This window comes from Desulforadius tongensis (genome assembly GCF_016907915.1).
Taxonomy (GTDB): domain Bacteria; phylum Bacillota; class Desulfotomaculia; order Desulfotomaculales; family Desulfohalotomaculaceae; genus Desulforadius; species Desulforadius tongensis.
Window position 1 is genome coordinate 1 of the sequence record NZ_JAFBCW010000002.1, and the last position, 115,343, is coordinate 115,343.

Annotated in this window: 123 protein-coding genes, 6 tRNA genes, 2 rRNA genes and 1 other annotated feature (1 of these 132 running past the window's edge); of the genes, 119 read left to right on the forward strand and 12 right to left on the reverse strand. The window is 47.6% G+C overall.

All coding sequences use genetic code 11. The features are described 5' to 3' along the window. The 9 genes from JOC37_RS00755 to disA all read left to right on the forward strand — a co-directional run. Window positions 1-82: ribosomal RNA gene (locus tag JOC37_RS00755) — 23S ribosomal RNA — on the forward strand; the annotation flags it as partial. Window positions 83-133: 51 nt separating this feature from the next. Next, a 5S ribosomal RNA gene (gene rrf / locus JOC37_RS00760) occupies window positions 134-249 on the forward strand. A gap of 49 nt (window positions 250-298) precedes the next feature. Then, window positions 299-373: transfer RNA gene (locus tag JOC37_RS00765), tRNA-Asn, on the forward strand. A 234-nt stretch (window positions 374-607) separates the two neighbouring features. Beyond that, window positions 608-1,075 (forward strand): CtsR family transcriptional regulator, encoded by a 468-nt coding sequence (locus JOC37_RS00770; RefSeq protein WP_204614944.1) that lies wholly within the window; start codon window positions 608-610, stop codon window positions 1,073-1,075. A 121-nt stretch (window positions 1,076-1,196) separates the two neighbouring features. Then, the gene (locus JOC37_RS00775; RefSeq protein WP_204614945.1) at window positions 1,197-1,700 is read left to right on the forward strand and encodes a UvrB/UvrC motif-containing protein; all 504 of its coding nucleotides are present in this window, start codon (window positions 1,197-1,199) and stop codon (window positions 1,698-1,700) included. A gap of 13 nt (window positions 1,701-1,713) precedes the next feature. After that, window positions 1,714-2,781 carry a protein arginine kinase gene (locus JOC37_RS00780; protein ID WP_204614946.1) on the forward strand — a complete coding sequence of 356 codons (1,068 nt, stop codon included), beginning with the start codon at window positions 1,714-1,716 and terminating at the stop codon, window positions 2,779-2,781. 19 nt (window positions 2,782-2,800) lie between these two features. Continuing rightward, window positions 2,801-5,257 (forward strand): ATP-dependent Clp protease ATP-binding subunit, encoded by a 2,457-nt coding sequence (locus JOC37_RS00785; protein ID WP_204614947.1) that lies wholly within the window; start codon window positions 2,801-2,803, stop codon window positions 5,255-5,257. 115 nt (window positions 5,258-5,372) lie between these two features. Next, on the forward strand, window positions 5,373-6,728 hold the full coding sequence (gene radA, locus JOC37_RS00790; RefSeq protein WP_204615124.1) for a DNA repair protein RadA: 1,356 nt from the start codon (window positions 5,373-5,375) through the stop codon (window positions 6,726-6,728). Between the two features lie 12 nt (window positions 6,729-6,740). Continuing rightward, complete coding sequence (gene disA / locus JOC37_RS00795; protein ID WP_204614948.1) at window positions 6,741-7,820, forward strand: DNA integrity scanning diadenylate cyclase DisA; 1,080 nt, start codon at window positions 6,741-6,743, stop codon at window positions 7,818-7,820. Between the two features lie 59 nt (window positions 7,821-7,879). Here disA and JOC37_RS00800 read toward each other — a convergent pair whose 3' ends face one another. Next, window positions 7,880-8,278, reverse strand: coding sequence for a nucleoside triphosphate pyrophosphohydrolase family protein (locus JOC37_RS00800; RefSeq protein ID WP_204614949.1), 399 nt, complete (start codon window positions 8,276-8,278; stop codon window positions 7,880-7,882). Window positions 8,279-8,466: 188 nt separating this feature from the next. Between JOC37_RS00800 and JOC37_RS00805 the strand changes: the two genes are divergently transcribed. The 70 genes from JOC37_RS00805 to cwlD all read left to right on the forward strand — a co-directional run bounded on the left by JOC37_RS00805 (window position 8,467) and on the right by cwlD (window position 56,726). Next, window positions 8,467-8,943 (forward strand): CarD family transcriptional regulator, encoded by a 477-nt coding sequence (locus JOC37_RS00805; protein WP_204614950.1) that lies wholly within the window; start codon window positions 8,467-8,469, stop codon window positions 8,941-8,943. A gap of 167 nt (window positions 8,944-9,110) precedes the next feature. Further along, window positions 9,111-10,262 carry a PIN/TRAM domain-containing protein gene (locus JOC37_RS00810; RefSeq protein WP_204614951.1) on the forward strand — a complete coding sequence of 384 codons (1,152 nt, stop codon included), beginning with the start codon at window positions 9,111-9,113 and terminating at the stop codon, window positions 10,260-10,262. Beyond that, window positions 10,249-10,962: a 2-C-methyl-D-erythritol 4-phosphate cytidylyltransferase gene (gene ispD / locus JOC37_RS00815; RefSeq protein WP_274380904.1), complete on the forward strand. Its 714-nt coding sequence runs from the start codon at window positions 10,249-10,251 to the stop codon at window positions 10,960-10,962. Before JOC37_RS00810 ends, ispD begins: the two co-directional genes overlap by 14 nt. Further along, the gene (gene ispF, locus JOC37_RS00820; RefSeq protein WP_204614953.1) at window positions 10,953-11,426 is read left to right on the forward strand and encodes a 2-C-methyl-D-erythritol 2,4-cyclodiphosphate synthase; all 474 of its coding nucleotides are present in this window, start codon (window positions 10,953-10,955) and stop codon (window positions 11,424-11,426) included. Before ispD ends, ispF begins: the two co-directional genes overlap by 10 nt. Window positions 11,427-11,549: 123 nt before the next feature. Continuing rightward, window positions 11,550-13,016: a glutamate--tRNA ligase gene (gene gltX / locus JOC37_RS00825; RefSeq protein WP_204614954.1), complete on the forward strand. Its 1,467-nt coding sequence runs from the start codon at window positions 11,550-11,552 to the stop codon at window positions 13,014-13,016. Between the two features lie 88 nt (window positions 13,017-13,104). Then, window positions 13,105-13,797, forward strand: coding sequence for a serine O-acetyltransferase (gene cysE, locus JOC37_RS00830; protein ID WP_204614955.1), 693 nt, complete (start codon window positions 13,105-13,107; stop codon window positions 13,795-13,797). After that, on the forward strand, window positions 13,797-15,260 hold the full coding sequence (gene cysS, locus JOC37_RS00835; RefSeq protein ID WP_204615126.1) for a cysteine--tRNA ligase: 1,464 nt from the start codon (window positions 13,797-13,799) through the stop codon (window positions 15,258-15,260). The genes cysE and cysS overlap by 1 nt, the downstream gene beginning before the upstream one ends. 9 nt (window positions 15,261-15,269) lie before the next feature. Further along, window positions 15,270-15,698, forward strand: a complete 429-nt coding sequence (locus JOC37_RS00840; RefSeq protein ID WP_204614956.1) for a Mini-ribonuclease 3 — start codon at window positions 15,270-15,272, stop codon at window positions 15,696-15,698. A 139-nt stretch (window positions 15,699-15,837) separates the two neighbouring features. Then, complete coding sequence (thyX, locus tag JOC37_RS00845) at window positions 15,838-16,587, forward strand: FAD-dependent thymidylate synthase (protein WP_204614957.1); 750 nt, start codon at window positions 15,838-15,840, stop codon at window positions 16,585-16,587. Between the two features lie 24 nt (window positions 16,588-16,611). Beyond that, the gene (gene rlmB / locus JOC37_RS00850) at window positions 16,612-17,358 is read left to right on the forward strand and encodes a 23S rRNA (guanosine(2251)-2'-O)-methyltransferase RlmB (protein WP_204614958.1); all 747 of its coding nucleotides are present in this window, start codon (window positions 16,612-16,614) and stop codon (window positions 17,356-17,358) included. Further along, entirely contained in the window at window positions 17,351-17,863 is a 513-nt protein-coding gene (locus JOC37_RS00855; RefSeq protein ID WP_204614959.1) for an NYN domain-containing protein, read from the forward strand. Before rlmB ends, JOC37_RS00855 begins: the two co-directional genes overlap by 8 nt. A gap of 194 nt (window positions 17,864-18,057) precedes the next feature. Beyond that, window positions 18,058-18,702 carry an RNA polymerase sporulation sigma factor SigH gene (sigH, locus tag JOC37_RS00860; protein ID WP_204614960.1) on the forward strand — a complete coding sequence of 215 codons (645 nt, stop codon included), beginning with the start codon at window positions 18,058-18,060 and terminating at the stop codon, window positions 18,700-18,702. A 123-nt stretch (window positions 18,703-18,825) separates the two neighbouring features. Beyond that, window positions 18,826-18,901: transfer RNA gene (locus JOC37_RS00865), tRNA-Thr, on the forward strand. A 13-nt stretch (window positions 18,902-18,914) separates the two neighbouring features. Continuing rightward, window positions 18,915-19,001: transfer RNA gene (locus JOC37_RS00870), tRNA-Tyr, on the forward strand. A gap of 55 nt (window positions 19,002-19,056) precedes the next feature. Beyond that, window positions 19,057-19,132 (forward strand) — tRNA-Met (locus JOC37_RS00875). Between the two features lie 2 nt (window positions 19,133-19,134). Then, window positions 19,135-19,210 (forward strand) — tRNA-Thr (locus JOC37_RS00880). Window positions 19,211-19,220: 10 nt separating this feature from the next. Beyond that, a tRNA-Met gene (locus JOC37_RS00885) sits at window positions 19,221-19,297 on the forward strand. Between the two features lie 195 nt (window positions 19,298-19,492). Continuing rightward, window positions 19,493-20,695, forward strand: coding sequence for an elongation factor Tu (gene tuf / locus JOC37_RS00890; protein ID WP_204614961.1), 1,203 nt, complete (start codon window positions 19,493-19,495; stop codon window positions 20,693-20,695). Between the two features lie 244 nt (window positions 20,696-20,939). Beyond that, window positions 20,940-21,089 (forward strand): 50S ribosomal protein L33, encoded by a 150-nt coding sequence (gene rpmG / locus JOC37_RS00895; RefSeq protein ID WP_204614962.1) that lies wholly within the window; start codon window positions 20,940-20,942, stop codon window positions 21,087-21,089. Window positions 21,090-21,141: 52 nt separating this feature from the next. Then, a complete protein-coding gene (gene secE / locus JOC37_RS00900) occupies window positions 21,142-21,426 on the forward strand; it encodes a preprotein translocase subunit SecE (RefSeq protein ID WP_204614963.1) in 285 nt (94 codons plus the stop codon). Between the two features lie 17 nt (window positions 21,427-21,443). Then, on the forward strand, window positions 21,444-21,971 hold the full coding sequence (gene nusG / locus JOC37_RS00905; protein ID WP_204614964.1) for a transcription termination/antitermination protein NusG: 528 nt from the start codon (window positions 21,444-21,446) through the stop codon (window positions 21,969-21,971). Window positions 21,972-21,995: 24 nt separating this feature from the next. After that, window positions 21,996-22,424 (forward strand): 50S ribosomal protein L11, encoded by a 429-nt coding sequence (rplK, locus tag JOC37_RS00910; protein WP_204614965.1) that lies wholly within the window; start codon window positions 21,996-21,998, stop codon window positions 22,422-22,424. 77 nt (window positions 22,425-22,501) lie between these two features. Then, window positions 22,502-23,197 carry a 50S ribosomal protein L1 gene (rplA, locus tag JOC37_RS00915; RefSeq protein WP_204614966.1) on the forward strand — a complete coding sequence of 232 codons (696 nt, stop codon included), beginning with the start codon at window positions 22,502-22,504 and terminating at the stop codon, window positions 23,195-23,197. Between the two features lie 193 nt (window positions 23,198-23,390). Beyond that, window positions 23,391-23,927: a 50S ribosomal protein L10 gene (rplJ, locus tag JOC37_RS00920; RefSeq protein ID WP_204614967.1), complete on the forward strand. Its 537-nt coding sequence runs from the start codon at window positions 23,391-23,393 to the stop codon at window positions 23,925-23,927. 57 nt (window positions 23,928-23,984) lie between these two features. Further along, window positions 23,985-24,365: a 50S ribosomal protein L7/L12 gene (gene rplL, locus JOC37_RS00925; protein WP_204614968.1), complete on the forward strand. Its 381-nt coding sequence runs from the start codon at window positions 23,985-23,987 to the stop codon at window positions 24,363-24,365. A gap of 327 nt (window positions 24,366-24,692) precedes the next feature. Then, window positions 24,693-28,106: a DNA-directed RNA polymerase subunit beta gene (rpoB, locus tag JOC37_RS00930; RefSeq protein WP_204614969.1), complete on the forward strand. Its 3,414-nt coding sequence runs from the start codon at window positions 24,693-24,695 to the stop codon at window positions 28,104-28,106. A gap of 38 nt (window positions 28,107-28,144) precedes the next feature. Then, complete coding sequence (gene rpoC / locus JOC37_RS00935) at window positions 28,145-31,624, forward strand: DNA-directed RNA polymerase subunit beta' (RefSeq protein WP_204614970.1); 3,480 nt, start codon at window positions 28,145-28,147, stop codon at window positions 31,622-31,624. Window positions 31,625-31,764: 140 nt separating this feature from the next. After that, window positions 31,765-32,016, forward strand: coding sequence for a ribosomal L7Ae/L30e/S12e/Gadd45 family protein (locus tag JOC37_RS00940; protein WP_204614971.1), 252 nt, complete (start codon window positions 31,765-31,767; stop codon window positions 32,014-32,016). 57 nt (window positions 32,017-32,073) lie between these two features. Then, entirely contained in the window at window positions 32,074-32,448 is a 375-nt protein-coding gene (rpsL, locus tag JOC37_RS00945; protein ID WP_204615127.1) for a 30S ribosomal protein S12, read from the forward strand. Window positions 32,449-32,524: 76 nt separating this feature from the next. Beyond that, window positions 32,525-32,995 carry a 30S ribosomal protein S7 gene (gene rpsG, locus JOC37_RS00950; RefSeq protein WP_204614972.1) on the forward strand — a complete coding sequence of 157 codons (471 nt, stop codon included), beginning with the start codon at window positions 32,525-32,527 and terminating at the stop codon, window positions 32,993-32,995. Window positions 32,996-33,007: 12 nt separating this feature from the next. Beyond that, window positions 33,008-35,080 (forward strand): elongation factor G, encoded by a 2,073-nt coding sequence (fusA, locus tag JOC37_RS00955; protein ID WP_204614973.1) that lies wholly within the window; start codon window positions 33,008-33,010, stop codon window positions 35,078-35,080. Window positions 35,081-35,112: 32 nt separating this feature from the next. Continuing rightward, window positions 35,113-36,315: an elongation factor Tu gene (gene tuf, locus JOC37_RS00960; RefSeq protein ID WP_204614974.1), complete on the forward strand. Its 1,203-nt coding sequence runs from the start codon at window positions 35,113-35,115 to the stop codon at window positions 36,313-36,315. Window positions 36,316-36,494: 179 nt separating this feature from the next. Continuing rightward, a complete protein-coding gene (gene rpsJ / locus JOC37_RS00965; protein ID WP_204614975.1) occupies window positions 36,495-36,803 on the forward strand; it encodes a 30S ribosomal protein S10 in 309 nt (102 codons plus the stop codon). A 108-nt stretch (window positions 36,804-36,911) separates the two neighbouring features. Further along, complete coding sequence (gene rplC / locus JOC37_RS00970; protein ID WP_204614976.1) at window positions 36,912-37,541, forward strand: 50S ribosomal protein L3; 630 nt, start codon at window positions 36,912-36,914, stop codon at window positions 37,539-37,541. A 28-nt stretch (window positions 37,542-37,569) separates the two neighbouring features. After that, complete coding sequence (rplD, locus tag JOC37_RS00975; protein WP_204614977.1) at window positions 37,570-38,193, forward strand: 50S ribosomal protein L4; 624 nt, start codon at window positions 37,570-37,572, stop codon at window positions 38,191-38,193. Next, window positions 38,193-38,480 (forward strand): 50S ribosomal protein L23, encoded by a 288-nt coding sequence (gene rplW / locus JOC37_RS00980; RefSeq protein WP_204614978.1) that lies wholly within the window; start codon window positions 38,193-38,195, stop codon window positions 38,478-38,480. Before rplD ends, rplW begins: the two co-directional genes overlap by 1 nt. Before the next feature lie 13 nt (window positions 38,481-38,493). Further along, entirely contained in the window at window positions 38,494-39,318 is an 825-nt protein-coding gene (gene rplB / locus JOC37_RS00985; RefSeq protein ID WP_204614979.1) for a 50S ribosomal protein L2, read from the forward strand. A gap of 18 nt (window positions 39,319-39,336) precedes the next feature. Beyond that, window positions 39,337-39,621, forward strand: coding sequence for a 30S ribosomal protein S19 (rpsS, locus tag JOC37_RS00990; protein WP_204614980.1), 285 nt, complete (start codon window positions 39,337-39,339; stop codon window positions 39,619-39,621). Between the two features lie 23 nt (window positions 39,622-39,644). Further along, window positions 39,645-39,986, forward strand: a complete 342-nt coding sequence (gene rplV / locus JOC37_RS00995; RefSeq protein ID WP_204614981.1) for a 50S ribosomal protein L22 — start codon at window positions 39,645-39,647, stop codon at window positions 39,984-39,986. A gap of 4 nt (window positions 39,987-39,990) precedes the next feature. Next, a complete protein-coding gene (gene rpsC / locus JOC37_RS01000) occupies window positions 39,991-40,656 on the forward strand; it encodes a 30S ribosomal protein S3 (protein ID WP_204614982.1) in 666 nt (221 codons plus the stop codon). A 3-nt stretch (window positions 40,657-40,659) separates the two neighbouring features. Then, window positions 40,660-41,094, forward strand: coding sequence for a 50S ribosomal protein L16 (rplP, locus tag JOC37_RS01005; protein ID WP_204614983.1), 435 nt, complete (start codon window positions 40,660-40,662; stop codon window positions 41,092-41,094). Beyond that, complete coding sequence (gene rpmC / locus JOC37_RS01010) at window positions 41,084-41,287, forward strand: 50S ribosomal protein L29 (RefSeq protein ID WP_204614984.1); 204 nt, start codon at window positions 41,084-41,086, stop codon at window positions 41,285-41,287. The genes rplP and rpmC overlap by 11 nt, the downstream gene beginning before the upstream one ends. A gap of 25 nt (window positions 41,288-41,312) precedes the next feature. Further along, entirely contained in the window at window positions 41,313-41,582 is a 270-nt protein-coding gene (gene rpsQ, locus JOC37_RS01015) for a 30S ribosomal protein S17 (protein ID WP_338017317.1), read from the forward strand. Between the two features lie 51 nt (window positions 41,583-41,633). Continuing rightward, window positions 41,634-42,002 carry a 50S ribosomal protein L14 gene (rplN, locus tag JOC37_RS01020; protein WP_204614986.1) on the forward strand — a complete coding sequence of 123 codons (369 nt, stop codon included), beginning with the start codon at window positions 41,634-41,636 and terminating at the stop codon, window positions 42,000-42,002. Between the two features lie 18 nt (window positions 42,003-42,020). Further along, window positions 42,021-42,338, forward strand: a complete 318-nt coding sequence (gene rplX, locus JOC37_RS01025; RefSeq protein WP_338017312.1) for a 50S ribosomal protein L24 — start codon at window positions 42,021-42,023, stop codon at window positions 42,336-42,338. Between the two features lie 28 nt (window positions 42,339-42,366). Continuing rightward, window positions 42,367-42,912: a 50S ribosomal protein L5 gene (rplE, locus tag JOC37_RS01030; protein WP_204614987.1), complete on the forward strand. Its 546-nt coding sequence runs from the start codon at window positions 42,367-42,369 to the stop codon at window positions 42,910-42,912. A 52-nt stretch (window positions 42,913-42,964) separates the two neighbouring features. Then, window positions 42,965-43,150, forward strand: a complete 186-nt coding sequence (locus tag JOC37_RS01035; RefSeq protein ID WP_204614988.1) for a type Z 30S ribosomal protein S14 — start codon at window positions 42,965-42,967, stop codon at window positions 43,148-43,150. Between the two features lie 20 nt (window positions 43,151-43,170). Further along, window positions 43,171-43,569, forward strand: a complete 399-nt coding sequence (gene rpsH, locus JOC37_RS01040; RefSeq protein WP_204614989.1) for a 30S ribosomal protein S8 — start codon at window positions 43,171-43,173, stop codon at window positions 43,567-43,569. 23 nt (window positions 43,570-43,592) lie between these two features. After that, on the forward strand, window positions 43,593-44,129 hold the full coding sequence (gene rplF, locus JOC37_RS01045; RefSeq protein ID WP_204614990.1) for a 50S ribosomal protein L6: 537 nt from the start codon (window positions 43,593-43,595) through the stop codon (window positions 44,127-44,129). 21 nt (window positions 44,130-44,150) lie between these two features. Continuing rightward, the gene (rplR, locus tag JOC37_RS01050) at window positions 44,151-44,519 is read left to right on the forward strand and encodes a 50S ribosomal protein L18 (protein WP_204614991.1); all 369 of its coding nucleotides are present in this window, start codon (window positions 44,151-44,153) and stop codon (window positions 44,517-44,519) included. A 33-nt stretch (window positions 44,520-44,552) separates the two neighbouring features. Further along, window positions 44,553-45,053 (forward strand): 30S ribosomal protein S5, encoded by a 501-nt coding sequence (gene rpsE / locus JOC37_RS01055; protein ID WP_204614992.1) that lies wholly within the window; start codon window positions 44,553-44,555, stop codon window positions 45,051-45,053. Between the two features lie 10 nt (window positions 45,054-45,063). Next, window positions 45,064-45,243 carry a 50S ribosomal protein L30 gene (gene rpmD / locus JOC37_RS01060; RefSeq protein WP_204614993.1) on the forward strand — a complete coding sequence of 60 codons (180 nt, stop codon included), beginning with the start codon at window positions 45,064-45,066 and terminating at the stop codon, window positions 45,241-45,243. A gap of 13 nt (window positions 45,244-45,256) precedes the next feature. Then, the gene (gene rplO / locus JOC37_RS01065) at window positions 45,257-45,697 is read left to right on the forward strand and encodes a 50S ribosomal protein L15 (RefSeq protein WP_204614994.1); all 441 of its coding nucleotides are present in this window, start codon (window positions 45,257-45,259) and stop codon (window positions 45,695-45,697) included. Window positions 45,698-45,699: 2 nt separating this feature from the next. Beyond that, window positions 45,700-46,959 carry a preprotein translocase subunit SecY gene (secY, locus tag JOC37_RS01070; protein ID WP_204614995.1) on the forward strand — a complete coding sequence of 420 codons (1,260 nt, stop codon included), beginning with the start codon at window positions 45,700-45,702 and terminating at the stop codon, window positions 46,957-46,959. A 13-nt stretch (window positions 46,960-46,972) separates the two neighbouring features. Beyond that, window positions 46,973-47,719: a type I methionyl aminopeptidase gene (gene map, locus JOC37_RS01075; protein WP_204614996.1), complete on the forward strand. Its 747-nt coding sequence runs from the start codon at window positions 46,973-46,975 to the stop codon at window positions 47,717-47,719. 34 nt (window positions 47,720-47,753) lie between these two features. Further along, window positions 47,754-48,035, forward strand: coding sequence for a KOW domain-containing RNA-binding protein (locus JOC37_RS01080; protein ID WP_238480682.1), 282 nt, complete (start codon window positions 47,754-47,756; stop codon window positions 48,033-48,035). Window positions 48,036-48,068: 33 nt separating this feature from the next. Then, window positions 48,069-48,287: a translation initiation factor IF-1 gene (infA, locus tag JOC37_RS01085; protein WP_204614997.1), complete on the forward strand. Its 219-nt coding sequence runs from the start codon at window positions 48,069-48,071 to the stop codon at window positions 48,285-48,287. A gap of 23 nt (window positions 48,288-48,310) precedes the next feature. Further along, a complete protein-coding gene (gene rpmJ / locus JOC37_RS01090) occupies window positions 48,311-48,424 on the forward strand; it encodes a 50S ribosomal protein L36 (protein WP_087065200.1) in 114 nt (37 codons plus the stop codon). 20 nt (window positions 48,425-48,444) lie between these two features. Further along, entirely contained in the window at window positions 48,445-48,816 is a 372-nt protein-coding gene (rpsM, locus tag JOC37_RS01095) for a 30S ribosomal protein S13 (protein ID WP_204614998.1), read from the forward strand. A 21-nt stretch (window positions 48,817-48,837) separates the two neighbouring features. Further along, window positions 48,838-49,227, forward strand: coding sequence for a 30S ribosomal protein S11 (gene rpsK / locus JOC37_RS01100; protein ID WP_204614999.1), 390 nt, complete (start codon window positions 48,838-48,840; stop codon window positions 49,225-49,227). Between the two features lie 16 nt (window positions 49,228-49,243). After that, window positions 49,244-49,870, forward strand: a complete 627-nt coding sequence (gene rpsD / locus JOC37_RS01105; protein WP_204615000.1) for a 30S ribosomal protein S4 — start codon at window positions 49,244-49,246, stop codon at window positions 49,868-49,870. Between the two features lie 52 nt (window positions 49,871-49,922). Continuing rightward, window positions 49,923-50,873: a DNA-directed RNA polymerase subunit alpha gene (locus tag JOC37_RS01110; RefSeq protein WP_204615001.1), complete on the forward strand. Its 951-nt coding sequence runs from the start codon at window positions 49,923-49,925 to the stop codon at window positions 50,871-50,873. Window positions 50,874-50,886: 13 nt separating this feature from the next. Further along, window positions 50,887-51,225, forward strand: a complete 339-nt coding sequence (gene rplQ, locus JOC37_RS01115) for a 50S ribosomal protein L17 (RefSeq protein ID WP_204615002.1) — start codon at window positions 50,887-50,889, stop codon at window positions 51,223-51,225. 111 nt (window positions 51,226-51,336) lie between these two features. Further along, window positions 51,337-52,203, forward strand: coding sequence for an energy-coupling factor transporter ATPase (locus JOC37_RS01120; RefSeq protein WP_204615003.1), 867 nt, complete (start codon window positions 51,337-51,339; stop codon window positions 52,201-52,203). Further along, window positions 52,185-53,051 carry an energy-coupling factor transporter ATPase gene (locus JOC37_RS01125; protein WP_204615004.1) on the forward strand — a complete coding sequence of 289 codons (867 nt, stop codon included), beginning with the start codon at window positions 52,185-52,187 and terminating at the stop codon, window positions 53,049-53,051. The genes JOC37_RS01120 and JOC37_RS01125 overlap by 19 nt, the downstream gene beginning before the upstream one ends. Before the next feature lie 5 nt (window positions 53,052-53,056). Next, window positions 53,057-53,860, forward strand: coding sequence for an energy-coupling factor transporter transmembrane component T family protein (locus tag JOC37_RS01130; protein ID WP_204615005.1), 804 nt, complete (start codon window positions 53,057-53,059; stop codon window positions 53,858-53,860). A gap of 7 nt (window positions 53,861-53,867) precedes the next feature. Further along, complete coding sequence (truA, locus tag JOC37_RS01135; RefSeq protein WP_204615006.1) at window positions 53,868-54,608, forward strand: tRNA pseudouridine(38-40) synthase TruA; 741 nt, start codon at window positions 53,868-53,870, stop codon at window positions 54,606-54,608. Between the two features lie 159 nt (window positions 54,609-54,767). Continuing rightward, window positions 54,768-55,196: a 50S ribosomal protein L13 gene (rplM, locus tag JOC37_RS01140; RefSeq protein ID WP_204615007.1), complete on the forward strand. Its 429-nt coding sequence runs from the start codon at window positions 54,768-54,770 to the stop codon at window positions 55,194-55,196. Window positions 55,197-55,228: 32 nt separating this feature from the next. Beyond that, window positions 55,229-55,621, forward strand: coding sequence for a 30S ribosomal protein S9 (rpsI, locus tag JOC37_RS01145; RefSeq protein ID WP_204615008.1), 393 nt, complete (start codon window positions 55,229-55,231; stop codon window positions 55,619-55,621). Window positions 55,622-55,976: 355 nt separating this feature from the next. After that, window positions 55,977-56,726 (forward strand): N-acetylmuramoyl-L-alanine amidase CwlD, encoded by a 750-nt coding sequence (gene cwlD, locus JOC37_RS01150; protein WP_204615009.1) that lies wholly within the window; start codon window positions 55,977-55,979, stop codon window positions 56,724-56,726. Here cwlD and JOC37_RS01155 read toward each other — a convergent pair. Next, the gene (locus JOC37_RS01155; RefSeq protein ID WP_204615010.1) at window positions 56,723-56,893 is read right to left on the reverse strand and encodes a hypothetical protein; all 171 of its coding nucleotides are present in this window, start codon (window positions 56,891-56,893) and stop codon (window positions 56,723-56,725) included. The two genes, cwlD and JOC37_RS01155, sit on opposite strands and share 4 nt — an antisense overlap. A 344-nt stretch (window positions 56,894-57,237) precedes the next feature. On the opposite strand from JOC37_RS01155, the gene JOC37_RS01160 reads away from it, so the two are divergent. Then, the gene (locus JOC37_RS01160) at window positions 57,238-57,648 is read left to right on the forward strand and encodes a universal stress protein (RefSeq protein ID WP_204615011.1); all 411 of its coding nucleotides are present in this window, start codon (window positions 57,238-57,240) and stop codon (window positions 57,646-57,648) included. 77 nt (window positions 57,649-57,725) lie between these two features. Here JOC37_RS01160 and JOC37_RS01165 read toward each other — a convergent pair whose 3' ends face one another. The 3 genes from JOC37_RS01165 to fliK all read right to left on the reverse strand — a co-directional run bounded on the left by JOC37_RS01165 (window position 57,726) and on the right by fliK (window position 59,583). Further along, window positions 57,726-58,700 carry a hypothetical protein gene (locus JOC37_RS01165; RefSeq protein ID WP_204615012.1) on the reverse strand — a complete coding sequence of 325 codons (975 nt, stop codon included), beginning with the start codon at window positions 58,698-58,700 and terminating at the stop codon, window positions 57,726-57,728. A gap of 80 nt (window positions 58,701-58,780) precedes the next feature. Then, window positions 58,781-59,077 (reverse strand): EscU/YscU/HrcU family type III secretion system export apparatus switch protein, encoded by a 297-nt coding sequence (locus JOC37_RS01170; protein WP_204615013.1) that lies wholly within the window; start codon window positions 59,075-59,077, stop codon window positions 58,781-58,783. Window positions 59,078-59,079: 2 nt separating this feature from the next. Beyond that, a complete protein-coding gene (gene fliK, locus JOC37_RS01175; protein ID WP_204615014.1) occupies window positions 59,080-59,583 on the reverse strand; it encodes a flagellar hook-length control protein FliK in 504 nt (167 codons plus the stop codon). 222 nt (window positions 59,584-59,805) lie between these two features. Between fliK and amrA the strand changes: the two genes are divergently transcribed. The 10 genes from amrA to argH all read left to right on the forward strand — a co-directional run bounded on the left by amrA (window position 59,806) and on the right by argH (window position 73,808). After that, on the forward strand, window positions 59,806-61,203 hold the full coding sequence (gene amrA / locus JOC37_RS01180; RefSeq protein WP_338017318.1) for an AmmeMemoRadiSam system protein A: 1,398 nt from the start codon (window positions 59,806-59,808) through the stop codon (window positions 61,201-61,203). A 147-nt stretch (window positions 61,204-61,350) separates the two neighbouring features. After that, window positions 61,351-62,346, forward strand: coding sequence for an AmmeMemoRadiSam system radical SAM enzyme (amrS, locus tag JOC37_RS01185; protein ID WP_204615016.1), 996 nt, complete (start codon window positions 61,351-61,353; stop codon window positions 62,344-62,346). 84 nt (window positions 62,347-62,430) lie between these two features. Next, entirely contained in the window at window positions 62,431-63,471 is a 1,041-nt protein-coding gene (gene argC / locus JOC37_RS01190) for an N-acetyl-gamma-glutamyl-phosphate reductase (RefSeq protein ID WP_204615017.1), read from the forward strand. A gap of 52 nt (window positions 63,472-63,523) precedes the next feature. Beyond that, window positions 63,524-64,738: a bifunctional glutamate N-acetyltransferase/amino-acid acetyltransferase ArgJ gene (gene argJ, locus JOC37_RS01195; RefSeq protein ID WP_204615018.1), complete on the forward strand. Its 1,215-nt coding sequence runs from the start codon at window positions 63,524-63,526 to the stop codon at window positions 64,736-64,738. Window positions 64,739-64,789: 51 nt separating this feature from the next. Then, window positions 64,790-65,698, forward strand: a complete 909-nt coding sequence (gene argB, locus JOC37_RS01200) for an acetylglutamate kinase (RefSeq protein ID WP_204615019.1) — start codon at window positions 64,790-64,792, stop codon at window positions 65,696-65,698. After that, on the forward strand, window positions 65,695-66,882 hold the full coding sequence (locus tag JOC37_RS01205; RefSeq protein ID WP_204615020.1) for an acetylornithine transaminase: 1,188 nt from the start codon (window positions 65,695-65,697) through the stop codon (window positions 66,880-66,882). The genes argB and JOC37_RS01205 overlap by 4 nt, the downstream gene beginning before the upstream one ends. Before the next feature lie 2 nt (window positions 66,883-66,884). Then, on the forward strand, window positions 66,885-70,118 hold the full coding sequence (gene carB / locus JOC37_RS01210; protein WP_204615021.1) for a carbamoyl-phosphate synthase large subunit: 3,234 nt from the start codon (window positions 66,885-66,887) through the stop codon (window positions 70,116-70,118). 35 nt (window positions 70,119-70,153) lie between these two features. Continuing rightward, complete coding sequence (argF, locus tag JOC37_RS01215; protein ID WP_204615022.1) at window positions 70,154-71,101, forward strand: ornithine carbamoyltransferase; 948 nt, start codon at window positions 70,154-70,156, stop codon at window positions 71,099-71,101. A 126-nt stretch (window positions 71,102-71,227) separates the two neighbouring features. Then, window positions 71,228-72,436 carry an argininosuccinate synthase gene (locus tag JOC37_RS01220; RefSeq protein WP_204615023.1) on the forward strand — a complete coding sequence of 403 codons (1,209 nt, stop codon included), beginning with the start codon at window positions 71,228-71,230 and terminating at the stop codon, window positions 72,434-72,436. A 4-nt stretch (window positions 72,437-72,440) separates the two neighbouring features. Continuing rightward, entirely contained in the window at window positions 72,441-73,808 is a 1,368-nt protein-coding gene (gene argH / locus JOC37_RS01225; protein ID WP_204615024.1) for an argininosuccinate lyase, read from the forward strand. Between the two features lie 182 nt (window positions 73,809-73,990). Here argH and JOC37_RS01230 read toward each other — a convergent pair whose 3' ends face one another. From JOC37_RS01230 to JOC37_RS01240, 3 genes are read right to left on the reverse strand one after another with little or no spacing between them, the layout of a single operon-like run. Continuing rightward, the gene (locus JOC37_RS01230; RefSeq protein WP_204615139.1) at window positions 73,991-74,788 is read right to left on the reverse strand and encodes an ATP-binding cassette domain-containing protein; all 798 of its coding nucleotides are present in this window, start codon (window positions 74,786-74,788) and stop codon (window positions 73,991-73,993) included. Further along, entirely contained in the window at window positions 74,766-75,689 is a 924-nt protein-coding gene (locus JOC37_RS01235) for an ABC transporter permease (protein ID WP_204615025.1), read from the reverse strand. Before JOC37_RS01235 ends, JOC37_RS01230 begins: the two co-directional genes overlap by 23 nt. A 10-nt stretch (window positions 75,690-75,699) precedes the next feature. Continuing rightward, complete coding sequence (locus tag JOC37_RS01240; RefSeq protein ID WP_204615141.1) at window positions 75,700-76,668, reverse strand: ABC transporter substrate-binding protein; 969 nt, start codon at window positions 76,666-76,668, stop codon at window positions 75,700-75,702. Between the two features lie 451 nt (window positions 76,669-77,119). Further along, window positions 77,120-77,369, forward strand: a binding site (T-box leader). Window positions 77,370-77,838: 469 nt separating this feature from the next. Between JOC37_RS01240 and ilvD the strand changes: the two genes are divergently transcribed. The 12 genes from ilvD (at window position 77,839) to JOC37_RS01300 (ending at window position 92,596) form a co-directional block, all read left to right on the forward strand. After that, window positions 77,839-79,500, forward strand: coding sequence for a dihydroxy-acid dehydratase (gene ilvD / locus JOC37_RS01245; protein ID WP_204615026.1), 1,662 nt, complete (start codon window positions 77,839-77,841; stop codon window positions 79,498-79,500). A gap of 18 nt (window positions 79,501-79,518) precedes the next feature. Continuing rightward, a complete protein-coding gene (gene ilvB / locus JOC37_RS01250; protein WP_204615027.1) occupies window positions 79,519-81,180 on the forward strand; it encodes a biosynthetic-type acetolactate synthase large subunit in 1,662 nt (553 codons plus the stop codon). A gap of 11 nt (window positions 81,181-81,191) precedes the next feature. After that, window positions 81,192-81,686, forward strand: coding sequence for an acetolactate synthase small subunit (ilvN, locus tag JOC37_RS01255; RefSeq protein WP_204615028.1), 495 nt, complete (start codon window positions 81,192-81,194; stop codon window positions 81,684-81,686). A gap of 20 nt (window positions 81,687-81,706) precedes the next feature. Beyond that, the gene (ilvC, locus tag JOC37_RS01260; protein WP_204615029.1) at window positions 81,707-82,699 is read left to right on the forward strand and encodes a ketol-acid reductoisomerase; all 993 of its coding nucleotides are present in this window, start codon (window positions 81,707-81,709) and stop codon (window positions 82,697-82,699) included. A gap of 88 nt (window positions 82,700-82,787) precedes the next feature. Beyond that, a complete protein-coding gene (ilvB, locus tag JOC37_RS01265; protein WP_204615030.1) occupies window positions 82,788-84,452 on the forward strand; it encodes a biosynthetic-type acetolactate synthase large subunit in 1,665 nt (554 codons plus the stop codon). 130 nt (window positions 84,453-84,582) lie between these two features. Continuing rightward, the gene (locus JOC37_RS01270) at window positions 84,583-86,118 is read left to right on the forward strand and encodes a 2-isopropylmalate synthase (protein WP_204615031.1); all 1,536 of its coding nucleotides are present in this window, start codon (window positions 84,583-84,585) and stop codon (window positions 86,116-86,118) included. 65 nt (window positions 86,119-86,183) lie between these two features. Next, on the forward strand, window positions 86,184-87,446 hold the full coding sequence (leuC, locus tag JOC37_RS01275) for a 3-isopropylmalate dehydratase large subunit (RefSeq protein ID WP_204615032.1): 1,263 nt from the start codon (window positions 86,184-86,186) through the stop codon (window positions 87,444-87,446). Then, window positions 87,447-87,947, forward strand: coding sequence for a 3-isopropylmalate dehydratase small subunit (leuD, locus tag JOC37_RS01280; RefSeq protein WP_204615033.1), 501 nt, complete (start codon window positions 87,447-87,449; stop codon window positions 87,945-87,947). Next, window positions 87,940-89,010: a 3-isopropylmalate dehydrogenase gene (gene leuB / locus JOC37_RS01285; RefSeq protein ID WP_204615034.1), complete on the forward strand. Its 1,071-nt coding sequence runs from the start codon at window positions 87,940-87,942 to the stop codon at window positions 89,008-89,010. Before leuD ends, leuB begins: the two co-directional genes overlap by 8 nt. A gap of 74 nt (window positions 89,011-89,084) precedes the next feature. Next, window positions 89,085-90,650: a citramalate synthase gene (cimA, locus tag JOC37_RS01290; RefSeq protein ID WP_204615035.1), complete on the forward strand. Its 1,566-nt coding sequence runs from the start codon at window positions 89,085-89,087 to the stop codon at window positions 90,648-90,650. A 135-nt stretch (window positions 90,651-90,785) separates the two neighbouring features. Further along, entirely contained in the window at window positions 90,786-91,616 is an 831-nt protein-coding gene (gene cdaA / locus JOC37_RS01295) for a diadenylate cyclase CdaA (RefSeq protein ID WP_204615036.1), read from the forward strand. After that, the gene (locus JOC37_RS01300; RefSeq protein WP_204615037.1) at window positions 91,616-92,596 is read left to right on the forward strand and encodes a CdaR family protein; all 981 of its coding nucleotides are present in this window, start codon (window positions 91,616-91,618) and stop codon (window positions 92,594-92,596) included. The genes cdaA and JOC37_RS01300 overlap by 1 nt, the downstream gene beginning before the upstream one ends. 59 nt (window positions 92,597-92,655) lie before the next feature. Here JOC37_RS01300 and JOC37_RS01305 read toward each other — a convergent pair whose 3' ends face one another. Next, window positions 92,656-93,999, reverse strand: coding sequence for a hypothetical protein (locus tag JOC37_RS01305; RefSeq protein WP_204615038.1), 1,344 nt, complete (start codon window positions 93,997-93,999; stop codon window positions 92,656-92,658). A gap of 188 nt (window positions 94,000-94,187) precedes the next feature. Here JOC37_RS01305 and glmM point away from each other — a divergent pair, with 188 nt between their 5' ends. The 9 genes from glmM (at window position 94,188) to JOC37_RS01350 (ending at window position 106,410) form a co-directional block, all read left to right on the forward strand. Then, a complete protein-coding gene (gene glmM / locus JOC37_RS01310) occupies window positions 94,188-95,525 on the forward strand; it encodes a phosphoglucosamine mutase (protein ID WP_204615039.1) in 1,338 nt (445 codons plus the stop codon). 336 nt (window positions 95,526-95,861) lie between these two features. After that, the gene (gene glmS / locus JOC37_RS01315; RefSeq protein ID WP_204615040.1) at window positions 95,862-97,691 is read left to right on the forward strand and encodes a glutamine--fructose-6-phosphate transaminase (isomerizing); all 1,830 of its coding nucleotides are present in this window, start codon (window positions 95,862-95,864) and stop codon (window positions 97,689-97,691) included. A 360-nt stretch (window positions 97,692-98,051) separates the two neighbouring features. Next, window positions 98,052-99,569, forward strand: coding sequence for a type I restriction-modification system subunit M (locus tag JOC37_RS01320; RefSeq protein ID WP_204615041.1), 1,518 nt, complete (start codon window positions 98,052-98,054; stop codon window positions 99,567-99,569). A 17-nt stretch (window positions 99,570-99,586) separates the two neighbouring features. Next, on the forward strand, window positions 99,587-100,840 hold the full coding sequence (locus JOC37_RS13545) for a restriction endonuclease subunit S (RefSeq protein ID WP_204615042.1): 1,254 nt from the start codon (window positions 99,587-99,589) through the stop codon (window positions 100,838-100,840). A gap of 13 nt (window positions 100,841-100,853) precedes the next feature. After that, the gene (locus JOC37_RS01330; protein WP_204615043.1) at window positions 100,854-104,003 is read left to right on the forward strand and encodes a type I restriction endonuclease subunit R; all 3,150 of its coding nucleotides are present in this window, start codon (window positions 100,854-100,856) and stop codon (window positions 104,001-104,003) included. A gap of 2 nt (window positions 104,004-104,005) precedes the next feature. Beyond that, entirely contained in the window at window positions 104,006-104,719 is a 714-nt protein-coding gene (locus JOC37_RS01335) for a M48 family metallopeptidase (protein WP_204615044.1), read from the forward strand. A 126-nt stretch (window positions 104,720-104,845) separates the two neighbouring features. Then, window positions 104,846-105,292, forward strand: a complete 447-nt coding sequence (locus JOC37_RS01340; RefSeq protein WP_204615045.1) for a DUF488 domain-containing protein — start codon at window positions 104,846-104,848, stop codon at window positions 105,290-105,292. Between the two features lie 15 nt (window positions 105,293-105,307). After that, window positions 105,308-105,739 carry a DUF488 domain-containing protein gene (locus JOC37_RS01345; protein ID WP_204615046.1) on the forward strand — a complete coding sequence of 144 codons (432 nt, stop codon included), beginning with the start codon at window positions 105,308-105,310 and terminating at the stop codon, window positions 105,737-105,739. 14 nt (window positions 105,740-105,753) lie between these two features. After that, the gene (locus JOC37_RS01350; RefSeq protein ID WP_204615047.1) at window positions 105,754-106,410 is read left to right on the forward strand and encodes a dual OB domain-containing protein; all 657 of its coding nucleotides are present in this window, start codon (window positions 105,754-105,756) and stop codon (window positions 106,408-106,410) included. 415 nt (window positions 106,411-106,825) lie between these two features. Here the strand turns inward: JOC37_RS01350 and JOC37_RS01355 are convergent, their stop codons facing one another. Continuing rightward, a complete protein-coding gene (locus JOC37_RS01355) occupies window positions 106,826-107,866 on the reverse strand; it encodes an anti sigma factor C-terminal domain-containing protein (RefSeq protein ID WP_204615048.1) in 1,041 nt (346 codons plus the stop codon). Next, window positions 107,859-108,371, reverse strand: coding sequence for an RNA polymerase sigma factor (locus JOC37_RS01360; protein ID WP_204615049.1), 513 nt, complete (start codon window positions 108,369-108,371; stop codon window positions 107,859-107,861). The genes JOC37_RS01355 and JOC37_RS01360 overlap by 8 nt, the downstream gene beginning before the upstream one ends. Window positions 108,372-108,685: 314 nt before the next feature. Here JOC37_RS01360 and JOC37_RS01365 point away from each other — a divergent pair, with 314 nt between their 5' ends. The 4 genes from JOC37_RS01365 to JOC37_RS01380 are packed head-to-tail and all read left to right on the forward strand — an operon-like array spanning window position 108,686 to window position 110,645. Further along, window positions 108,686-109,003 (forward strand): DUF3784 domain-containing protein, encoded by a 318-nt coding sequence (locus JOC37_RS01365; RefSeq protein ID WP_204615050.1) that lies wholly within the window; start codon window positions 108,686-108,688, stop codon window positions 109,001-109,003. 42 nt (window positions 109,004-109,045) lie between these two features. After that, entirely contained in the window at window positions 109,046-109,192 is a 147-nt protein-coding gene (locus tag JOC37_RS01370; RefSeq protein WP_204615051.1) for a hypothetical protein, read from the forward strand. A 28-nt stretch (window positions 109,193-109,220) separates the two neighbouring features. Further along, complete coding sequence (locus JOC37_RS01375) at window positions 109,221-109,847, forward strand: ABC transporter ATP-binding protein (protein WP_204615052.1); 627 nt, start codon at window positions 109,221-109,223, stop codon at window positions 109,845-109,847. Between the two features lie 15 nt (window positions 109,848-109,862). Then, window positions 109,863-110,645 carry an ABC transporter permease gene (locus JOC37_RS01380; protein WP_204615053.1) on the forward strand — a complete coding sequence of 261 codons (783 nt, stop codon included), beginning with the start codon at window positions 109,863-109,865 and terminating at the stop codon, window positions 110,643-110,645. A 72-nt stretch (window positions 110,646-110,717) separates the two neighbouring features. On the opposite strand, the gene JOC37_RS01385 is transcribed toward JOC37_RS01380, so the two are convergent. Next, window positions 110,718-112,226: an oligopeptide:H+ symporter gene (locus tag JOC37_RS01385; protein ID WP_207754831.1), complete on the reverse strand. Its 1,509-nt coding sequence runs from the start codon at window positions 112,224-112,226 to the stop codon at window positions 110,718-110,720. A 420-nt stretch (window positions 112,227-112,646) separates the two neighbouring features. Here JOC37_RS01385 and JOC37_RS01390 point away from each other — a divergent pair, with 420 nt between their 5' ends. From JOC37_RS01390 to JOC37_RS01405, 4 genes are all read left to right on the forward strand, one after another. Then, window positions 112,647-112,907 carry a PQ-loop domain-containing transporter gene (locus tag JOC37_RS01390; RefSeq protein ID WP_204615054.1) on the forward strand — a complete coding sequence of 87 codons (261 nt, stop codon included), beginning with the start codon at window positions 112,647-112,649 and terminating at the stop codon, window positions 112,905-112,907. 204 nt (window positions 112,908-113,111) lie between these two features. Continuing rightward, complete coding sequence (locus JOC37_RS01395) at window positions 113,112-113,495, forward strand: ferric reductase-like transmembrane domain-containing protein (protein WP_204615055.1); 384 nt, start codon at window positions 113,112-113,114, stop codon at window positions 113,493-113,495. A gap of 14 nt (window positions 113,496-113,509) precedes the next feature. Then, the gene (locus tag JOC37_RS01400) at window positions 113,510-114,793 is read left to right on the forward strand and encodes a methyl-accepting chemotaxis protein (RefSeq protein ID WP_204615056.1); all 1,284 of its coding nucleotides are present in this window, start codon (window positions 113,510-113,512) and stop codon (window positions 114,791-114,793) included. 69 nt (window positions 114,794-114,862) lie between these two features. Further along, window positions 114,863-115,343, forward strand: partial view of a Csac_0668 family 2Fe-2S cluster-binding (seleno)protein gene (locus tag JOC37_RS01405; RefSeq protein ID WP_204615057.1) — the 5' portion only. 17 nt of this gene lie beyond the right edge of the window; 481 of the gene's 498 nt are visible here — the first part of the coding sequence; it begins with the start codon at window positions 114,863-114,865; its stop codon lies off the right edge, out of view.

Below are 115,343 nucleotides of genomic sequence, written 5' to 3' on the forward strand. Positions count from 1 at the left end.
GACTACCAGGTAGATAGGCCGGGAGTGTAAGCACAGCAATGTGTTCAGCGGACCGGTACTAATAGGTCGAGGGCTTGACCTGGAGAAAGGTAATAACACTGTGCAGTTTTGAGAGAGCGAGGAAATAAATATTTCTGGTGGCGATACCGCAGAGGACACACCCGTTCCCATACCGAACACGGAAGTTAAGCTCTGCAGGGCCGATGGTACTTGGGGGTTGACCCCTGGGAGAGTAGGTCGCTGCCAGAATTAATTTTATAAAAACTTTATAAAAGCCCGGCTTAACCGGGTTTAGCGTTCCGCGATAGCTCAATGGTAGAGCAACCGGCTGTTAACCGGTAGGTTGCAGGTTCGAGTCCTGCTCGCGGAGCCATTTTATTTTATTAATCAAAAGCCCGCTGGATTACCCAGCGGTTTTTTGTATTTTTAGTCAAATTTAGTATAACTGTGAAATAATGACTTAATTTTAAATAATGAGCTTAAAATAAAAATAAAGTTTTAAAATAAAAAAATATCGAATTTGAATAATTGCGGTATGACGGTGGTATACTTTAGTTAAGGTCAGTCAAAGTCAAAGTCTATAAAGGTCAAAGAGGTGGAGTGACTAATGCCCAATATATCTGACCTGATAGAGGCATACTTGAAGAAAATGCTTGAACAAAGCCCAAAGGGGTATATAGAAATTCAGCGCAATGAATTGGCCGGTGAATTTAATTGTGTACCATCGCAAATAAATTATGTGTTATCCACCCGCTTTACCGTTAATCACGGGTTTGTGATAGAAAGCAGGCGCGGTGGAGGTGGTTATGTACGAATATCAAAGGTTCCCCTTGAGAGCGGTTGTGATTGGCTGGAAGAATTATACCGCCTGATGGGGAACAGTGTAACTCAAAGCGTTGCCACCGGTATACTGCAGCGCCTGCTGAGTGAAGAAAAAATAACAAAGAGAGAATTTAAAATTATGAAGGCCGCGGTAGACAGGTCGGTATTAAAAATTGAACTGCCATGGAGAGATAAACTGCGGGCTCAAATTCTAAAAGCCATGATAACAGCGGTGGCGGGTGAAAAAAAGTAATTAGCAGGATAACACTTTCAGGGCAGACTCTCATGCCCAGCGTTTATGAATGAACCGCAGCCACCGGCTTTAGAACCGTAACATTTTTCAGGGGAAACAATAATTAAAGGGGGGGTTGCTTATGAAGTGTGAGCGGTGTAACCAGCGTCCGGCCACAGTGCATCTAACCCAGGTAATAAACAATCAGAAAACCGAAATGAACGTTTGTGAGTATTGTGCCAGGGAATTACAGCAGGAAGCATGGGGATTTGCCCCGCAATTTGATTTACATCACCTTTTAGGCGGCTTAATGGGTTATGATTACAGCCCCAGCATTAAAACCGGAATGAGCCAGACATGTCCTAAATGCGGTATTTCCCAAAGCAGGTTTGTCAAAGTGGGGCTGTTGGGCTGCACGGAGTGTTATGAAGCCTTCGAAGGGCAGATAATACCGCTGGTGAGAAGAATTCACGGTACCGGCCAGCACACCGGAAAAGTACCTAAGAGAACGGGCGGCAGGGCCAGAATAAATAAAGAAATCAAGATGCTGAAAGAAAAATTACAGGAAGCGGTTAATAGAGAGGAATTTGAAAAAGCGGCGGAAATTCGCGATCAAATAAAATCACTGGAAAAAAAGCTGCAGTAAGGAGGGGAGAAGCGTGGGAGTTAGAGAAGCGGTAAATAACATTGCTGCCAGGTGGATGGATGGTGACGGCCCGGAGCACGATATTGTTATCAGCAGCCGCATCAGGTTGGCCAGAAATTTACAAGGGATGGCTTTTCCCAATCAAATGTCACATCAAGAAGCCGATTCGGTCTTTCATGCCGTTCAGTTGGCGCTGTCTGACCGCCATTTTAGACAGCAGTTTGGAGATATGGAACTGGTTAGGTTGGGCGAATTGTCCCCGGTGGAGAGACGTATACTAATGGAAAAACATTTGATCAGCCCGGACCTGCTAAAAGATCACGAGAAAAAAGCGGTGGTGTTGAGCGATGATGAAGTAATCAGCATTATGCTCAATGAAGAAGATCATTTAAGAATGCAGTGTCTGCTGCCCGGGCTGCAGCTGCAGAAGGCTTGGGAGATAGCTAATAAGCTGGATGATGGGCTGGAAGCGATACTGGACTATGCCTTTTCGGAACAGCTGGGTTATCTAACCGCTTGTCCTACCAATGTGGGTACCGGGCTGAGGGCGTCGGTAATGGTGCATTTGCCCGGCCTGACTATGTTAAACCAAATAAATCAAGTTATAAACGCAGTATCTAAACTGGGACTTACCGTACGGGGGTTGTATGGTGAGGGAACTGAAGCAATGGGCAACCTGTACCAGATTTCCAACCAGGTGACCCTGGGTCTTACCGAAGAGGAAATAATTAACAAGCTCACCTCTGTTATTAAACAGCTTATCGATCAGGAACGATTGGCCAGAAAAGCTCTGCACCGTGATCAAAAGTACCGGTTAGAGGATAGAATATTCCGGGCCTACGGGACGCTGAAGAATGCCCGGCTGCTGACCTCTGACGAGGCGATGAAATATATATCTGATGTGAGATTGGGTGTAAATTTAAACATTGTTGACAGTTTGTCAAACAAAATATTGAATGAACTGGTTGTTATGACCAGGCCGGCTTATTTGGTAAAGCAGGCGCGGAGAGAATTAAGTTCCCAGGAAAGGGATATAATGAGGGCGGAAATTGTTAGAAATAAATTAAGTAAACAAAATTAATTTCGGGAGGTGTTTGGCAATGTTTGACAGATTTACCGAACGGGCACGGAAGGTGATTTCGCTGGCTCAGGAAGAAGCCAGAAATATGAGATATCCCTACATAGGTACAGAGCACATTCTGCTGGGATTGATAAGGGAAGGTCAGGGTGTTGCTTCTAAGGTACTGCAGGAGCTGAATATTAAGGCGGAAAAGGTAAGAGCGGAAGTGGAAAAAATGGTGGAGAAGGGGCAGGGTGAAGTGCCTAAAGAACTGCCTCTGACACCGCGGGGAAAAAGGGTAATAGAACTGGCGGTTTTTCATGCCCGCAGAATGGGGCACAATTACGTAGGCACGGAACACCTGCTGCTGGGATTAATCAGTGAAGGCGAAGGTATTGCGGCCAGGATATTATTAACCATGGGTGCTGATTTGAACAGGGTGCAGCAGCTGTTAATTAAGATGCTTGGCGGCCAGTATGGTGAGGCGGCCCAAAATAATCAGAGCCCGGTGGGCGGGTGTGCCGGAGGTGCCTGCGGAACCGCTAAAACGGCAACCCTGGATGAATTCGGACGGGATTTAAATGCCCTGGCCAGGGAAGGTAAACTTGATCCCGTGGTTGGCAGGCAGAAAGAAATTGAGCGGGTAATTCAGGTTCTCAGCAGAAGAACCAAAAATAACCCGGTGCTGGTGGGAGAACCGGGTGTAGGTAAAACAGCCATTGCCGAAGGCCTGGCCCAGCGTATTGTAAATGGCGAAGTTCCGGAAACACTGGCGGACAAAAGGGTGATTACCCTGGATCTGGCTGCCATGGTGGCCGGTACCAAATACCGGGGTGAGTTTGAAGAACGGCTGAAAAAAGTTATTGACGAAATTACCCAGGCCGGAAATATCATAGTATTTATTGACGAGCTGCACACGCTGATAGGTGCCGGGGGAGCAGAAGGAGCCATTGACGCATCTAACATATTAAAACCGGCCCTGGCCAGGGGTGAGCTTCAAACCATCGGCGCCACCACGCTGGATGAGTATCGCAAATATATTGAAAAGGATGCGGCGTTAGAGCGGCGCTTCCAGCCAATTATTGTGGAAGAGCCATCGGTGGAAGAAACGGTTAAAATACTGGAGGGATTGCGTGACAAATATGAGGCCCATCACCGGGTGCGCATAACCGATGAAGCGCTGAAGGCGGCAGCCAGGCTGTCAGACCGCTATATTGCAGACCGGTTTTTACCTGACAAAGCCATAGACCTGGTGGATGAGGCGGCTTCCCGGGTACGGGTCAATGCTTATACCGCTCCGCCGAACATGAAAGAATTAGAAAATAAACTGGAAGAAATTCGCAAGGAAAAAGAAGCGGCAGTAAACAACCAGGAATTTGAAAAAGCTGCTGAGCTGCGGGATAAAGAAAGAGAGATCCTGAATAAATTAGAATCGGAGCGAAAAGAGTGGGAGCAGCAGCAGGAAAACAAAGAACTGGTGGTAGATGAAGAAGAAATTGCAGAAATAGTTTCCAGCTGGACCGGTATTCCGGTACGCAAATTGGCCCAGGAAGAGTCCCAGCGTTTATTGAACCTGGAGAAAGTTCTGCATGAACGAGTTGTCGGTCAGGATGAGGCGGTTAAAGCAGTGGCCAAAGCAGTTCGGCGTGCAAGGGCCGGGTTGAAAGATCCCAAGCGCCCCATCGGATCCTTTATCTTCTTAGGTCCCACGGGGGTTGGGAAAACAGAACTGGCCAGGGCGCTGGCGGAAAGCTTATTTGGCGATGAAGATGCCCTGGTAAGAATTGATATGTCCGAGTACATGGAAAAACATGCTGTATCCCGCCTTGTGGGTGCCCCTCCCGGATATGTGGGATATGATGAAGGCGGTCAATTGACGGAAGCGGTTAGACGCCGCCCCTACTCGGTGGTGCTGCTTGATGAAATTGAAAAAGCGCACCCGGAGGTGTTTAATATACTGCTGCAGGTGCTGGAAGACGGGCAGCTTACCGAAGCAAAGGGCCGTACCGTGGATTTCCGAAATACCGTCATTATCATGACCTCCAACGTGGGGGTACAAAAGCTCAAGCACACACCGGTGGTGGGCATTAAGACCGGCGAAGATGAAAGCAATAGAACAGAAGAAATGCGCCGGGGATTAAAGAAGGAGCTGGAGCGCGCATTTAGGCCGGAATTTTTAAACCGCATAGACGAAATTGTATACTTCCACCCCCTTAAACGGGAACACATTAAAGAAATTGTGGGCTTAATGCTGGATAAAGTTGCTAAAAGAATAGCCGACAGGGAAATCTACCTAGAGTTTACAGAAGAAGCTAAAGAACTGCTGGCCGAAAGGGGCTACAGTGAAGAATACGGTGCCAGACCGCTGCGGCGGGAAATTCAAAAGGCTGTGGAGGATAAACTTTCGGAAGAAATTTTAGAAGGAAATATTAAACACGGTGATAAAGTTCTGGTGACAGCTGCCGATAATGAAATAACAATACAAAAAGCAGATTAACATAGCAAAAAGGGCAAAAGCACTAGCTTTTGCCCTGTACCCTTTTAACAGGCCGTGGTATAATTTAATTTTAGTAGGTTAAAAACGGACATAAGAATTGAGGGAGCTGGTTGCTATTCGTAATAAAACCAGTTTCTGGTGTCAAGAATGCGGTCACCGGTCACCCCGGTGGATGGGTAAATGCCCGAACTGCGGTGCCTGGAACACTTTGGTGGAAGAACCTTCCACAACTAAAAGCCCCAAAAATAAAATTACTGGAAACAGCCAATTTCCTAAACTAATTTCCCAGGTAGATTTATCCCAGGAAGAAAGATATTCTACCGGAATAGGGGAATTGGACCGGGTTCTCGGCGGCGGAGTGGTGCCCGGTTCACTGGTTTTAATTGGTGGAGACCCGGGTATCGGTAAATCCACCCTTTTGCTCCAAGCGGCCGGCAGTTTAAGTGCCGGCGGAAAAGTGCTGTATATAACCGGGGAAGAATCCATGAGACAGGTGGGCATTCGAGCCCAAAGGTTAGGGATAGATACCAAGAAACTGTATTTGGCCTGTGAAACGGATTTGGAAATTATTACTGGTTATTTAAAGGAATTTTCTCCTAAAGTGGCGGTGGTTGATTCCATACAGACCATGGTGCACCCGGACATCAGCTCGGCCCCGGGCAGTGTGTCCCAGGTTAGAGAAGCCACTGCAAAACTGATGCAGTATGCCAAGGAGTATGGAATTTCTATTTTTATAGTTGGTCATGTTACTAAAGAAGGAACGCTGGCTGGTCCCAGGGTTTTGGAACATATGGTGGATACGGTTTTATATTTTGAGGGAGACCGGCACCAATCCTTTCGGATTTTGAGAACGGTGAAAAACAGGTTTGGCTCCACCAATGAATTAGGGATATTTGAAATGCGGCATCAAGGACTGGTGGAAATAGAAAATCCATCGGCCATGTTTATGGCCAGGCATCCCCTGGCTTCTGCCCCCGGTTCGGTGGTGGTGCCCAGCATAGAAGGCAGCAGGCCGCTGCTGGTAGAAATACAGGCTTTGATTTGTCCCAATTCATTCGGCGTTCCCAGGCGCATGACCACAGGTGTGGACCACAACCGGGTGGCTCTGATTATGGCGGTTTTGGAAAAGCGGGTGGGACTGCGCATGGGGAACTGCGATGCCTATGTTAACGTGGTTGGTGGGGTGCGCTTGACGGAACCGGCGGTGGACCTGGCAGTGGCACTTTCACTGGCATCCAGTTTCAAGGAGGTAGCAATTTTCAACGATATGGTAGTGGTTGGAGAAATCGGGTTAACCGGTGAAGTAAGGCCGGTAACCGCATTGGAAAGAAGATTAAAGGAAGCGGAAAGCATGGGATTTAAAAAGGCGCTGGTTCCCGGTACCGGGATTAAAAAAATGACCTTGCCCGCCATAGAAATTTACCCGGCGAATACAGTTGCGGAAGCCATTGCCGCGGCACTGAACAGGTAAGGGGGTAGCAGCATGGTTAAAGACGAAAAAGTTGAAGCTGAATTACTGCAGGTGCTGCGCAAAGTTGCTCCCGGTACACCGCTGCGGGATGGCATGGAAAATATCCTGCGGGCCAAAACAGGGGCGCTGATAGTGATTGGCGACGGCCCCGAGGTGATGAACATTGCTGAGGGCGGGTTTTTAATTGATGCCGACTTTACACCTGCGGCGATGTATGAACTGGCCAAAATGGATGGAGCTATTATACTGAGCGAAGATACCAAAAAAATAATTGCGGCCAATAAGCAGCTCATTCCTGACCTGCTGATACCTTCATCGGAAACGGGCATCCGGCATCGTACTGCCGAAAGGGTGGCCAGGCAGAGCGGAGCGCTGGTTATTTCCATATCCCAGCGCCGGGGTGTAATCACTTTATATAAAGATACCATTAAATACGTGTTGAGAGACATTGGGGTAATACTGGCTAAAGCCAACCAGGCGATACAAACTTTAGAAAAATACCGCTCTGTTTTAGACCGGGTGGTACTGGAATTATCCAACCTGGAGTTTTTGGATGCGGTAACCCTTTACGATGTTACCAAAGCCATCCAGCGGGTGGAAATGGTGATGCGGGTGGTAAAGGAAATCGAACGCTACACCAGTGAACTGGGTACAGAGGGCCGCTTAATTACCATGCAGATGGAAGAACTTGTATCCAATGTTGAAGATGAAGGGTTGTTAATAATTCAAGATTATGCTGCCGATGCAGATAAATCGCCGGAAAATATTTTAAATATGATCAGCAGCTGGCCGGCGGAGGACTTACTGGATTTTGCCTTAATTGCCCGGGCGCTGGGATACTCGGGAGGGCAGAGTATACTGGAACAGAATGTTACTCCCCGGGGATACCGGGTGCTGCGTAAAATACCCAGACTTCCCGTACCGGTGATTGAAAACTTGGTAGACACCTTTGGAACCCTGCAAAACATAATGGCTGCCAGCATAGAACAGCTGGATGATGTAGAAGGAATTGGTGAAGTGCGTGCCCGTTCAATTAAAGACGGTTTGCACCGCTATAGAGATAAGATATTGCAGGATAGAAACACCACTTAAATAAAGATTAATATCCAGCTAAATTGCTTAAAACCGGGGCTTTAAACCCCGGTTTTAAATTAAGTTAAATTATAATGCCCCAGCAGCTTCATTTTATTGTGTTCTTTAATAATAATGTCAAATAAATTGACATCCAATAGATTGCACAGGGCAGCTAAATAAACCATTGCCCGCCCGATTTCGATTTCAATTGTTTCCCTGCACTGGGGGCAGAGCTTTCCGTACAGGTGAGAATCCATTATATTTTTTAGGTCGGCCAGCGATGCATCTTTGGGAATGGTATTTTTTTTAGTTTCTATTTTCATACAACCGCAGGTGGTTACCGTTTTTACTATCGATCTGTTAATTCGTGCCCCGCACTCCTGGTGTTTGCTTAAAATATCTAAAATGCTGCGGCTGCATATCAATTGCTCTGAAACGGTGTATTGAAATTCATCTGTTAAGAGGTCTTTTAACAAGCGCACCCACTCCTTTAAAGTGTAATACTTAAACAAATTATAGTCATCGCTTGAGGTGTTTGTCAAACGAACACGCATTCAAAAAAATGTTGACACTAGATAGCGCCTATGCTATAATCATAATTTTAATTTGACAGCCAAAGCCCTTTGTGGTATACTGTTGAGAGGATAATAAGGGGGGGATGCTTTTGTTTAATATAGGAGATAAAGTTGTTTATCCCATGCATGGCGCCGGTATTATTGAAGCCATTGAGGAAAAAGAGGTGCTGGGTGAGAAACGCAAGTATTATATACTGCGTCTTCCCATGGGGGATATGAAAGTAATGATACCTATCAACGGTTCAAATGGTACGGGGCTGCGGCAGGTAATAGACGATAAAGGTGTACAGCGGGTTATAGATATACTGAGTGAAGATACCACCAGCATGTCATCCAATTGGAACAGACGCTACAGGGCTAATTTGGAAAAAATTAAAAGCGGCGATGTTTACGAAGTGGCTGAAGTAGTACGCAACCTTTTTAAAAGAGATAAGGAAAAAGGGCTGTCATCGGGGGAACGAAAGATGCTGGAAAATGCCCGGCAGATTTTAATTAGTGAACTGGTACTGGCTGCAGAAATGGAAGTGGATTCGGCGCAAACGCTGGTTGACAGCGCTCTGGCATAACTACGCCAGAACTTTGTTCTGGCGTAGTTTGTTTTAGTTTTAGGTATATATTTTACTAAAAACTGGCAGAAATGACTTGAAAGATATTGAATTTATTAATACTAATTCACTATAATGTATATAGCGTCCTAAAAATGCTTTATATTATCAACGGGGGGGTGAAGTGTATGATTAAAAAGGCTATCAAAGGACTGTTGGTTTTATCGTTTTCGGTGATGAGTTTATATTTGGCCCTTTATGTTTTGGAACATGATATCGTATCTCTGCCCGGCGGCCTATCCCAATGGCTGAATATCGGTTTTATCGGTGTTGTTACTTTATTAGGGGCGCTGGCGGGTGTGCTGTTAACACCCTTTATCATGAAGTTGGCCCTTTGGTTCACCGCGCATATAGATCAATACCTGGCTAAAACCCCCACCTCGGATCTGATAATGGGTACAGTGGGATTGATTTTTGGACTTATAATTGCTAATTTATTAGGTTCTATTTTATCTTTCATGGGTCCTGTTGGTAAAATTGTCTGGCTTTTAAGTACAATTTTATTTGGTTACCTTGGTCTTTCGGTGGGAATTAAAAAGCGTGAAGAAATACTTGGTTTGATATCGAATCTCCTGCGGTTCGGCAAAGAAAAAACTTTTAAGACAGAAGCAAAGGGCGGCGGTTCGGTTAAGATACTGGATACCAGTGTTATTATCGACGGGCGCATTGCCGATCTCTGTGCCAGCGGCTTCATTGAAGGGGTTTTACTGGTGCCCACATTTGTGGTTGACGAGCTGAGGCATATTGCCGACTCTTCGGATGTATTAAAACGCAATCGCGGGCGCCGGGGGCTGGATATTTTAAACCACATGCGCAAAAACATGCCTGATGTTAAAGTGCAGATATACGATAACGTACGCAGTTTGGATGACATAGCCGAAGTGGATGCCAAACTGGTGAAATTGGCGGAAAAATTAAATGCCAAGATTATGACCAATGACTTTAATCTCAATAAAGTTGCAGAGCTGCAGGGCGTTAAGGTGCTGAACATCAATGAGCTGGCCAATGCCGTTAAGCCCGTTGTACTGCCCAATGAAGAAATGGACGTTCAAGTGGTTAAAGATGGTAAGGAGTTTGGTCAGGGGCTGGCCTACCTGGATGACGGGACCATGATTGTAGTTGAAGGTGGGAAACGTTATATGAATCAAACCATCACGGTGGTGGTTACCAGCGTTCTGCAGACTGCGGCGGGGAGAATGATTTTTGCCAAACCTAAAACGGATGATCGCCGCGGCGAGTCTTCCCCCCATTACAACAATGGAGTGAATGCCCTTGGCTAAAGTATATGCGATAATTCCCGCTGCCGGTACCGGCAGCAGGATGGGTTCTAAAATAAAAAAACAGTACCTGCAGCTGCAGGGGCTGCCGGTGCTGGCTCATACTATAAATATTTTTGAAAAATGCCCCTTTGTAGATGGTATAGTGGTAGTTGTGGGTAAAGAAGATGTTTCCTGGTGCCGGCAAGAGATAATTGAGAAATATTCCTTTCAAAAAGTGCTGTCGGTGGTTCCCGGTGGGGACTGCCGGCAGCATTCGGTATATAACGGCCTGGTGTCGCTGCCGGCGGGCGAAGATGATGTTGTTATGGTACATGACGGGGCGAGGCCGCTGGTGACGGCGGATATACTGGCAGATGCCCTTTCGGCGGTCCGAAAAAACGATGCGGTGGCTGCTGCCGTGCCGGTGAAGGATACTATCAAACTGGCTGACGCTGAACAAAAAGTGATTGATACCCCGCCCCGGGAAAAACTTTGGGCGGTGCAAACACCGCAGGTATTTAAGTACCGGCTTTTAATGAAAGCCTACCGGCATGCCGCGGATAATGATTTTGCGGGAACAGACGATGCATCGCTGGTGGAAAAGCTGGGACATGCTGTTCACCTGGTTTCCGGCAGTTATGAAAATATAAAAATAACCACCCGGGATGATATGCTGCTGGCTGAGTTAATACTAAAAAGGAGAGGGTGTGCTTGCGAGTAGGTATTGGTTACGATGTTCACAGGCTGGCTCCCGGCCGCCTGCTGGTTATTGGCGGGGTGGAGATACCATATCCGGCCGGTTTGGTCGGCCACTCCGATGCGGATGTGTTAACCCATGCCATTATGGATGCCCTGCTCGGTGCCGCCGGTGAGGGGGATATCGGCAGGCACTTTCCCGACAGTGATGAGAAGTATAAAGGAATATCCAGCATTAAACTGCTGCAGCGGGTGGGGGAAATAATATCGGCGGCAGGGTACGCGGTAAACAACATAGACGGAATTATTATTGCCCAGGCCCCCCGCATGGCCCCTCATATACGGGCAATGGAGCAAAACATTGCCGGTGCGCTGGGAATTGAAATTAACAGGGTAAATATAAAAGCCACCACCACAGAAAAACTGGGCTTTGTGGGGCAGGGACAGGGGATGGCGGCCCAGGCCATTGCATCTTTAAATGAAGAATGATTACAGCAATGCCCGGGCCCGGCAGGGTAACGTTTAGTTAAAGTTGATTGGCTTAAACCAATAATGTTATAATACTCTACTAGAGTTAGTATATACTGTTTATTTTGGCAGCCAAAGGAGGAAATGATTTTGTCTGTTCGTGTAAGATTTGCGCCAAGTCCCACCGGGCCGCTGCACATTGGCGGAGCCCGTTCAGCTCTTTTTAACTGGCTTTTTGCCCGTCGTAACGGCGGCCAATTTATTGTCCGTATTGAAGATACCGATGTGGAACGCTCCAGCAGGGAATCGGAACAAAATATTTTAGATTCCTTAAAGTGGCTGGGATTGGACTGGGATGAAGGTGTCGAGGTGGGCGGCGAAAACGGCCCCTATCGTCAAATGGAAAGGCTGGATATTTACCGCCGCTATGCCCGCCAGCTTTTGGATTCCGGTAAGGCTTATTACTGTTACTGCACCGAAGAAGAACTGGCCAGGGAACGGGAAGAACTGCTGGCCAAAGGAGAGATGCCCCGCTACATGGGAAGGTGCCGCAGCCTTTCCCGGGAAGAGCGTGAAAAATTAGAAAGGGAAGGCCGCAGGCCGGTGCTGCGTTTTAAAGTGCCGGGGGATAAAACCGTTACCGTTAAAGATATGGTGCGGGGTGAAGTGGATTTTGACTGCAGCGGTATTGGCGACTTTATAATAATGAAGTCCGAAGGAATACCGACGTATAACTTTGCGGTGGTGGTAGATGACCACTTAATGAACATAACCCATGTTATAAGGGCGGAGGAGCACCTGTCCAACACCCCCAGGCAGATTTTGGTATATGATGCGTTGGGGTGGGAAGTGCCTGTATTTGCCCATGTTTCTTTGATACTGGGGAAAGACCGCAGTAAAATGTCCAAACGTCACGGCGCCACATCCATTGAACAGTATAAGTCCATGGGCTACCTGCCGGAAGCACTGGTTAACTTTTTAGCCCTGCTGGGGTGGTCCCCGGGTGGGGAAGAAGAAGTTTTCTCCATAGAAGAGTTGAAGAAACTGTTTTCGCTGGACAGGGTTTCCAAGAGCCCGGCGGTATTTGACATGGAAAAACTGAACTGGTTAAACGGGATTTATATTCGTCAGGGCAGCATTGAAGATATTACTAAAATCTGCCTGCCCTATTTACAAAAGGCCGGGTATGTTCCCGCTGACCCCGCTCCGGAGGATATAGAACATGCTCAAAGGATTGTGGCGGTCACAAGGGATTATTTGATCAATGCTTCGGAAATAGTTGACCATGTGGATATTTTTTATGCCGACAGTGTAAAACTGGAGGATGAGAAGGCGAGAGAGGTAATTGCCCAGGAACAAGTACCCCAGGTGATGCGTGCTTTAAAGGAAAAACTTTACGCAGCGGGTACGCTGGAAGAAGATGTGGTTAAGAAGATGCTGAAGGAACTGACCAAAGAACTGGGCTTTGGCGGTAAAAAAGTTTACATGCCCCTGCGGGTGGCTTTGACAGGAAAAACCCACGGCCCGGAACTGTATCAGATAATTCCTATTTTAGGGATAGAAGGTACTGTGAAGAGGCTTAATGCGGTGCTTGAAGGCAGGCTGCAGTAATAAATAAGGACAAACATTCGGTTCATAAGTGGCGCTATCAGAGGATGAAAATTTCAGGGTAGTAAAGCTAAATGAGAGGGGTTGCGCCATGTTTGAAAGGATTAAAAAAGACATTAAAGTTGTTTTTGAGCGTGACCCGGCGGCAAAAAGTGTGCTGGAAGTAGTGCTTACGTACCCGGGCTTACATGCTATTATGCTGCACCGGGTTGCCCACTGGCTGTATAAAAGAAAGAGGTTTCTTTTAGCCCGCATCATTTCCCAGTTCAGCCGCTTTTTGACCGGGATTGAAATTCACCCCGGGGCTAAAATCGGTGAAGGCTTGTTTATAGACCACGGGGCCGGTGTGGTAATAGGAGAAACGGCAGAAATTGGGGATAACGTGACCATATACCAGGGGGTAACCTTGGGCGGCACCGGTAAAGAAAAGGGCAAGCGCCACCCCACCATTGGTAACAATGTGGTGATTAGTTCCGGCGCTAAAGTACTGGGCTCCTTTACCGTGGGTGATAACGTTAAGATTGGCGCCGGTTCGGTGGTGTTAAAACCGGTGCCTCCCAACTGCACTGTGGTGGGCGTGCCGGGGAAAGTGGTGGTAAGAAACGGCGAAAAGGTACCCAAGGTACCGGAAATTGATCTGCGGCATGACCTGCTGCCCGACCCGGTGGCTGATGCCCTTTCTGCAATGAACGAAGGGATACGGCAGTTAGAAAAAAGGGTGGATGAACTGGAAAGAGAAAATGCTGTTTTGAAATCCAAACTTCAAGGGGGCCAAGGTTTGTGATAGAGGTATACAATACTTTAACCAGGCAAAAAGAAAAACTGGAACCCGGGCAGCCTGGCCGGGTAAGTATGTACGTGTGCGGCCCGACAACATACAACTATATACACCTGGGCAATGCACGGCCTTTGGTGGTATTTGACACTGTGCGTCGTTATCTTTTGTATAAAGGATATAAAGTGACATACATACAAAACTTTACCGATGTGGATGACAAGATAATCAAAAGGGCCGGTGAAGAGGGAGAGGAACCCCTTGACCTGGCCCAGCGGTATATTAATGAATATTTTACCGATGCCGACGCCCTGCATGTGATGAGGGCGGATAAGCATCCCAAAGTGTCGGAACACATAACAGAAATTATAGAACTGATTCAAAAATTAATAGCTGACGGTTATGCTTATAACGTTGACGGGGATGTATTCTTTGAAGTGCGGAAATTTCCCGGTTACGGTAAACTGTCCGGGCGTTCCTTGGACGAAATGCAGGCCGGGGCCAGGGTGGAAGTGAACGAAATAAAAAGGGATCCCATGGATTTTGCACTGTGGAAAAAGGCCAAACCTGGTGAGCCCAGCTGGCCCAGCCCATGGGGAGACGGGCGTCCCGGCTGGCATATAGAGTGTTCGGCCATGGCATTAAAATACCTGGGGTCCGGGTTTGACATACACGGTGGGGGGTATGATTTGATTTTCCCGCACCATGAAAATGAAATTGCCCAGTCGGAGGCGGCAGCAAAGAAACCCTTTGCCCGGTACTGGATGCACAACGGTTTTATCACTGTAAACAAGGAAAAGATGTCCAAGTCCCTGGGCAATTTTTTCTTGGTAAGAGAAATACTGGACAAATTTCCCGGTGAAGTGGTGCGCTTTTACCTGCTTTCCACCCATTACCGCAGCCCGCTGGATTTTGATGACGAAAAACTGGCTGCCAGCCAGCGCGGGTTGGAGCGGTTGAAAAACAGTTATGCGCGGCTGAGTGAGGCGCTGGCCGGCACCGGGGCGGATGATGGGGCGGCGGGGGAAGAAGAGCGGCAGTTTGCTCTCAAGCTGGATCAGTTGAAGGAATCCTTTGAAGCAGCCATGGATGACGATTTTAACACCGCTTTGGCCATCGCCGTTTGGTTTGACCTGGCCAAGGAGATAAATGTATATTTAAATAAGTTTTCGCCCGGCGGACCTGGGGCATCCCCGGAATTATTAAAACAGGCAGAAAAGCTGTTTGCCGTTTTTAACCGGGTGCTGGGTGTTTTTAAAGAAGACCCTTCCACCGGCAGGGTGGTGTTGAACGAAAACGAAGATTCCGGGAATAATGATTTAGTGGATAAGTTAATAGAGTTAATTGTTGACATCCGCCAGCAGGCCCGTAAAAAGAAGGATTGGGATACCGCTGATGCCATAAGGGACGGTCTGAAAGAACTGGGTATAACTTTGCAGGACACCCCCCAAGGCGTTAAGTGGAAAAAGTAACGGTGATTTATGAATAAAATAAATTTTACTGATCAATCTATGGAAAATCCTCACCTGCTGCCGCCCCAGGCCCTGGCCTATATTGGGGATGCGGTGTATGAACTGGCGGTGCGGCGGTATTTAATAGCTAAAGGTACGGTGAAGGTTAATCAACTGCACACCCAGGCGGTTGAGTATGTCCGGGCCGGCGCCCAGGCGGAGGCTTTATTGGCGTTGGAAGATGTGCTCACAGATGAGGAGAAAAGTGTGGTGCGGCGGGGGAGAAATACCAAGTTATTGCATATCCCCAAGGGAGCCGGGGTGATGGAGTATCGCTACAGCACGGCCTTTGAAAGTTTAATCGGCTTTTTGTATTTAAAGGGTGATATACAGAGATTAAATGAAATTTTACAGCTGGCCGGAGAGGTTATTTCCGGTGCTGGCAGCAAAAAAGCATAGCATTTGACAAACTTTGAATTTTTTACTGGGTAGGAGTTGATGTGCCCTGCAGAAATAATGCCCTTTTTCTGTGGGGTGCAGTTTGCTAAAACCCTTAAAATCAAGATACCATTTTTCAGGTTAGGATAAGGAGAGTAATATGGGAAGTACATTTGCAAAAGTTAAACTGCTGCGCCATACCCCGGACCCGGAAGAACTGGTGGCCATGAGCGCCAGGCTTTGTTACTCCGCTGCTTCCATTGAAGAAATAGCGGAGGGAGTAAGCCGGGAAAATCAAGCCGGGTTTATAAAAAAAATAATGAGCATGGGGCATCTAACAGTGCTGGAGCATGTTTCTTTCACCTTCGGTATTGAAGGTGTATCCAGGAGCATGCTGGCGCAGATCACCAGGCATCGCATTGCCAGTTTCAGTGTGCAATCCCAGCGCTACGTAGGTGAAACCACCTCTCAAAACCGGGGGGATACCTTTGGATTTATAGTGCCGGAAAAGGTAAAGCAGCTGGGGGAAGAAGCGGTGGAGGAGTTCTGCAGTCAAATGAGTCAAATCCAGCGCTGGTATGACGGTTGGGTGGAGAGTTTTGGCGGCCGGCGTTCCGGTTATGAGGATGCCCGCTTTGTACTGCCGAACGCTGCCGAAACAAAAATTATCGTCACCATGAATGCCCGGGAGTTAATACACTTCTTTAAACTGCGCTGCTGCAATCGTGCCCAGTGGGAAATCCGGGCGGTGGCCAATGAAATGCTGAGACAGGTGAAAAAGGTAGCTCCCACCATTTTTAAAGAGGCCGGGCCCGGCTGCGTAAGCGGTCCCTGTCCCGAAGGGCAGTTTAGCTGCGGGAAGGCCGAAGAGGTAAGAAATTATTATTTGAATGATGCGGAAGAAATATAGTTTATAAAGAAACTGGTGAGGTTTATGTCGCAAGATATTATTATTGGCCGCAATGCGGTGCGTGAAGCCCTGCGCGCCGGGCGATCCATAAATAAAATAATGCTGGCTTCCGAAAATAAATCCGGCCCGGTGAAAGAAATAATTGACCTGGCCAGAGAAAATAAAGTGCCGGTACAAAATGTTGATCGAAAACAGCTGGACAAACTGGCCGGCGGCCGGCACCAGGGTGTGGTGGCCGTGGCGGCAGCAAAAGATTATGCTGATTTGGATGATATGCTGGAGGCGGCAGAAAAGCAGGGTCCGCCTTTTTTAATCCTGCTGGACGAGATTAACGATCCTCACAACCTGGGGGCGATAATACGTACAGCCGATGCCGCCGGCGTGCACGGTGTGATTATTCCCCGGAGGCGCTCGGTGCAGCTGACGGCTGCGGTGGCCAAGGCTTCCGCCGGTGCTGTGGAACATGTACCGGTGGCCAGGGTGACAAATTTATCGCAAACCATTAAAAAGCTGCAGCGCAGGGGCATTTGGGTAGTGGGTGCGGATATGGATGGCCAGCAGCTGCACTGGGACGCACCGCTGGATGGACCGGTGGCCCTGGTGATCGGTGGAGAAGGAAAGGGTTTGGGCCGGCTGGTTAAAGAGAACTGTGATATGGTGGTCAAGCTGCCCATGCGGGGCAGGATTAATTCATTAAATGCCTCGGTGGCCGCCGCTTTACTGGCATATGAGGTTGTGCGGCAGCGGACAAAGGGAGCAGACAATGCCTGATTACTATGTAATTGACGGTTACAACATTATTCATGCCTGGCCGGGTTTTAAAGCAATAAGAGAAAACTCCCTGGAACACTCCAGGGACAAATTAATTGAGATGATGTCTGACTTTGCCGCTTCCACCGGCAGTAAAGTAACCATAGTTTTTGATGCCCATCAAGTAAAGACCGGCATTGAACATACGGAAAAAGTATACAATATTGAAGTTTATTATACCGGTAAAGATGAAACTGCCGACAGCCTTATTGAAAGATTGGTTGGTGACCTTTATAAAAAGGGCAAAGTTTATGTGGCCACATCTGATTGGGACGAGCAGCGAATAATTTTTGGACGGGGGGCTTATCGATTAACGCCGAAGGAATTATTAAAACAGGTAAATGATGTAAAAAAAGAAGCCCGACGTCACGCCAGGCAGTCTTTGCCCGCGGAGGATTACCTGGAAAATCGCCTGCAGGAAGAGGTACTGCGCAAGTTCGAGCAGTGGAGACGGCGAAAAAAGTGACACCGGCGGCGGACTTAATCTTTTCTAGTTGACTACTGTTTTTGTTTTCGGGTATAATTGTAAGCGGTATAGACTTGTCTGCAGAAATTGTTTACGTACTTAATCTGTCGAATTATTGCGGCAGTTTAAGTGATTTTTTGTTTTCAATGCTTTTAAGGTTTTTTCTAAATGAGAATAGAAAGCGGGGCGATGTGATGAGTGCTAATGCACAAAGAGATGTTGCGGCAGATTATCACCTGTTAGTTGACGAGGAAGTGGTGGAGTATGCCCGGAAAGGTGATGACCTAGCGCAGGAGTACTTGATTAACAAGTACAAAAACTTTGTGCGTGCCAAAGCCCGCAGTTATTTTTTGATTGGGGCGGACCGGGAAGATATTATCCAGGAGGGTATGATTGGCCTGTACAAGGCAATTCGCGATTTCAGGATGGATAAGCTGTCATCCTTTAGGGCTTTTGCAGAATTGTGCATTACCAGGCAGATTATTACGGCCATTAAAACAGCCACCAGGCAAAAACACATACCCCTTAACTCATACGTTTCATTGAACAAGCCCATTTACGATGAAGATTCCGATCGTACCCTGCTGGATGTTATTTCGGGTTCCAAAATTACAGACCCGGAAGAATTGATTGTAAGCAGAGAAGAATTTGACGATATTGAAGAAAAGATGGGTGAGATTCTCAGTTCGCTGGAGTGGAAGGTTCTAATGTCCTACCTGGAGGGAAAGTCATACCAGGAAATAGCGGCGGAATTAAACCGCCATGTTAAGTCCATTGATAACGCGCTGCAGAGGGTTAAGCGCAAGATCGAACGCTATTTAGAAAAACGGGAAGTATGATTTTAACAGTAGATAAATTTGTTAATAAAAATGGTGTTGACAGCCAAAGACAGACATGTTAAGATAGAACTTGCGTTGAGGGGTGGGAATGAATCGCCTCTCCAGCGCAGATAAAAGGTGTAAGCTGGCGTAGCTCAATTGGTAGAGCAGCTGACTTGTAATCAGCAGGTTGCAGGTTCAAGTCCTGTCGCCAGCTCCATAAATAATACTGTGGAGGAGTGCCCGAGCTGGCCAAAGGGAGCAGACTGTAAATCTGCCGGCAATCGCCTACGTAGGTTCGAATCCTACCTCCTCCACCAAAGCAAAAAAGGTATTGACATAAAGAACAAGGTATGATAAAATAATCCTTGCTGACGCGGGGTGGAGCAGCTGGTAGCTCGTCGGGCTCATAACCCGAAGGCCGGGGGTTCAAATCCCCCTCCCGCAACCAATGCCGCCGTAGCTCAGTAGGTAGAGCGCATCCTTGGTAAGGATGAGGTCACGGGTTCAAACCCCGTCGGTGGCTCCAGTTAAAACATGGCGGTGTAGCTCAGCTGGTCAGAGCACACGGTTCATACCCGTGGCGTCGCTGGTTCGAATCCAGCCACCGCTACCAGAAAGCCGGTCTTTAAGGCCGGTTCTTTTTTGTTTTTTCAGCAGCTTTTAAGCAGGATTTTGTGTTTTAATATCGAATGCTACATACTGGTGTTTATTAAAGGCCCTGTGGCAAAGAGGGGCGAAAAGTATATTTGCTGTAACTTATGGCAATAACTTAAAAGAGTGTTAAAAGATGTTAAGGGGGAAGAGTGAAATGGCAAAGGTTAAATTTGAGCGCACTAAGCCGCACGTGAACATCGGTACCATCGGTCACGTTGACCATGGTAAAACCACTCTTACTGCCGCCATTACCATTACACTGTCTAAGTCTTTTGGTGGCGATGTTAAGAAATACGACGAAATCGACAATGCTCCGGAAGAGCGTGAACGCGGTATTACTATTAACACAGCTCACGTGGAGTATGAGACCGAAAAACGTCACTATGCCCACGTGGACTGCCCGGGACACGCTGACTACGTTAAGAACATGATTACCGGTGCCGCTCAAATGGACGGTGCTATTCTGGTGGTATCCGCTGCTGACGGTCCGATGCCCCAAACCCGTGAGCACATTCTGCTGTCCCGCCAGGTAGGCGTTCCTTCCATCGTTGTATTTTTAAATAAAGCCGATATGGTAGACGATGAAGAGCTGCTGGAACTGGTGGACATGGAAGTACGTGAACTGCTGAATGAATACGAGTTCCCCGGCGATGACACTCCCATTGTTGCCGGCTCTGCTTTAAAAGCTATGGAGTGCGGCTGCGGCAGCCGGGAGTGTGAATGGTGCGGTAAGATTTGGGAACTGATGGATAAGGTGGACGAGTACATTCCCACCCCTGAGCGTGACACCGATAAAGACTTCTTGATGCCTGTGGAGGACGTATTCTCCATCACCGGTCGCGGTACCGTTGCCACCGGTCGTGTGGAGCGCGGTATGGTTAAGCAGGGTGATGAGGTAGAAATCGTAGGTTTGGCTGACGAGCCGAAGAAGACCGTTGTAACCGGTGTGGAAATGTTCCGCAAGCTGCTGGACTATGCGGAAGCCGGAGATAACGTTGGCTGCCTGCTGCGGGGTATCGACCGTAAGGAGATCGAGCGCGGCCAAGTGCTGGCTAAACCCGGCAGCATCAACCCGCACACCAAGTTTGATGCGGAAGTATATGTACTGACCAAAGAAGAAGGCGGCCGTCACACCCCGTTCTTTAACGGATACCGCCCGCAGTTCTACTTCCGTACCACCGACGTTACCGGTACAATTCAGCTGCCGGAGGGTGTGGAAATGGTAATGCCCGGTGACAACACCAAATTTACCATTGAGTTAATCACCCCCATTGCTATTGAAGAAGGTCTGCGTTTTGCTATTCGTGAGGGCGGCCGTACCGTAGGTGCCGGCGTTGTAACAGCCATTCACGAGTAAAAAGGAACACGGTTAAAAAAGTGGGGACCCCCCACTTTTTTAACTGTACCAGGAAAAGATAAAATGCAAGCAGCATTTGAAAAGCATAAATGTCCTGGTATATAGTGGCAGGTAAGGTGTTAAACTAGAAATATTAACTATTGAACATAAAGGCTATTGACATGTAATAATACTTGTGATAAATTTGATAAGGTGAAATTCAATAAGCTGCTTGAGGTTTTTTTATTTTTGGGAGGTGGCAATGGTGAGGGTAGGTGTTACGCTGGCTTGCACAGAGTGCAAGAGAAGAAACTACACTACTACTAAGAATAAAAGGAACAACCCCGATAGGCTTGAATTGAGGAAGTATTGTCCCTTCTGCAAAACTCATACCATGCATAAAGAAACCAGGTAATCGGGCTGGAAGGCAGTTGTTATCAGTACATTGGTTTAAGGATGTGGCATAAATGGTAGTTTCTAAAAAACAAGCCGCAGAGAAAAAAGGTGCAGCGGTGGCCCAAAAAGCCCCGGCTAAAGCTGCAAAAAAGGATAAAGCGGCTAAAGGTCGCCTGCAGGTAGTTAAAGACTTTTTTGCAGGGGTTAAAATGGAGTTAAAAAAGATACATTGGCCGACACGCCGGGAAGCGATGGTTTATACAGGTGTTGTTTTAACAACAGTAACCCTTGTTGCCATGATTATATGGATTCTAGATTCCATACTTAGTGGAGGCATGGCCCTGATTATAAAATAAGTGAGGTTCCGTTCTCCATGGAAAAAAAGTGGTATGTGATACATACCTACTCCGGATATGAAAACAAAGTTAAAGCCAACCTGGAAAGACGAATAGAGTCTATGAATATGGAAGAAAAAATCTTCCGTATTTTGGTGCCGATGGAAGATGAAGTGGAACTGAAAAACGGCAGGAAAAAGGTGGCCAAGAGAAAGGTCTTTCCCGGTTATGTGCTGGTGGAAATGATAATGACTGATGACTCATGGTATGTAGTGCGCAACACTCCCGGTGTAACAGGGTTTGTGGGTTCTGGTACCAAGCCTATTCCTTTAAGTGATCAGGAAGTTAAAGCCATTATGAGGCAGATAGGCGCGGATGAGCCGCGGCCCAAAGTTCCTTACTCTGTAGGGGAACAAGTGCGGGTTAACACCGGTCCTTTTGAAAATTTTGCTGGTGTGATAGAAGAAATATACCCTGAAAAGGGTAAATTAAAGGTTATGGTATCTATGTTTGGACGGGAAACTCCCATAGAATTAGATTTTTCCCAAGTAGAAAAAATTGACTAGATATCGTGTGAGGAGGTGTGAGTAGTGGCTAAGAAGGTAGCTGCTGTTGTAAAATTACAGATTCCTGCTGGTAAGGCGAGTCCTGCACCCCCTGTGGGACCGGCCCTTGGTCAGCATGGGGTTAATATTATGGGGTTTGTAAAGGAGTTTAATGAAAGAACCGCTAAACAGGCGGGTTTGATTATCCCGGTGGAATTAACCGTGTATGAAGACCGCTCCTTTACCTTTATTTGTAAAACCCCGCCTGCTGCGGTGCTGCTGAAGAAGGCAGCCGGCATTGAAACGGCATCGGGTGAGCCAAACCGCAACAAGGTAGCTCAAGTGCCGCGCTCTAAAGTGAAAGAAATTGCTGAGCTGAAAATGCCGGACTTAAATGCAGCGGATATTGAAGCGGCAATGCGCATGATTGAGGGTACTGCCCGCAGTATGGGCATTGAAATTGTAGAAGGCTAATATGCTGCTGACACCATAGCAGTGGTGTTGGGTTGTGGGAGGATTTTTCCGTTAATACCACTAAGGAGGTTTGAACTATGCCCAAACATGGCAAGAAATATCAAGAGGCAGTGAAAGCTGTTGATGGCAGCAGGCTGTACGATCTGCCGGAAGCTGTAGAGCTGGTTAAGAAAACAGCGCCGGCTAAGTTCGACGAAACTGTTGAAGTGGCCGTTCGCTTGAATGTCGATGTTCGGCACGCCGATCAGCAGATCCGCGGTGCCGTTGTACTGCCCCACGGCATTGGTAAAAGCAAAACGGTATTAGTTTTTGCTAAAGGCGACAAAGCCAAAGAAGCTGAAGCTGCCGGAGCAGATTTCGTGGGAGCAGAAGATCTGGTGGAAAAAATTCAAGGCGGCTGGCTGGGCTTTGATGTGGCCATTGCCACTCCTGATATGATGGCTGTAGTGGGTAAATTGGGGCGTATACTTGGTCCCCGGGGCTTAATGCCCAACCCGAAAACCGGCACTGTAACCATGGATGTTGAGCGTGCCGTGAAAGAAGCTAAGGCAGGTAAAATTAACTACCGTACCGACAAAGCCGGTATTATCCACGCACCCATTGGTAAGGTTTCTTTTGATGCAGAAAAGCTGCAGGATAACTTTAAAACCCTGCTCAGTACATTAATTAAAGCCAGACCGGCTGCGGTAAAAGGTACTTTTATAAAGTCCGTTACTTTGTCCAGTACCATGGGACCTGGTATTAAAGTGAATCCCCAAAATATTTCAGGCTAATTTTAGCCAGTACTCACACGTTAAAATTTGATAGGGTAAAATCCTGCTGTAGACCGTTGGTGTTTTAAACTTAATGACAGCAGTCGCCAACGCAGGCCGGAGAATTCCTGTGCAGTGATATTGTGCGGGGCCTCTGTGCGTGTCTACAGGGGCCCTTTTCTTTTAACTTGTTCTGAAGGGAGGTGTTGTGCAAATGCCCACCAGACAAGAAAAGGAACAAATGGTAGCTGAATTAAAAGAAAAAATGGAAAAGGCTCAAGTGGTTATTTTGGCCGATTACCACGGTATTACTGTGGATAAAATCACCGAGCTGCGTTCCCAGCTGCGCAAAGCCGGCTGTGAATTGAAAGTGGCCAAAAATACATTAACCAAAATTGCTGCTAAAGAGCTGGGTATTGAAGGACTGGATTCATATTTGGTAGGTCCTACCGTATTAACCTTTGGCTACCAGGATCCTGCAGCGGCAGCTAAAATCTTATCCAAATTTGCTAAAGAAATTAAAGAAGGTTTGGATATTAAAGTCGGCGTGCTGGAAGGTGCAGTGGTAGACAAGGGTCAAATTAAGGAGCTGGCAAACCTGCCTTCCCGGGAAGAACTGCTGGCCAAAGTTGTGGGTGGAATGCAGGCCCCGCTGTACGGTTTCGCCGGTGTGCTGGCTGCAAATCTCAGAAATCTGGTTTATGTGCTTGAGGCTGTTCGCAAAAATAAGGAAGAACAAGCTGCTTCATAAAACGGGAACATTATTACCAATAAAATTAATCAAGAAGTATCAAGGAGGTAACATAGAATGTCCAAAGTTAATGAAATTTTAGAAGCGGTAAAAGAAATGACTGTTTTAGAACTGGCTGAGCTGGTTAAAGCTTTTGAGGAAGAATTTGGTGTTAGTGCTGCTGCCCCGGTAGCTGCTGTAGCTGCTGTTCCCGCTGCTGGCGGAGAAGCTGGTGGTGAAGAAGAAAAGACTGAATTTGATGTTATTCTGAAATCAGCTGGTGCTAAGAAAATTAACGTAATTAAAGTAGTGCGTGAAATCACCGGTTTAGGTCTGAAAGAAGCAAAAGAATTAGTAGATAATGCTCCCAAGCCGGTTAAAGAAAAGGTTGGCAAGGAAGACGCTGAATCCATTAAAGCCAAACTGGAAGAAGCCGGTGCTGAAGTAGAAGTTAAGTAATAATTGACAAGGCTGAAATAACCAAAAAGTGCCTGGTGATTTATACACCAGGCACTTTTTGGTTATAATCCTTGGCGGAAAACCGAAAAAATGTCGGCGGCAGATAAAAAGTATTGACAATATTATTGTTTTGTGCTAGTATTTAAAAATGCCATTCTATGGTTGTATAATCCCTTTTTTGTACCTAAAGCAAGGGTGAATGTATTGGTAATAATTAGGGTAAAATATAGAAGATAAGGGTTGTGTAAAAAGCGAGGTTGTGAGGTTATAAAACCGTAGCCTTGCTTTTCGCTTGTTTTTAATTTTATAAGGGGTGTGATGCACTAGATGGTCTTTCCGGAAAAGGTTGGTGCCAGGGTTAGGTGGAACTTCGGTAAACTTAAAGAAGTGCTGCAATTGCCCAACCTGATAGAAATTCAAAAGGATTCCTACCAGTGGTTCCTGGGTAGAGGTTTAAGAGAGGTGTTTCACGACATATCTCCCATCCAGGATTTTACCGGCAATTTGGTGCTTGAGTTTTTGGATTACACCCTGGGTGAACCCAAATACTCGGTGGAAGAATGTAAAGAGCGTGATGTTACCTATGCTGCGCCGCTAAGGGTTAAAGTAAGGCTGATTAACAAAGAAACCGGTGAAGTGAAAGAGCAGGAGGTCTATATGGGGGATTTCCCTTTAATGACCGAAAAGGGAACTTTTATTATTAACGGTGCTGAGCGGGTTATAGTCAGCCAGCTGGTGCGCTCGCCAGGGGTTTACTTCACCGAAACCGTTGACCCCAGCGGTAAAAAACTTTACGGTGCAACAATAATTCCCAACCGGGGTGCTTGGTTGGAGTTTGAAACGGATGTAAATGACCATCTGTTTGTACGGATAGATCGTACTCGTAAAATCCCGGCTACGGTGCTGATAAGGGCACTGGGGTACGGTTCAGATCAGCAGATACTGGAGCTGTTTGACAATGACAAAAATATCAATGAAACTCTCAGCAGGGATAACACTGATACGGAAGAAGATGCCCTGGTGGAAATATACAAGAGATTGAGGCCGGGTGAACCCCCTACCGTTGAAAGCGCTCGTTCTTTACTAGAAACTTTATTCTTTGATCCCAAGCGATATGACTTGGCTAATGTGGGTCGTTACAAAATACATAAGAAATTAAAGCATGGAGTGTTATACCGCTATAAAAACGAAGAAAACGGCGCTAAAGAATTTGACCGGTACCTGCAAAAGGAAGTGCCGGTGGAAAGGGAATATATAAGGGAATTAACCCCGGAAGATATTATTGAGACCGTTCGCTACCTGCTGGGCTTAATGCAGGGTAAAGGCTATGTGGATGATATAGATCACCTGGGCAACCGCCGCCTGCGTTCAGTGGGGGAACTGCTGCAGAACCAATTCCGGATTGGCCTGTCCCGGATGGAGAGAGTGGTACGTGAACGGATGACCATTCAGGATGTGGATGTTATAACACCGCAGGTGCTGATAAATATTCGCCCGGTGGTGGCGGCGATAAAAGAGTTTTTCGGTTCCAGCCAGCTGTCTCAATTTATGGACCAGACGAACCCGCTGGCCGAATTAACGCACAAGCGCAGGCTGTCTGCTTTGGGCCCCGGTGGTCTTTCCAGGGAGCGGGCAGGATTTGAAGTGCGCGACGTGCACCACTCGCACTACGGCCGCATGTGTCCCATTGAGACGCCGGAAGGTCCCAACATCGGCTTGATCGGCTCGTTATCCACCTATGCCAGGATAAACGATTTCGGCTTTATGGAAACCCCGTATCGCAAGGTGGATAAAGAAAACAAGCGTGTTACCGATGAAATTGTTTACCTGACGGCGGACGAAGAAGAACATGTCGTTATAGCCCAGGCCAACGCGGCGTTGGATAAAGATGGCTGTTTTATCGAGGAGCGGGTAAACGCCCGCCGGGGCCATGATATTTTGGTGGTACCGGTGAGCAAGGTTGACTACATGGATGTGTCGCCGAAACAGGTATTTAGTGTGGCCACATCATTAATCCCCTTTTTGGAACACGACGATGCCAACCGGGCCCTGATGGGTGCCAACATGCAGCGCCAGGCTGTGCCCCTTTTGCGGCCCCAGGCGCCGCTGGTGGGCACGGGTATAGAGCACAAAGCCCTGCGGGATTCCGGGGCGGCGGTGGTGGCGAAGCGAAACGGCGTGGTGGAAAAAGTTACGGCCACTGAGATACGTGTACGGGCGGAAGACGGCTCTCTTGATGTTTATAAGCTGCTTAAATTTGCCCGTTCCAACCAGGGTACGTGTATCAATCAAAAGCCAATAGTGGACAAGGGGCAAAAGATTTACGCGGGAGAAATTATTGCCGACGGTCCTTCTTCCGACAACGGGGAACTGGCCTTGGGGCGTAACGTGCTGGTGGCCTTCATGCCCTGGGAAGGTTACAATTATGAGGACGCCATACTGGTAAGCGAAAAAATGGTGAAGGAAGATTACTTTACATCCATTCATATTGAAGAATATGAGTGTGATGCCCGGGACACCAAGTTAGGCCCCGAAGAAATTACCAGGGATATACCCAATGTGGGTGAAGAAATTTTAAAAGACCTGGATGAACGGGGCATTATCCGGGTGGGAGCTGAAGTTCGCCCGGGAGATATACTGGTGGGTAAGGTTACTCCTAAGGGAGAAACCGAGCTTACTGCTGAAGAGCGTCTGCTGCGGGCTATTTTTGGTGAAAAGGCCAGGGAAGTACGGGATACATCACTGCGGGTGCCCCATGGGGAAGCGGGTAAAATTGTTGATGTTAAAGTATTTTCCAGGGAAAACGGTGACGAGCTGCCCCCGGGGGTAAATCAACTGGTACGGGTTTATATAGCTCAAAAGAGGAAAATCTCTGAGGGCGATAAAATGGCCGGCCGTCACGGCAACAAGGGTGTTATTGCCCGTATTCTGCCGGAAGAGGATATGCCCTTCCTGCCTGACGGCACACCGGTGGAGATTGTTTTAAACCCCCTGGGGGTTCCTTCCCGGATGAATATCGGTCAGGTGTTGGAAACTCACCTGGGATGGGCAGCTAAGGCCCTTGGTTTTCACGTTGCCACCCCTGTATTTAACGGTGCCTCTGAAGAGGATATTGTGGAAAGCCTGCGCAAAGCCGGTTTGCCGGAAATAGGTAAAATTACTCTTTATGACGGCAGAACAGGGGAGCCTTTTGATAATCCTGTGACGGTGGGTTATGTATATATGTTAAAATTGGCTCACCTGGTTGACGATAAAATACACGCCCGTTCCACCGGACCTTACTCGCTGGTTACCCAGCAGCCCCTGGGCGGTAAAGCCCAGTTCGGCGGCCAGCGGTTCGGTGAAATGGAAGTTTGGGCGCTGGAAGCTTACGGTGCCGCTTATACACTGCAGGAAATACTTACTGTGAAGTCCGACGATGTGGTGGGCCGGGTTAAGACCTATGAAGCAATAGTAAAAGGTGAAAACGTACCGGAACCGGGAGTTCCGGAGTCCTTTAAGGTATTGATTAAAGAGCTGCAGAGCTTGGGACTGGATATTAGAGTGCTGTCGGAAGATGAAGAAGAAATTGTGATCAAGGAAACGGAAGAAGACGTTGACGAAGCGGCCAAAGATTACGGGTTGGATGCACAAGAAGGACCGCCTGCTGGATCAAATGACGACGGTTCCAATGGTGATGATGAAGGTGATGATGCGCTCGATTTGTCGGTTATGGAAAAAGATTTAGAGATAGATGATTAATAATCACCGGTAAAACCTGTTTAAAGGGGGAAAAATCCTTGCTGGATTTAAATAATTTTGACCGGATCCGTATTGGGCTGGCTTCTCCGGAGCAAATTAGGGCCTGGTCCAGTGGTGTGGTTAAAAAACCGGAAACTATTAACTACCGCACTTTAAAACCGGAGCGCGACGGGTTATTCTGTGAAAGGATTTTCGGGCCCACCCGTGACTGGGAATGTCACTGCGGTAAATACAAGCGGGTGCGTTATAAAGGCGTGGTTTGTGACCGCTGTGGGGTAGAAGTTACCAGGTCTAAGGTGCGCCGGGAAAGAATGGGTATTATCGAGCTGGCTGCTCCGGTATCACATATATGGTATTTTAAAGGAATTCCCAGCCGGATGGGATTAATACTGGACATGTCTCCCCGGGCGTTGGAAAAAGTACTTTATTTTGTATCTTATATCGTAATAGATCCGGGCGAGACAAATCTGATTAAAAAGCAGCTGCTTACCGAAACGGAATATCGTGAGTATTATGAGAAATACGGCGACAGCTTTAAAGCCGGCATGGGAGCAGAAGCCATCAAGGAGCTGCTGAAAGAAATTGATTTGGAGGAGCAGGCCCGGGAGCTGCGGCAGGAGTTAAAAGAGGTTTCCGGGCAGCGTAAAATTAGGGCTATTCGCCGCTTAGAAGTGGTAGAAGCTTTTCGCAAATCCAAAAACAGACCGGAATGGATGATTTTAGATGTGCTGCCGGTAATTCCGCCGGAGCTGCGTCCCATGGTTCAATTGGACGGCGGACGGTTTGCCACATCGGATTTGAATGACCTGTACCGCCGGGTTATAAACCGCAATAACAGGCTGAAAAAGCTGTTGGATTTAGGGGCACCGGATATTATTGTCCGTAATGAGAAAAGAATGCTGCAGGAAGCGGTGGATGCCCTTATTGACAACGGCCGCCGGGGCAGACCGGTTACCGGCCCCGGCAACCGCCCGTTAAAATCTTTATCTGACATGTTAAAGGGCAAACAGGGGCGTTTTAGGCAGAACCTGCTGGGTAAAAGGGTAGACTATTCCGGTCGTTCGGTTATTGTGGTGGGGCCGAGATTAAAACTGCACCAGTGCGGACTGCCTAAAGAAATGGCACTGGAACTGTTTAAACCCTTTGTGATGAAAAGCCTGGTAGAAAAAGGGTACGCCCATAACATCAAGAGTGCCAAACGGATGGTGGAGCGGGTGCGCAGCGAGGTGTGGGATGTACTGGAAGAAGTAATCAGCCAGCATCCCGTTATGCTGAACCGTGCCCCCACCCTGCACCGCCTGGGCATTCAGGCCTTTGAACCGATACTGGTTGAAGGGCGGGCCATTAAAATTCACCCCATGGTATGTACAGCCTACAATGCCGACTTTGACGGGGACCAAATGGCGGTGCACGTGCCGCTGTCCGCTGAGGCCCAGGCTGAAGCCCGGCTGCTGATGCTTTCGGCCCACAACATTTTGAACCCTAAAGACGGTAAACCGGTGGCCACGCCAACCCAGGACATGGTGCTGGGGTGCTATTACTTGACCATGGAAAAGCCCGGTGCCAAGGGCGAAGGAAAGGTGTTCCGGGATGCTGAAGAGGCCTTCATGGCCTATGACAACAAAGCGCTGTCGCTGCATGCCAAAATAAAAGTGCGCCGCAGCGGCGAGCTGCTGGAAACCACCGTTGGCCGGTTAATTTTTAATGAAGTTATACCGGATGGGCTGGGGTATTATAACGAAGTAATGGGTAAAAAGAAACTGGGCAGTATTGTCGATCAGTGCTACCGCAAACTGGGTTATGCAGCCACGGCAAAACTGCTGGACGGTCTTAAAAAATTGGGTTACAGGTATGCCACCCAGGCCGGTGTGACCATTGCTATGTCGGATATTACCATACCGGAAAAGAAAAAGGAAATTTTAGAGCGCTCTGAGGCCAAGGTTAATGAAATAGAAAAGCAGTACCGGCGGGGTTTAATTACCGATGAGGAGCGTTACCGCAAGGTTATCGGTGTGTGGACTAAAGCCACTGAGGAAGTAACCGAAGCTTTGATGGAAACGCTGGATAAGTTTAACCCGGTTTACATGATGGCCAATTCGGGTGCCCGGGGTAATAAACAGCAGATCCGGCAGCTGGCCGGCATGAGGGGCCTGATGGCCGATCCCTCGGGGAGAATTATCGACCTGCCCATTAAGGCCAATTTCCGCGAGGGCCTGACGGTGCTGGAATACTTTATTTCCACCCACGGTGCCCGGAAAGGATTGGCCGATACCGCCCTGAGAACTGCCGACTCCGGTTATCTCACCAGGCGCCTGGTTGATGTGGCTCAGGATGTTATTGTTCGCGAAAGTGACTGCGGTACGGAAGAAGGTGTAACGGTAACCGAAATTAGAAATGGCACCGAAATTATTGAAAAATTAGAGGATCGTATCGTAGGCAGATTCGCGCTGAAAGATGTTGTTCATCCCGAAACCGGCGAGGTGATTGTTGAGGCCGGCCGGGAAATAATGGAATGTGACGTTGAAAAAATTATCGCTGCCGGGGTAAAAGAAGTGACAATTCGCTCGGTGCTCACCTGCCGGACCCGGCACGGCGTGTGCAAAAAGTGTTACGGGCGCAACCTGGCCACCGGCCAGGAAGTGGATATCGGGGAAGCGGTGGGTATTATTGCCGCTCAGTCCATTGGTGAACCCGGTACCCAGCTGACCATGCGCACCTTCCACACCGGAGGTATTGCCGGGGACGACATCACCCAGGGTCTGCCAAGGGTAGAAGAACTGTTTGAAGCGCGCCGTCCCAAGGGGCAGGCTGTCATTGCCGAGAATGACGGTGTGGTTACAATTAAAGAAGTTAAAGGACGCCGGGAAATTGAAATTACCGGTGATGATGGAGAAAAAAGTACCCACCAGATACCCTACGGAATGCGCTTGAAAGTACAAGACGGTGACCGGGTTAAAGCGGGGGATGAACTGACAGAGGGTTCCGTTAACCCCCACGACCTGCTGAAGATAAAAGGCCCCCGGGATACACAGCTGTACCTGCTGCAGGAGGTGCAGAAAGTGTACCGGATGCAGGGTGTGGAAATCAGCGACAAACACATTGAGGTTATGATCCGCCAGATGTTCCGGAAGGTGAAAGTGGAAGAAGTAGGGGATACAGACCTGCTGCCCGGAGGTTTGGTAGATATATTTGACTTTGAAGAAGAAAACCGCAGGGTGGAGGAAAACGGTGGAGAACCGGCAACCGCTAAACCGGTGCTGTTGGGAATCACCAAAGCATCACTGGCTACCGATTCATTCCTGTCGGCGGCTTCATTCCAGGAGACCACCCGGGTGCTTACCGAGGCGGCCATTAAGGGTAAAACGGATCCGCTGCTGGGCTTGAAAGAAAACGTTATTATCGGTAAGCTGGTGCCGGCGGGAACGGGAATGGCCCGCTACCGGGCTGTGGAACCGCTGGCAAGGGGCGGTAAAAACGCCGGCGAGGAAGCTGCTGTGGAAGAAGAAATAGATATTTAATCAGCAGAGGGTGTGTACCGGTTTTACATGAGCATGGTGGAATGTATAGTTTCACCATGCTTCTAATCTATAAAAATGTTGACAATGTAATGCCCTAGTGTTATTATATACAAGTGTGCGGATTTCTGGAGGTATTTATTATGTCCTATGAGAGAATATCCAACGCTCGACAAAAAACAGTAGGTGCCAAACAAACTGCCAAGGCGGTGGAAAAGGGTCGGGCCAAAGTTGTGTTTGTGGCTAAAGATGCTGAACGGCACGTTGTGGAACCGGTTATCAGGGCCTGTAAAGCAAAGGCTATTCCGGTGGTTGAAGTGGACAGTATGAAGATGCTGGGAAAGGCGTGCAGTATTGACGTTCGCTGTGCCGTGGCTGCAATTCTTGAAGAATAGCCGTTTGAGGCTTGTCATATTACAGTTTTTACTGGGGAAGGGAGGTGTTGTTTGGAAATGCCGACCATTAATCAACTTATTCGTAAAAACAGGAAAATGGTAACCGGGAAGTCTGACTCACCGGCCCTGAGAGGCTGCCCGCAAAAGCGTGGTGTTTGCACCAGGGTTTACACAACCACTCCCAAGAAGCCGAACTCGGCTTTGCGTAAGGTGGCTAGGGTGCGTCTGACCAACGGTATTGAAGTAACCTCCTACATTCCTGGCATCGGCCACAACCTGCAGGAGCACTCAGTGGTACTGGTTCGCGGTGGCCGGGTTAAAGATCTTCCGGGTGTTCGTTACCATATTGTACGTGGTGCGCTGGATACAGCCGGAGTGCAGGATCGCAACCAAGGGCGTTCAAAATATGGAACAAAACGGCCCAAAAAATAAAGAAGTAATTATAGTAAATAAATATGTTTATACTGCAAGATTATACCGATAAACCTGTGTAAAAGGGGGGAAAGTGGTGCCGAGAAAAGGTGAAGTTCCCAAGCGTGAAGTACTGCCTGATCCGGTATACGGCAGCAAGGTTGTAACTAAGCTGATAAATCAAATCATGCTGGATGGCAAAAAAGGATTGGCAGAACGTATTGTTTATAATGCTTTTGATATAATTCGCGAGAAAACCGGCAAAGATCCGGTTGAGGTGTTTGAAGAGGCAATGAAAAATGTAATGCCGGTATTGGAAGTTAAGGCGCGCCGTGTGGGCGGTGCCAACTACCAGGTTCCGGTGGAAGTGCGCCAGGAACGCCGTCAAACCCTGGGTATTCGCTGGATAACCAATTATGCCCGCCAGCGTTCCGGCCGCAACATGGCGGAAAGACTGGCTTTCGAAATTATGGATGCTGCACAGGGTACTGGCGGTGCAGTTAAAAAACGTGAAGATACACATAAAATGGCTGAAGCCAACAAAGCATTTGCGCATTACAGGTGGTAAGGAGGATAAAGTATGGCTCGTAGGTTTCCATTAGAGCGCACACGCAACATAGGTATTATGGCTCACATTGACGCTGGCAAAACAACAACCACCGAGCGCATTTTGTTCTACACCGGTAGGGTGCATAAAATTGGTGAAGTGCATGACGGTGCGGCAACCATGGACTGGATGGTGCAGGAACAGGAAAGGGGTATTACCATTACCTCTGCTGCTACCACCTGTCAGTGGCGGGATCATCGTATCAACATTATAGATACGCCAGGCCACGTGGACTTTACGGTGGAAGTGGAGCGTTCGCTGCGCGTGCTGGATGGTGCTGTGGCGGTGTTCTGCTCAGTGGGGGGCGTGGAACCCCAGTCAGAAACTGTTTGGAGGCAGGCAGACAAGTATCGCGTGCCGAGGATTGCTTATGTAAATAAGATGGACCGCATTGGTGCTGATTTCTTCAGATGTATGGACATGATGCGGGAAAGATTGGGAGCAAACCCCGTAGCCGTTCAGCTGCCCATTGGCGCAGAGGATGAGTTTAAGGGGATTGTGGATTTAATTAAAAACAAAGCAGTTATATATGTAGATGATTTGGGCACCAGAAGTGAACTGTCAGAGATACCCGAAGAAATGAAGGATCTGGTGGAAGAGTACCGGGAAAAGCTGCTGGAAGCGGTGGCTGAAACCGATGAAGAGTTGATGATGAAATACCTGGAAGGGGAAGAACTTACCGAGGAGGAAATACGCCTCGCTGTTCGCAAAGCTACCCTGGCGGTGGAAATGATTCCGGTGCTTTGTGGATCTTCATTTAAAAACAAGGGTGTACAGCTGCTTTTGGATGCCATTGTTGATTATCTGCCGGCTCCCACCGATGTCCCTGCCGTTAGTGGAATCAATCCTGATACGGGGGAAGAAGATCGCCGGGTGGCCAGGGATGACGAGCCCTTTTCTGCTTTGGCCTTTAAAATCATGGCTGACCCTTATGTGGGTAGGCTGGCGTTCTTCAGGGTATATTCCGGTAATTTGAAATCCGGATCATATATTTTCAACAGCAGCAAAGGCAAGAAAGAACGGGTGGGGCGCATTTTGCAAATGCATGCCAATCACCGGGAAGAAATTGACGAAGTGTATGCCGGCGACATTGCTGCTGCTGTGGGGTTAAAGGTTACCGGTACCGGTGACACCTTGTGTGATGAAAAACACCCCATAATACTGGAAGCAATGGAGTTTCCCGAGCCAGTTATCGATGTAGCCATTGAGCCAAAAACCAAAGCTGACCAAGATAAATTAGCTGTTGCACTGCAGAAACTAGCTGATGAAGACCCCACATTTAAAACGCATACCGATCACGAGACGGGTCAAACAATCATTTCCGGTATGGGTGAACTGCACCTGGAAGTTATTGTTGACCGTCTGCTGAGGGAATTTAAGGTAGAAGCCAATGTGGGCAGACCCCAGGTGGCGTATAAAGAAACCATCAAAAAGGCTGTTAAGGCTGAAGGTAAATTTGTACGTCAATCCGGCGGCCGCGGGCAGTACGGTCATGTTCACATAGAACTGGAGCCCCTTGAGCCCGGCGGTGGTTATGAATTTGTGAACAAAATTGTTGGTGGGGTAGTGCCCAAGGAATATATTCCTGCCGTTGATGCGGGAATAAAGGAAGCTATGCAAACCGGGGTTCTTGCCGGTTATCCCATGATAGATATTAAAGCTACACTGTTTGACGGGTCATATCACGAAGTGGACTCTTCTGAAATGGCCTTTAAGGTAGCCGCTTCCATGGCTTTGAAAGAGGGGGCTAAAAAAGCTGACCCCGTAATACTGGAGCCGATTATGAAAGTTGAAGTGGTTATGCCGGAAGAGTATATGGGCGATGTGATGGGAGATCTTAACAGCCGCCGCGGTCGGGTGGAGTCTATGGATCAAAGGGGTAACGCGAAAGTTATCGTTGCCAATGTTCCCCTGGCAGAGATGTTTGGCTACGCCACTGAGCTGCGTTCCCGCACTCAGGGACGCGGGCAGTATACAATGCAGTTCTCCCATTACGAAGAGGTTCCTAAAAATATAGCCGATGAAATTATTTCTAAAAATGCTTAAAAATTTCTGATTGATTAAGGGGGAATAGTGAAATGGCAAAGGCTAAATTCGAGCGCACTAAGCCGCACGTGAACATCGGTACCATCGGTCACGTTGACCATGGTAAAACCACTCTTACTGCCGCCATTACTATTACACTGTCTAAGTCTTTTGGTGGCGATGTTAAGAAATACGACGAAATTGACAATGCTCCGGAAGAGCGTGAACGCGGTATTACCATTAACACAGCTCACGTGGAGTATGAGACCGAAAAACGTCACTATGCCCACGTGGACTGCCCGGGACACGCTGACTACGTTAAGAACATGATTACCGGTGCCGCTCAAATGGACGGTGCTATTTTGGTGGTATCCGCTGCTGACGGTCCGATGCCCCAAACCCGTGAGCACATTCTGCTGTCCCGCCAGGTAGGCGTTCCTTCCATCGTTGTATTTTTAAATAAAGCCGATATGGTAGACGATGAAGAGCTGCTGGAACTGGTGGACATGGAAGTACGTGAACTGCTGAATGAATACGAGTTCCCCGGCGATGACACTCCCATTGTTGCCGGCTCTGCTTTAAAAGCTATGGAGTGCGGCTGCGGCAGCCGGGAGTGTGAATGGTGCGGTAAGATTTGGGAACTGATGGATAAGGTGGACGAATACATTCCCACCCCTGAGCGTGACACCGATAAAGACTTCTTGATGCCTGTGGAGGACGTATTCTCCATCACCGGTCGCGGTACCGTTGCCACCGGTCGTGTGGAGCGCGGTATAGTTAAGCAGGGTGATGAGGTAGAAATCGTAGGTTTGGCTGACGAGCCGAAGAAGACCGTTGTAACCGGTGTGGAAATGTTCCGCAAGCTGCTGGACTATGCGGAAGCCGGAGATAACGTTGGCTGCCTGCTGCGGGGTATCGACCGTAAGGAGATCGAGCGCGGCCAAGTGCTGGCTAAACCCGGCAGCATCAACCCGCACACCAAGTTTGATGCGGAAGTATATGTACTGACCAAAGAAGAAGGCGGCCGTCACACCCCGTTCTTTAACGGATACCGCCCGCAGTTCTACTTCCGTACCACCGACGTTACCGGTACAATTCAGCTGCCGGAGGGTGTGGAAATGGTAATGCCCGGTGACAACACCAAGTTTACCATTGAGTTAATCACCCCCATTGCTATTGAAGAAGGTCTGCGTTTTGCTATTCGTGAGGGCGGCCGTACCGTAGGTGCCGGCGTTGTAACAGCCATTCACGAGTAAAAACTGGTAGTATAAATTGGGAGGTGGGTATTCACAGCCCCCACCTCCTGTCATGTGTCTGCAGTAGTAATTAAAGGCACTAAAAGTCAACTGGTAGCGATGAAGTGAGAGGTTGCCTGAAAACAGGGGAATTTTCACCGAGTAGTCCGCTTCAATCGGGCGATAAGGAGGATGTATTGATGAAAAAGCAAAAAATTCGCATTAGGTTAAAAGCATATGATCATCAAATGCTTGATCAGTCTGCGCTGAAAATTGTGGATACAGCAAAGCGCACCGGCGCTTCGGTGTCCGGTCCTGTGCCGCTGCCCACTGAAAAGACTATATACACCATTTTGCGTTCTCCCCACGTTAACAAGGACTCCAGGGAACAATTTGAAATGCGTGTACACAAGAGACTGATCGACATTGTTGATCCCACTCCCAAGACGGTGGATTCATTAATGCGCCTTGACCTGCCGGCCGGGGTGGATATTGAAATTAAGCTTTAATTAAATTTGGCAAGTGAAACACCCGGGTCAGTGTTCCTGGGGTTTTAGAAAACGATTAAGTTCGAGCAGTTCGAACCGCTGATCGTGATACAGGAGGTGCTTGGAGCTATGTCTAAAGCAATTTTGGGTAAAAAAGTAGGTATGACACAAATTCTTACACCTGAAGGCAAAGCTATCCCGGTTACTGTTATCGAAGCCGGCCCGTGTGTGGTAGTGCAAAAGAAAACTGTTGACACCGACGGGTATAACGCTGTACAGATAGGTTTTGGTTACAAACCGGAAAGACTGGTAAATAAGCCTTTAAAAGGTCATTTCGCTAAATATGGTGTGCGTCCCGTTCGTTATTTAAAAGAATTAAGAACGGATAATATAGATGAGTACCAGGTTGGTCAAGAAATAAAGGCTGACATCTTTGCCGAGGGTGAGAAAGTGGACGTTGTCGGCACTTCAAAGGGACGTGGTTTTGCCGGTACCATCAAGCGCCATGGCTTCCATCGCGGACCTATGAGTCACGGCTCTAAAAATCACCGCCGGCCTGGTTCCTCAGGTGCGTTGGGGCCGCAGCGGACTTTTAAAGGTAAAAAAGCCCCCGGTCACTATGGGGTGGAGCGGGTTACCGTGCAGAACCTCGAGCTGGTGAGAGTTGATGCCGAGCGCAACTTGATCGCTGTAAAAGGTGCTGTTCCCGGACCGCGGGGTGGCCTGATAATGATTAAAAACAGTGTTAAGGCCAAGTAGCAGCCGGTAGCGAAAGGAGGAATAAGTGATGCCCAAAGTAGCAGTTTATAATATTAATGGCCAACAGGTCGGCGAAACAGAGCTGAACGACAGCGTATGGGGTATCCAGCCAAACGAGCATGTGCTGCACGCGGCAGTGGTTATGCAGTTAGCCGGCCGGCGGTTGGGCACCCACGACACCAAGACTAGATCTGAGGTGCGCGGTGGTGGCCGTAAGCCTTGGAGACAGAAAGGTACAGGTCGTGCAAGACATGGTAGCATTAGATCACCTATTTGGCGTGGTGGCGGTATAGTCTTTGGTCCTCATCCCAGGAGTTATAAGTATTCACTGCCCAAGAAGGTAAGACGACTGGCCATGAAATCAGCTTTATCCGCCAAGGTGCAAAACGGTGAAATCTTGGTAGTGGATAGTCTGACACTGGATCAGCCGAAAACAAAAGAAATGGTGAACATTTTAAATAACCTGAATGTGAAAACCAAAGCTCTGGTGGTAACTGCCGAGCGGGAGGACAATGTTATAAAATCTGCCCGCAATATTCCGGGAGTTAAGCCTTTAAGAGCTGAAGGGTTAAATGTTTACGACATACTGCACCACGACAAGTTGGTCATTACTAAAGATGCGGTGGCCAAAGTCGAGGAGGTGCTGGCATAGTGAAAAACCCCCGTGATATCATCATCAAGCCGGTGATATCTGAAAAAAGTACAGACCTGCTGGCTGATAACAAATATACTTTTTGGGTTGACAAAAAAGCCAACAAAATAGAAATCAGACAGGCAGTGGAAAAGCTGTTTAATGTTAAGGTGGTAAAGGTAAACACCATGAATGTCAAGGGTAAAACCAAGCGTGTGCGTCAATACGTTGGTAAAACCCCGGATAGGAAAAAAGCTATCGTAAAACTCGCTGAAGGCGACAAGATAGAGATATTCGAAGGACTGTAAGGAGGGATGCCAGGTGGCGATTAAAAAGTTTAAACCAACCTCCCCTGGTCGCCGCTTTGTAACGGTTTCGGATTTTGCCGAAATTACTAAAACCGAACCTGAGAAGTCCTTGCTGCAACCTCTGAAAAAAAATGCCGGCCGTAACAACCAGGGACGTATTACAGTAAGACACCGCGGCGGCGGGCATAAGAGGATGTACCGCATTATTGACTTCAAACGGGATAAAGACGGAATTCCGGCTAAAGTAGCCGCTATTGAATACGATCCAAACCGTTCGGCGCTAATTGCATTACTGCATTATGCTGACGGAGAAAAACGTTATATAATTGCACCTAAAGATCTGCAGGTGGGAAGTTATGTTGAATCAGGTCCCGAGGCTGATATTAAAGTGGGTAATGCTCTGCCGCTGGCAAATATCCCGGTGGGTACCATGATTCATAATATTGAATTACACCCGGGACACGGCGGCCAGCTGGTGCGCTCCGCAGGCGCGGCAGCACAGCTGATGGCTAAGGAAGGCAAATATGTTACCATCCGCATGCCGTCTGGTGAAATGCGCTTGATTTTACAAACATGCCGGGCAACCATTGGCCAGGTGGGCAATGTTGATCATGAAAACATTACCATTGGTAAAGCCGGTCGCCAGCGTTGGTTGGGCAGACGTCCCACCGTACGTGGTGTGGTAATGAACCCTGTTGATCACCCCCACGGTGGTGGTGAAGGCCGTTCACCCATCGGACGTCACCCTGTTACTCCTTGGGGTAAACCGGCACTGGGTGCACGCACCCGTAAGAAAAAGCATAGTGATAAGCTGATTATTAAGCGGCGTAAAAAGTAATTAAAAGGGGGTCCAGATATGGGTCGGTCACTCAAGAAAGGACCATATGTAGATAAAAAACTTTTGGCCAGAATTGAAAAGATGAACGAAACCGGTGAGAAAAAGGTTATTAAGACCTGGTCCCGCAGTTCTACCATTTTTCCTGAAATGGTAGGGCACACCATTGCGGTACACGATGGTCGCAAGCATGTACCTGTGTACATTACCGAAGATATGATTGGGCATAAGTTGGGAGAATTTGCTCCCACACGTACTTTCCGTGGCCATGGAGACCATACAGAAAGGTCTACTGCTCTTAAGTAGTCCAGAGAGGGGGGCAATAAGTTATGGAAGCAAGAGCTATTGCCAGGTACATTCGGATATCCCCGCGCAAGGTGCGTCAGGTGGTGGATTTGATTCGCGGCAAAGATATTAATGAAGCCTTGGCAATTTTAAAGTATACACCTAAGCGGGCATCAGAAGCAGTAGCAAAGGTAATTAATTCTGCTGCAGCAAATGCTGAGCATAACTACGAAATGGATAAGGATAACCTGTACATTGCCGAAGCCTATGTGGATCAGGGTCCCACCCTCAAGCGCTATCGTCCCCGGGCCTACGGCCGGGCAGATATGAAGCGCAAACGCACCAGCCACATTACCGTTGTGGTAAAAGAGAAGAAGGAGGGATAACTTAGTGGGACAAAAGGTTAACCCTAAAGGATTGCGGGTCGGCATCATCAAAGACTGGGACTCAAAATGGTTTGCCAACAAGCGTGATTTTTCCGCTTTATTGATTGAAGACGTTAAAATTCGGGAGTATATTAAGAAAAAACTGTACCCGGCCGGCATTTCTCGTATTCAAATAGAGCGTGCTGCCAACCGGATTAAAATAACCATTTTCACCGCTAAACCCGGTATTGTAATCGGCCGTGGCGGTGCCGAAGTGGAAGCTTTAAGACAGAAGTTGGAAAAGATGACCGGGAAGAAAGTTAACGTTAACATTCAAGAAATTAAAACCCCGGAAATAGATGCCCAGCTGGTGGCTGAAAACGTGGCCGCTCAGTTGGAGAGACGGATCGCTTTCCGCAGGGCAATGAAGCAGGTTGTAAACAGAGCCATGAAAATGGGAGCCAAGGGTATTAAAGTTGCGGTAAGCGGCCGCCTGGGTGGGGCGGAAATTGCTCGCACCGAGTGGACCAGTGAAGGTAAAGTTCCTTTGCACACCTTACGTGCAGATATTGATTATGGATTTGCAGAAGCTGACACCACTTACGGCAAAATAGGTGTAAAAGTTTGGATATATAAAGGAGAGGTGTTGCCCCAAAGGGCAAAGGCGGTTGCCAAAGAAGGAGGGGAATAGGTAATGTTAATTCCGAAAAGGGTTAAGTATCGTAAACAACACCGGCCCCGCAAACTGTCTGGTAGGTCCAAAGGTGGTACTGAGGTACACTTTGGTGAATATGGTTTGCAAGCTTTAGAAGCCGGTTGGATTACCAACCGTCAAATTGAGGCCGCCCGTATTGCAATGACCCGTTATATCAAACGGGGTGGTAAAGTTTGGATTCGTATATTCCCTGATAGGCCTATTACAGAAACACCTGCCGAAACCCGTATGGGTAAAGGTAAAGGTACTCCGGAGCATTGGGTGGCCGTAGTGAAGCCGGGCCGTGTAATGTTTGAAATTGCCGGTGTACCGGAAGAAGTGGCTAGTGAAGCCATGAGATTGGCCTCTCATAAATTACCCGTAAAATGTAAATTCGTTAAACGTGGGGAAGTAGGTGAAGCCAATGAAAAGTAAAGAGCTCCGTGAACTGACAAACGAAGAATTAAACAAAAAGCTGGATGAATCAAAAGATGAGCTCTTTAAGCTGAGATTCCAATTGGCCACCGGACAGTTGGATAATCCGATGAAGATAAAAGAGGTTCGCCGGAAAATTGCACGTATTAAAACCATTATTAGAGAACGTGAGCTGGGAATTAAGAGAGCATAGCCTTTGCTCGTGAGAGGAAGGAGGCATAGCTGTGCAGAAGCGCAATTATCGCAAGGTAAGATACGGCCGTGTTGTAAGTGATAAAATGGATAAAACAGCTGTGGTGGCTGTGGAAACCTTAAGCAGACACCCGTTGTACGGCAAGACCGTACGGAAGAGCAAAAAGTACAAAGCCCACGATGAAGAAAACATCTGCCGCATTGGTGATGAAGTAAAAATCATGGAAACCCGCCCCTTATCAAAGGATAAGCGCTGGCGTGTGGTAGAAGTTATTCGCCGGGCTAAGCAAATCTAATCTAATAAACTCCTTTTATGGAGCCAACGGCGTTGAAAGGAGGGAATCACCTTGATTCAAGTAGAAACCAAACTCAACGTTGCTGACAATACAGGTGCACGCAAGCTGCAGTGCATTCGTGTGCTGGGAGGTTCGACAAGACGCTATGCTTCCCTGGGAGATACCATTGTTGCTTCAGTAAAAGAAGCCACACCAGGCGGCGTTGTTAAGAAAGGTGACGTAGTTAAAGCGGTGGTTGTGCGTACTAAAAAGGAAGTACGCAGGGATGACGGTTCATATATAAAATTTGATGAAAATGCAGCAGTAATAATTAGAGACGACAAAAGCCCCAGAGGTACCCGTATCTTTGGCCCGGTGGCCAGGGAATTACGTGAAAAAGACTACATGAAAATTGTTTCTCTGGCCCCTGAGGTTCTGTAAGATTGGAGGTGCATAACAGTGCCAAAAGTGCATGTGCGTAAGGGAGATACAGTTGTTGTAATAACCGGTAAAGATGCCGGCAAAAAAGGCAAGGTATTGGAAGTACACCCCAAAACCAGCCGGGTTGTGGTTGAGGGGGTTAACATCGTAAAACGCCACACTCGCCCCAATCCAAAGATGCCGCAGGGTGGTATCGTAGAGAAACCTGCTCCCATACACAGTTCCAATGTAATGCCGTTTTGTTCCAAGTGCAATAAGCCTGTTCGCGTAAGCAAGAAAATAGAAAACGGCAAAAAAGAACGTGTTTGCAAGGTTTGCGGTGAAGTGTTGAGCTAATCCACAAGCGGGAAGGAGGTATCCACCTGTGCCTAGGCTGAAAGATAAATATAGCCAAGAAGTAGTTAAAGCAATGATGGAGAAGTTTGGCTATAAAAACATAATGGAAGTACCCAAGTTAGAAAAGGTTACCATCAACATGGGGCTGGGAGAAGCCACACAAAACTCCAAAATTATCGACTCTGCTGTTGAAGATTTGATGATTATTACCGGCCAGCGCCCGGTGGTGACAAGAGCCAAGAAATCTATTGCAGGATTTAAACTGAGAGCAGGTATGCCCATTGGTGCAAAAGTAACCCTGCGTGGAAATAAAATGTGGGAATTTGTTGACAAACTGTTCAACATCTCCCTGCCCAGGGTTCGTGACTTCCGTGGGGTATCCCCCACCGCCTTTGACGGTAGAGGCAACTATACGCTGGGTATTAAAGAACAGCTTATTTTCCCTGAGATTGACTATGATAAAGTGGACAAAGTGCGCGGCTTGGAAGTATGCTTTGTAACCACTGCCAAAACAGATGAAGAAGCTCGGGAACTGCTCAGGCTGTTGGGTATGCCGTTTAAAAAGGCCAGCTAGAACCCGTCGTTAATCCGGCAAAATACAGCGTCCGGTAAAGGAGGGAAATTTAATGGCTAAAAAAGCTATGATTAACAAAGCTAAGCGCCCACCGAAATTCAAAGTACGGGCGTACAATCGCTGCAAATTATGTGGCAGACCCCATGCATATATGAGGAAGTTCGGTATTTGCCGTATTTGTTTCCGGGAACTGGCATACAAAGGCGAGATCCCGGGTGTTAAAAAGGCCAGCTGGTAGAAAGGAAGGAGGTAGGGGCAATGGTAATGACGGATCCCATTGCGGACTTCTTGACTCGTATTCGCAATGCTAACATGGTATACAAGGGTGTAGTTGAGGCTCCTGCATCCAATGTAAAAAAGGCAATTGCGCAAATTCTTAAAGAAGAAGGTTACATCAAGGAATACGAATACATTGAAGACGGTAAGCAGGGCATCTTGAGGATTTATATGAAATATCCCGGTGAAAAGGAAAGAGTAATCACCGGGTTAAAAAGAATATCCAAGCCGGGCCTGCGGGTTTATGCTAAAAAAGACAGCATTCCAAAGGTTTTAGGCGGCCTTGGTATTGCTATAATTTCCACTTCCAAAGGAATTATGACCGACAAGAAAGCCCGTCAGCTGGGCGTGGGCGGCGAGGTCATTTGCTACGTCTGGTAATGATGGCTAAGGAGGTGTAGAACTTGTCTCGTACTGGCAGAAAACCAATTCCGGTGCCCGAAGGTGTTGAAGTGAAAATTGAGGGTAACGTAGTTCGGGTAAAGGGCCCTAAGGGTCAATTGGAAAAAGAAATGCACCGGGATATGAATATCAAAATAGAAGATAAGCAAATCATTGTTGAACGCCCGTCAGATAGCAAACAGCATAAAGCGCTGCACGGAACCACCCGTTCATTAATTGCCAACATGGTTGAAGGGGTCACCAAAGGTTTCCAGAAGAACCTGGAGCTGGTTGGTGTGGGATACCGGGCGCAAAAGCAGGGTAAAAAACTGGTGCTGAGCATGGGGTACTCCCACCCGGTGGAAATGGAAGCCCCTGAAGGCATTGAAATAGAAGTGCCTGCAGCAAACAAAATTCAAGTAAAAGGTGTAGATAAGCAACTGGTAGGTATTGTTGCTGCCAAAATCCGTGAGGTACGCTTACCTGAGCCGTATAAGGGTAAGGGCATTAAGTACGAAGGCGAACACATTCGCCGCAAAGCTGGTAAAGCAGGTAAGTAATTGGGGAAGGAGTGAAATCAGTTGATAAAAAAGCCTGACCGGAAGGCGATACGTGCCAAGCGTCGTCAGAGACTGCGCAATAAGCTGCGTGGTACTGCTGAGCGCCCGAGGTTAAACGTTTACCGCAGTCTAAACCATATTTATGCTCAAGTGATTGATGATGATAAGGGTGTAACGCTGGTTGCTGCTTCATCCCTCTCGCCGGAGCTGAAAGGAAAATTAGAAACAGGCGGCAACATTGAAGCTGCTAAAGAAGTGGGTAAACTAATTGCTAAAAAAGCTCTGGATTCAGGTGTTAAAAAAGTAGTTTTCGATAGAGCCGGGTATATTTATCACGGCCGGGTAAAAGCTCTGGCTGAAGCGGCCAGAGAAGGCGGGCTGGATTTCTAGTTAGGGTTATTTAAGGAGGGAATTCAAAGCGTAATGTCAAAAATTGACGCCAGCAAATTGGAACTGTCCGAAAAGGTTGTATTTATTAACCGCGTAGCCAAGGTGGTAAAAGGCGGCCGGCGTTTCAGTTTTTCTGCCTTGGTGGTGGTTGGTGACGGAAACGGCCACGTTGGTGCCGGTCTTGGCAAGGCTGCCCAGGTTCCCGATGCCATTCGCAAAGGGGTAGAAGATGCCAAGAAGAATATGATTAAGATACCCTTGAACGGTACTACCCTTCCGCACGAAGTGATGGGTAAGTTTGGTGCCGGCAGGGTGCTGTTAAAGCCTGCTGCTCCCGGTACCGGAGTTATTGCCGGTGGTCCGGTAAGGGCTGTCTTGGAGCTGGCCGGGGTACGGGATATTTTGACCAAGTCGTTGGGATCAAACAATGCCAACAATATGGTTAAGGCAACCCTGGAAGGGTTGAAATCACTGAAAACACCGGAAGAAGTAGCACGGCTCAGAGGAAAATCCGTGGAAGAACTGCTAGGTTAGGAGGGCGGATATGGCCAAGTTAAAAATTACACTGGTGAAAAGCCCAATTGGCAGGTCGGCAAAACAACGCATAACTGTAAAGACACTGGGTCTGAAGAAAGTTAACGGTTCAGTTATTCAAGAGGACACCCCGCAGATCCGGGGCATGATTGCCAAAGTATCACACATGGTTAAGGTAGAAGAATTGTAAGGGAGGTGCGACGGTGAAACTACACGAGTTGAAACCGGCTCCTGGTTCAAGAAAAAAACCAACCCGTAAGGGTCAAGGCCCTGGCTCAGGTTTAGGCAAGACTGCCGGCCGCGGTCAAAAGGGTCAAAAAGCCCGTTCCGGCGGTGGCGTTAGACCGGGTTTTGAAGGTGGCCAAATGCCCTTACAACGCCGCTTGCCCAAACGAGGCTTTACAAATATCTTTAAGAAACAAATTGTAGCTATAAATGTGCAGGAATTAAACAGGTTTGAAAACAATACCGTTGTTACCCCGGAATTGCTTAAAGAAACGGGAGTAATCAAAAAAATTGGTGATGGGGTAAAGATATTGGGTAACGGTGAGCTGGAAAAATCCCTAACCGTTAAGGCACACGCCTTTAGCAAGTCAGCGGAGCAAAAGATCACTGCTGCTGGCGGCAATATCGAGGTGATTTAAGCTTGCTTAATAGCTTAAAAAATGCGTTAAAAGTAAGCGAATTGAAAAACAAGCTGCTGTTTACGTTGGCCATGCTGCTGGTCTTTAGGGTTGCCGCGCACATTCCTGTGCCCGGCGTTGACCCGACAGTATTTGAGGAACTGGCCAACAGTAATGCGCTGTTGGGTTTCTTTGATGTTATTTCCGGTGGCGCGTTTAAAAATGTTTCAGTGGTTGCCATGGGTATTTTCCCTTACATTAACGCATCAATTATTATGCAGTTACTGACGGTGGTTGTTCCCCGCTTGGAGCAGCTGGCCAAAGAAGGGGAAGAGGGACGGAAAAAAATTACCCAGTATACCAGGTACTTTACAGCGGTAATTGCCTTTATTCAGGCTATCGGGTTATCCATCTACTTAAAAGGTGCGCTGGAAAATCCGGGACCCTTTTCCTATGCTGCTGTAGCCATTACCCTGACCGCAGGTACGATATTTTTGATGTGGTTGGGGGAACAAATTACGGAAAAGGGAATTGGCAACGGTATTTCACTGATCATTTTTGCGGGTATTGTATCCCGTATTCCGTCGGCACTGGTAAACCTGTATAAACTGTTGGCAGCGGGTACCATAAACATTCTCAGCATCCTGCTGCTGGTAGTAATAGCCCTGGCTGTTATAGCTGGTATTGTCTTTGTACAGCAGGGGCAGCGCCGTATTCCGGTACAGTATGCCAAGCGGGTTGTGGGCCGCCGGGTTTACGGCGGGCAGACAACACACCTGCCGATTAAAGTTAACCAGGCCGGTGTTATTCCTGTAATTTTTGCCTCATCATTGTTAATGTTTCCGCAGCAGCTGGTTCAGTGGTTTGGCAGCGCCGGCTTAGCAGAGTGGTATGCTAAATATTTGGGATTCGGCTCAGTTCTGAATACCATTGTTTATGCTTTGTTAATTATTGGGTTCACATACTTTTACACCGCTGTAATTATGAACCCGCTGGATATGGCAGAAAACATCAAGAGAAACGGTGGATTTATTCCCGGCATAAGGCCGGGCAGACCCACTGCTGAGTATATTTCCAAGGTGTTAAGCAGAATTACCATGGCCGGGGCGGTGTTCCTGGCATTTATAGCCATCCTGCCCAATTTTGTGCTGGCATTGACCCAAATACCCGGTATATGGTTTGGCGGTACGTCACTGCTCATTGTAGTAGGTGTGGCCCTTGATACTATGAAACAGATTGAGTCTCACTTACTGATGCGCAGCTATCAAGGATTTATTAAGTAAGGGATGGATATGTATGATTAGCTGTAAATCAGAAAGAGAACTTAATTACATGCGTGATGCAGGCAAATTGGTAGCGGAAACACACAGGGAACTGCAGCAGGCCGTAAAGCCGGGTATAAGTACAAAGGAACTGGATACCGTGGCCGAGGACTTTATAATCAAGCACGGTGCCAGGCCGGCCTTTAAGGGTTTATATGGATTTCCCGCTACCATTTGCGCCTCTGTTAATGAAGAAGTGGTACATGGGATACCCGGTTTAAGAAAACTGGAAACTGGGGATATTATTAGTATTGACCTTGGAGCGGAAATAAATGGATACTACGGGGATGCCGCCAGAACTCTGCCGGTGGGGTCGGTAAGTGATGAGGCGTTGGAGCTTATGAGGGTAACCGAACAGGCCCTGTATATTGGGATAGATAATGCGGTAAGTGGAAACCGCCTGTCGGATATATCCCATGCCATACAAAGTTATGTAGAGGCTCATGGCTTTTCGGTGGTACGTGATTATGTGGGCCACGGTATAGGCAGTAAGCTGCATGAGGAACCACAGGTACCCAACTTTGGCCGCCCTGGACGTGGGCCGCGGCTCAAACAGGGTATGACATTAGCTATAGAACCGATGGTTAATGTGGGCACATTTGAGGTGCAAACTCTTCCCAACAACTGGACGGTGGTCACCAGAGACAAGAAATTGTCAGCCCATTTTGAGCATACTATTGCCATAACAGATGATGTGCCTGAAATTTTAACGAAATTATAAGCCTGCGGACCACTGACCGAAGAGGTTGTGGGAGGTGCCTAAAATTAAGGACGTTGATTTTAAAGTAGGGCAATTAGTTTGCTCAACTGCCGGACGGGATAAAGGTAAACTTTATCTGGTTATAGGGTCGGCTGAAGACAACCGTGTGTGGGTTGCAGATGGGAGCGTACGCAGGGTTGAAAATCCCAAGAAAAAAAATATTAAACACTTGAGAAAACTTCCCTTTATTGCCGGCATACCAGCCGGTGGGAAAATCAGGAATGGGGACATTAGAGATAGTATTACAAAATATAGGGAGAGCAGTGAGAGTGTTTAACCAGGGAAGAGTAAAGGGGGCGTATATAGACTAATGTCAAAGAGTGATGTTATTGAAGTAGAGGGTACCGTGATAGAACCTCTTCCGAATGCCATGTTCCGGGTGGAACTGGCTAATGGTCATAAAATACTGGCGCATGTATCCGGTAAAATTCGGATGAATTTTATTCGCATACTGCCCGGTGATAAAGTAATGGTGGAATTGTCTCCTTATGATTTAACAAGAGGAAGAATAGTATATCGGTATAAGTAACACCCAGTGAAGGAGGGTGCAACATGAAAGTAAGACCGTCGGTGAAACCAATTTGTGAAAAGTGTAAAATTATTCGCCGTAAAGGTAAAGTTATGGTTATTTGTGTTAACCCCAAGCATAAGCAAAAGCAAGGGTAAATTGGAGGTGTTCATAACAGATGGCACGTATTGCCGGGGTGGATTTGCCCAGGGATAAACGGGTGGAAATTGCCCTGACCTATATATATGGTATTGGTCATTCCACATCCAAAAAGATATTAGCTCAAACCGGTGTGAACCCGGACACCAGAGTGCGGGATCTGACCGAAGAAGAAGTTAACAGGTTGCGTGAATATATTGATAAAAACCTGAAGGTTGAAGGTGACCTGCGGAGAGAAGTTGCTTTAAATATTAAGCGGTTGATTGAAATTGGCTGCTATCGCGGTATAAGGCACCGTCGTGGGCTGCCGGTGCGGGGTCAAAAGACAAAGACCAACGCACGTACACGCAAAGGTCCGAAGAAAACTGTTGGTGTACGCAGAAAGAAGTAGGCTAGGAGGGAAGTGTAATACATGGCCCGTCGTGCAGCACGTCCTAGAAGACGTGAAAGAAAAAATGTTGAATCAGGTATTGCATATATTAAATCTTCATTTAACAATACCATTGTAACTATAACTGATCCAAAGGGAAACACTATTGCCTGGGCATCAGCCGGCCAGGTGGGCTTTAAGGGATCCCGGAAAAGCACACCTTTTGCTGCTCAGATGACAGCGGAGAAAGCAGCCAAAGCGGCCATAGATCACGGTATGAAAACCGTTCAAGTAAAGGTTAAAGGCCCGGGCGCCGGCCGTGAGGCGGCAATTCGTTCACTGCAAGCAGCAGGTTTGGAAGTAAACATGATTCAAGACATTACTCCCATTCCGCATAACGGCTGCCGGCCGCCAAAACGTCGGAGAGTTTAAGGGAGGGTGAGTAAATATGGCTAGATATACTGGTGCTCAATGCAAACTTTGTCGGCGTGAAGGCGTTAAGCTTTACCTAAAAGGGGATCGTTGCTATACAGGTAAATGTGCCATCGACAGACGCAGTTATGCACCCGGTCAGCACGGTCAATCTCGTAGAAAAGTTTCTGAGTATGGTTTGCAGCTGCGTGCAAAACAAAGAGCGCGCCGTTTATACGGTGTTCTGGAAAAGCAGTTTAGGAACTACTTTAAAGAAGCAGCCCGTCAGCCTGGTGTAACAGGTACCAACCTGCTTCGTTTGTTAGAACGTCGTCTGGACAACGTAATATACCGTCTTGGTTTGGGTGCTTCCCGTAACGAGGCCCGTCAGCTGGTTTTACACGGGCATTTTGAAGTTAATGGTCGCAGGGTTAACATACCGTCATATCTGGTTAAGGTTGGCGATGAAATTACAGTCAAGGATAAGAGCAAAAATTCCCCGAGAATCAAAGAGTTGATGGAGCGGGCCGGTGAAAAGACCCCTCCGGCATGGCTTGAGTATGACGCAGAGCAGGCAAAAGGTCGAGTAGTGGCCCTCCCCACCCGGGAACAAATTGATGTTCCCATTGAAGAACATCTTATCGTTGAGCTTTATTCCAGGTAGGTCGGCATGTTAAGCGGTTTGCTTCTTTCCGGCCAAAGGAGGGTTACCGTAAATGTTGGAAATTGAGAAACCAAAAATTGAATGTGTTGAAGTAAATGAAGAAGGCAATTACGGAAAATTCGTGTTGGAGCCCCTGGAACGGGGTTACGGTATCACGTTAGGCAACAGCCTGCGCCGTATTTTGCTGTCATCGCTACCCGGGGTAGCGGTGACATCGGTTAAAATAGACGGCGTGCTGCATGAATTTTCAACAGTTCCAGGTGTTAGGGAAGATGTAACGGACATTATTCTTAACCTTAAAGGTCTGTGTGTTAAATTAACCGGGGAAGAAGACGAAAAGATCCTGCGGATAGAAGCTCAGGGTGAGTGTAATGTTACCGCAGGGGATATTATAGCTGATGCCGATGTGGAAATATTAAATCCTGAACTGCACATTGCCAGTTTAGCGGAGGATAGCCGCCTGTACATGGAAATTACTGTGGCCAGGGGCCGGGGTTATGCATCAGCTGAAAAGAATAAGAAAGGTGAGCATGTTATAGGGGTAATTCCTGTGGACTCGGCGTTTACTCCCGTTAGAAAGGTAAATTATACCGTGGAGAATACCCGAGTGGGACAGATTACTGACTATGACAAACTAACACTGGAAGTTTGGACTGACGGTAGCATAAGCCCGGATGAAGCAACCAGCTTAGCTGCTAAAATAATGAGTGAGCATCTGCAGCTGTTTATCAATCTAACTGAAGCAACCAATGACGTAGAAATCATGGTAGAAAAAGAGGAAGAACAAAAGGACAAAATTATGGAGATGTCCATCGAAGAGCTGGACCTGTCTGTACGTTCATATAACTGCTTAAAGCGTGCTGGCATCAACACGGTGGAAGAACTGACACAACGTTCGGAAGAGGAAATGATGAAAGTGCGCAACTTGGGTAAGAAGTCCCTGGAAGAAGTTGTTAACAAGCTCAGTGAGTTGGGACTTAGTTTAAGGAAAGACGACGAGTAAGGGAGGGAGAACGGTGAGCTATCGCAAGTTAGGTCGCAACACCGGTCACCGTAAAGCTATGCTGCGCAACCTGGTAACTTCCCTGTTCCGGGACAACCGCATTGAAACCACAGAAACCAGGGCTAAGGAAGTTAAGAGTATAGCTGAAAAACTGGTAACCCTGGCTAAGCGGAATGATCTGCATGCCAGACGCCAGTGCTTGGAATATATTTACGATAAAAAAGTTGTGCGCAAGTTATTTGACGATATTGCACCAAGACATGCCGATCGTCCGGGTGGATACACTCGTATTGTAAAGATTGGATTCCGCAGGGGCGACGCAGCGCCGATGGTGATTTTAGAACTGCTGTAAAGGCGGCCTCACCAAGTGTGGTCGCCCCAAATAGTATTTGTTTTAAGTCGTGGGAAATCGCTTTGCGATTTCCTTCTCGGCGTTTAGGGGTGTTTGAAAGGTGGGAAATCTGTGCCGCCATCCGCAGCAGGTAACAATGAACCGCTGATAATTTTAGAAAATGTGGATTACTCATACCCGGTGGGTGACGGCGGTTTTGTGCGGGCATTATCCGGCTGCAGTTTGAAAATTAAACGCGGGGAGTTTGTAACCATTGCCGGCAGCAATGGCTCGGGAAAATCGACTTTAGCCAAGCACTTAAATGCTTTGCTCCTTCCGGAGAAGGGTAAAGTGCTGGTAGACGGCTTGGATACAAGCTGTGAAGACAATGTCTGGGAGATACGCAGGCGGGTGGGGATGGTATTTCAGAATCCTGATAACCAGCTGGTGGCGGCAGTGTCTGAAGAGGATGTTGCTTTCGGCCCGGAAAATTTAGGTTTACCCCCGGGGGAAATAAGAAAACGGGTGCGGTATTACCTGGATCTTTTAAAGCTGACAGAGGTTAAAGACCGCCCGCCCCATTTACTGTCCGGGGGGCAGAAGCAGCGCCTGGCCGTTGCCGGGGTGCTGGCCATGGAACCCCTGTGTATTGTGCTGGATGAACCCACGGCCATGCTTGATCCTGCCGGCAGAAGGGAGCTGCTGCAGGCCGTTACCAAACTTAACAGGGAGCTGAAAGTAACCGTTATTTTAATCACCCACTTGATGGAAGAAGCGGTGTTTTCTCAGCGGATGGTGCTGCTGCATAAGGGGAAAATAGTTATGGATGGCACCCTCAGGGAGATTTTTGCCCGGAGAGAGCGGGTGGAAGGGTACGGTTTAGTGCTGCCGGAGGCAGCACAGTTGGCTGAAAAACTAAAGGCAGTGGGGTTTCATTTTCAACAGCTGCCGTTAAGTATTGATGAGCTGGTGGATGGTTTATGTGGGCAATTGAAGTAGAAAACCTCTGCTATACACACAGCCGGGGTACGCCTTTTGAAAAAGCTGCTTTACAAAATGTATCTGTAAAGATTGCCCGGGGACAGACTGCTGCTATAATTGGCCCCACCGGTTCAGGCAAATCTACCCTGGTGCAGCATTTTAACGGCATTTTAGCTCCGCAGAAGGGTACCGTTAAAATTTTGGGCCGCAACGCCGCGGATAAAGCTGTGAGAACAGGATTATGGCGGCAGGTTGGCCTGGTATTTCAATACCCGGAACAGCAGCTGTTTGAAGAAACTGTTTATGATGATATTGCCTTTGCTCCCAAAAATTTGGGTTTAAGCAAAGAGGAAATTAAAAACAGGGTGTACAGGGCCCTTAATGATACCGGACTGCCGGAAAATATTTTAACCCGCTCACCCCTCAGCTTAAGCGGTGGTTTAAAAAGGCGGGTGGCCATAGCCGGGGTGCTGGCCCTGCAGCCGGAGATACTGGTGCTGGACGAACCAACTGCCGGGATGGATCCGGTAAGCAAAAAACAGTTTTTAAATACCCTTAAAAAACTGCAGCAGCGTAATGATATCACCATTATAATGGTTACTCACAGTATGGAAGATGCTGCCAGATTAGCGGATTGGGTGCTGGTGCTGGATGATGGAAGGGCTGTTCTGGAAGGAACAACCCGGGAAGTGTTCAAGCAGGCGCACAAAATAATCAGCATTGGCCTGGATGTGCCTGTAGAAGTCAAGACGATGCTGAAACTGCGGCAGCGGGGTATACCTGTACGCAGTGATGTGCTGGGGCTGGATGAAGCGGTGAAAGAAATTGTTAAGGTTAAGGAACAGTTGAAAAAACCGGGAGGCTAGTGTATATGCTGGGGCATATTCCCCTGGGACAATTTATACCGGGACATTCACCGGCACATCGTTTAAGCCCGGTAAGTAAAATTGTAATCGTGATAGTAAGCGCGGTGGGAATAATGCTGCTGCCCGGTTTTTATGGTCTGCTCATCGCCGGGGGTTATCTGCTGTTAATGATGTTATTTACCGGTGGAACGGCCGTTTATGCCTTTAAGGGATTGAAACCGCTGTGGATATTAATAGCTTTTACCTTTATTTTTCAGGCTTTGGCCGTACCGGGGGAACCGGTGTTTACACTGGGCGCTTTTGATGTTACCAGGCAGGGGCTGGAAAAAGCGGGGTTGATGACCGGCCGGCTGCTTTTTTTGGTACTGCTGGCATCTCTGCTTACCCTTACCACATCGCCCATAGGCCTGACCCGGGGATTGGAAAAACTGCTTAGTCCTTTGAAGAAATTTGGCCTGCCCGTTCATGAATTGGCCATGATGATGACCATTGCATTAAGGTTTATTCCCACTTTAATAAATGAAGCGGAAGTAATTATCAAAGCCCAGCGCTCCAGGGGTTCAGACTTGACCCGGGGTAACCCGGTGGATAGAATTAAAGCCCTGATCCCCTTTATCGTTCCCCTGCTGGCCGGTTCACTGCGCAGGGCTGAAGAACTGGCGGTGGCCATGGAAGCCCGGTGCTACCGCGGGGGAAACAATCGTACGGCTATGAAACAGATGAAAATGGGCAGAATAGATTTTGCCGCCCTAACGCTGGCATTGCTTTTTTTGTTGATATCAATCAGCGCTCGTTTGGCAGGTTGGTGATAACACATTGAATATAAAATTGACGGTAGCCTATGATGGGACAAATTATCATGGTTTTCAAGAGCAGCGCGGTACAAAATATGTTACCATACAGGAACTGCTGGAAAAAAGCCTGTCCAAGCTGGCCAAACAAAGGATACAGGTTATCGGGGCCGGTCGCACAGATTCCGGGGTGCATGCCAGGGGTCAGGTGGTAAATTTCAAGTGTGACTCTTGGCCTGTGCCGCTGAATAAAGTACCTTTAGCAGTAAATGCCCTGCTGCCCGGGGATGTGGTGGTGCTGAAGGCTGAAGAAGTACCGGCGGATTTTCATGCCCGTTTTTCAGCACTGGGCAAGACATACACCTATACTATTTACAACCATCCCCTGCCGGATCCCTTCAGCCGGAGGTTTGCCCTGCATGAACCACGGCCGCTGGACGATAAAGCGATGAATGAAGCGGCACAGTTTTTAGTGGGTAAACATGACTTTAAATCCTTTCAAGCCCAGGGTACTCCTGTGAAAACAACGGTAAGGGAAATTACTGCCGCTGGAGTAAAACGGGAAAGGGATTACCTGTACTTAAAATTTACTGCCAACGGTTTTTTGTATAACATGGTGAGAATAATGACCGGCACACTGATTCAGGTGGGGTTGGGAAAGATCAAGCCGGCGGATGTTAAAACCATTTTGGAAAGCAAAGACCGCACCAAAGCGGGCCCAACTGCTCCGCCGCAGGGGCTGTGCATGGATGAAATATATTATTAACTACCGTCTAAGGGTAGAATAGCGGTTTCGGAATAATGAAACGCCAGGTAACGTGTTTTTCTTGACACTATTTTCACCATATATTAAAATACAAATATGTGGCCGGAAGCAGTTGCCCCGTTCTGCTGGCGGCCCAGGTAGCAAGGAGGGAAATAAATTATGAAGACTTTCATGGCTAAGCCAGAAGAAGTACAGCGCAAATGGTATGTGATTGATGCCGAAGGCAAACCCCTGGGAAGGCTGGCCGCTGAAGTAGCTCGCATTCTGCGGGGGAAGCATAAACCTACTTTTACACCTCATGTAGATACTGGCGACCATGTTATTGTAGTTAATGCTGAAAAAGCAGTATTAACCGGTAATAAATTGAAAAAGAAAATGTACTACCGTCACAGCGGATATCCCGGTGGATTGAAGCAGATGGCTTACGGTGAGTTTATGGAGAAAAAGCCGGAAAGAGCGGTGGAAAAGGCAGTAAAAGGAATGCTGCCCCACAATCGCTTAGGCAGAAAAATGTTTAAAAAGCTGAAAGTATACCGTGGTTCTGAACACCCGCATCAGGCACAAAAGCCTGAGGCTTGGAATTTCTAAGAGAACGTGTTTGATGGAAGGAGGCTTTTTGAGTGGCCCAAGTACAATTTTATGGTACCGGTCGTAGAAAGAATGCAGTAGCCCGGGTTTACCTGGTACCTGGTGAAGGTAAGTTTTCAATTAATAATAAAACACTGGAAGAATACTTTGGTAGAAAAACCCTGGAGATGATTGTACGTCAACCGATGGAAATTACCGGCGTTACCGGCCGCTTTGACGTGAAGTGCAAAGTTCACGGCGGTGGTGTGAGCGGTCAAGCCGGTGCAGTGAAAATGGGTATTGCCAGGGCGCTGGTACAAGCAGATCCTAATCTGCGTCCTGTGTTAAAACGGGCCGGTTTCTTAACCCGTGACCCGCGGATGAAGGAACGCCGCAAGTACGGTTTAAAGAAAGCCCGCCGTGCACCTCAGTTCTCCAAGCGTTAGACAAATATCAAATTGTCAAACAAATTTGCTGTGTTTGTTATGGCACAAAACCGTCGGGGGATACTGCCCTTGGCGGTTTATTTTATGCAGCAATACGCATACATATGCAAAACCCCGTTGGTTTAATCAGGAGATCTGTATAAAGAAATAAATTTTACCGCCCCCGTAAAATGTATTGATGCATTTTACGGGGGCTTTTTGCATACCATTTGTTGAGAAGTTTCCCTGCCGTCCTGCGCATTTTATGGATCAGCCGCAGCCAAATTAAGGGAAGGGCGGCGGTGAGGCAGGGAAGGCGAATATGCCGGGCTTGGTAAGATACCATTTTTCAGGATAGTATAAGGGGTGGTAGTGAATGTCAATACACTTTAAAGTGATACGCTTACGCAAACGTTACTTAATTTACGGAATTTTAATAGCTGTTTTAGCAGTGAAACTGTACGGAATGACACAGGTACGCGTGGAACAAAAATCTATTTCAACTATGTCCTGGTCGGTGGCCAATAAAGTAATAGTGATAGATCCCGGGCACGGGGGCATGGACCCGGGAAAAATAGCAGGCAACGGGGTGGAAGAAAAAGAGATTAATTTGGAAATTTCCAAACGCCTGGCCACAATATTAAGCCAGGCCGGGGCGGCGGTGCTTTTAACCAGGGAAAGCGACGTGCACCTGTCAAGCCCGGATACTAAAGGATGGCCGGCCAAACACCGGGAGGATCTATCAAAAAGAGTTAAGCTGGCCAATGACCGCGGCGCGGATTTATTTATCAGCATCCACTGCAACAGTTTTTCAGACCCCAAACAGCATGGGGCCCAGGTATTTTACCAACCGGGTTCAGAAGAAAGTAAAATGCTGGCTGAATGTATCCAGGACGAAATTATAAGGCTCTTGGACAATACCAAACGCAGAGCCAAGGGCGTGGACTATTATGTAACCAGGAATACCAACATGCCCACAGTAATAGTGGAAACCGGTTTTATTACCAACCCCAAAGAACAAAAACTGCTGCTGGACCCGGCTTACCAGTCTAAAATGGCCTGGAGTATTTATGCCGGTATAGTCAAGTATTATGCGGATAAAGCAGAAAAGTATGAAAGTAATTAATCCTCTATTACTCTGCCAATGGTTTTAATAGTAATATCGTGCAGGTTAAGCATGTATATTTTTGGTTTTTCCTCTATGGTGGCAAAAAGCATGGTTCGCTCATTTTTGGCATTTTTACTAAAGGCAAGCAGAAAGGAAAAGGCTTCCGGAATCAGTGTACAGTACATTATAAACACCCCTGTAAAACAGCATAACTTTAATATTCTGCCATTTAAAGCTGCGGCAAATAACACTACCGCTGCATAGCTTTAACGGTTAAAACAGCACTGGTCCATGATTCATTATATTAACTTTTAAATTTTGAGGTGACAACAATGGGGTATGTTTATTTTGACAATGCCGCAGCATCATGGCCCAATGGATATTAATAAACAGCTGCCGGTGGGAAAGGCTCTATAATATAGTCTGCAGGAGATTGCTGCTAATTTACCGGAGAATTAAATTGTTTTGCAGTGCTATTCATGGTAAACTATTCAATGTAATTTAATACCTAACGGGGGGAGAATAGTAAATGGCAATCAGTGTGTTGCTGCCTACGGACGGTTCCAGAAGTGCCTTGGGGGCAGCGGAATATACCGCTTCACTGATGAAGCTGGTTCCTTGTATGAAGGTAACCCTTTTAGCCGTTGAAGATGATCAGGTTGATGGGGAAAAGGTTATTCAGCGTACCAAAGCCATCTTTGCTCGAGAGGGGTTAGCTGTTAAAACAGTGGTTAACAAAGGCGAGGAGGAAGTGGGAAAGATTATTTCCTATTACGCTAATAACGGCCCCTATGACCAGGTGATAATGGGCCGCCGTGGTTTAAACCGCTTACAGGATATTTTGCTGGGCAGTGTCAGTGAATATGTAATTCACCATGCCAAATGCCCGGTAACAGTGGTGCCGCAAAACGCAAAGACACTGGACTGCGGCAAAGAATAAGATAAGAATAAAAAAATTCAGCCTATATCTTTAATGCAGCAATTAAAGATATAGGCTTTTGTTTTGGTATGATTAAGTTAGTTGAAGCCGTCCAAATTTAGCTCCTGAGCTGCTTTTTTATAAAGCTGATAACCTTGGTCAAGTATTTTATGGTCTATTTTAAAATTGTTTTTTTCTATGAGCTGAAGATATTCAGAAATAATTTGGGCGGTACCGGTTTCTTTGTGCTGGGAAATTGTCTTTTGATAGCTGTTTAAAACCTCACTGCTTAATTTTTTCGTTTCCCAATCAAAGATGGGGGTGTTGTCTAAACCATGCATATATGCCCCGAGATACATCATATATAAATCCGCCATTTGTTTTTGCCTTGCTGATTCCGGGTACTTTAATAAAAACCTGTCAGCTTTTAATGTTCTATAAGCCAGCTGATCCCAGGAGATAACCAGCCCGGCATCGTTGGCCATGGGTTTGTTTGACTCTAAGGACATAACTTCAATATAAGCTATCATGTCCTCTGGTAAATAGGGTATATATTTTTTAAAGTATTCATAATCTATGATGGGGTAAAGTTCCCCTTCAAAGCTGGCAAATTTATACCCGCCGTTGACTATTTCCGTAACCAGAGATTTTAAATCTTTATTCTCAATAGCGTTTATTTTATCCTTGTCAAAGCGGTAATGGAAAAGCTGGTTCAGCTTCTGCTGGTTTTCGCCGTTTCCTTGGAACAGTGCGTATGTATATTGTTCTTGGTATTGAATTTGCATTTCTTCCAGCTGCCTAATCATTTCCCCCGCATTTACCTGCGGTAACCGGGCTATATTTTCATCAATGAAGCGAATAACTTGATAGGGTTTATTATTCTGAAGCAGTTTTTTGTATTCAGACATAATTTCTTCTGCTTTTTCCGGGGGCAGCGGTACATTTTGTTGTTGATTGGCGGTTATATTTTGACTTGTTTTAGTATTCGGGCCGTTATCCCCGGCAGTATTAGCTGCGGAGCAGCCGCCCAGTATAAGGGCTGCTGTTAAAATAGGTATTATTATCTTCTGCATAATTTTTTCTCCTTCGTATGTTTTATCTAATTAATATATCACTTTTGTAAATGAATTTGGTTACAAAATTGTTACACCGGTTAGTGACCGCTCCCTCTGCTGTGGATATTCCTATCCAGCCTGGCCACTTGAATTAGAATTTTGGCCACCGCCTCATATAATTCCGGTGGAATTTCTGCACCGATGCCCAGTTCCGCCAGGGCCTGGGCTAAAACTTTGTCCCGGTGGATGGGTATATTTTCCTGCCGGGCCAGTTCCTCAATTCTCTGGGCCACGGGGCCATACCCGGCGGCCACCACCTTGGGGGCGTCATCTTCCCCCAATTTATATTTCAGCGCTGCCGCCACTTTTCTGGCCGGTTTCTTTTTGTTATCCAAACTTACACCTCCCAATCAACCAGCGATTTTATCACTCCGGCATTGGCCGCTGCCGGGTCGATATCCTGGCACCGGCTTACGTTGGGCTGTACCAGGCAGGAGACTGCAGCTTCCCGGTAGCCCGACTTTTTCAGCTCAGCCTTGACTGCGGGAAGTATATCGTTGATGGCCTGGCGGGTGGATTGATTTTCGGCAATAAACCGTACCACTATACCTTTACCCGGTACAGAAAAAAGTCCTATCCACAGCAGACCCAGGTTGGAGGTTTCCAGTTTGATAAAAACCCCGCTGCGGTCACTGCTTGGGCCTGCTTTTTTTTCTTTATACTGCCGGATAAAGAATAGTGCGGACTTGAAGCAGTCGCTTTTTAACGGCAGCGGTATGTAAAGTATCTCCCCGGAAGACCGGGCCTGTTTATTACCGGTTTCTCTGCTTTCAGCGGCCCTGGTGGCTGACAAAGATGCCCGGGGTGTTTTAACGGTTTCCTTTACCTGTTGATTTTGCACATTTTGTCTGCCCGTTTGTTTTTGGTGTTTGGGCTGATGTTGTAACTTTAAAATTATGGGTAAAATACGGTTAATATTCAGGTCAACCACCTGCTTTTACATCTGCGGTATATATTAATGTTATCGTTAATACATACGGCAGGACTTTAGGGTTTAGAAAAGAAAATAAAAATAAAATTTATGCAGCATGTGGCATAAAAGGAGGTTGGTGCCTTGAGCATTGTGCACTGCGGTGTTGTTCCACACCCGCCCGTTGCCGTGCCGGAGGTGGGAAAAAGGGAAGCGGATAAAGTTAGTGATACCCGGCAGGCACTGCTGGAACTGGGGCGGCGCATTAAAGACAGCGGTGCCGGGGTGCTGGTGATGATATCTCCCCACAGCCCGGTATTTGCCGATGCCATAGTGATCAATATGGCAGAGAAACTGAGGGGTGATTTGGCGGCTTTCGGTGCTCCGGGGGTTACCTTTGAATGCGATAACGATTCCCGGTTGGCCAATGAGATTATTGCCCAGTGTGAAAAGTTGAATCTCGTTTCAGCGGCCCTGGATGAACGGTTGGCAGGGGAATTTAACGTGCAGCTGTCATTGGACCACGGTATAACTGTTCCGCTGTATTTCCTGCGCCAGGCGGGATTGGAACTGCCGCTGGTGGTGTCATCCATGTCGATGTTTTCTTTTGAACAGTTATACCGCTTCGGTATCGCGGTGGCCAGGGCTTCTGAAACCCTGCACCGCAGGGTGGCCCTGCTGGCCAGCGGGGACCTGTCCCACCGCCTTACTCCCGGTGCTCCGGCAGGTTATGAACCGGAGGCATTTAAATTTGATGAAGAAATTGTGCGGCTGGTTGGCTCTGCCGATGCTTTGAGCTTAATTAATTTAGACCCGGATATGGTGGAGAAAGCCGGGGAATGCGGGCTGAGGCCGATCATTATGATGATGGGGGCGCTGGATGGTAAATCAGTACAGCCGGAGGTGCTGTCTTACCAGGCCCCCTTTGGGGTTGGCTATATGGTGGCCTCACTGCAGCCCGGTGGCGATGATGATGGAAGACTGCTGCTGCAGCCTATGGAAAAAAATCGCCGGGAGAAATTAAAAGCCCGGCGGGAAAAAGAGAGCTTTCTGGTAAAACTGGCCCGGGAAACACTGGAAAATTACGTGCTGGGCAAACCCAAACCGGAGATTAAATCGGAAGAAATTCCCCCCGAATTTAAACGCCGGGCAGCTGTTTTTGTTTCCATTAAGAAAAACGGCCAGCTGAGGGGATGCATAGGTTCCGTATACCCCCAGCAGGAAGACTTAGTACAGGAAGTAATGCACAACGCCATAAATGCCGGCATACATGACCCCCGGTTTTACCCGGTGCGGCCGGAAGAGCTGGATGAATTGACTTATTCAGTGGATGTTTTAACGGAACCGGAACCTGTTTCCGGCCTGGAACAGCTTGATCCCAAGAAATACGGTGTGATAGTGAGAAAGGGAAATAAAAGCGGCCTGCTGCTGCCGGATTTAGAGGGCATTGACACCGCCCGGGAACAGGTAGACATTGCCAAAGAAAAGGCGGGGATAGGCCGGCACGAGGATGCGGCGCTGGAAAGATTTGAGGTGGTTAGATATAAGTAAAGGGCGGCTTGGCCGCCCTTTTCCCCATGCCCTAAAGGGCAGCAGCGGGAAATGAAAAGCCCCGGCGGCCATCTGCAGGAGCGAAGGTTTTTTCAGTGAGCAGCTGCCGGGCTCAGCAGGATAACATTTTTTCAGGAGGTATTTGAAATGCAGGAAGCAATGTTTTGGCGTTCTGAAGAAAACAATTCAGTGCATTGTGAACTGTGCCCCAAACACTGCACCATCCGCCCGGGCAAAACCGGTTTTTGCCGGGTACGTAAAAATGTGGACGGTAAACTTTATACCCTTAATTTTAACCGGGTGGCCGCCCATGCCATGGATCCCATAGAAAAAAAGCCCCTTTACCACTACTACCCCGGTCAATACATACTTTCCCTGGGCACCACCGGGTGCAACCTGCGCTGTGGATTTTGTCAAAACTGGACCATTGCCCATGCCGACCCTCAAACCATTGAAGTGACTCCGGAGCACGTGGCAGAGGTGGCGGCCAAACAAGATCCTTACCCCAATGTGGGCATAGCTTACACCTATTCCGAGCCCTTCATGTGGTACGAGTTTGTCTTTCATACCGCCCGTTTAGCCAGGGAGAAGGGCCTGAAAAACGTACTGGTAACCAACGGCTACATCAACGAGGAGCCTTTAAAGGCCCTGCTGCCCTATATTGATGCCATGAACATAGATGTAAAAGCCTTTACCGATAATTTTTATCGAAAAAACTGCACCGGGCACCTGGAACCGGTGATGCGCACGGTGGAAATGGTTCATTCCCACTGCCATGTGGAGCTGACCACCCTGCTGGTGCCGGGGCTTAACGATTCGGAGGAAGAAATAAGAAAACTGGTGGACTGGGTGGCCGCCCTGGACCCGGAAATACCGCTGCATTTCTCCCGCTATTTTCCCAATTTTGAATTTGAACTGGATCCCACCCCGCCGGAAGCATTAAAACGGGCCCAGCAGATAGCTCTGGAAAAACTGGACTATGTGTATATAGGAAATTTGGGCGACCCCAGGGGTATGAATACCTACTGTCCCCGGTGCGGCAAGATTGTTATCAACCGGACCTGGTATAACGGAAAAGTGGTGGGATTAACTGCGGAAAACAACTGCAAGCACTGCGGCAGAAAAATTAAGGTCATTCGCTAATCACCTATTGATTTTTATACAGTTTAATGTATAATTATAAATAATTATTTTATCCATAGTTAACTAGTCACCGGGGGTGGTTGTTTGATTAAAGCTGCGGTTGTTGGTGCTACGGGATATACCGGGGCAGAGCTGGTGCGCATATTGTCCCGGCACCCAGGGGTTGAACTGGTGGCGCTGACCTCCAGAAGTTATGCGGGTAAACCTTATTATCAGGTCTACCCGCATTTGTATAACTATATTGAGTTGGAATGTGAGGAACTAAACCTGGAGCAGCTGGTGGCCGGGGCAGATGTTATTTTTACCGCCTTACCCCACGGTCACTCCATGGATATTGCTGCCCAAGCGGTTAAGCAGGGGAAAAAACTGGTGGACCTGGGGGCGGATTTTCGGCTGAACAGCGTGGAGCACTATCATAACTGGTACAAAGTGAAACACACGGCACCGGAACTTCTGTCCCAGGCAGTTTACGGGCTGCCGGAGATTAACCGCGCTGCAGTTGCCGGCAGCACGCTGGTGGCCAACCCCGGCTGCTACCCCACCACCGTCATTTTGGGATTGGCCCCCCTGCTGAAAAACAACTTAATCGATGCCGGTACCATTATCATTGACAGCAAGTCAGGGGTTTCCGGGGCCGGCCGCGGGTTGTCGCTGAAAACACACTTTTCAGAGGTCAACGATAATTTCCAGGCCTATGCAGTGGCCGCCCACCGGCATATTCCCGAAATGGAGCAGGAGCTGTGCAAACTGGCCGGCGGTGAAGTTACAATCAGCTTCACGCCGCACCTGGTGCCAATGACCAGGGGTATGCTCAGTACAATTTACGCCAACCTAACATGTCAAATGGACAGCGAGCAAATTAACCGGTTGTACCGGCAGTATTACGCTGGTGAATATTTCGTGCGGGTGCTGCCGCCGGGCATGCTGCCCCAAACCAAGGCGCTGGCCGGCAGTAATTTTTGCGACATAGCGGTGACGGTGGACCGGCGCACCGGCCGGGTAATTGTTTTGTCGGCCATTGACAACCTGGTGAAGGGAGCCTCCGGCCAGGCGGTGCAGAATATGAATGTGATGTTTGGGCTGGATGAGAAGAGCGGGCTTGATGTGGTGGGGATGTATCCTTAAAGACACTTAAGCCATAGTAAAATAATTTTTCATGGTGGGAGAGAAACAGATAATGAGCACTATCAATGTAAAGGAAATTACCGGCGGTTTTACCGCCGTACCCGGCTTTCTGGCCAGCGGCATTCATGCCGGCCTGAAAAAAGAAAAACCCGATCTGGCGCTGCTTTATAACCCCAGGCTGTGCAGCGCGGCGGGGGTATTTACCACCAATGCGGTCAAGGCGGCACCGCTGTTGTTATCCATGGAGCGCCTGAAAGAAGGCTGTGCCCACGGGGTGGTAATTAATGCCGGCAACGCCAATGCCTGCAACGGCTCCCGGGGGATGGACGATGCCAAAGCCATGGCACTGGCGGCGGCTAAAGAGTTGGGGGTGGATGAAAAATACATGCTGGTGTCATCCACCGGGGTGATCGGCGTGCCCATGCCGATGGATAAAATTTTACCCGGCATTGCCAGGGCGGCCCGGGAACTCAGCGCTGCCGGAGGCCGTAAGGCGGCTCAAGCCATTATGACCACCGACCTGATAACTAAGGAACATGCCGTTAAATTAGAAATTGCCGGGGAAACGGTTACCATCGGCGGCATGGCCAAGGGTTCGGGAATGATTCACCCCCGTATGGCCACCATGCTGGCCTTTATTGCCACCGATGCGGCGGTGGATGCGGGCACGTTAAAAGCCGCTTTAAAACAGGTGGTTGATGATACCTTTAACATGATTACGGTGGACGGGGATACCAGCACCAACGACAGTGTGGTGATACTGGCCAGCGGGGAGGCCCGGAACCGGCCGATAAAAGAAGGGACGCCGGAATACAATATTTTTTTAGCCGGCCTGACAGCGGTATGTACCAAACTGGCCCAGGATATAGCCATGGACGGTGAAGGAGCCACCACCCTGCTGGAAGTGGTGGTTAAAAATGCCCCTACTTTAGCAGATGCCCGCCTGGCTGCCAGGGCGGTGGCCGGTTCCAACTTGTTTAAATGCGCGGTGTTTGGCCAGGATGCCAACTGGGGCCGCATATTGTGTGCGGTGGGCTATTCCGGTGCCCGCTTCGACCCCCAGCGGGTGGATATTTACATCGGTGACGAACAGGTGGCCAAAGACGGCGGCGGGCTGGCCTTTAACGAAGAAAGGGCCGCCGAAATTTTGAGCAGTGACAGGGTTACCGTTACAGTGGATCTGAAAGAAGGGGAATACAGCGCCACCGCCTGGGGCTGCGACCTAACCTATGAATATGTACGGATTAACGGCAGCTACAGAACTTAAAGAGTGGGGAATTTAAACAGAATATATCTTTTTAGAAAGGCGCGAGTCACTATGTTAAGTGCTTTGGACAAAGCGGAAATTCTGGTGGAAGCTTTACCTTATATAAAAAAATTTTATGGCTCCACCGTGGTGATTAAGTACGGCGGCCATGCCATGGTTAACTGCGATCTGAAAAAAGCGGTGATTACCGACCTGGTGCTGATGAAATTTGTGGGCATTAACCCGGTGGTGGTTCACGGCGGCGGGCCGGAAATAACCACCATGCTGAAAAAGGTGGGTAAAGAGAGCACCTTTGTGGGCGGACTGAGGGTGACGGATGAAGAAACCATGGAAATAGTGGAAATGGTGCTGGCGGGCAAACTGAACAAAGAAATAGTGGCGCTGGCCAACAGTCTGGGCGGCAGGGCGGTGGGTATTTCCGGTAAAGATGCCGGCCTGATAGAAGCCGCCAAAAAAATGGGCACCCTCCGTCACCCCGACGGTCATGTGGAAAACTGTGACCTGGGCTACGTGGGGGAAGTAAAGAACATTAACCCGGCCATTGTACACACACTGATAAACGAGGGCTATATCCCGGTAATATCCCCGGTGGGTGTGGGCGCTGACGGTGAGAGCTACAACATTAATGCCGACACAGTGGCGGGTAAACTGGCCGAGGTCTTAAAGGCTGCCAAGTTAATGATACTTACCGACGTGGAAGGAATATTAAGGGATAAAGAAGACAGTTCTTCACTGCTGTCGGTGATCCATACCGGCGAAATAAACCGGCTGATTGAGCAGGGAATTATATCCGGGGGCATGATTCCCAAGGTGGAATGCTGTGTTTCGGCCATAAACAACGGTGTGAAATCCACCCATATACTGGACGGCAGAGTTCCCCATTCACTGCTGCTGGAAGTGTTCACCGACAAAGGAGTGGGTACCATGGTGGTAGCCGGTGACGGAGGTGATGACCGTTGAAAACTAAAGAAATTATAGCCGAGGGTAACAAATATGTAATGAACACCTACGGACGCCTGCCCCTGGCCCTGGTAAAGGGTAAAGGAGCCAGGGTATGGGATGCGGAGGGGAAGGAATACTTAGATTTCGTCAGCGGCTTGGCAGTGAACTCCCTCGGTCACTGCCATCCCCGGGTGGTTAAAGCCATCTGGCGCCAGGCCGACACGTTAATGCACGTTTCTAACCTGTACTACATTGAACCCCAGGTGCGGCTGGCCCGGCTGCTGGTGGAGAACTGCTGTGCAGACAGGGTATTCTTCTGCAACAGTGGAGCCGAGGCCAACGAAGGGGCCATTAAACTGGCCCGCAAGTATGCCAAGCTGCACCACGGGCCGGACAAATTTGAAATTATTACCGCCAAACGGTCCTTTCACGGCCGCACGCTGGCCACCATTACCGCCACCGGGCAGAGCAAGTTTCAAAAGGGATTTGAGCCGCTGCCCGGGGGATTTAAATATGTACCCTTTAATGATTTAGAGGCTCTGCAGCAGGCCGCCGGGCCCAATACCTGTGCGGTGATGCTGGAACCAATTCAGGGTGAGGGCGGTATTTACCCGGCCACCAGAGAATACCTGCAGGGGGTGGCCCGGTTATGCCGGGAAAAAAACCTGCTGTTAATTTTTGATGAAGTACAGTGCGGTTTGGGCCGCACCGGTAATTTTTTAGCCTATCAGCTGTACGGGGTGGAGCCGGACATCATCACACTGGCCAAAGCCCTGGGCGGCGGTTTTCCCATTGGGGCGCTGCTGGCCAAAGAGCATGCTGCCGCTGCTTTTCAGCCCGGGGACCACGCTTCCACCTTTGGGGGCAGCCCGCTGGCCTGCACCGCTGCCCTGGCAGCGGTGCAGGTGCTGCTGGAGGAAGGAGTAATAGAAAACGCCCGGGTGATGGGAGAATATTTAAAAGATAAATTAAACCAACTGGCTCAAAGGCACAGGCAGATAAAAGAAGTGCGCGGTGCCGGTTTGATGCTGGGCGTGGAAGTGGAAGACAAAGGCCCGGACATTGTCAACCGCTGCCGGGAGAGGGGGCTGTTAATCAACTGTGTTAACAACAACGTGCTGCGATTTTTGCCCCCGCTGATTATTAAAGAAAAGGAAATTGATGCGGCCATAGAGATACTGGATAAGGCATTGGGAGGATAGCTATGCCGGTTAAGAAAGATATTAAAAAAGTGATGGTCATTGGTTCCGGGCCAATCGTCATTGGCCAGGCGGCAGAATTTGATTATGCCGGCACCCAGGCCTGTAAAGCGCTGAAGGAAGAAGGAGTGGCGGTGGTGCTGGTGAACTCCAACCCGGCCACCATTATGACCGATGCCGGCGTTGCCCACCGGGTGTATATCGAGCCGCTGACCTGGCAAAATATAGAACGGATCATCAGGCGGGAGCGCCCCGACGGGATTCTGCCCACCCTGGGAGGCCAAACCGGGTTAAACCTGGCGCTGGAACTGGCCGAGCAGGGAGTGCTGGAAAAATACAGCGTACAGCTGCTGGGCACCTCGCTGGCCACCATCAAGCGGGCGGAAGACCGGGAACTGTTTAAAGAAACCATGCTGGCCATTGGCCAGCCGGTGCCGGAAAGCACCATTGTTTCCAGTTTGGAAGAGGCGCTGGAGTTTGCCGCTGCAATAGGCTATCCCGTCATTGTGCGCCCGGCTTATACCCTGGGCGGCACCGGCGGCGGTGTGGCGGAAAATGAGCAGCAGCTGAAAGACATAGTGCACCGGGGCTTAAAAATGAGCATCATCGGCCAGGTGCTGCTGGAACGCAGCGTGGCCGGTTGGAAGGAAATAGAATACGAAGTGATGCGGGACAGTGCCGATAACTGTATCACCATTTGCAACATGGAAAACATCGATCCCATCGGCATTCACACCGGTGACAGTATTGTGGTGGCGCCTTCCCAAACCCTTTCGGATAAAGAATACCAAATGCTGCGCACCGCAGCCGTTAAAATAATCCGGGCGCTGGGGGTGGAGGGGGGCTGCAACATTCAATATGCCCTGGACCCCCACAGCTGCCGCTATTACGTCATTGAAGTAAATCCCAGGGTGAGCCGCTCATCCGCCCTGGCATCCAAGGCCACCGGGTATCCCATTGCCAAAATTGCAGCCAAAATAGCCATCGGCCTGACGCTGGATGAAATGGTAAACCCCGTTACCGGCAAAACCAGTGCCTGCTTTGAACCGGCATTGGATTACGTGGTAACCAAAATACCCCGCTGGCCCTTTGACAAGTTTGGCAGCGGCGACAGGGTGCTGGGCACCCAGATGAAAGCCACCGGGGAAGTAATGGCCATTGACCGCTGTTTTGAAGGCTCGCTGATGAAAGCACTGCGGTCGCTGGAAATTGGCGTAGACAGCCTGCAGCTGAAGGGTTCCAACAGCTGGTCGGAAATGGAACTGGAAAGCAAGCTGCAAAAGGCTGATGACGAGCGGATTTTTGCAGTGGCCGAAGCCTTCAGGCGTTACTGGACCCTGCGGGAAGTACACCAGCTGACTAAAATAGATTATTATTTTTTGGAAAAAATAAAAAACATCGTGGTGCTGGAGGACGAACTGCGCTCCGCCGGTTCCGGGCCGGCCCCGGAACTGCTGCTGCGGGCCAAGACCTGGGGATTCCCCGACAGCTGTATCGGCCGGCTGATCGGGCTGGATGAACTGGAAGTAAGGGAACTGCGCCGGCAGTTTGGTATCTGCCCCACCTACAAAATGGTGGACACCTGTGCGGCGGAATTTGAATCGGCCACGCCGTACTATTATTCCAGCTATGACAGCGAGGATGAAGTGGCGGTCAGTGACCGGCAGAAGGTGCTGGTGCTGGGCGCGGGTCCCATTCGCATCGGCCAGGGCATCGAGTTCGACTACTGCTCGGTGCATTCCGTTTGGGGACTGCAGCAGGAAAATGTGGAAGCCATTATTATTAACAACAACCCGGAAACAGTGAGCACCGACTTCGACACCGCAGACAAACTCTACTTTGAACCGCTGACGCTGGAAGACGTGTTAAATATAATAGATAAAGAAAAACCGCTGGGAGTGGTGGTGCAGTTCGGCGGTCAAACGGCTATTAATTTGGTTAACCGGCTGGCAGCGCTGGGAGTGAAGGTGCTGGGTACACCGGTGAAGAGCATTGACACTGCCGAAGACCGCAAAAAATTTGAGCAGCTGCTGCGGGATTTAAATATCCCCCAGTCAAAAGGAAAAACTGCCGCCACCGTAGAAGAAGCTAAAGGTATTGCCGAAGCATTGGGGTACCCGGTGCTGGTGCGTCCATCCTACGTGCTGGGGGGCCGGGCGATGGAAATTGTGTACAACACCGGGCAGCTTTTAAAATACATGGAAAGCGCGGTGCAGGTTTCCCCCCAGCACCCGGTGCTGGTGGATAAATACATCCAGGGTAAAGAGGTAGAGGTGGACGCCATTGGTGACGGGAAGAACATCTTTATCCCCGGCATTATGGAACACGTGGAGCGGGCGGGGGTGCACTCCGGTGACAGCATTGCTGTATATCCTCCCCAGTCTCTCAGCGAGGAAGAAACAGCCTGCCTGGTGGATTACACGCTGCGCATCGGCAGGGCGTTGAATATCTGTGGGTTAATTAACATTCAATACGTGGTGGGCGAAGAAGGGGTATTTGTGCTGGAAGTGAACCCCAGGGCATCCCGTACCGTACCTATTTTAAGCAAGGTTACCGGGGTGCCGATGGTGCAGATTGCCACCAGGGCCATGCTGGGCAGAACACTGCCCCAGCAGGGGTACGCCAGCGGTTTAGGGCCGGCGTCTGAGCATATTGCTGTTAAAGCACCGGTGTTTTCCTTTGAAAAATTGGGCCTGGTGGAAATATCCCTGGGACCGGAAATGAAATCCACCGGCGAAGTGATGGGGGTGGACAAATCCTTCGCTTATGCCTTTTACAAAGCCATCACCGCTGCCGGGATTAAAATATCCCCTTCCGGCACGGTGCTGATTTCAGTGGCTGACCGGGATAAACTGGAAGCTGTACCGGTGGCCAGGCAGTACGCCCAGCTGGGTTTCAAACTAACGGCCACCGCAAACACTGCCCAAGCCCTTAAGAGCGCCGGGCTGCAGGTGGAAACTTTAACCGACCCGCTGGAGGCAGTGCGTTCCGGCGGTATTCAACTGGTGGTAAACACCCCCACCAAGGGAAAAATACCCACCCGGAAGGGCTTTAAACTGCGCCGCACGGCAGCAGAATATAAAGTACCCTGCCTGACATCACTGGATACCGCCAGGGCGCTGGCAGCAGCGCTGAACAGCCTGCAGCAGGGAGCATCATTGACGCCGGTCAGCCTGGCGGAATACGGGGCAAAGAGCTGTTCTAAAAAATTAACGGGCTCGTGTAACGCAGCCCGCTGACCGAACCGAACAACAAAGAAAAGGGGTATGGACAGGTGCTTGCACTACAAAACAAATTCAAAGGCCGCCACCTGCTCACACTGGCAGATTACAGCGGCGACGAAATAAAAACCATTCTGGAAGTGGCTGCGCACATAAAGCAAAAACATAAAAGCAGCATTCCCACACCGTACCTGCAGGGTAAAACCCTGGCCATGATTTTTCAAAAGGCCTCCACCAGGACCAGGGTTTCCTTTGAAGTGGGTATGTACCAGTTGGGCGGCCGGAGCCTGTTTTTATCCAGTAAGGACATTCAGCTGGGCAGGGGTGAAACGGTGGCCGACACGGCCAGGGTGATGTCCCGGTTTGTGGACGGGATTATGATTCGCACCTTTGCCCAAAGCGATATGGAAGAACTGGCGCGGCATGCCGATATACCGGTAATAAACGGGCTTACCGACCTTACCCATCCCTGCCAAATACTGGCTGATCTGCTGACCATAAAAGAACACAAGGGTAAACTGGCAGGGCTGAAACTGGCCTACGTGGGAGACGGCAACAACATTGCCCACTCCCTGCTGCTGGGAGGCAGTAAAGTGGGCATGCATGTGGCAGTGGCATCACCCCGGGGCTATCAGCCCAACGATACCATTGTTCGACTGGCCAAAGAAGCCTGTGCCGGCAGCGGCGGCCGGGTGGAAGTGCTCACTGACCCGGTGGCAGCAGTTAGCGGTGCCGATGTAGTGGTAACCGATGTGTGGACCAGCATGGGGCAGGAGGCAGAGGCAGAACAGCGGGTGAAAGTGTTTACTCCTTATCAGGTAAACAGCCGGTTAACATCCCACGCCAAACCGGATTACATATTCCTGCACTGCCTGCCCGCCCACCGGGGCGAGGAAGTAACGGCAGAAATAATCGATGGTCCCCATTCGGTGGTTTGGGACGAGGCAGAAAACCGCCTGCACGCCCAAAAGGCTGTACTGACCCTTTTAATGGCTGACTAAGGAATTTAAGCGAACACCGGCTTAGAACTGCAGCATTTTTCAGGGTAGTAAAACTGACGATGATATAGTATAATTTATAATTGTTGTGAATAATTATTACTTTTGTAAGTCGAGGGAGAGAAATATATGGCTAAAGTGGTACTGGCTTATTCAGGCGGCTTAGACACATCGATAATTATAACCTGGTTAAAAGAAACCTACGGTTATGAAGTTATTGCCGTGACCGCCGACCTGGGTCAGGGCGAAGAACTGGCCCCGCTGGAAGAAAAGGCAATCAACAGCGGTGCCAGCAAAATTTACATTGAAGATTTGAGAGCAGAATTTGTTAAAGACTATATCTACCCGACCCTAAAAGCGGGAGCGGTGTACGAAAGTAAATACCTGTTGGGAACATCAATGGCCAGGCCGTTAATCGCCAAAAAACTGGTAGAAATTGCCGAAAAAGAAGGCGCGGTGGCCATTGCCCACGGGGCCACCGGCAAGGGAAACGACCAGGTGCGTTTTGAACTGGGGATAAAAGCACTGAACCCGGATTTAAAAATTATCGCCCCCTGGCGGGAGTGGAATATCCGTTCCCGGGAGGATGCCATTGATTATGCCCAGTCAAGAGGTATTCCGGTACCGGTAACCAAAAAGAGCATCTACAGCCGTGACCGCAACCTGTGGCACATCAGCCACGAGGGCGGGGATTTGGAAGACCCCTGGTTGGGTGCCCCCGATGATGTGCTGGTGCTGACGGTTCCGCCGGAAAAGGCCCCGGACAAGCCAACTTTAATTGAACTGGAGTTTGAAGAAGGGATTCCGGTTAAATTAAACGGGGAAGGTTTAGACCCGGTGACCATGCTGGAAAAACTAAATGACATTGGCGGTGCCAACGGGGTGGGAATTGTAGACATGGTGGAAAACCGCCTGGTGGGAATGAAGTCCCGGGGCGTGTATGAAACCCCCGGCGGTTCCATACTGGTGGCGGCCCACCGCGAGCTGGAACTGCTGACGCTGGACCGGGCTACCATGCATTATAAAGAGCAGGTGGCTTTGAAATATGCAGAGCTGGTATATGACGGCCTGTGGTTTACTCCTTTGAGAGAAGCACTGGACGCCTTTGTAAATGTAACCCAGCGGAACGTCACCGGCACAGTTAAGCTGAAGCTGTACAAGGGCAGCATCATACCGGCCGGTGCCAGGTCGCCTTACTCACTATACAACGAAGAGTTTTCCACCTTCGGAGCCGATGAAGTATACAACCAGGCCGATGCGGAAGGATTCATCAACCTCTTTGGCCTGCCGTTAAAAGTGCGGGCTCTGATGGAACGGAAGAATAAAAGCGGGGAGTAACATCATGAAACTCTGGGGTGGTAGATTTCAAAAAAATACAGACCGCTTGTTGGATGACTTTCATTCTTCCATCTCCTTTGACCAGCGGTTGTACAAATATGACATCACCGGCAGCATTGCCCATGCCAAAATGCTGGCTAGGGTAGGGGTTATCAGTGACCGGGAGGCAGAACAAATTGTGGCCGGTCTGAAGGCCATACTGGCGGATATTGAAGCGGGCAGCGTGGAATTTGACGTGGCTTTTGAGGATATACATATGAACGTAGAGCAGCTTCTTATCCAGCGCATTGGTGATGTGGGTAAAAAACTGCACACCGCCCGCAGCCGCAACGACCAGGTGGCCCTTGATATCCGCATGTTTATGAAGGATGAAATTAAACAAATACAGCAGCTGCTGAAAGAACTGCGGGAAACGCTGTTAAATATAGCGGAGCAAAACAAAGATACAGTTATGCCCGGGTATACCCACCTGCAGCGGGCCCAGCCCGTCACACTGGCCCATCACCTGCTGGCCTACGTGCAGATGTTTGAGCGGGACAGTGAAAGACTGCAGGACTGCTACAAGCGCACCGACGTGATGCCCCTTGGTTCCGGGGCGCTGGCCGGTACAACCTTCCCGTTGGACAGGCAGTTTGTGGCCCGGGAGCTGGGCTTTAGTAAAATCAGTGAGAATTCTATGGACGCGGTGAGTGATAGGGATTTCGCGGTGGAATTCTGCTCGGCCGCTGCATTGATTATGATGCACCTCAGTCGTTTTTGTGAAGAGATAATCCTCTGGTCTTCGGCAGAGTTTAGCTTTATCGAGCTGGATGACTCCTACAGCACCGGGTCAAGCATTATGCCGCAAAAGAAAAACCCCGACCCGGCGGAGCTGATCCGGGGCAAGAGCGGCAGGGTGTACGGGGATTTGATGACGCTGTTGACCATGCTGAAGGGACTGCCCATGGCCTACAACAAGGACATGCAGGAGGATAAAGAGGCCCTTTTTGATGCGGTGGACACAGTGAAGAAATGCCTGATGGTATTTAAACCCATGGTGGCCACCATGAAGGTAAAAAAAGAAAATATGGCCGCTGCGGCCGGGGGTGGTTTTACCAACGCCACGGACCTGGCGGATTACCTGGTACAGAAGGGTGTTCCCTTCCGCCGGGCCCATGAAATTGTGGGCCGGGCAGTGCTGTACTGCATTCAGCGGGGCAAAACGCTGGCAGAAATGTCACTGGCAGAGTACAGGGAACTGCACCCCGGCATAGAAGAAGATGTATACACAGCCATCAGCGTGGAGCAGTGTGTCAGAGCCCGCAAAGTGGCAGGGGCCCCGGCACCGGAAGCGGTACAGGCGGCCATCGATGCTGCCCGGAGTAGATTATAAAGCGAAATGTAGACACTCATGCCGCTTTGCGGCACCAACAGGGAATGAAAACCCCGGCAGCCATCTGCAGGAGCGAACATTACAAAAGCCGCCGGCTTAGTAAGATAACATTTTTTCAGGGCAGCATAATAAAGAGCGTTTTTGCCTCCGGGCAAAAACGCTCTTTATATGTGCTGAACTTTTTAGTTAGCCAGCAGCATCCGGTCATTGGTTATGCTTTGGCCGCTGGCTTTTTTAAACATTTCCAGCAGATCGGAAATGCCGGTATTTTTTCGTTTGGTGCCGCTGATGTCTAGAATGATCTTTCCTTCATGCATCATAATGGTGCGGTTGCCAATGCGCAGGGCATCCTCCATGTTATGAGTTACCATCAAGGTGGTTAACCGGTTTTTTTCAATGATATTTTCCGTCAGCTGCAGCACCTTTTGGCCGGTGTTGGGGTCCAGGGCGGCGGTGTGTTCATCCAGCAGCAGCAGTTTCGGGGTTACCAGTGTGGCCATCAGCAATGTCAATGCCTGGCGCTGGCCGCCGGACAGCAGCCCCACCTTTGTGGTAAGCCGGTTTTCCAATCCCAGGCCCAGCAAACTGAGCTGTTCACGGAAAAAGTTTCGGTCTTTGTTTTTAATACCCCGGCGCAGCCCGCGCTTGGCACCCCGTTTAAGGGCCATGGCCAGGTTTTCTTCAATGGTCATTGAGGCGGCGGTGCCCATCATGGGATCTTGAAACACCCGGCCTATATATGATGCCCGGGCGTGTTCCGGCAGTGATTCCACCGCTTGGCCGTCAATAATTATTTTTCCCTCGTCGGCGGGAAACACCCCGGCAATCATATTCAGCAGTGTAGACTTACCGGCACCGTTGCCCCCGATTATCGTTACCACGTCACCGGGCTGCATTTCCAGGGATATTCCCGCCAGCGCCAACCGCTCATTAACACTGCCGGGATTAAAAGTTTTTTTAAGACCGGTTATTGACAGCACCCTGCCCACGCTCCTTTCCCCGGGATTGTAATGTCGAAACCTTTTCTTTAATAATCGGTGAAGACATGGCCAGCACCACCAGCACGGCGGTAAACAGTTTTAAATCAGTGGTGGGCAGCCCCAGGCGCATTACCAGTGCAATAACCGCCCGGTAAACCACGGAACCCAAAATCACTGCCACCAGGGATCTGAGCAGCGTGCCCTGACCAAATATAACCTCACCCATAATGACGGAAGCTAAACCTACCACAATCATACCGATCCCCATACCCACGTCGCTGTAGCTCTGATATTGAGCCACCAGCGCCCCGGATAGTGCCACCAGGCCGTTGCCCAGTGCCAGGCCGGTAATTTTGGTGGTGTTGGTATTTACCCCCAGGCTGCGGATCATCTGCTCGTTGTCCCCGGTGGCTCTGAGGGCCATACCCACTTCGGTTTGTAAAAAAGTATACAGCAGATAACATATCAGCGTTACCGCCACCGACCCCAGGGTGACCACCGCCAGGTTTTGGGGCACCCCGAGGCCGGCAACACCGGTAAAAATGGTGTCCATGCGCAGTAAAGACAGCATGGATTTATTACCCATCACCCTTAAATTGATGGAGTACAGCGCAATCATCATTAAAATACCGGATAACAGCGGGGCAATGCGCAGTTTAGTATTTAAAAACCCGGTTACACAGCCGGCCATTATCCCGCAGGCCAGTGCCAACGCGGTCCCCAGCCAGGGGTCGTAACCGTCGAAAATAACCCGGGCCGCCACCGCTGCCCCAAGGGTAAAACTGCCATCCACCGTCAGATCGGGAAAGTCCAGCACCCGGAAGGTGATGTACACCCCCAGTACCATTACCCCCCACAACAGTCCCTGTTCCAGTACGCCTAGCCAAACACTTGCTGTCAATTAAATCACCTTACTTAATTATTTCTTTAGCTTTAGCAATTACTTCATCGGGAATGGTTACACCCATTCGCTGGGCAGCTTTCAAATTAATTACTACATCGCTGCCCTGTTGACCTTGAATGGCCATTTCGGCCGGGTTCTTACCGTTAAGCACCTCCAGCGCCATTTCACCGGTGGTGCGGCCCAGCCGGTAATATTCAATGCCGATGGTGGCCAGCGCCCCGTTCTTAACGGCGTTGATTTCACCGGCTATAACCGGTATTTTGTTTTCTTCCGCCACTTTCAGCACCGCCGGCAGTGACGATATCACCATATTGTCGGTGGGCAGGTAGATGGCATCCACCCGGCCAACCAGTGACTGGGCCGCCTGCATTACCTCACTGCTGGTAGTTACGGTTACCTTTTCCAGTTCCAGCCCCAACCGGGGAGCGGCCTTATCTGCCATATCAACCTGAACCTTGGAATTGATTTCACTGGAGTTATAAATGATACCCACTTTTTTAGCTGCGGGAACAATGTCTTTAATCAACTGCAGCTGGTCTGCCACCGGGTTTATGTCGGTGGTACCGGTTACATTGGTGCCCGGTTTTTCCATGCTCTTTACCAGCTTGGCACTTACCGGGTCGGTAACCGCGGTAATCAGAATAGGAATTTCATCGGTTTCATTGGCCATGGTCATGGCCGAAGGGGTGGCCACCGCCAGGATTAAATCTTTTTTGTCCTCTACAAACTTGCGGGCGATGGTTTGTAAATTCCCCTGATCGCCCTGGGCGTTTTGATAATCCACAACCAGGTTTTCCCCTTCTTTGTAGCCGTTTTCAGCCAGCACATCCAAAAATCCCTGCCGGGCTGAATCCAGAGCCGGGTGTTCAACTATCTGAATAATACCCAGCTTTACCGCCCCCGCCTTTGGGGATTTTTCGGCATCGCTGCCGCTTCCGCATCCCACTGCCGCCACCGTCAGCAGTACCACCGTCATTAACAGTAAAACTTTTTTCCAGCTTTTCAATTTTCTCTCCCCCTATTTTTTAAAATGCTGCGCTTTTAAGCCGGCAGCACTTGTACGCACCGCCTCAGCGCCTATGTAATTGTACTGATAAAAAATAAAAACTCCCGGACGGGAGTTTTTTATCACTCAAAAAAAGTAAAAAATAACCTGTATTAATAAGGATATAAGCTTCTCCTACCGTAACTACCGTCCTGACCTGCTGAACATATTCATTTTTTGATTTACAAACTACCTATCCATTCTGCCGCTGCTTAAATGTTAATACACAACTGATTAACTGTCAAGAAAATGTATTATTCTCATCACCCGGCAGCGGTGTGATAATTGACAATATTTAAACATCTGGTTTTAACATTTTTTTAACACAAAAGATCCTTGACACCCCATAAATCAGTAAGTATACTTGTTAGTAACTTTATAGGCAAAGGTGATGAAAGGGATAGTTGTTTGAAACTGGGCTGCAGAGAGCCGGGGGAGCTGGGAACCGGTGCCAAAGACAAACAATGATCACCCTGGAACTGCCCGCTGAAAGGCGATGCTTAGTAAGTGGGGCCGGGTTGAAGGAACCCGTTAGCAAATCCGTGTCTGTTAAACAGGCGTACGAGCGGCATCTCCGGTGGAGGTGCAAGCAGGGTGGTAACGCGCAAGGTATAATACCTCTCGTCCCTGGCAGTTGTATAACTGCGGGCGAGAGGTTTTTTAATTACCGGCGGGAATTTTTTCTTGACACCCCCTTCATGAATAGGTATACTAGTTACTAAAATTTTCAGCAGTAACTGTGATGAAGGGGATAGATGCCTGGTAATTAAGCCCCAGAGAGCCGGGGTTGCTGGAAGCCCGGTGCTTAAATCAGGCGTTGGTCACCCCGGAGCTGCCCGCTGAAAGGTACGGCTTAGTAGGCGAGGCCGGGTTGAAGGAACCCGTTAGCAAATCCGTGTCTGTTAAACAGGCGTACGAGCGGCATCTCCGGGTGGGGGTGCAAGCAGGGTGGTAACGCGCAAGGTGTAATACCTCTCGTCCCTGGCAGTTGTATAACTGCGGGCGAGGGGTTTTTTAGTTACAGCCCGCAGGGGCACATTCTAAATATTCGCAACAGGCATATGTCTAAAAATTAGACATTGACATAGGGGGGAAGGGTATATGCGCAGCGATGTAATGAAAAAAGGTTTAAATAGAGCGCCCCACCGCAGTTTGTTTAAAGCACTGGGGTTAGAGGATGAAGAAATCAACCGCCCGCTGATCGGGGTGGTAAATTCGCAAAATGATATTGTACCGGGGCACCGGCACCTGGATGAAATAGCCGAAGCGGTCAAGGCGGGAATCAGAATGGCCGGCGGTACGCCCTTTGAATTTGGCACCATCGCTGTTTGCGACGGCATTGCCATGGGACACAGCGGTATGAGATACTCGCTGGCCAGCCGGGAACTTATTGCCGACAGTATTGAAATTATGGCCCAGGCCCATCCCTTTGACGGCCTGGTGCTGATACCCAACTGCGATAAAGTGGTGCCGGGCATGTTAATGGCGGCGGCCCGGCTGAACATCCCCGCGCTGGTGGTCAGCGGTGGGCCGATGCTGGCCGGTAAATTTGATGGCCGGGCCGTTTCATTGAGCAACATGTTTGAAGCGGTGGGGGCATACCAGGCGGGCAAAATGACCGCCCATCAGCTGGCGGAGATGGAAAACAGTGCCTGTCCGGGATGCGGTTCCTGTTCCGGCATGTTTACCGCCAATTCCATGAACTGCCTGTGTGAAGTGCTGGGTATGGCCCTGCCGGGCAACGGCACCATACCGGCGGTGACGGCGGCCAGAACCAGGCTGGCCAAAAGGGCGGGTATGAAAGTGATGGAATTGGTGGAAAAAGATATCAAACCGGCGGACATTATTAATGAAAAATCCATCACCAACGCCCTGCGGGTAGATATGGCTTTAGGCTGCTCCACCAACACCATACTGCACCTGCCGGCCATTGCCCGTGAGGCGGGTATAGCGCTGGATTTGGATAAAATTAATGAAATCAGTGCTTCTACTCCCAACCTCTGCCGCCTTTCACCGGCCGGGAAACATCACATCGAAGATCTGGATGCTGCCGGCGGCATCCCGGCGGTGATGGCAGAACTGGCCAGAAAGGGCCTTTTGGAAGAAGAAGTGCTCACAGTAACCGGTAATACCGTTAAAGAAAATATACGGGGATGCAGAGTATTAAATTATGACGTTATTCGCAGTATAGATAACCCCTATGCCCCAAGCGGCGGCATTGCAGTGCTGCGGGGCAACCTGGCGCCGGAGGGGGCGGTGGTAAAACGCTCGGCAGTGGCTGAAGAAATGCTGCGGCACAGCGGGCCGGCCCGGGTGTTTAACTCTGAGGAGGAGGCCCAGCAGGCGCTGATGCAGGGGCGGATTAATAAGGGGGATGTAATAGTTATTCGCTATGAGGGCCCCAAAGGAGGCCCGGGAATGAGGGAAATGCTTTCCCCCACCGCCACGGTGGCCGGCTTGGGGCTGGATAAAGATGTGGCACTGCTCACTGACGGGCGTTTTTCCGGGGCCACCAGGGGTGCCTCCATCGGTCACATCTCGCCGGAGGCGGCGGAAGGGGGTCCCATTGCCGTCCTGCGTGACGGCGACATCATTAATATTGATATTCCCAATTGCAGGCTGGATGTTGATTTAAGCCCGGAGGAACTGCAGCAGAGATTGAGCAGCTGGCAGCCGCCGGAACCGAAAGTAAAAAGCGGGTACTTGGCCCGGTACGCCCAAATGGTATCATCGGCCGGTACCGGGGCGGTGTTCAAAAAATAGCAGGCGGGAGTGGTATTAATGAAACTTACCGGAGCGGAGGCGTTAATAAAAGCCCTTCAAGATGAGGGGGTAGACACCGTTTTTGGCTATCCTGGCGGAGCGGTGCTTCCGATATACGACGCGCTGTATGATTCCGATTTAAACCATATTTTAACCAGGCACGAGCAGGGGGCAGCCCACGCAGCGGACGGTTATGCCCGGGCCACCGGCAAACCGGGGGTCTGTTTTGCCACCTCCGGCCCGGGGGCAACCAACCTGGTGACCGGCATTGCCAACGCTTACATGGACTCCGTACCGCTGGTGGCCTTCACCGGCCAGGTGGTTACCTCCCTGCTGGGACGGGATTCGTTTCAAGAGGCTGATATTACCGGCATTACCATGCCGATAACCAAGCATAATTACCTGGTGGAGGACCCGGCGGATTTAACCAAAATAGTGCGGGAAGCCTTTTATCTGGCCACCACCGGGCGGCCGGGACCGGTGCTGGTGGATATACCCAAGGATATTTCTTCCGGTGAAACGGAGTATGAAAAACCCGCCCCCCTGTGTATGCCGGGATATAAACCTCCCACCTCGGGGGATGAAGACCTGGTTAACCAGGCTGCCGCTGCCATTATGGCCAGTGAGCGCCCGGTGATATATGCCGGGGGCGGTGTGATCAGCGCCGGCGCCCATGAAGAATTAAAGCAAATTGCCCAGCTGATGGTGGCCCCGGTAACCACCACTTTAATGGGGCTGGGCGGTTTTCCGGAGGATCATCCTCTCTCCCTGGGGATGCTGGGAATGCACGGTTCCCGGTACGCCAACTACGCTGTGTGTGAATGCGACCTGCTGCTGGCGGTGGGAGTGCGTTTTGACGACCGGGTAACAGGCAAAGTGGAAAGTTTTGCTCCCAATGCCAAGATTATTCACATTGATATCGACCCGGCGGAGCTGTCTAAGAATGTACCGGTGGACATCGCTATTGTTGGCAACTTAAAAATAGTGCTCAAACAGCTGCTGGAGCGGCTGACAGCCAAACTGCCCGGGGCATGGCAGGATAGAATTAAGCAGTGGAAAAAAGAGTACCCGCTGCAGTTTGAAACGGGGAAAGATACCATCAAGCCGCAGCAGGTAATTAAGGAAATATATAACGTTACCGGCGGCCGGGCCCGCATTACCACCGAAGTGGGCCAGCACCAGATGTGGGCGGCCCAGTATTACACCTATACCAGACCCCGTTCCTTCATTTCTTCCGGCGGTTTGGGAACCATGGGCTATGGTTTTCCGGCGGCCATCGGGGTGCAGGTGGGCTGTCCCGATGAAGTGGTCTTTGACATAGCCGGGGATGGCAGCATTCAAATGAACATTCAGGAACTGGCCACCGCGGTAAACTATGAACTGCCGGTTAACGTGGCCATAATGAACAACGGGTATTTGGGTATGGTGCGCCAGTGGCAGGAAATGTTTTACAACCGCCGCTATTCCCATACCGAAATGATTAACCCCGATTTTGTAAAACTGGCCGAAGCCTATGGGGCTGAGGGTTACCGGGTGGAAAAGGCGGCGGATATCAAGCCGGTGCTGGAGCAGGCGGTAAAAAGCAGCAGACCGGTGATGATGGACTTTGTGGTGGAACAGGAAGAGAACGTAGTACCTATGGTGCCTCCCGGTGAGGCGCTGAACAATATGTTGGGTTAGGGGGGACCGCTGTGCTGCATACGCTGGCAGTGTTGGTAGAAAATAACCCGGGTGTACTGGCCAGGGTGGCGGGTTTGTTCAGCCGCCGGGGCTTTAATATTGACAGTTTGGCGGTGGGCCGTACCGATAACCCGGCCATATCCCGCATGACCATAGTGGTGGAAGGCGATGAACGTACACTGGAGCAGGTGACCAAGCAGCTGCACAAGCTGGTGGATGTAATAAAAATAAACGACATTACCAAAGAGCCCCATGTGGAAAGGGAATTGGTGTTGATTAAAGTACAGGCCGACAGGGCGGCCAGGCTGGAAGTAATGCAGATTGCGGGGGTCTTCCGGGCCAAAATTGTGGACTGCGGGCCCAAAACTTTAACTGTTGAAGCCACCGGGACGGAAGATAAGATTAACGCTTTGGAGGAGGCTCTTCGCCCCTACACCATTAAGGAACTGATGAGAACAGGTAAAATCGCCATGTTGAGAGGCGCTAGATATACAACAGTAAAATAACATCTTGGGGAGGAATAATAATGGCTAAAGTTTTCTATGATCACGATGCAAATTTAGATTTGCTGCAGGGGAAAAAAATTGCAGTGCTGGGCTACGGCAGTCAGGGCCATGCCCAGGCTTTAAACCTTAAAGACAGCGGCCTGGATGTGGTGGTGGGCCTGCGCCAAGGCAGTGCCAGCTGGGCCAGGGCCGAAGAAGCGGGCTTGGAAGTGGACACAGTGGCCGGAGCATGTGCCCGGGCGGATATTATTCAAGTATTACTGCCCGACGAAGTACAGGGTCAAGTTTATACCCGGGAAATTGAGCCTCACCTTACTGAAGGGAAGGCACTGATGTTTTCCCACGGCTTTAACATTCACTTCAGCCAGATTGTACCGCCTAAGAATGTGGATGTGTTTATGGTGGCTCCCAAAAGCCCGGGTCACCTGGTGCGCCGGATGTATGAAGAGGGCAACGGTGTACCCGGGCTGGTGGCAGTACACCAGGACGCCACCGGCAGGGCCCGGGAACTGGCTTTAGCCTATGCTAAAGGAATTGGCTGCACCAGGGCGGGGGTTTTTGAAACCACCTTTAAAGAAGAAACAGAAACAGACCTTTTTGGTGAGCAGGCGGTACTGTGCGGCGGCTTAACCGGGCTGATAAAAGCAGGTTTCGATACCCTGGTGGAAGCGGGCTATGCGCCGGAAATGGCTTACTTTGAGTGCCTGCATGAAATGAAACTGATTGTGGATTTGATTTACGAGGGCGGCCTGGAAATGATGCGCTGCTCGGTGAGCAACACCTGCGAGTACGGGGACTACACCAGGGGCCCGCGGGTAATCACCGAGGAGACCAGAAAAGAAATGAAAAAAATTCTGCAGGAAATTCAAAGCGGGCAGTTTGCCAAAGAATGGATGCTGGAAAACCAGGCCCACCAGCCGATGTTTAAGGCCATGAGAGAACGGGAACGGCAGCTGCAGGTGGAAAAAGTAGGGGCAGAACTGCGCAAAATGATGCCCTGGCTGAAGAAGTAAGGGCGGGTAGTAAAGGGTTTTGGTTTAACGAATTGAACTGCTGGATTAAACTTTTAACTTTGAACCACTAGTGTGGGGGGTTATAGCTTTGGAAATTACCGCGGCCGAAGCGCTGGTGCGCTGCCTGGAACTGGAGGGCGTGGAGCTGGTTTTCGGCTATCCGGGTGGTGCCATCCTCCCTGTTTACGATGCCTTATATAACTCCAAGCAGATTAAGCATATATTAACGCGCCATGAACAGGGGGCGGCCCACGCCGCCAGCGGCTATGCCCGGGCCACCGGCAGGGTGGCTGTTTGTATGGCCACATCCGGGCCCGGTGCTACCAACTTGGTTACCGGTATTGCCAACGCCTATATGGATTCCATTCCGCTGGTGTGCATTACCGGTCAGGTGCCCACCGTTCAGGTCGGCACCGATGCCTTTCAAGAAGTGGATATTACCGGCATTACCATGCCCATTGTAAAACACAGCTATTTAGTTAAAGACCCGAATCAGCTGCCCTGCATAATGAAAAAAGCCTTTCATATTGCCTCCACCGGGCGCCCGGGGCCGGTGCTGGTGGATCTGCCCCGGGATGTGCAGGATAAAAAGATAAAATTCCGGTATCCCCAGCAGCTGGATTTACCGGGTTACAAGCCCACCTACAGGGGGCACCCCTCCCAGGTGGCAAATGCTGCCAAATTAATCCGAAAATCCCGGCGGCCGGTTATTTACGCCGGGGGCGGCATTATTAACTCTAACGCTTCTGAAGAGTTGATAAAGTTTGCCGAGACCATATCCGCCCCGGTGGTGAACACATTGATGGGGCTGGGCAGCATACCGGGGGATCATCCCCTGTCCCTGGGGATGCTGGGACTGCACGGTGCCCGCTATGCCAACCTGGCGGTAACCAATTGTGACCTGCTCATAGCGGTGGGAGCCAGGTTTGACGACCGGGTGACCGGTAAGCTGGAGTCCTTTGCTCCGGAAGCCAAAGTGATTCACATAGATATTGACCCGGCGGAGATCAGTAAAAATATGATCGCCCACCTGCCCATTGTAGGGGACACCAAAACGGTGCTGCGGGCGCTGCTGGAGAAAATTGAGCCCCGGGACAATGGGGAATGGGTAAAGCAGGTGCAGAGGTGGAAAGAAGAATACCCGCTTACCTACGATAAAAACGGTCATTTAAAACCGCAGTATGTTGTTGAACAAATATACCGGTACACCAAGGGCCAGGTGGTGGTATCCACCGACGTCGGCCAGCATCAAATGTGGGCGGTACAGTATTTCAAATTCAACCGCCCCCGGGGGCTGATTACCTCCGGCGGCCTGGGCTGCATGGGCTTTGGCCTGCCCGGGGCCATTGGGGCTCAAATCGGCCGGCCCGATGAAACGGTGGTGCTGATAAGCGGAGACGGCAGTTTTCAAATGACCATGACCGAACTGGCCACCGCAGTGGAGCAGAACCTGCCCCTGAAAATCTTTATATTAAACAATCACCGCTTGGGCATGGTTCGGCAGCTGCAGGAATTTTACTGTGATAAACGGTACATGGCGGTGGACTTCCAGTTTGATCTGGACTTTGCCGCTCTGGCCGGAATTTACGGCCTGAGAGGTTACACGGTAACCAGCGCCCAGGAACTGGGCCGGGTGCTGCCCCGGGTATTTGATGAACCGGGGGCAGTGATTGTCAACTGCTTGGTAGATGAAGATGAAAATGTAATGCCCATGGTGCTGGCCGGGCGGGGAATAGACCAGTGTATTGATTAGTACCGCCGCTTTGCGGCGCCACCAGGGAATGAAAAACTCCGGCGGCCGTTTGCAGGGTTGAAGGCAGGCGGCTGCCAACTTAAACTTCAACTTCTTATTCCCAATTATTAACTAAAAAGGGGTGAATTGGTTGAATAACCGGGTTTACTTATTTGATACCACCCTGCGGGATGGGGAACAATCGCCGGGAGTGAGCCTCAATGCCGCAGAAAAAGTACAGATTGCCCGTCAACTGGCTAAAATGGGTATTGACGTGATAGAAGCCGGTTTTCCCGTCACATCACAGGGAGATTTTGCCGCGGTACAGGCGGTGGCCAGGGCAGTAAAGGGGTCGGCGGTGGCAGCGCTGGCCAGGGCCAACTTTAACGACATCGATAAAGCCTGGGAGGCTGTTAAAGATGCCGAGCAGCCGCGCATCCACACCTTTATAGCCACCTCTGACATCCACCTGAAATACAAACTGCGCAAAGATCGCTGGCAGGTGCTGGAAGCAGCGGTGGCAGCAGTAAAATACGCCTGCAGATACACCTCCGATGTGGAATTCTCGGCCGAGGATGCTTCCCGCACCGATTTGGATTACCTGTGCCAGGTGCTGGAGGCGGTTATCGATGCCGGGGCCAAAGTGGTAAACATACCGGATACAGTGGGCTACGCCATGCCGGAAGAATTTAAACAGTTTATCGAAAGTATCATCCAGCGGGTGCCCAACATAGATAAAGCCATTATCAGTGTGCACTGTCACGACGACCTGGGCCTGGCGGTGGCCAACTCGCTGGCTGCGGTGGCCGGCGGGGCCCGGCAGGTGGAGGGCACCATTAACGGCATCGGCGAGCGGGCCGGTAATGCCGCCCTGGAAGAGGTAGTGATGGGTTTATACACCAGGAAAGACAGATACAACCTGGTTGCCAATATCACCACCGAAGAAATATACCGCACCAGCCGCTTGGTTTCCAGCCTCACCGGCATGATGGTGCAGGCCAATAAAGCTGTGGTGGGTAAAAACGCCTTTGCCCACGAGTCCGGCATTCACCAGGATGGGGTGCTCAAAGAACGCACCACTTACGAAATCATGAACCCGACCATGCTGGGCATCTCCAAAAGCAGCATTGTACTGGGCAAACACTCCGGCCGCCACGCCTTCAGGCAGCGGCTGGTTGAACTGGGATACAACCTCAGTGAAGAGGAAATAAACAAAGCCTTTCAGCGGTTTAAAGATTTGGCAGACAAAAAGAAAGAGCTCACCGACCAGGACCTGGAAGCCATTGTGGAAGAAGAAACCCGCCAGCTTCCCAACACCTATGATTTAAGCTACCTTCATATTTCCAGCGGTACAACCATCGTACCAACAGCCACCGTGGGGCTGAAAATAGAGGGTAAAACGGTGGAAGAAGCCTCCTGCGGCGACGGCCCGGTGGATGCCATTTATAAGGCGATAGATAAAATTACCAACCTGCACCTGGTGCTGGAGGAGTACATTATCAACGCCGTTACCGGCGGCAGAGATGCCCTGGGCGATGTGACGGTAAAACTGCGCCGGGCTGACAGCGGCAGAACATACATCGGCCGGGGGGTAAGTACAGACATACTGGAAGCCAGCGCCAGGGCCTACATCAACGCGGTGAACAAAGTAGTTTATGAAGAGTCGGAATTACAGGGTGAAGATTAACATGCCTGCAGTGCTGCCGCCAATAAAAAAATCTAATTTCCGATACCGAAAAAGGGGTGACATCAATGTCCATGACAATAACTGAAAAAATCCTGGCGGCCCATGCGGGTAAAGACCGCGTGGAACCGGGAGAACTGGTAAACGCCAGGGTGGACATGGTGCTGGGGAACGACATCACCGCCCCGGTGGCCATTCGCGAATTTAAAAAAATCGGTGTAGAAAAAGTTTTTAATCCGGACCGCATTGCTCTGGTGCCGGATCACTTTGTACCGAACAAAGACATTAAATCCGCCGAGCAGGCTAAAATACTGCGGGACTTTGCCCGGGAACAGCAGCTGACCAATTACTTTGAAGTGGGGAGAATGGGTATTGAACACTGCCTGCTGCCGGAGCAGGGGCTGGTGGGACCCGGTGACGTGGTTATCGGTGCCGATTCCCATACCTGCACCTACGGGGCGCTGGGGGCCTTTGCCACCGGGGTGGGAAGCACCGACCTGGCGGCAGCCATGGCACTGGGCGAAACATGGTTTAAAGTGCCGGAAAGCATCAAGTTCTATTATTACGGCAGGCTGAACCCCTGGGTGGGGGGGAAGGATCTGATTCTCTACACCATCGGTAAAATCGGTGTAGACGGGGCGCTGTACAAAGCGATGGAATTTACCGGCCCGGTAATTAAAGAGCTGTCCATGGACAGCCGGTTTACCATGAGCAACATGGCCATTGAGGCCGGCGGCAAATGCGGCCTCATTGAGCCGGATGAAAAAACCAGGGCCTATGTGGAGGGCCGGGCTAAATTCCCCTATACCTTCTACCAAAGTGATGAAGATGCCAGGTATTCAGAGGTATATGAGTTTGATGTCAGTAAAATTGAGCCCCAGGTGGCTTTTCCCCACCTGCCGGAAAACACCAAGCCGGTGAGCGAAGCGGCCGGTATAAAAATAGACCAGGCGGTAATCGGTTCCTGCACCAACGGCCGATTGGAAGACCTGCGGCTGGCCGCCCGGGTGCTGAAAGGCAGGAAGGTGCATCCCGAAGTGCGCTGCATTATCTTTCCGGGCACCCAGGAGATTTACCGCCGGGCCATGAGGGAAGGGTTATTTGAAATATTCATTGAGGCCGGGGCGGCGGTGAGTACCCCTACCTGCGGGCCTTGTTTGGGCGGCCACATGGGCATTTTGGCCAAGGGAGAGCGGGCCATTGCCACCACCAACCGCAACTTTGTGGGGCGGATGGGGCACCCGGAAAGTGAAGTATACCTGTCCAACCCGGCGGTGGCAGCAGCATCGGCGGTGCTGGGACGTATCGCCAAGCCAGAGGAGGTGGTTTAGGTGAAGCTGAAGGGAACAGCCTGGAAGTTTGGCAGCGACATTGACACCGATGTGATTATCCCCGCCCGGCACCTAAACACGTCAGACCCGGCGGAATTGGCCAAACACTGCATGGAAGATGCGGACCCGGAATTTGCAGCTAAAATCAGTGCCGGCGATGTAATTGTGGCCGGGAAAAATTTTGGCTGCGGCAGTTCCCGGGAACATGCTCCCATAGCCATTAAAGCGGCGGGCATATCCTGTGTAATAGCCAAGTCCTTCGCCCGCATCTTCTATCGAAATGCTTTTAATATAGGGCTGCCCATATTTGAATGTGCTGAGGCGGCAGAAAAAGTACAGCCCGGCGACAGGCTGGAAATAGATGCAGACAGCGGTTTGATTAAAAACATTACCCGGGATGAAACCTACCGGGCCACCCCGGTGCCGGAGTTTATGCAGCAGATCATTGCTGCCGGTGGCCTTATCAACTACGTATCGAAAAGGGTGAAGAACAATGGCTAAAATAGCGGTACTGCCCGGTGACGGTATCGGTGCGGAAATAGTACCCCCGGCGGTGGAAGCATTAAAGGCGGTGGGCCGAAAATACGGGCACAATTTTGAATTCACCACCGGCTTAATCGGTGGCGCGGCTTACGATGAAACCGGTCACCCGCTGCCGGAAGAAACACTAAACCTGTGCAGAGAAAGTGATGCCGTGCTGTTGGGAGCGGTGGGCGGCCCCCGGTGGGAGCACCTGCCGGTGCACCTGCGCCCGGAGGTGGGGGCGCTTTTACCGCTGAGAAAGCAGCTGGGATTGTATGCCAACCTGCGGCCGGTAAGGGTTTTTCCCCAGCTGGCCGGCGCCTCCAGTTTAAAAACTGAACTGGTGTCCGGTTTAGATATGCTGATTGTGCGGGAACTGACCGGCGGCCTTTACTTTGGCGAAAAGAAAAAAGAACCCATTGCCGGGGGATACCGGGTTATTGACACTTTGGTTTACACCACACCGGAAATAGACCGGGTAGCCAGGTTGGCCTTTGAACTGGCCCAAAAACGGAGCGGTAAACTTACCTCGGTGGATAAAGCCAATGTGCTGGAATCATCCCGTCACTGGCGGGAACATGTACAGAGCCTGGCCCCGGAGTACCCCCGGGTGGAATTAAGCCACATGTATGTAGATAACTGTGCCATGCAGCTGGTGCGGGAGCCGAAACAATTTGACGTTATGGTTACAGAAAATATGTTTGGAGATATATTGACCGACCTGGCGGCCCAGCTCACCGGTTCCATTGGCATGCTGCCCTCTGCCAGCATCGGCGGGGAAGTGGCCCTCTATGAACCGATCCACGGTTCCGCGCCGGACATTGCCGGTAAAGACCTGGCCAACCCGCTGGCCACCATCCTTTCTGCGGCCATGATGCTGCGGGTAACCTTCAACATGGAACGGGAGGCGGCGGAGATAGAACAGGCGGTAACAGCGGTGCTGGAAAAGGGGTACCGCACCGGAGATATAATGCAGCCGGGTATGAAGCAGGTAGGCACCGGGCGGATGGGTGAACTGGTGCTGGAGCAGATTTTAGGATAGACATAGATGCTGCCGGGCTCGGTAAAACAGCATTTTTTAAAGGGCAGCCACTAGTACGGGAGTGATGGAACTTGTTGGCAGCGGTGAAAATATATGACACCACACTGCGGGATGGCACCCAGGGAGAAGGAATTTCCCTGTCGGTGGAGGATAAAATAAAGATAGCATTAAAACTGGATGCCATGGGTTTTCACTATATAGAAGGCGGGTGGCCCGGTTCTAACCCCAAAGACATGGAATTTTTCCGGAAAATTTCCCGGTATAATTTAACCCATGCCACCATTACCGCCTTTGGCTGCACCCGCAAACCGGGAACAGCCGTTGAACGGGATGTCAACCTGAACGCCATATTACAATCCGGGGTAAAAGCTGCGGCAATCTTCGGCAAGTCCTGGGATTTTCATGTCACCCAGGCTTTAAATACCACGCTGGAAGAAAACCTGGCCATGATTGAGCAGTCGGTGGCATATCTTAAAAAACACGGCTTAGAAGTTATCTACGACGCGGAACACTTCTTCGACGGCTATAAAGCCAACCGGGAATATGCTCTGGCCACTGTGGAAGCGGCCCAGCGGGGCGGGGCGGACACAGTGGTGCTCTGCGACACCAACGGCGGCACCATGCCCTGTGAAGTGCAGGAAATAATAGCAGATGTTAAAACCCGCATTCACCGGCCGCTGGGAATTCACGCTCACAACGACTGTGAACTGGCGGTGGCCAACTCCATGGTGGCGGTGCGGGCCGGTGCGGCCCAGGTTCAGGGTACGGTGAACGGGTACGGCGAGCGCTGCGGCAATGCCAACCTGTGCTCAATCATTCCCAACCTGGCTTTTAAGTACAATGTAACAAGTATTCCCCGGGAGAACCTGGTGCATTTAACCGAAATGTCCCGGTATGTCAGCGAGGTGGCCAATGTTAATCCCAACCCCCACCAGCCCTACGTTGGTGCCAGCGCCTTTGCACACAAGGGTGGTATACACGTCAGCGCGCTGTTGAAAGAAGCTTCCACCTACGAGCACATACAACCGGAGCAGGTGGGCAACAAGCGCAGGGTACTGGTGTCAGAGTTATCCGGTGTTTCCAACCTGTTTTACAAATACAAAGAGATGAATGTGAATGCAGATGCTCAAAAACCGGCCGCCCGCCGGCTGCTGGAGGAAATCAAGCAGTTGGAAAACAAGGGCTACCAGTTTGAGGCCGCCGAGGGATCGTTTGAATTATTGATGCGCAAAGCCTTTAACGGCTACCGGGAACCGTTTTCCCTGGAGAGCATGCGCATTATCATGGAATTGAAAGAAAACCAACCGGTGCACTCCGAGGCGGTAATTAAAATGAAGGTAAAGGATAACGTGGTACACACCGCCGCCGAGGGCAACGGGCCGGTAAACGCCCTGGATAACGCCCTGCGCAAGGCGCTGGAAGAAGTTTATCCCGCAGTGAAGAAAATGAAACTCAATGACTACAAAGTGCGGGTGCTGGATGAAAAAGCCGGTACCGAATCCGTAGTCAGGGTATTAATAGAAACTGGGGACGGCAAACGTTCCTGGAGTACGGTGGGTGTATCCACCAATATCATAGAAGCCAGCTGGCAGGCACTGGTGGACAGCATGGCCTACGGTTTACTGAAAGCGGAAGAATAAAGCTGAAGCCGGTTACCGCGTTGAAGTGTGTGCCGGCTTTTTCTTTCATAAATGAATTAATTTTTAGAAGGTATATTAATAGTTAAAATAGAATTAATATAAAAAACTTAATGTGCCTGAGTAAGGGGGTGTACCTTGTTAGATCAGTTCAATTGGCTTAACCTCAATTTTGCACCGTTTAACTTAATTAACCTGCTCGATATATTTATTGTAGCCCTGGTGTTGTACAAGTTAATGCTGATCATCAAGGGCACCCGGGCAGTACAGTTGATAAAGGGAATAGTGGTGCTGCTGGTGGCCACCACTGTCAGCAGTTGGCTTGAACTGTACACCATCAACTGGCTGCTGCGTCAAACCATGACGGCACTGGTTGTTGCCCTGCCCATTGTTTTTCAACCTGAACTGCGCCGGGCGTTGGAGCAGTTGGGCCGGGGCAAGTTTTTTGCCCGTTCCTTTATCAATCTGGGCGAAGAAGACAGATCGCGCATGATTAACGAAGTGGTACGGGCAGTACAGGTTTTATCTAAAAACAGTATTGGCGCGCTGATTGTAATAGAACGGGTTACCGGTTTAGAAGAGTACATAGATACCGGTATAAAAATTGACGGCGTCATATCATCGGAATTTCTAATTAACCTGTTCGTTCCTAAAACACCGCTGCATGATGGGGCCTGCATTATAAGGGGCGACCGGGTGGCGGCGGCAGCATGTTTTCTGCCCCTTACCGATGCCCCGCTGGCACATGACCTGGGAACGCGGCACCGGGCCGGGGTGGGAATTACCGAATATTCCGATGCCCTGGCAGTAATAGTATCAGAAGAAACAGGCACAATTTCCTTGGCCCAAGAAGGTGAAATATACCGCATGCTGGATGAAACCACCCTGAAACAAAAGCTGACCGATGGCCTGCAGCCCAAATCATCCCCATCATTCTACAATTTATGGAGTAAAAGTGGTGGTAGCTGATGAAGATAATAAATTTTATCTCCACCTACTGGCGCCGTTATTCACTGATGATCATCTCGCTGTTCATGGCGGTGCTGCTGTGGCTGTATGTTACCAACCTGCAGCACCCGCTGCAGGAGCAGGAATTTAGGGTGTCCCTGCAAACCGAGGGCCTGCCGGAGGGCATGGTTATTGAAGAACTGCCGGAACGGGTTAGTGTAAGGGTGAAGGCAGGCGGTGTAAAGGTGGGCGGGCTGGAAGCGAAAGACTTTAAGGCCCGGGTGGATCTCTCCGCTGTGGAACTGGGGGAAAACAACCTGCCCGTTGAAGTAACGGCACCCCCGGGGGTGGAGATAACCCGGGTCAATCCCAATCAGGTTACCATACAGGTGGATAAACTGGTGGAAAAACAGGTGCCGGTGCAGGTTTTCCTGCGCGGTACACCTCAACCGGGATACTCCACCGGGGAACCTGTGCTGGTGCCCACCGCTGTGCTGGCCAGGGGCCCCAGCAGGCTGCTGAACACCATAAACCAGGTGCCGGTAACGGTGGATGTGGAAGGGGCCAATCAAAACCTGGATTATACTCTGCCCATTTCGCTGCAGCAGGGAGGGGTAAATCAGGTAAAGCTTTCTCCGGAAGTGGTGCGGGTGGTGGTGCCGGTAAACATTACGGTGCCCTATAAAGTTGTGCCTGTACGGGTAAATACCGCCGGAACCCCCGCCGAAGGATATGAAGTGGAGCAAACGGCAGCTGAACCGGCGGTAGTCAAGGTATATGCACCTTCCCACATATTAAACCGCATAACGGAAATAAAAACGGAAACGGTAAACATAAATGGCATTGCCGCCAATCTCAAACGGGCCGTTGATTTGGACCTGCCCCGGGGAGCGGTTTTGCTGCAGCCGAACATCGTTAATATAACGGTAAAGTTAAATAAAAAACCGGAACCGCCGGCAGAGCCACCTGCGGCGGAAACAGCAGAACCGGTATCAGATTAAGTTAACCGGTGATAAAGCAAAAGCCCGGCTATTTTTAGCCGGGCGCAGCTTTCTTAATGTTAATTTAAGTCTTCTTCAAATTCTTCTCCGAATTCTTCGTCAAATTCTTTTTCAAACTCCACTTCAAGATCTTCAACTTCAACAACTTCAACCTCTTCGTCATCTGCCTCTAACAGAGGGGTAATATCTACGCTATTGCTGTCGGTTAAGTTGGGTGCCTTTAAGTGCAGGTATTTCTTTACTTTACTTGTGGAAGTGCTCTTGGCTTCCAGGTCCAGCATTAATTCCCCGGTTGCTGTATCCTCAGCGCTGGCGGTAACTGTAAAATAGTCATCGGCAGCGGGGCCGTGATAATTAAAATTACCTTTAACATGGGCATCAACGATAACGTTTTCTGCACCGTTATACTTAAATGCCGCCTGGTAGTGCCCCTTTAAGTTGTTTTCAGAGCCCACGGCATCATAATTGACGGTGAAATACCCCGTGTCGCCAAATGGAGAGGTAAAGCTAATTTTCATGTTAAAGCTTTTAGTGCCACCGGGAATTAAAGAAGCTTCATATTTTAACTGCTCCATCTTCAGGAATTTGCTGATTTCATGTATTTCTTCCCTGGTGGGGATGGGGTTTTCTTCAATGCCGGCTATTATTGCCGCCCGCATTTCTTCTGCATCCTGCCCTGCATGCATCTGATATTGGTTTATACTAATTATAATGTCGGCAAATCTTTCTTTTTCATTTCTTACTTTGGTTAAAAAGCTGTAAATAAAGTCCTCCATCCCCTGCTGGTCAAGCTCAATTACCACCCTGCTGCCGGATAATTTAAAATACTTATCCGGGATGGCTTCGACCATAAAGAGCAGCATTTCTTTGTATCCTTCAGGCAGCTGCTGATTTTTATAGGTGGCTATCTGCTTCCACAGTTTACTGATCTCACTGTCAACTAAATACAGGTATCGGGGATTTCCCTGCAGCAGTTCCTCGATTTCGGGGTCATCTTCCCCCAAATCCTGCAGCAGTTTAATTACACCTTTGTTAAATATAATTTTATCGTTGGTTATAAAAACGCCGCCGGCGTAATTTTTATTGGCTGCATCAATATCATAATCTAACTGTAGAATGTTTTTAGATTCATCCAGCTGAGTGCTTAAATCCATGGATAAACCATTTAATACTAATCCCTCGGCTTCCAATTCTTCCGCTAAAGAACCTTCGAACTTGGAGATGGTAAAGTTGGTTTTACCGACAGACTTATCGTAAAAATCCTTGTCAACTGGCAGACTAAAGTTTTTGATTTTAGCCAGCACCAAATCTTTTGCTGTGGGCTGGCCGGCTCCGCTGGCAAAAGCTACGCTGAAGCACAGCAGCAGAGTTAATAAAAAAGCAAGTAAAGTTTTTCTTATCATTCCACAACCTCCCAAAAATTTATTAACTAATTATATCATAAACTTGGTTAAAAGATAACAGGTATGAACGTTAGTTTCGCCGGCAACATATAATGGCACAGGATGTTTGACAACTATATTTATATAAAAGTATAATGATGATGATTTTTGTGGCCTTTGATACCATTACTATAGAAAGGTGAATACTGATGGCGAAACTTTTTGGTACCGACGGGGTTAGGGGCGTGGCCAACCGCGACCTGACTCCCGAACTGGCATATAAATTGGGTCGGGCGGGGGCATGTGTGCTTGCCGGCCGGGGAGAAGCAAAAAAAGTGGTGATAGGACGGGATACCAGAATATCCGGGGATATGCTGGAAGCGGCAATGGTGGCCGGAATTTGTTCGGTGGGGGTGGATGTCTACCAGGTGGGTGTAATGCCCACCCCGGCCATAGCCTATTTAACCAGGGAGCTGGGCGCTGCGGCAGGGGTGGTGATTTCTGCCTCTCACAACCCCGTTGAAGATAACGGGATTAAATTTTTCGGCCCCAGCGGGTACAAACTCACCGACCGGGTGGAAGAGCAGATAGAATCCATGGTGCTGGATGATAGTCTGACCTATCCTGCCCCGGTGGGCGGACAGCTGGGACGGGTATATAAAATAGATAATGCGGTGGATAGGTATGTAAACTTTGCCCGCAGTACCGTAGACGTGAACTTAAAGGGCTTAAAAATAGTGGTGGACTGTGCCAACGGCGCGGCATACCAGGCGGCTCCCAGGGTGTTTTCCCAGCTGGGAGCAGAGGTAATACCCATATTTAATACTCCCGATGGGGTTAACATCAATGACGGCTGCGGTTCTACCCACCCGGAAGAATTGATGAAAAAGGTGGTAGAGTACGGTGCAGATCTGGGCCTGGCCCACGACGGTGATGCCGACCGGGTGCTGGCGGTGGACAGCAGCGGGCGGTTGGTAGATGGCGACCAGATTATGGTCATTTGTGCCAAGCATTTAAAGAGTAAAGGTAAACTGCCCGGTAATACCCTGGTGGTAACTGTAATGAGCAACCTGGGATTACATACCGCCCTGAAACAAAGCGGTATTAACGTACTGGAAACCAAAGTGGGCGATCGCTATGTGATGGAAAAACTGCTGGAAAGCGGGGCAGTGCTGGGAGGCGAGCAGTCCGGTCACATAATATTCCTGGATCATAACACCACCGGTGACGGTATAATTACCGCGCTGCAGCTGCTGGCTGTGGTGAAAGAAACAGGACAATCGCTGGATGAGCTGGCCAAACAAATGGAACGCTACCCGCAGTTATTAAAAAACGTGCGGGTTAAAGATAAAGAGGCGGTAATGAACAGCAGCCGGTTAACGGAAGCCGTTACCGGGGCAGAAAAGTACCTGCAGGGCGAAGGCCGCGTTTTGGTGCGTCCTTCAGGCACAGAACCGCTGGTGCGGGTGATGGCGGAGGCTAAAGATACCAAAAAATTAAACGAAGTGGTAGACAAACTGGTGGCAGTAATAGAACGGCTGAATTAAACTGTGCATATTATGTAAGGGGGTGATGCTTTTGCTTGGGTAAAACTGCAGCCAAAACTAAATACTTTAAGCGCCAGGACCAGGCGGGTGCCTGGTTGACGAGGTGGAGGTTTATCGAGTTTTCGGCGGATGCCTCCCGGTGTTGTCACCACCGTTAGCGATACTACAAAACCGCAGGCAACTGCGGCATAAAGGGTATCAGGTGATATCAGCATACCTGGGTTTGCAGGGAAGTGAAAATATTCACAAACGCCGTGGGGATGCCACGGCGTTAATTTTGGCAAAATAAAATAATCTAATATTACCGGGGTCATTTAATTGAGGGAGGAAACTTAGATGTGCGGAATAGTTGGTTATGTGGGCAGCCGAGCTGCGGTGCCCGTTTTAATAGAAGGTTTAAGTAAACTGGAATATAGGGGTTATGATTCTGCCGGTATAGTGGTGTGGGAAGATAATCAGCTGAAGTTGGAGAAGAAACTGGGGCGGCTGTCGGTACTGCAGGAAGCTCTGCAGGGAACAGAATTAAATGCCCGGTGCGGTATCGGGCACACCCGTTGGGCTACCCACGGACGTCCTTCGGATATCAACGCCCACCCGCACACCGACTGCACCGGCCGGTTTGCGGTGGTTCACAACGGGATCATTGAAAACTACCTGGAACTGAAAGAGTGGCTGGAGGCTAAAGGCCACAGGTTCAAGTCAGAAACCGATACAGAGGTGCTGCCCCACCTGGTGGAGCATTATTACCGGGGTGATTTAAAGGAAGCGCTGCAAAAAGTGGTGGAACGGCTGGAAGGCTCCTACGCCATTGTGGTAATCTGCAGAGATGAACCGGGGCGCCTGGTGGCGGCCCGGCAGGACAGCCCGCTGGTTGTGGGGTTGGGCGAGGGAGAAAATTTCCTGGCGTCAGATATTCCGGCGCTGTTGAAACACACCCGCCGCACCCTGATTATAGATGACGGGGAAATTGTGGACCTGACGGCAGAAAATGTGGCCGTGAGTAACGGAACCGGTAAACCGGTAAAGAAGGAAGTTTTTGAAGTAACCTGGGAAGAAAGCCAGGCGGAAAAGGGCGGCTACGCCCACTTTATGCTCAAGGAAATATACGAGCAGCCCCGGGCACTGCGGGATACACTGAGCGGGCGCATTACACCGGAAAACCACCGGGTGATTTTAAAGGAGCTCAATATCGATACCCACCTGGTGAAAAAGATCAACCGTGTTTTCATTGTAGCCTGCGGAACGGCATATCATGCCGGGCTGGTGGGCAAACAGGTAATAGAATCGCTGGTAAGGGTGCCGGTGGAAGCGGATATTGCTTCGGAGTTCCGCTACCGCGGGCCGCTGGTGGGCCCGGACAGCCTGGTGGTGGTGGTAAGCCAATCCGGTGAAACAGCCGATACACTGGCTGCCCTGAGGGAAGCAAAACGCTTGGGAGCCAGGGTAATAGCGGTAACCAACGTGGTGGGCAGTTCCATCAGCCGGGAAGCTGACGATGTTATTTACACCTGGGCCGGGCCGGAAATAGCGGTGGCTTCCACCAAGGCCTATACCACCCAGCTGATATGTATGTACCTGCTGGGCCTGTGGCTGGCCCAACAACGGGGCACACTGCCGCAAAATGAAATTAGAGAAATACTGGTCGAACTGCGGGAGCTTTCAGCAAAAGCAGAAACAATACTGGATAACAACAGTGCCATCGAAGAAATTTCTAGGCAGTATAAGGATAAAGAAAACGCCTTCTTCATCGGCCGCGGTTTAGACTATGTAGTGGCAGAGGAAGGGGCCCTGAAGTTAAAAGAAATCTCTTACATCCATGCCGAAGCATACCCGGCGGGAGAACTGAAGCACGGTACACTGGCCTTAATAGTAAAGGATGTGCCGGTAATAGCCCTGGCCACCCAAAAAGCGCTGTTTGAAAAAATGGTAAGCAACATCAAAGAAGTAAATGCCAGGGAAGCATCCATTATAGCGCTGGCCATGGAAGGAAACACAGAAATAGAAAAAGTGGCGGACCACACAATATACATCCCGGCCACCCACCCGATGCTGGCACCGGTACTAACAGTGATACCCCTGCAGCTGCTGGCCTACCACGTAAGCGTGGCCAGAGGCTGCGACGTAGATAAGCCGAGAAACCTGGCCAAAAGTGTAACGGTGGAATAAGTTAAACATAAACTGTTTGTTAAAGTGCTTGTCGGTTTTATTAAAGGTTGAGAACCTGTCATTAAAGATTGATACTAATTTTAATAAAGTTTTAGACTGAAAAGTCCGCAAAATTAGAAGGCACCGCTTTGATTAATTAAAGTGGTGTCTTTTTTCTTGAAGCTAAAAATAAACTTTAAAAATTAAAGGACAATATTATAACTGCTAATGCTGTAACTTTTTGGCAAAAATATTTACTAAAAATCAAAATTAAATAAGCACCATTATATAAACAAGAGGATTTCCCTGCTGATTGGTATAATCTATATATATATATGTCAATAGAATCATAGAACAAAAATTTTAGAGGGGACAATATAATTGAGAAAGCTAACATTGCAGCAGTTAGAATCTACACTGTGGAAGGCAGCTGATATATTACGGGGTGAGCTCAGCTCCACCGAGTATAAAGATTACATATTCGGTATTTTGTTCCTAAAACGAATGAATGACCAATTTGCGGCGGAGAGGAAACAAAAAAGGGAAGAGTTTATTAAGGCAGGTATGCCCGAAGAAGAAGTAGAGCAGCTTTTAGAAGATGCATCAATTTATGAAACATTCTATGTGCCTAAAAGGGCAAGATGGGAAAAATTAAAGAAATTGAATTTAAACATCGGCCCAGAATTGGACAAGGCTTTTAAATCTATAGAAGATGAACGTACTAACTCTGAGCTGATAGGGGTACTCACCACTGCCAACTACAATGACAAAGAAAAAGTACCTGATAAAAAGCTGTCCCAGCTCTTGTTGTTGTTTGATACCGTAAACCTGGCTAATGATAACCTGGAAAACGATGATGTGCTTGGAGATGCTTATGAATACCTGATTAAGCAGTTTGCTGATGAAGGCGGCAAACGTGGGGGGGAGTTTTACACACCCCAACAAGTTGTACAGGTGCTTGTAAATATAGTTAAACCGAAAGAAGGAGATAGAATATACGACCCCACAGTAGGTAGTGGTTCGTTTTTAATTCAAAGTATTAAATACATAAGGGAGAAAGGTTACAATTGGAAAAACGTATCATTGTTCGGGCAGGAAATTAACCTGTCTACATGGGCTATTTGTAAAATGAATATGCTTCTTCATGGGGCAAAGGGTGCAGATATTCAAAAAGGTGATGCTATCCGTAATCCTATGCACGTTGACGGTGGGGTTTTAAAGACCTTTGACATAGTCCTTGCTAATCCACCGTTTTCACTCAAGAACTGGGGTAAAGAAGAAGCGGAGGCAGACCCATACAACAGGTTCCCTTATGGGGTGCCGCCAAAATCATATGGTGATTTAGCATTTGTATGCCACATGGTTGCCAGTTTAAATTCCAAGGGCAGAATGGGAACTGTTGTTCCTCATGGTGTATTATTTAGAGGTGGGGCAGAAGGAAAGATAAGAACGGGGCTTGTTAAAGATGATTTGATTGAAGCAGTAATCGGCCTGCCCCCAAATTTATTTTACGGAACGGGTATTCCAGCAGCCCTGCTTATAATTAACAAAAATAAACCGCAGGAACGGAAAGGGAAAATCCTGTTTGTTGATGCCAGCCGGGGATATGTAAAGAATGGCAGCAAAAATAAGCTGCGGCCGGAGGATATGGAAAAAATAATTAAAACCTACGATGAATTTAAAGATGTAGATAAATATGCGGCAGTGGTGGATATTAAGACTATTGAAGAAAATGATTACAACCTTAATATCAGCCGTTATGTGGATACCACCGAAGAAGAGGAAGAAATAGATATCGCAGGGGTAATTGCAGAGATACGGGAACTAAAAAAGCAGTCGGCTGAAACGGAAAAAAAGTTAAACCAGTATTTGAAAGAACTTGGGTTTGAGGAGATTTAGAGATAGAAGGTGGAATAGTGTCTTCGGGGTACAAAAATTCTGAGTATGGTAAAGTACCTATAGAATGGAAAATAAAACAATTATCTGATGTAGCTTACGTAAATCCTAATTATAAGCTTATGAAAGGTAATGTATATGATTATATAGAAATGGCTTCATTACCTATTATGGGCAGCAAAATAGGTGAAATTAAAAAGAGAAAGTATGATCAAACTTCTGGTAGTAAGTTTAAGAATGGTGACACTTTGTTTGCAAGAATAACTCCTTGCACTGAGAATGGAAAAATTGGATTTGTTGATTGTTTATCAACTGAATATGGATTGGGATCAACAGAATTTATAGTTCTATCTCCTAAAAAAAATAAAATAGTACCTAAGTATTTATTTTATTTTACAAGTTTAAGTAGAGTTAGGAATTATGCCATAAGTAGGATGGTGGGAACAACAGGTAGACAAAGAGTACCTAAAGAGGTATTTGGAGAAGAGCTGATTATTCCAATCCCTCCTTTAAGAGAACAAGAAAAAATTGTTGACGTATTATCAACTGTAGATGAACAAATTGAACAAACTGATAAATTAATCGAAAAGACAAAAGAACTAAAAAAAGGATTAATGCAGAAACTGCTCACCAGGGGAATTGGGCATACAAAATTTAAAAAGACAGAATTAGGAGAAATTCCTGCTGAGTGGGAAGTTATGAGAATAGACGAAGTTGCAATTGTTAATCCAGAAAGTTTAACTAACAAAACTAATTCGGACTTGGAAATAAACTATATAGACATAGAAAGTGTCAGTACTGGAAAATTAAAAAAGATAAAGAAAATAAAATTTAAGGACGCTCCAAGTCGAGCAAGAAGAAAAGTACAATTTGGTGATGTAATAGTATCAACTGTTAGGCCATATTTAAAAGCTTTTACTATAATAAAAAAAGACATTAATAATTTAATTTGCTCGACTGGTTATGCTGTAATAAGAGCAAATAATCGTATTAATCGGGAGTACTTATATCAATGTACATTAAGCGACTATTTTTTAAATCAACTTCGGAATAAAATGGTAGGTTCAAATTACCCTGCTGTAAATAGTATAGATATAAAAAATAACCTTATCGCAGTTCCTTCTATTGAAGAGCAAATTAAAATTGCACAAATTTTAGATAATGTGGATAAAAGGATAGAGCAATATGAAAATAAATCTAATATGCTACAATCTCTAAAAAAAGCCTTAATGCAGCAGCTGCTCACTGGCAAAATCCGAGTTAAGGTTTCTTAGGTGGTGATGACCCATGTCCTACCTTGGTAATGAAGAAACGCTGGTGGAACTGCCGGCCATAGAATACTTACAAAACAAACTGGGTTACGAGTTTATTCATGGCGATAAACTAACCCCTGAAAACGGGGAGAGGGACAGCTTTACCGAAGTTATTCTTGTTAAGCGGCTAAAAAAAGCTCTAAAACGTATAAATCCATGGATAAATGAAACTAACTTAAACAAAGCTGTGCGGTATTTAACCAGGCCTGAAAACTTAGGCACTAATTTGCTGGAAATTAATGAAAAAATATATGATGCCGTTGTAAATCTAACATTTGCCTTAGACCAAGATTTAGACGGCAGCGGGCAGAAAAAATACCATACAGTGAAATTCATTGACTGGGATAACATTAATAACAACGAATTTCTGGTGACAAGGCAGTTTATGGTTCAAGGTCCCAATGAGAAGGCTGTACCCGATATTGTGGTATTTATAAACGGTATACCTGTTGCGGTGCTGGAATGCAAATCTCCATTTCTTGAAAAAGATAAGAATGAAAAAACAGGTAAGCATAAAGCATTTGAACAGCTGCGGCGGTACATGGATGCCAGGGGTTCTGAAAATATTGAAGGTGCTTCCAGGCTCTTTTACACCAATTTCTTTACAGGAATACTAAATAAATACCATGCCTATCTGGGAACCATCAGTTCCCAGTACGGGCACTATTTAGAATGGAAAGACCCGTATCCTTTTAGTAAACAAGACATTGAAAATGTTGAAGATTATGGTCAAAACTTATTCCTGCAGGGCGTGCTGGAGAAAAATAACCTCATGAATATAATGAGAAACTTTATACTGTTTGAAACTGATAACCAATCCAGCACAAAAATTAAAAAGATCTGCAGGTATCAGCAGTTTAGGGCAGTTAATAAGGCAGTGGAAAGATTGGTAAAGGGGAAAGACTCCTTAAGCCGTGGCGGTGTTATTTGGCACACGCAGGGTTCAGGTAAATCTCTTACCATGGTATTTTTAGCCCGGATGTTAAGAAGAATTCCTGAATTATCTGATTCTACAATTGTAGTTGTTACCGACAGAATTGACCTGGATAGGCAGATTTATAATACCTTTGTAAGAACACTGTCATCTATCACCACACCGGTTCATATCGAATCAGTTAAACAGCTGAAAGAACTGCTGTCCATGGCCCAACCTCAGATTATAATGACCACCATACACAAATTCCAGGCTGAAAAAGAAGAACAGGAGAAATTAAAAGATAATAAACAAAAATCGGGCTTGTATTTGGAAAAGCAGTTCCCCGTACTTACTACAAAATCGAACGTAATAGTTTTAGCCGATGAAGCACACCGCAGTCAGTATAAAGGGCTTGCAAAAAATATGCGTGATGCCTTACCCAATGCTGCCTTTATTGGTTTTACAGGTACTCCCATTGATAGAGAAGATAAATCTACTCCCAGAACCTTTGGTTCATACATAGACAAATACTCTATTCAACAGGCGGTAGAAGATGGGGCCACAGTAAAAATTGTTTATGAGGGCAGAAGACCTGATCTGCATGTAAAAGGGGATACATTAGAGGAGTTATTTGAACAGGCATTCGGAGATAAAACAGATGAAGAAAAGGAAGCAATTAAGCAGAAATATGCCAATAGACGAACTGTTGCAGAAGCAGATGAACGAATTAATGATATTGCCAAAGATATATTGAAACATTACAAAGAGCAGGTGTATCCCAATGGTTTTAAGGCTCAAGTGGTATGTGTTTCAAGGGAAGCATGTGTAAAGTATTATAATGCACTTACAAAATATATGAAAGATATCATTGGTGAATCCTTAGAAGTAAAGATAATTTTTTCAGGGAATTTAAATGACAAACCGCATCTAAAAGAACACTTTACCACCAAAGCAGAGCAGGCAGAGATTATTAAGCGGTTTATTCAGCCCATTGAGAAAGACAAACTGTGCTTTTTAATTGTTAAAGACATGCTGTTAACCGGCTTTGATGCTCCCATAGAACAGGTAATGTATCTTGACAGACCCTTAAAAGAACATAACCTGCTTCAAGCAATAGCCAGGGTAAATAGAACATGCGGTGACAAGAAAAAGTGCGGTTATGTAGTAGATTATTATGGCATCTTCAGCTTTTTGGAAGAAGCACTGGCTGTATTTGATAAGGAAGAACTGGGGCAGCCGATGGTGTCCATGAATAAAGTATATGAGCAGATGATGACCTACCGGGAAGCGGTTATGTCCATATTTGCAGGTGTGGATAAAAATGACTTGGATGCCTTAGTAAATAAATTAAAGCCCGAAGATAAACGGGCAGAGTTTGAGATAGCATATAAAAAATTTGCATCAACTATGGAGCAGCTGCTCCCAAACCACGTTACCAAAGACAATATAAATGACTTGAAGTGGTTGTCATACATAAGGTCGGCTGCCAAGGTAAGATTTGAGCCGGAAAAAGATATAGATATATCTGACTGTGGTGACAAAGTTAAAAAAATTATTAACGAACATCTTAAATCGAAGGGCGTACAGCAGTGGATAAAGCCAATTACACTATTTGATTCCGATTACCAAAATAAAATAAAAACTCTTAAATCTGATGAAGCTGTTGCATCATCAATGGAACACTCTATAAAACACATAATCCATGTAAAAATGGATGATAACCCCACTTATTACACCAGCCTATTAGAAAAACTGCAAAAAATCCTGGATGAAACAAAAAACAGCTGGGAAGAGCGAAGAAAGAAATTGGAAGAATTTATTAATAATGACATTAAAAAAGGTGAACAGCGGGAAGCAGAAGCATTGGGACTAACCAAAGAAGAGTACGCCTTCTTTGAGGTGGTAAAAGAAAACCTGCTGGAAACAGGAGAAGAAACAGGAAAAGTTAAAGAAGCCCAAGCAGTATATATCAGCCGGGATATTATTGAATTATCTAAGGATATTGCAAAGAATGTAGCAGATATTGTGAAAAGTAACTATGTAATTGATTGGACTACAAACATCACAAAAACTGCTGATATTGAACGGGAAATTTACTTAATGCTCACTAAAAGATACTTCAAACAAATTAAAATGGAAGTTAGAAAAAGAATGGTACAACCATTACTGCAGCTGGCTAAAAGACATTATGCGGAAATAGGTAGGTAAAAATGAAACTTTCAACTAATTACGGCACACAAATAATAAACTTTGAAGTAATGTACTCCAAAAGAAAAACCATGGAAATAAGGGTGGAGCCGCCAGGGGTAGTGAAGGTTGTTGTTCCCCAGAATACACCTGAGCAGGTTATATTAGAAAGGGTTAAGAGTAAAGGGGCATGGATAGTACAAAAGTTGTTTTTATTAAGGAGTGTAGAATATCGACCAATTAAAAGGGAGTTTGTAAATGGCGAATCCTTTATGTATTTGGGTAGAAACTATTCACTGCAGCTGCAGCTGGATAAAACAGTAAAAAAACCAGAAGTTAAGCTGTACCAGGGTAAATTTCAAGTAAAAACCCCTACCAACGATGAAGCAGCTATTCGCAAAGCCATGGAGTTATGGTATAGAAATAAAACAAAGGAAAAAGTGGAGGAAAGAATTAAGTATTACCAGCATTTTTTTAATATTAAACCCACAAATGTTAAAGTGAAGGACCAGAAGAAGAGGTGGGCAAGCTGTACTTCAAGAAACGAACTTCTATTTAACTGGCGGTGTGTAATGGCTTCTTCACCAGTGCTTGACTATATTGTAGTGCACGAGATGTGCCACATGGTTTATAAAAATCATTCTCAAGATTTTTGGGGTTTGGTAGCTTCAATAATTCCAGATTATAAATGGCGTAAGGACTGGCTGAAAAAGTATGGGGTTAAAATGGATTTGTGATATTACCTGAAGGGGATCACAGTTAAACAGGATTTAGTGAAACAGGGCTTAAATAATTGCTTTGTAGACATAACCAGCAAGTGAATTTATAGTGTGATATAATTAATTAATTTAGGGTGATAAATGATGGAAATGAAAAAAGAAGGTTTGGTTATTACTACTAATGTTTCATCCTTAAAAAAATTAAAATGTGATCAGATTTGGTTAATAGCTAGAGCAGGAAAAGAAATTCCTGGTACCTTGCGAGTAAGGGAATTAGCTCCTAGTAAACAATTATTTCAAAGATATATAAATGAGTGGCGGTTTAAAGACCCTGAAGAATGGTGGCACCTTTATAGGGAACAATTTTATAATGAACTCAATAAAGAAGAGAAATTAAAGCCACTTAGATATTTATGGAAACTAGTGAAATCCGGTGAAACTATTGCTTTAGTTTGTTTTTGTAGAGACTATAGATATTGTCATCGTTCTTTAGTAGGAGATTTCCTAAGGAATGCAGGTTTAGTAGTGAAGGAATTTTCGAGTAAGGAATCATCTTCAATTTCTAAGTATGAACAAATTAGTTTGTTTTGAAAAGGGGTTTCAGTAATGACGATTTTTACGATAGGTTTTTCAAAGAAGTCTTTACGTGAATTCATTAAAAGACTACAAAAACATAATATTAATCAAGTTATAGATATAAGGCTAAATAATACTTCTCAACTGGCTGGATTTGCCAAAAAAGAAGATTTAAAATATATTCTTGAACTGGTTGGAATTGAGTACAAACATATGCCTGAATTTGCACCAACAGATGCTATTCTTAAAGGTTATAAGAATAAAAAGATTACTTGGGATGAATATGAAAAACTTTTTATAGACTTACTCAAAACCAGGGAACCACTTCCAAATATTGTAGATACTCCTGGGGAAAATATATGTTTACTGTGTTCGGAGGATAAACCTAAGGAATGTCACAGAAGATTAGTAGCAGAATATTTTTTGAGTAAAAATTATTGTAGTTCAATTAAGCATTTATAATTGGAGGAAAATACATGGAAGTTGTTATTGTAGCTATAACTTATATGAAAAATGGTTTCTGTTTTGCTGGTATATCAAAGGACGGGAATTGGGTTCGACCTGTTCTTCCCAATAAAGGTCAATGGAAAAGTCTTTATTATGAAAATGGAAGACCAATTTGCATTGGAGATGTAATTGAAGTTAATGGAAGAGGAAGACCTTATCCACCACACACAGAGGATGTAGAGGTAAAACGGTTTTGTAAAATCAGAAAAATGGAACATAATGAATTGATTAGTTTCTTAACTGATAATGCTGAAAATGAGCCAGACTTAAGAAACACTCTAGAAAGGAATAACAGATCCCTATGCATAGTCAATGCCCAATCTTTTAGAAAGGTATATGTCGATAAGTATGACAAGAAAAAAACTCGTGTAAGCTTTGTTTTTAACAATAAAGAGTATGAAAATACAACTTTAAAAAAAGGTTTTCCTTGCACGTGTTTACATTGGAGGACTATCCAAAGCCAAGCATTAGAATATCCAAAAAAATTTAAAAAAATCTTTATTTCAATTGGCCTTGCAAGGGGGTTTACCGGCGATGATGGAGTGTGGGTACATCCAGCACCAATGATTATATCAATTATTACAGACCCACCTTTGCCAGGTGGGATAAATTATCTAAATCCATAGTATACTGCAAATATTGCCAATAATCAAAAAGTTCTTTCTTAGAGTTTGGTGGATAGCCAGTTAAATGGGGATGCTGGATACAGGCTATAGGTATATTATGTAGAGGCAATGAGCAAGTAAGTTTTCTAAAAAAGGCCTTAAGGGAAGATTTTCATATTGATTCTCAGACCATCAGTAATAATGAAGATGAACATAATAGGGAGTTTAAATTGTTTTGTGTAAATGGGTAATTCCGTTGAATAATGGTTAACCTTATAATGGCTCTTACCCTCTGGGAGGATAGGGCTCTGCTGGAGAGCAACCCGAGCGCCCAGACGGGGTTCTGCCGGGGATACGGTGGGGGGCATCTAGTTATGCCCCCCTTACACAAAACTTTTTACATTCTCAGGGCATCCTATCAGCATTACCTCTCCTTTTAAAATTTGTCTATTACTATTCCCAAAGCTGCTGCTTTAATATAATTTTCATTCCTTAATAGCTTCATAGAAGCAGTATCGCCCGTAACTACCACTCCTATAACTCTAATATCATCTTTAGTAATTTTCCCTTTATCATTGCTCAACCTATCATAGAGCCTTTGGAATTGTGGCTGATAACGGTTTTTTTGATTTAAACCAAAATTAATAGCATTAATGAAGGAACGGCGGGGGTCTTCTATTGTTATTCCCTGGGAAGTAACTCCCTTCATTCCATATACCTCATTAGCAAACAAAATGCTTGGTTCTTGATATACTTTTTCACCGGTTTTTTGCCCATCATTGCCTATTAATTTTTCATAGCGACCTTTCATTTTGTTTAAATCTTCTTCATTGTAAGTGTTGACCCAGTACCAAACTGTTTTTACTTCACCGGGGAGCATTGCTTGCACTTCTTCGAGACTGTAATCCCGGTCAAACGAAAGTGCCATTTCAAGGTATTTGTCTTCTCCAATCTCTTCCAGCATGGCCAGGTCGTTTTGATAGGTTTTATATTCAATGTAGGGGTGATAAAATTTCATTTCTCTATTACCAACTCTATTATAATAACTGTATTCATCTTCAGCTGCAATCTGGGTCAATTGTCCTCTAGCTGAATGTCCGGAAATGCCTGGAACAATTGGAATAATATGATATTGAATTTTGTAAGTTCCATTGTATACAGGCCTACTGCCAACAATTCTATGAGTAACATACTCTAACTCTCCTGTAAGAAAACCATCATTGGTTTGATACTGACTCATATACGTGTTTGGTCTGGCTACTAAATCAAAATTTTGTTCACTTGCTAATTCATTATTGGCGGTACGGTTCAGCATCACCGCATTGATAATAACAAATGCTGCACTTAATAGTAAAAAAACAAGTAAACTAACAGCAGTTGTTCTAAGTAAAGTAAATAATTTAGCCTTTTGTAATATCTTTTTGGTTTCATTGCTGTTAAAATCAAAGGTATCTGTCAATTTTTTTTCATCATTCATAATTTAATTCCCTCCAGATATCCATAAATTTTTGTTTGGCCCTGTAAAGGTAAGTTTTCACTGTTTGCTCATTAATGTACAGCAGCTCTGCTATTTCCCGATAGGAAAGTCCTACTACATACTTTAAAACCAGCAGGTTTTTATATATTGAATTTAAATCGTCTAACACCCGGGATACCTGTTTCTTTTTCTCACTATCCAAAACATAACTTTCAGGAAGATAATCTGCAGCCGGCATATTATTTAAAATGCTTTCAACCTCCAGCGAAGCTAGCGGAAGCTTCTTATTTTTTCTGCACAAGTCATAGTAACGATTTAAGGCTACTTTAAAAAGCCAGGAAACCATTTTATCTGAATCAATGGTTTCCAAATGAATAATGGCTTTAAAGAGAGTATCCTGCACAATATCTTCAGCATCAGCGTGACTGCAGCCTATTTTAATAAGGTATTTGTAAATAATGTTCATTTTGCTTGTGAACATTTTTTCTAATATTTCATTACTCATTTTCGCCCCCTAGAAGTTTTGAGTAATTGGAATGCATTCCTTGTTAGTCATTTATATAACGGTTTAGCTCTAAAAAAGTATACAACTTCTTAGTGAAATTTTTTAAATTTATTTTGTTTTCCGATGGTGTCGAAAAAAATTCCCTATGTATTGATGAAATTAAGCACCACGAATAAACTTAAGGAATTCACTTGCCCGGTGGGAACAACTATGCTATCTATAATATAGATTTATGTAGTTCAAGTCACATTAACAGCGATTTATAATCTCGGGAGCGGGTATGGACAGGACTTTGGCAGTGGCGGCCGGGGAAGATGAAAAAAGGAGTTGGTATGATGTTTGTACAGATTATATTTTCTTTAACCGGCATTATGATGCTGTTTTTTGGCTATTTTATTTGGAAGCATAAAATGTTATCGCTGTTAGCAGGATATGATGAAGGAAAAGTAGCTGACAAGGAGGGTCTGGCCAAATATGCGGGGTCAAACTTAATTTTGATGGGTATTCTTATTTTGCTGATTTCCGTTATAGGCATGATTTTAAAGGCAAATACTGCTGTACCTTATCTGTTAATAGTTGTATTCATAACCATTAGAATGGTGGTTGGATGTAGAAAATTTGAAAAAAGATAGAGAATGAACGGAACCCTTGAAACGGCTGCCGCAGCTTAATAGATGGGTAAAAGTGTTATCTTATATATATATATATATTATGGTAAAGATTTAAACAACTGGCTGGCTGATGAGCCGGTTATTTTTATTTTGGTACTGTATTATGATGAAAAGTATGATGAAATACTTATGCGCCGAGCAGAATTATAGCAGGTTATCCAAAAAAGGGGAGGTTATTATGTTTCAGCTGGAAGGTGTTAAATATAAAAATATATTAGATATCAAGCAGCTCTCTATTCCCGCAAATAAAATCACCTGTATTGTGGGTGAAAGCGGCAGCGGAAAAACAACTTTACTAAAGCTTCTGAACAAAATGATAAGCTGCAGCGAAGGAGAAATTTTTTATAACAATGATGCGATTAGTACAATCAATTCCATAGAATTAAGGCGTAAAGTGGTTATGCTTCCTCAAGTGCCTGCTGTTTTTCCTGGAACCGTTAAAGAAAATTTACTGATCGGGTTGAAATTCTCTGAAAAGCCGGCGGTAAATGACGAAAAACTATCTGCCGTCTTGAACATGGTTCAGCTAAATAAGCCCCTTGATGAAGATGCCGATAAACTTTCCGGTGGTGAAAAACAAAGATTAGCCCTGGGAAGGGTTATTTTGATGGATCCTGAAATCTTTCTGTTAGATGAACCTTCTTCCGCTCTGGATGAAGATACAGAGCAAAATATTATAGAAAAATTGGTTCATTATATAAAAGAAACAAACAAAACACTTATTATGGTTACTCACTCTAAAAAAATAGCCCGGGCCTATGCAGACAATATTATTGAGATTAAAAACGGCAGAGTTTTAAATTAAAAGGGAGAATAGTAAATGGATAAGGTTATTAATCTTCAGATATGGCAGTTGGCTGCAGCCTATATATTTATTGTAATTTTATTGGTTATTGTTAAGTTAAAGGGGATTCCAAGGGAAAAAGAAATTCTTATTTCTTCTGCCCGCATGACTCTGCAGTTGATTCTGACCGGATACATTCTTATGTATATTTTTCAGAACAGTAACCCGGTCTTCACCGTTATTGTTATAGGGGTTATGGAGGCTTTTGCCATTTATAATGTTTTTAAGCGGGTAAAAGTAAAACTTTCACCAAAAATCAAAAGAATTATTGCCATCTCCATGGTGTTAGGTACAACATCCAGTCTTTTATATTTTATTATTGTGGTGATAAATCTATCTCCATGGTATGACCCGAGATATTTTATCCCCATTGCCGGAATGCTTATCGGGAACTCAATGACGGGTATTTCCTTAGGTGTAAGCAGGCTTGTTGATGGAATGACTGCTCAAAAGCATTTGATAGAGTCTGCTCTAATGCTGGGAGCAACACCCAAAATGGCGGCAAAAGAAATTGTAGATAATGCCTTTGATTCAGCCATCCTGCCCACAATCAATTCTATGGTGGGAATGGGCATTGTATTTTTACCCGGGATGATGACAGGTCAAATTCTCTCTGGAGTATCACCTGTTACTGCCATTGAATATCAAATAGCCGTTATGCTTGGTATACTTGGCAGTGTGGCCTTAACTGTTATTTTATTTGTCCAATTAGGGTATAAGACATTTTTTAATGAGCAGCAGCAGCTTGATATTTCCTGAGAACAGGGGTGATACCTGGGAAAAACTGACCCCGCCAATATCGTGTTGGCGGGGTTTTTAATTTGCGGTGTTTTAAGCACTTTGTTCACTTGTTCCAGCTGCAGCCTGTTTGGCACTGCTGCCTTCAATCATGCGCCGCAATACGGGTACTGTTAAAATCATAATTAAGGCAATAACGGCTGTAGCTTCACCGATTTGCAGAAATACCCTGGAATAGATGGGTAAGGTTTGTAAGGGATCGGTAACCCCTTTAGGTGCAGCCGTCAGGGTGGCTACCCAAGCACCGATAACACCGGATGCAGCGGTAGTTAAGAACCATGCTCCCATGATAAATCCTACCATCCGCTGGGGAACGAGCTTAGCTACCATGGATAAGCCCAAGCCGCTGATTAAAAGTTCGCCCACACTTTGGAAGAAGTAGCTGCCAACCAACCACCACACGGAAACAATGCCCTGGGAGTTGGCAAAGTAAGCGCCTAAGGGCAGAATCAGGAAGCTGATGGCACACAAAACCATTCCAAGGGCAAATTTTGCCGGCATGGACAAATCGCGGCCCTGTTTGCCGTAGTGGGCAAATAAATATGCAAAGAGCGGGCTGGCTACAGTAATCCAGAAAGGATTTAACGCCTGAAAGGCTTCCGGATTACTGATATTAATACCTAAAATAGAATGTTCCACATTCTTGATGGCAAAAAAGTTTAATGAAGTAGGCATCTGCTGGTATAAAGTGAAGAACACCACTGCCTGGATCATTAAAATAAAGGCTGCAATCATTTTACTGCGTTCAATACCACGACTTTTAAAAACTTCTTTAAAGAAAATGCCAAATACGGTAACTCCTATGAGCAGCAATAACCAGTGGGCCACGGTAATATTTTGCAGCATATAGGTTGCAAATCCAATGGCAAGCGCTTCACCCACAAGCACCACAGCAAGATTTCGGTAACTTAATGGAGCTAAGCCAACGGGGGAATCAATGTCCTTAACCAGGTGGCGGAAGAAAATAAAGCTGGAAAGAGATATCAGTAATCCTACCGCACAAACATAAAATCCAACATTAAGACCATAAATGCCGGACAGAATGGGTACAAGAACCATAGAAATAAAGGAACCGATATTAATAGACATATAATACAAGGTAAATGCCCCGTCTAAGCGGGGATCGTCTTTTTCATACAGCTTGGACAGCAAGCTGGAAGGGTTAGCCTTAAACAAACCGTTACCTACTGCCACAAAGGCAAGGGCGATATAAACAAGGCTTTGATTAAGAGTTGCCATGCCAATCAATATATAGCCTGTCATCATGGTGAGTGCACCCAAAACAATGGTGCGTTTTGTACCCAGTACTTTATCGCCGATATAACCGCCTATGGCTACAAAACCATAAACCATGGCGCTAAACGCACCGAAAATAGTAAAGGATTCAGCATCACTCATGCCCAGCGATTTAACAAAAAATGATGCCAGTACTGCCTGTAATCCGTAATAACCAAAACGTTCCCACATTTCCAAAAAGAAAATGATATAAAAGGAACGCGGTTGTTTTAACGAACTGGTATTGGTAGCAATTTTTGCCGACATTTTTTCACCTCTTTACGTTAATTAGCATTGGCTGCTGGTTAAAATTCCGGCCAATCCTCTCTGCCTGCCCTACTCAAGCAATACCGGTTACTGCTGATACCAATATAATTTTAAAGGAGTTACTTATGTGGATACTGTACACAAGATACATTGTACTAATATATTCGACAATAGTCGATATATTTTTTAAATGTGGAATTTATTACAAATTTTTTGCATTCTTTGGAGTCATAATTGTTGTATTCCTGCGGTATGCCTGCCTGGGCAGAGGATTTATTGCAGATGAAATATGGAATGTTTTTAACAAATTGATGAATAAGCGGCCTGTGTTCACAATTGATGTTCAAATTGACTTATTAATCAAAGGAGCCTATAATAAAGCTTTGGTGCAAAGATTTTATTAAAGGAGATGTCAACGCTTTGAGTATTTTTGAAATAATTATGCTGACTTGTTTTGGGGCTGCTTGGCCGTTTGCGATTTACAAATCATATACTTCAAAATCCACAGAGGGCAAAAGTTTAAGTTTTTTAATTATCTTGTTAATAGGTTATATTGCCGGTGTTTTGCATAAATTATTCTACAGCTATGACCAAGTAATTTATTTGTATATTATTAATTTCATTATGGTCTTTATTGATATGATTTTATATTTGAGAAATAGAAAAGCCCGCTCAAACTAACTATTATTTTCGCTTACTTTCTTACTAGTTTGATGAATTCTTAAACCCGGCCCACCATTATTTATTATTCCCCACGCTTTAACCCAGCCAATTAGATATAAGCAATTTTATTACCCGGTAATATAAAAGATAAAGAGGAATATAGTAAGTGGAGCAATAATAATTATATAAAAAATAATTATATTGAAATTTAGGTGAATTTTTATGAGATTTAATAGTGAACTGCTGGAGTTCACCGGCTGGATGGGCCTTATTTTACTGGGTATGTGCCTGATTAATTTTTTAGTAAAAGGAAAGAGTGATAGTCAGCTTATATCGTTTGCTAGAAGAAATCATAAAATAATTGGTTGGCTTTCGCTGGTTGTTTTATCTGTCCACGGTTTTTTAGCATACTCTGCAGCATTACCCACCTTGGGGCGAGGTCGTCACTATCACCTGCTGGTAACAATTGGTTGGGGGCAGATAACATGGGCTGTTTTATTGATTATCTGCGTTTCTTCACTGGTGCTATCTTATAAAATTTTTAAACGTGGGCATTTGCTGATGGTAATGTTATTGGCGCTGCTTGTATTTATTCATGTTTTATAAGAGGGAAACTGGAAATGGAACAAACGGTTTTCGCTGCCGGTTTTAAGTTGTATAATATTTTCGTGGAATATAAATCCAATTTGGCACTAAAAAGCAAAGGAGGAGTAGAAATGTCCGAAACAGGAAAAGGGGTCAAAATTAATTTATTTAAAAATGCTAACATCGCTTATTTATTGGTATTTTTGTTTCTTTTGATGTTGGCTTCTTTTGCTTTTTTATCTTTCTGGGGATTAGATTATGTGAGAACCTCTGGGGATAATGCTGCTTATAATCAGGCAAAAAAAGTTTTTATGCCCGTGTTAGCTGTTCTGGCAGCAGCCGTCATAACGGCATCTTATTTATTAATTAGACTGCAAAAAGGCATTAAAGCCGTTACAACGGGATTAAAAGAGAAATCCGAACTGCTGACAAGTAATGCCGAAAGCCTGTCGGCGGTATCAGAGGAAGTGGCTTCATCATCCCAGCAGTTTACAAATACTATGCAGGAAGTGGCAAATGGTGCTTCATCCCAGGCCAAGGATCTGAACAATATTGTTAATCTGCTTGGAAATTTGACAAGCAGTATTGAAGAAGTTTATGTTCAGTTAAAAAATGTAAGGGATGAGACGGATAATACAAGCAGCAAGGCAAATATTGGAGAACAAGAAATGGACAAGCTGATTGAGTCCATAAATGAAATTAAAAATGCGTTTGAAATTGTTTTTAGTAAAGTTAATAATCTAATAGTTTCTGTAGAAAAAATAAGTAAGGTATCAGATGTAATAAATGAGCTGTCTGAGCAGACAAATCTTCTTTCATTAAATGCGGCAATTGAAGCGGCAAGAGCGGGAGAAAGGGGCAGGGGTTTTGCTGTTGTGGCGGAAGAAATACGCAAGCTGGCAGAAGAATCCAAGGAGTCTACTGCAGAAATTAATAAACTTGTTGCTTCCATACAGTCCGATACCGATGAAGTACTAAATACATCTAAAGATGTAGATGGTTTTATAAAAAACCAAACCGTTTCAATTGAGAATACGCTCAATGCCTTTAGGGAAATATTAGAATCCATAGATAAAATTGCGCCGCTTATGGACAAAACATATGAGGGAATGGACAGAATTGTGCAGTCGAAAGATGATGTATTGGCAAAAGTAGAATCTGCAAGTGCGGTTACCCAGGAAAATGCTGCTGTTTCGGAAGAGGTGGCAGCTTCATCGGAAGAGTTATCTGCCTCATCACAGGAAGTGGCTGCAAAAGCACAAGATGTGACGAGAATTGCCGTTGACTTAATGGAGTATAGTAAATCTTTTAAAGTGTAAAAGCAAATGCGGTTTAATGTGTGCTGCCCCGTTATTTGCTGCTCTTTTTAAATTAAGGGGGATAATGTAATGAGTAATGGCTGCTGCTGCTGCCGGGAAAAAAAGGTATCTTTGGGACCAGAAGACAGCAGCACTTTATGCCCGGTGTGCAGAAAACCGGGGGTTAAGGTGAAAAATATAACTGTTAAGCATTTGGTTGCAGATGAATTCATAGATCAGGTTGGAAATGCTGATTATTATTTATGTATGAATGAAGGGTGCGAGGTTGTATATTATAATTTAAAATTGGCGGTTAAGTTTGACAAAAAGCAAATCAGGGTGCCCGTGTGGTTTAAAAAGGATGCTGATCCTAAATATGTTTGCTACTGCAGCAGAGTTACAGAAGAAGAGGTCATTGCTGCAGTGGTAAAGAATGGTGCCAGTACCGTTGAAGATATTGTTAATCTCACAGGGGCAATGAAAAATGCCCGCTGTCAGGTAAACAACCCGCTGGGTAAATGCTGTCACCCGGCAATTCGGGCGGCCATAGAAAAAGGGCTGGCTGTTAATA

Bases quoted from the DNA above. Each gene is read 5' to 3' on its own strand.
- JOC37_RS00770 (WP_204614944.1), top strand. From the start codon at position 608: ATGCCCAATATATCTGACCTGATAGAGGCATACTTGAAGAAAATGCTT.
- JOC37_RS00775 (WP_204614945.1), top strand. From the start codon at position 1,197: ATGAAGTGTGAGCGGTGTAACCAGCGTCCGGCCACAGTGCATCTAACC.
- JOC37_RS00785 (WP_204614947.1), top strand. From the start codon at position 2,801: ATGTTTGACAGATTTACCGAACGGGCACGGAAGGTGATTTCGCTGGCT.
- disA (WP_204614948.1), top strand. From the start codon at position 6,741: ATGGTTAAAGACGAAAAAGTTGAAGCTGAATTACTGCAGGTGCTGCGC.
- JOC37_RS00810 (WP_204614951.1), top strand. From the start codon at position 9,111: ATGATTAAAAAGGCTATCAAAGGACTGTTGGTTTTATCGTTTTCGGTG.
- ispD (WP_274380904.1), top strand. From the start codon at position 10,249: ATGCCCTTGGCTAAAGTATATGCGATAATTCCCGCTGCCGGTACCGGC.
- gltX (WP_204614954.1), top strand. From the start codon at position 11,550: ATGATTTTGTCTGTTCGTGTAAGATTTGCGCCAAGTCCCACCGGGCCG.
- cysE (WP_204614955.1), top strand. From the start codon at position 13,105: ATGTTTGAAAGGATTAAAAAAGACATTAAAGTTGTTTTTGAGCGTGAC.
- JOC37_RS00840 (WP_204614956.1), top strand. From the start codon at position 15,270: ATGAATAAAATAAATTTTACTGATCAATCTATGGAAAATCCTCACCTG.
- thyX (WP_204614957.1), top strand. From the start codon at position 15,838: ATGGGAAGTACATTTGCAAAAGTTAAACTGCTGCGCCATACCCCGGAC.
- rlmB (WP_204614958.1), top strand. From the start codon at position 16,612: ATGTCGCAAGATATTATTATTGGCCGCAATGCGGTGCGTGAAGCCCTG.
- JOC37_RS00855 (WP_204614959.1), top strand. From the start codon at position 17,351: ATGCCTGATTACTATGTAATTGACGGTTACAACATTATTCATGCCTGG.
- sigH (WP_204614960.1), top strand. From the start codon at position 18,058: ATGAGTGCTAATGCACAAAGAGATGTTGCGGCAGATTATCACCTGTTA.
- tuf (WP_204614961.1), top strand. From the start codon at position 19,493: ATGGCAAAGGTTAAATTTGAGCGCACTAAGCCGCACGTGAACATCGGT.
- secE (WP_204614963.1), top strand. From the start codon at position 21,142: ATGGTAGTTTCTAAAAAACAAGCCGCAGAGAAAAAAGGTGCAGCGGTG.
- nusG (WP_204614964.1), top strand. From the start codon at position 21,444: ATGGAAAAAAAGTGGTATGTGATACATACCTACTCCGGATATGAAAAC.
- rplA (WP_204614966.1), top strand. From the start codon at position 22,502: ATGCCCAAACATGGCAAGAAATATCAAGAGGCAGTGAAAGCTGTTGAT.
- rplJ (WP_204614967.1), top strand. From the start codon at position 23,391: ATGCCCACCAGACAAGAAAAGGAACAAATGGTAGCTGAATTAAAAGAA.
- rplL (WP_204614968.1), top strand. From the start codon at position 23,985: ATGTCCAAAGTTAATGAAATTTTAGAAGCGGTAAAAGAAATGACTGTT.
- rpoB (WP_204614969.1), top strand. From the start codon at position 24,693: ATGGTCTTTCCGGAAAAGGTTGGTGCCAGGGTTAGGTGGAACTTCGGT.
- JOC37_RS00940 (WP_204614971.1), top strand. From the start codon at position 31,765: ATGTCCTATGAGAGAATATCCAACGCTCGACAAAAAACAGTAGGTGCC.
- rpsL (WP_204615127.1), top strand. From the start codon at position 32,074: ATGCCGACCATTAATCAACTTATTCGTAAAAACAGGAAAATGGTAACC.
- fusA (WP_204614973.1), top strand. From the start codon at position 33,008: ATGGCTCGTAGGTTTCCATTAGAGCGCACACGCAACATAGGTATTATG.
- tuf (WP_204614974.1), top strand. From the start codon at position 35,113: ATGGCAAAGGCTAAATTCGAGCGCACTAAGCCGCACGTGAACATCGGT.
- rpsJ (WP_204614975.1), top strand. From the start codon at position 36,495: ATGAAAAAGCAAAAAATTCGCATTAGGTTAAAAGCATATGATCATCAA.
- rplC (WP_204614976.1), top strand. From the start codon at position 36,912: ATGTCTAAAGCAATTTTGGGTAAAAAAGTAGGTATGACACAAATTCTT.
- rplD (WP_204614977.1), top strand. From the start codon at position 37,570: ATGCCCAAAGTAGCAGTTTATAATATTAATGGCCAACAGGTCGGCGAA.
- rpsS (WP_204614980.1), top strand. From the start codon at position 39,337: ATGGGTCGGTCACTCAAGAAAGGACCATATGTAGATAAAAAACTTTTG.
- rplV (WP_204614981.1), top strand. From the start codon at position 39,645: ATGGAAGCAAGAGCTATTGCCAGGTACATTCGGATATCCCCGCGCAAG.
- rplP (WP_204614983.1), top strand. From the start codon at position 40,660: ATGTTAATTCCGAAAAGGGTTAAGTATCGTAAACAACACCGGCCCCGC.
- rpmC (WP_204614984.1), top strand. From the start codon at position 41,084: ATGAAAAGTAAAGAGCTCCGTGAACTGACAAACGAAGAATTAAACAAA.
- JOC37_RS01035 (WP_204614988.1), top strand. From the start codon at position 42,965: ATGGCTAAAAAAGCTATGATTAACAAAGCTAAGCGCCCACCGAAATTC.
- rpsH (WP_204614989.1), top strand. From the start codon at position 43,171: ATGGTAATGACGGATCCCATTGCGGACTTCTTGACTCGTATTCGCAAT.
- rpsE (WP_204614992.1), top strand. From the start codon at position 44,553: ATGTCAAAAATTGACGCCAGCAAATTGGAACTGTCCGAAAAGGTTGTA.
- rpmD (WP_204614993.1), top strand. From the start codon at position 45,064: ATGGCCAAGTTAAAAATTACACTGGTGAAAAGCCCAATTGGCAGGTCG.
- map (WP_204614996.1), top strand. From the start codon at position 46,973: ATGATTAGCTGTAAATCAGAAAGAGAACTTAATTACATGCGTGATGCA.
- infA (WP_204614997.1), top strand. From the start codon at position 48,069: ATGTCAAAGAGTGATGTTATTGAAGTAGAGGGTACCGTGATAGAACCT.
- rpmJ (WP_087065200.1), top strand. From the start codon at position 48,311: ATGAAAGTAAGACCGTCGGTGAAACCAATTTGTGAAAAGTGTAAAATT.
- rpsM (WP_204614998.1), top strand. From the start codon at position 48,445: ATGGCACGTATTGCCGGGGTGGATTTGCCCAGGGATAAACGGGTGGAA.
- rpsK (WP_204614999.1), top strand. From the start codon at position 48,838: ATGGCCCGTCGTGCAGCACGTCCTAGAAGACGTGAAAGAAAAAATGTT.
- rpsD (WP_204615000.1), top strand. From the start codon at position 49,244: ATGGCTAGATATACTGGTGCTCAATGCAAACTTTGTCGGCGTGAAGGC.
- JOC37_RS01110 (WP_204615001.1), top strand. From the start codon at position 49,923: ATGTTGGAAATTGAGAAACCAAAAATTGAATGTGTTGAAGTAAATGAA.
- JOC37_RS01125 (WP_204615004.1), top strand. From the start codon at position 52,185: ATGTGGGCAATTGAAGTAGAAAACCTCTGCTATACACACAGCCGGGGT.
- JOC37_RS01130 (WP_204615005.1), top strand. From the start codon at position 53,057: ATGCTGGGGCATATTCCCCTGGGACAATTTATACCGGGACATTCACCG.
- rplM (WP_204615007.1), top strand. From the start codon at position 54,768: ATGAAGACTTTCATGGCTAAGCCAGAAGAAGTACAGCGCAAATGGTAT.
- cwlD (WP_204615009.1), top strand. From the start codon at position 55,977: ATGTCAATACACTTTAAAGTGATACGCTTACGCAAACGTTACTTAATT.
- JOC37_RS01155 (WP_204615010.1), bottom strand. From the start codon at position 56,893: ATGTACTGTACACTGATTCCGGAAGCCTTTTCCTTTCTGCTTGCCTTT.
- JOC37_RS01160 (WP_204615011.1), top strand. From the start codon at position 57,238: ATGGCAATCAGTGTGTTGCTGCCTACGGACGGTTCCAGAAGTGCCTTG.
- JOC37_RS01165 (WP_204615012.1), bottom strand. From the start codon at position 58,700: ATGCAGAAGATAATAATACCTATTTTAACAGCAGCCCTTATACTGGGC.
- amrS (WP_204615016.1), top strand. From the start codon at position 61,351: ATGCAGGAAGCAATGTTTTGGCGTTCTGAAGAAAACAATTCAGTGCAT.
- argJ (WP_204615018.1), top strand. From the start codon at position 63,524: ATGAGCACTATCAATGTAAAGGAAATTACCGGCGGTTTTACCGCCGTA.
- argB (WP_204615019.1), top strand. From the start codon at position 64,790: ATGTTAAGTGCTTTGGACAAAGCGGAAATTCTGGTGGAAGCTTTACCT.
- carB (WP_204615021.1), top strand. From the start codon at position 66,885: ATGCCGGTTAAGAAAGATATTAAAAAAGTGATGGTCATTGGTTCCGGG.
- JOC37_RS01220 (WP_204615023.1), top strand. From the start codon at position 71,228: ATGGCTAAAGTGGTACTGGCTTATTCAGGCGGCTTAGACACATCGATA.
- argH (WP_204615024.1), top strand. From the start codon at position 72,441: ATGAAACTCTGGGGTGGTAGATTTCAAAAAAATACAGACCGCTTGTTG.
- JOC37_RS01240 (WP_204615141.1), bottom strand. From the start codon at position 76,668: ATGACGGTGGTACTGCTGACGGTGGCGGCAGTGGGATGCGGAAGCGGC.
- ilvD (WP_204615026.1), top strand. From the start codon at position 77,839: ATGCGCAGCGATGTAATGAAAAAAGGTTTAAATAGAGCGCCCCACCGC.
- ilvB (WP_204615027.1), top strand. From the start codon at position 79,519: ATGAAACTTACCGGAGCGGAGGCGTTAATAAAAGCCCTTCAAGATGAG.
- ilvC (WP_204615029.1), top strand. From the start codon at position 81,707: ATGGCTAAAGTTTTCTATGATCACGATGCAAATTTAGATTTGCTGCAG.
- leuC (WP_204615032.1), top strand. From the start codon at position 86,184: ATGTCCATGACAATAACTGAAAAAATCCTGGCGGCCCATGCGGGTAAA.
- leuB (WP_204615034.1), top strand. From the start codon at position 87,940: ATGGCTAAAATAGCGGTACTGCCCGGTGACGGTATCGGTGCGGAAATA.
- JOC37_RS01300 (WP_204615037.1), top strand. From the start codon at position 91,616: ATGAAGATAATAAATTTTATCTCCACCTACTGGCGCCGTTATTCACTG.
- JOC37_RS01305 (WP_204615038.1), bottom strand. From the start codon at position 93,999: ATGATAAGAAAAACTTTACTTGCTTTTTTATTAACTCTGCTGCTGTGC.
- glmM (WP_204615039.1), top strand. From the start codon at position 94,188: ATGGCGAAACTTTTTGGTACCGACGGGGTTAGGGGCGTGGCCAACCGC.
- glmS (WP_204615040.1), top strand. From the start codon at position 95,862: ATGTGCGGAATAGTTGGTTATGTGGGCAGCCGAGCTGCGGTGCCCGTT.
- JOC37_RS01330 (WP_204615043.1), top strand. From the start codon at position 100,854: ATGTCCTACCTTGGTAATGAAGAAACGCTGGTGGAACTGCCGGCCATA.
- JOC37_RS01335 (WP_204615044.1), top strand. From the start codon at position 104,006: ATGAAACTTTCAACTAATTACGGCACACAAATAATAAACTTTGAAGTA.
- JOC37_RS01340 (WP_204615045.1), top strand. From the start codon at position 104,846: ATGGAAATGAAAAAAGAAGGTTTGGTTATTACTACTAATGTTTCATCC.
- JOC37_RS01345 (WP_204615046.1), top strand. From the start codon at position 105,308: ATGACGATTTTTACGATAGGTTTTTCAAAGAAGTCTTTACGTGAATTC.
- JOC37_RS01350 (WP_204615047.1), top strand. From the start codon at position 105,754: ATGGAAGTTGTTATTGTAGCTATAACTTATATGAAAAATGGTTTCTGT.
- JOC37_RS01355 (WP_204615048.1), bottom strand. From the start codon at position 107,866: ATGAATGATGAAAAAAAATTGACAGATACCTTTGATTTTAACAGCAAT.
- JOC37_RS01360 (WP_204615049.1), bottom strand. From the start codon at position 108,371: ATGAGTAATGAAATATTAGAAAAAATGTTCACAAGCAAAATGAACATT.
- JOC37_RS01365 (WP_204615050.1), top strand. From the start codon at position 108,686: ATGAAAAAAGGAGTTGGTATGATGTTTGTACAGATTATATTTTCTTTA.
- JOC37_RS01370 (WP_204615051.1), top strand. From the start codon at position 109,046: ATGGGTAAAAGTGTTATCTTATATATATATATATATTATGGTAAAGAT.
- JOC37_RS01375 (WP_204615052.1), top strand. From the start codon at position 109,221: ATGTTTCAGCTGGAAGGTGTTAAATATAAAAATATATTAGATATCAAG.
- JOC37_RS01380 (WP_204615053.1), top strand. From the start codon at position 109,863: ATGGATAAGGTTATTAATCTTCAGATATGGCAGTTGGCTGCAGCCTAT.
- JOC37_RS01385 (WP_207754831.1), bottom strand. From the start codon at position 112,226: ATGTCGGCAAAAATTGCTACCAATACCAGTTCGTTAAAACAACCGCGT.
- JOC37_RS01395 (WP_204615055.1), top strand. From the start codon at position 113,112: ATGAGATTTAATAGTGAACTGCTGGAGTTCACCGGCTGGATGGGCCTT.
- JOC37_RS01400 (WP_204615056.1), top strand. From the start codon at position 113,510: ATGGAACAAACGGTTTTCGCTGCCGGTTTTAAGTTGTATAATATTTTC.